102 protein-coding genes (2 of these 102 running past the window's edge) are annotated in these 113,662 nt (G+C 69.9%); 60 read left to right on the forward strand and 42 right to left on the reverse strand.

From position 1 onward, the window contains the following. Positions 1 to 1,328: the 5' portion of a GmrSD restriction endonuclease domain-containing protein gene (locus HJ588_RS10380; RefSeq protein ID WP_171154639.1), read on the reverse strand. Its footprint begins 796 nt before the window's first position; the window shows 1,328 of its 2,124 coding nt (coding positions 1-1,328); the start codon lies at positions 1,326 to 1,328; its stop codon lies off the left edge, out of view. 563 nt (positions 1,329 to 1,891) lie between these two features. Further along, positions 1,892 to 3,316 (reverse strand): type I glutamate--ammonia ligase, encoded by a 1,425-nt coding sequence (gene glnA / locus HJ588_RS10385; protein ID WP_171154641.1) that lies wholly within the window; start codon positions 3,314 to 3,316, stop codon positions 1,892 to 1,894. A 220-nt stretch (positions 3,317 to 3,536) separates the two neighbouring features. Here glnA and HJ588_RS10390 point away from each other — a divergent pair, with 220 nt between their 5' ends. Beyond that, positions 3,537 to 4,010 (forward strand): RDD family protein, encoded by a 474-nt coding sequence (locus tag HJ588_RS10390; RefSeq protein ID WP_171155644.1) that lies wholly within the window; start codon positions 3,537 to 3,539, stop codon positions 4,008 to 4,010. A 7-nt stretch (positions 4,011 to 4,017) separates the two neighbouring features. Here HJ588_RS10390 and HJ588_RS10395 read toward each other — a convergent pair whose 3' ends face one another. From HJ588_RS10395 to HJ588_RS10410, 4 genes are all read right to left on the reverse strand, one after another. Beyond that, complete coding sequence (locus tag HJ588_RS10395) at positions 4,018 to 4,554, reverse strand: OsmC family protein (RefSeq protein WP_171154643.1); 537 nt, start codon at positions 4,552 to 4,554, stop codon at positions 4,018 to 4,020. A 166-nt stretch (positions 4,555 to 4,720) separates the two neighbouring features. After that, positions 4,721 to 5,488 (reverse strand): DUF4191 domain-containing protein, encoded by a 768-nt coding sequence (locus tag HJ588_RS10400; protein ID WP_171154645.1) that lies wholly within the window; start codon positions 5,486 to 5,488, stop codon positions 4,721 to 4,723. A 35-nt stretch (positions 5,489 to 5,523) separates the two neighbouring features. Continuing rightward, positions 5,524 to 6,540, reverse strand: coding sequence for a lipoyl synthase (gene lipA / locus HJ588_RS10405; protein ID WP_171154647.1), 1,017 nt, complete (start codon positions 6,538 to 6,540; stop codon positions 5,524 to 5,526). 32 nt (positions 6,541 to 6,572) lie between these two features. Next, on the reverse strand, positions 6,573 to 7,175 hold the full coding sequence (locus tag HJ588_RS10410; protein WP_171154649.1) for a flavin reductase: 603 nt from the start codon (positions 7,173 to 7,175) through the stop codon (positions 6,573 to 6,575). A 101-nt stretch (positions 7,176 to 7,276) separates the two neighbouring features. Here HJ588_RS10410 and HJ588_RS10415 point away from each other — a divergent pair, with 101 nt between their 5' ends. The 8 genes from HJ588_RS10415 (at position 7,277) to HJ588_RS10450 (ending at position 17,262) form a co-directional block, all read left to right on the forward strand. Continuing rightward, on the forward strand, positions 7,277 to 7,597 hold the full coding sequence (locus HJ588_RS10415; protein WP_171154651.1) for a hypothetical protein: 321 nt from the start codon (positions 7,277 to 7,279) through the stop codon (positions 7,595 to 7,597). A 47-nt stretch (positions 7,598 to 7,644) separates the two neighbouring features. Next, on the forward strand, positions 7,645 to 8,418 hold the full coding sequence (gene map, locus HJ588_RS10420; RefSeq protein ID WP_171154653.1) for a type I methionyl aminopeptidase: 774 nt from the start codon (positions 7,645 to 7,647) through the stop codon (positions 8,416 to 8,418). After that, entirely contained in the window at positions 8,415 to 8,897 is a 483-nt protein-coding gene (locus HJ588_RS10425) for a GNAT family N-acetyltransferase (RefSeq protein WP_171154656.1), read from the forward strand. Before map ends, HJ588_RS10425 begins: the two co-directional genes overlap by 4 nt. A 26-nt stretch (positions 8,898 to 8,923) precedes the next feature. Next, a complete protein-coding gene (locus tag HJ588_RS10430; RefSeq protein ID WP_171154658.1) occupies positions 8,924 to 10,351 on the forward strand; it encodes a M1 family aminopeptidase in 1,428 nt (475 codons plus the stop codon). Positions 10,352 to 10,416: 65 nt separating this feature from the next. Beyond that, the gene (smc, locus tag HJ588_RS10435) at positions 10,417 to 14,079 is read left to right on the forward strand and encodes a chromosome segregation protein SMC (RefSeq protein WP_171154660.1); all 3,663 of its coding nucleotides are present in this window, start codon (positions 10,417 to 10,419) and stop codon (positions 14,077 to 14,079) included. 884 nt (positions 14,080 to 14,963) lie between these two features. Then, entirely contained in the window at positions 14,964 to 16,130 is a 1,167-nt protein-coding gene (locus HJ588_RS10440) for an LLM class flavin-dependent oxidoreductase (RefSeq protein ID WP_171154662.1), read from the forward strand. Further along, the gene (locus HJ588_RS10445) at positions 16,127 to 16,795 is read left to right on the forward strand and encodes an FMN reductase (RefSeq protein WP_171154664.1); all 669 of its coding nucleotides are present in this window, start codon (positions 16,127 to 16,129) and stop codon (positions 16,793 to 16,795) included. Before HJ588_RS10440 ends, HJ588_RS10445 begins: the two co-directional genes overlap by 4 nt. Before the next feature lie 20 nt (positions 16,796 to 16,815). Then, on the forward strand, positions 16,816 to 17,262 hold the full coding sequence (locus HJ588_RS10450; RefSeq protein WP_171154666.1) for a DUF2752 domain-containing protein: 447 nt from the start codon (positions 16,816 to 16,818) through the stop codon (positions 17,260 to 17,262). 97 nt (positions 17,263 to 17,359) lie between these two features. Here the strand turns inward: HJ588_RS10450 and HJ588_RS19010 are convergent, their stop codons facing one another. The 3 genes from HJ588_RS19010 to HJ588_RS10465 form a co-directional block, all read right to left on the reverse strand. After that, complete coding sequence (locus HJ588_RS19010) at positions 17,360 to 17,800, reverse strand: DUF4190 domain-containing protein (RefSeq protein ID WP_212755402.1); 441 nt, start codon at positions 17,798 to 17,800, stop codon at positions 17,360 to 17,362. Between the two features lie 29 nt (positions 17,801 to 17,829). Continuing rightward, the gene (locus HJ588_RS20010) at positions 17,830 to 18,369 is read right to left on the reverse strand and encodes a CGNR zinc finger domain-containing protein (RefSeq protein ID WP_212755404.1); all 540 of its coding nucleotides are present in this window, start codon (positions 18,367 to 18,369) and stop codon (positions 17,830 to 17,832) included. A gap of 239 nt (positions 18,370 to 18,608) precedes the next feature. Continuing rightward, the gene (locus HJ588_RS10465; RefSeq protein ID WP_171154668.1) at positions 18,609 to 19,820 is read right to left on the reverse strand and encodes a serine hydrolase domain-containing protein; all 1,212 of its coding nucleotides are present in this window, start codon (positions 19,818 to 19,820) and stop codon (positions 18,609 to 18,611) included. Between the two features lie 130 nt (positions 19,821 to 19,950). Between HJ588_RS10465 and HJ588_RS10470 the strand changes: the two genes are divergently transcribed. Then, a complete protein-coding gene (locus HJ588_RS10470; protein ID WP_171154671.1) occupies positions 19,951 to 20,268 on the forward strand; it encodes a hypothetical protein in 318 nt (105 codons plus the stop codon). A gap of 46 nt (positions 20,269 to 20,314) precedes the next feature. Then, positions 20,315 to 21,610 carry a signal recognition particle-docking protein FtsY gene (gene ftsY / locus HJ588_RS10475; RefSeq protein WP_171155651.1) on the forward strand — a complete coding sequence of 432 codons (1,296 nt, stop codon included), beginning with the start codon at positions 20,315 to 20,317 and terminating at the stop codon, positions 21,608 to 21,610. A 142-nt stretch (positions 21,611 to 21,752) separates the two neighbouring features. Here ftsY and HJ588_RS10480 read toward each other — a convergent pair whose 3' ends face one another. Next, positions 21,753 to 22,643 carry an oxygenase MpaB family protein gene (locus tag HJ588_RS10480; RefSeq protein WP_171154672.1) on the reverse strand — a complete coding sequence of 297 codons (891 nt, stop codon included), beginning with the start codon at positions 22,641 to 22,643 and terminating at the stop codon, positions 21,753 to 21,755. Between the two features lie 138 nt (positions 22,644 to 22,781). On the opposite strand from HJ588_RS10480, the gene HJ588_RS10485 reads away from it, so the two are divergent. The 4 genes from HJ588_RS10485 to ffh all read left to right on the forward strand — a co-directional run bounded on the left by HJ588_RS10485 (position 22,782) and on the right by ffh (position 28,854). Continuing rightward, positions 22,782 to 24,182 (forward strand): ammonium transporter, encoded by a 1,401-nt coding sequence (locus tag HJ588_RS10485; RefSeq protein ID WP_171154675.1) that lies wholly within the window; start codon positions 22,782 to 22,784, stop codon positions 24,180 to 24,182. Further along, positions 24,179 to 24,517 (forward strand): P-II family nitrogen regulator, encoded by a 339-nt coding sequence (locus tag HJ588_RS10490; protein ID WP_171154677.1) that lies wholly within the window; start codon positions 24,179 to 24,181, stop codon positions 24,515 to 24,517. The genes HJ588_RS10485 and HJ588_RS10490 overlap by 4 nt, the downstream gene beginning before the upstream one ends. A 343-nt stretch (positions 24,518 to 24,860) precedes the next feature. Beyond that, positions 24,861 to 27,242, forward strand: coding sequence for a [protein-PII] uridylyltransferase (locus HJ588_RS10495; RefSeq protein WP_171154679.1), 2,382 nt, complete (start codon positions 24,861 to 24,863; stop codon positions 27,240 to 27,242). 10 nt (positions 27,243 to 27,252) lie between these two features. Then, positions 27,253 to 28,854, forward strand: a complete 1,602-nt coding sequence (gene ffh / locus HJ588_RS10500) for a signal recognition particle protein (protein WP_171154682.1) — start codon at positions 27,253 to 27,255, stop codon at positions 28,852 to 28,854. 222 nt (positions 28,855 to 29,076) lie between these two features. Here ffh and HJ588_RS10505 read toward each other — a convergent pair whose 3' ends face one another. Then, positions 29,077 to 29,637 (reverse strand): DUF4236 domain-containing protein, encoded by a 561-nt coding sequence (locus HJ588_RS10505; RefSeq protein ID WP_171154684.1) that lies wholly within the window; start codon positions 29,635 to 29,637, stop codon positions 29,077 to 29,079. Between the two features lie 206 nt (positions 29,638 to 29,843). Between HJ588_RS10505 and HJ588_RS10510 the strand changes: the two genes are divergently transcribed. Together HJ588_RS10510 and HJ588_RS10515 are read left to right on the forward strand one after the other, a co-directional pair. After that, positions 29,844 to 30,938 carry an amidohydrolase family protein gene (locus HJ588_RS10510; protein ID WP_171154686.1) on the forward strand — a complete coding sequence of 365 codons (1,095 nt, stop codon included), beginning with the start codon at positions 29,844 to 29,846 and terminating at the stop codon, positions 30,936 to 30,938. A 1-nt stretch (position 30,939) separates the two neighbouring features. Then, positions 30,940 to 31,899: a GNAT family N-acetyltransferase gene (locus HJ588_RS10515; protein ID WP_212755407.1), complete on the forward strand. Its 960-nt coding sequence runs from the start codon at positions 30,940 to 30,942 to the stop codon at positions 31,897 to 31,899. A 3-nt stretch (positions 31,900 to 31,902) separates the two neighbouring features. Here HJ588_RS10515 and HJ588_RS10520 read toward each other — a convergent pair whose 3' ends face one another. Genes HJ588_RS10520 through HJ588_RS10530 form a run of 3 tightly spaced genes read right to left on the reverse strand, consistent with a single transcriptional unit; the run spans position 31,903 to position 34,474 of the window. Then, positions 31,903 to 32,904, reverse strand: a complete 1,002-nt coding sequence (locus HJ588_RS10520; protein ID WP_212755409.1) for an agmatine deiminase family protein — start codon at positions 32,902 to 32,904, stop codon at positions 31,903 to 31,905. Positions 32,905 to 32,915: 11 nt separating this feature from the next. Then, positions 32,916 to 33,878 carry a nitrilase-related carbon-nitrogen hydrolase gene (locus HJ588_RS10525; RefSeq protein ID WP_171154692.1) on the reverse strand — a complete coding sequence of 321 codons (963 nt, stop codon included), beginning with the start codon at positions 33,876 to 33,878 and terminating at the stop codon, positions 32,916 to 32,918. Continuing rightward, positions 33,869 to 34,474, reverse strand: coding sequence for a TetR/AcrR family transcriptional regulator (locus HJ588_RS10530; RefSeq protein WP_171154702.1), 606 nt, complete (start codon positions 34,472 to 34,474; stop codon positions 33,869 to 33,871). The genes HJ588_RS10525 and HJ588_RS10530 overlap by 10 nt, the downstream gene beginning before the upstream one ends. A 206-nt stretch (positions 34,475 to 34,680) precedes the next feature. Here HJ588_RS10530 and HJ588_RS10535 point away from each other — a divergent pair, with 206 nt between their 5' ends. From HJ588_RS10535 to HJ588_RS10545, 3 genes are read left to right on the forward strand one after another with little or no spacing between them, the layout of a single operon-like run. Further along, a complete protein-coding gene (locus HJ588_RS10535) occupies positions 34,681 to 36,207 on the forward strand; it encodes an MFS transporter (protein ID WP_171154705.1) in 1,527 nt (508 codons plus the stop codon). After that, positions 36,194 to 36,844 carry a TetR family transcriptional regulator gene (locus tag HJ588_RS10540; protein ID WP_171154708.1) on the forward strand — a complete coding sequence of 217 codons (651 nt, stop codon included), beginning with the start codon at positions 36,194 to 36,196 and terminating at the stop codon, positions 36,842 to 36,844. The genes HJ588_RS10535 and HJ588_RS10540 overlap by 14 nt, the downstream gene beginning before the upstream one ends. An 8-nt stretch (positions 36,845 to 36,852) precedes the next feature. Further along, the gene (locus HJ588_RS10545) at positions 36,853 to 38,559 is read left to right on the forward strand and encodes a cation:proton antiporter (protein ID WP_171154711.1); all 1,707 of its coding nucleotides are present in this window, start codon (positions 36,853 to 36,855) and stop codon (positions 38,557 to 38,559) included. 4 nt (positions 38,560 to 38,563) lie between these two features. On the opposite strand, the gene aceB is transcribed toward HJ588_RS10545, so the two are convergent. Continuing rightward, entirely contained in the window at positions 38,564 to 40,258 is a 1,695-nt protein-coding gene (aceB, locus tag HJ588_RS10550) for a malate synthase A (protein WP_171154713.1), read from the reverse strand. Between the two features lie 201 nt (positions 40,259 to 40,459). Further along, positions 40,460 to 41,755: an isocitrate lyase gene (gene aceA, locus HJ588_RS10555; protein WP_171154716.1), complete on the reverse strand. Its 1,296-nt coding sequence runs from the start codon at positions 41,753 to 41,755 to the stop codon at positions 40,460 to 40,462. A 181-nt stretch (positions 41,756 to 41,936) separates the two neighbouring features. On the opposite strand from aceA, the gene HJ588_RS10560 reads away from it, so the two are divergent. Next, on the forward strand, positions 41,937 to 43,481 hold the full coding sequence (locus HJ588_RS10560; protein WP_171155653.1) for a helix-turn-helix domain-containing protein: 1,545 nt from the start codon (positions 41,937 to 41,939) through the stop codon (positions 43,479 to 43,481). Positions 43,482 to 43,599: 118 nt separating this feature from the next. Here the strand turns inward: HJ588_RS10560 and HJ588_RS10565 are convergent, their stop codons facing one another. The 4 genes from HJ588_RS10565 to HJ588_RS10580 all read right to left on the reverse strand — a co-directional run bounded on the left by HJ588_RS10565 (position 43,600) and on the right by HJ588_RS10580 (position 50,438). After that, positions 43,600 to 47,190 (reverse strand): ATP-binding cassette domain-containing protein, encoded by a 3,591-nt coding sequence (locus tag HJ588_RS10565; protein ID WP_171154718.1) that lies wholly within the window; start codon positions 47,188 to 47,190, stop codon positions 43,600 to 43,602. Positions 47,191 to 47,314: 124 nt separating this feature from the next. Then, complete coding sequence (locus HJ588_RS10570) at positions 47,315 to 48,244, reverse strand: glycine betaine ABC transporter substrate-binding protein (protein WP_171154720.1); 930 nt, start codon at positions 48,242 to 48,244, stop codon at positions 47,315 to 47,317. Between the two features lie 14 nt (positions 48,245 to 48,258). Further along, the gene (locus HJ588_RS10575; protein ID WP_171154725.1) at positions 48,259 to 49,164 is read right to left on the reverse strand and encodes an ABC transporter permease; all 906 of its coding nucleotides are present in this window, start codon (positions 49,162 to 49,164) and stop codon (positions 48,259 to 48,261) included. After that, on the reverse strand, positions 49,161 to 50,438 hold the full coding sequence (locus tag HJ588_RS10580; protein ID WP_171154727.1) for a quaternary amine ABC transporter ATP-binding protein: 1,278 nt from the start codon (positions 50,436 to 50,438) through the stop codon (positions 49,161 to 49,163). The genes HJ588_RS10575 and HJ588_RS10580 overlap by 4 nt, the downstream gene beginning before the upstream one ends. A 258-nt stretch (positions 50,439 to 50,696) precedes the next feature. Here HJ588_RS10580 and HJ588_RS10585 point away from each other — a divergent pair, with 258 nt between their 5' ends. The 4 genes from HJ588_RS10585 to HJ588_RS10600 all read left to right on the forward strand — a co-directional run bounded on the left by HJ588_RS10585 (position 50,697) and on the right by HJ588_RS10600 (position 54,069). After that, positions 50,697 to 51,941: a serpin family protein gene (locus HJ588_RS10585; protein WP_171154729.1), complete on the forward strand. Its 1,245-nt coding sequence runs from the start codon at positions 50,697 to 50,699 to the stop codon at positions 51,939 to 51,941. A gap of 192 nt (positions 51,942 to 52,133) precedes the next feature. Next, the gene (gene rpsP, locus HJ588_RS20255) at positions 52,134 to 52,862 is read left to right on the forward strand and encodes a 30S ribosomal protein S16 (protein ID WP_484489521.1); all 729 of its coding nucleotides are present in this window, start codon (positions 52,134 to 52,136) and stop codon (positions 52,860 to 52,862) included. Between the two features lie 4 nt (positions 52,863 to 52,866). Continuing rightward, positions 52,867 to 53,109: an RNA-binding protein gene (locus HJ588_RS10595; RefSeq protein WP_171154731.1), complete on the forward strand. Its 243-nt coding sequence runs from the start codon at positions 52,867 to 52,869 to the stop codon at positions 53,107 to 53,109. A gap of 168 nt (positions 53,110 to 53,277) precedes the next feature. Further along, complete coding sequence (locus tag HJ588_RS10600) at positions 53,278 to 54,069, forward strand: DeoR/GlpR family DNA-binding transcription regulator (RefSeq protein WP_171154734.1); 792 nt, start codon at positions 53,278 to 53,280, stop codon at positions 54,067 to 54,069. 291 nt (positions 54,070 to 54,360) lie between these two features. Here the strand turns inward: HJ588_RS10600 and HJ588_RS10605 are convergent, their stop codons facing one another. From HJ588_RS10605 to HJ588_RS10620, 4 genes are read right to left on the reverse strand one after another with little or no spacing between them, the layout of a single operon-like run. Then, positions 54,361 to 55,197 carry a class II fructose-bisphosphate aldolase gene (locus HJ588_RS10605; RefSeq protein WP_171154738.1) on the reverse strand — a complete coding sequence of 279 codons (837 nt, stop codon included), beginning with the start codon at positions 55,195 to 55,197 and terminating at the stop codon, positions 54,361 to 54,363. Further along, positions 55,194 to 56,123, reverse strand: coding sequence for a hexose kinase (locus HJ588_RS10610; RefSeq protein ID WP_171154740.1), 930 nt, complete (start codon positions 56,121 to 56,123; stop codon positions 55,194 to 55,196). The genes HJ588_RS10605 and HJ588_RS10610 overlap by 4 nt, the downstream gene beginning before the upstream one ends. After that, positions 56,120 to 57,046 (reverse strand): ROK family protein, encoded by a 927-nt coding sequence (locus tag HJ588_RS10615; protein WP_171154742.1) that lies wholly within the window; start codon positions 57,044 to 57,046, stop codon positions 56,120 to 56,122. The genes HJ588_RS10610 and HJ588_RS10615 overlap by 4 nt, the downstream gene beginning before the upstream one ends. Continuing rightward, positions 57,043 to 57,927, reverse strand: a complete 885-nt coding sequence (locus tag HJ588_RS10620; protein ID WP_171154744.1) for a sugar isomerase — start codon at positions 57,925 to 57,927, stop codon at positions 57,043 to 57,045. Before HJ588_RS10620 ends, HJ588_RS10615 begins: the two co-directional genes overlap by 4 nt. Positions 57,928 to 58,113: 186 nt before the next feature. On the opposite strand from HJ588_RS10620, the gene nagA reads away from it, so the two are divergent. The 3 genes from nagA to trmD are packed head-to-tail and all read left to right on the forward strand — an operon-like array spanning position 58,114 to position 60,979. Next, positions 58,114 to 59,283 (forward strand): N-acetylglucosamine-6-phosphate deacetylase, encoded by a 1,170-nt coding sequence (gene nagA / locus HJ588_RS10625; protein ID WP_171154746.1) that lies wholly within the window; start codon positions 58,114 to 58,116, stop codon positions 59,281 to 59,283. Continuing rightward, positions 59,276 to 59,797: a ribosome maturation factor RimM gene (rimM, locus tag HJ588_RS10630; RefSeq protein ID WP_171154748.1), complete on the forward strand. Its 522-nt coding sequence runs from the start codon at positions 59,276 to 59,278 to the stop codon at positions 59,795 to 59,797. The genes nagA and rimM overlap by 8 nt, the downstream gene beginning before the upstream one ends. Positions 59,798 to 59,800: 3 nt before the next feature. Further along, complete coding sequence (gene trmD / locus HJ588_RS10635) at positions 59,801 to 60,979, forward strand: tRNA (guanosine(37)-N1)-methyltransferase TrmD (protein ID WP_171154751.1); 1,179 nt, start codon at positions 59,801 to 59,803, stop codon at positions 60,977 to 60,979. Here trmD and HJ588_RS10640 read toward each other — a convergent pair. Next, complete coding sequence (locus HJ588_RS10640) at positions 60,960 to 62,372, reverse strand: aminotransferase-like domain-containing protein (protein WP_171154753.1); 1,413 nt, start codon at positions 62,370 to 62,372, stop codon at positions 60,960 to 60,962. The two genes, trmD and HJ588_RS10640, sit on opposite strands and share 20 nt — an antisense overlap. Between HJ588_RS10640 and HJ588_RS10645 the strand changes: the two genes are divergently transcribed. Next, positions 62,371 to 63,426 carry a DMT family transporter gene (locus HJ588_RS10645; RefSeq protein WP_171154755.1) on the forward strand — a complete coding sequence of 352 codons (1,056 nt, stop codon included), beginning with the start codon at positions 62,371 to 62,373 and terminating at the stop codon, positions 63,424 to 63,426. The genes HJ588_RS10640 and HJ588_RS10645 overlap by 2 nt on opposite strands. On the opposite strand, the gene HJ588_RS10650 is transcribed toward HJ588_RS10645, so the two are convergent. Continuing rightward, on the reverse strand, positions 63,341 to 65,227 hold the full coding sequence (locus tag HJ588_RS10650) for a DUF5107 domain-containing protein (protein ID WP_212755411.1): 1,887 nt from the start codon (positions 65,225 to 65,227) through the stop codon (positions 63,341 to 63,343). The genes HJ588_RS10645 and HJ588_RS10650 overlap by 86 nt on opposite strands. 186 nt (positions 65,228 to 65,413) lie before the next feature. On the opposite strand from HJ588_RS10650, the gene ngcE reads away from it, so the two are divergent. The 9 genes from ngcE (at position 65,414) to HJ588_RS10695 (ending at position 72,740) form a co-directional block, all read left to right on the forward strand. Continuing rightward, positions 65,414 to 66,829, forward strand: a complete 1,416-nt coding sequence (ngcE, locus tag HJ588_RS10655) for an N-acetylglucosamine/diacetylchitobiose ABC transporter substrate-binding protein (protein WP_171154758.1) — start codon at positions 65,414 to 65,416, stop codon at positions 66,827 to 66,829. Positions 66,830 to 66,864: 35 nt separating this feature from the next. Beyond that, positions 66,865 to 67,842 (forward strand): carbohydrate ABC transporter permease, encoded by a 978-nt coding sequence (locus HJ588_RS10660; protein WP_171155655.1) that lies wholly within the window; start codon positions 66,865 to 66,867, stop codon positions 67,840 to 67,842. Then, a complete protein-coding gene (locus tag HJ588_RS10665; protein ID WP_171154760.1) occupies positions 67,842 to 68,741 on the forward strand; it encodes a carbohydrate ABC transporter permease in 900 nt (299 codons plus the stop codon). Before HJ588_RS10660 ends, HJ588_RS10665 begins: the two co-directional genes overlap by 1 nt. Positions 68,742 to 68,944: 203 nt before the next feature. Continuing rightward, positions 68,945 to 69,307: a 50S ribosomal protein L19 gene (gene rplS, locus HJ588_RS10670; protein ID WP_171154762.1), complete on the forward strand. Its 363-nt coding sequence runs from the start codon at positions 68,945 to 68,947 to the stop codon at positions 69,305 to 69,307. Between the two features lie 11 nt (positions 69,308 to 69,318). After that, entirely contained in the window at positions 69,319 to 70,023 is a 705-nt protein-coding gene (gene lepB, locus HJ588_RS10675) for a signal peptidase I (protein WP_171154764.1), read from the forward strand. After that, a complete protein-coding gene (gene lepB, locus HJ588_RS10680) occupies positions 70,020 to 70,874 on the forward strand; it encodes a signal peptidase I (protein WP_343036667.1) in 855 nt (284 codons plus the stop codon). Before lepB (HJ588_RS10675) ends, lepB (HJ588_RS10680) begins: the two co-directional genes overlap by 4 nt. Next, positions 70,871 to 71,650, forward strand: coding sequence for a signal peptidase I (gene lepB, locus HJ588_RS10685; protein ID WP_171154766.1), 780 nt, complete (start codon positions 70,871 to 70,873; stop codon positions 71,648 to 71,650). Before lepB (HJ588_RS10680) ends, lepB (HJ588_RS10685) begins: the two co-directional genes overlap by 4 nt. Beyond that, positions 71,647 to 72,438, forward strand: a complete 792-nt coding sequence (locus HJ588_RS10690; protein WP_343036668.1) for a ribonuclease HII — start codon at positions 71,647 to 71,649, stop codon at positions 72,436 to 72,438. The genes lepB (HJ588_RS10685) and HJ588_RS10690 overlap by 4 nt, the downstream gene beginning before the upstream one ends. Continuing rightward, positions 72,435 to 72,740 carry a DUF2469 family protein gene (locus tag HJ588_RS10695; RefSeq protein ID WP_171154769.1) on the forward strand — a complete coding sequence of 102 codons (306 nt, stop codon included), beginning with the start codon at positions 72,435 to 72,437 and terminating at the stop codon, positions 72,738 to 72,740. The genes HJ588_RS10690 and HJ588_RS10695 overlap by 4 nt, the downstream gene beginning before the upstream one ends. Here HJ588_RS10695 and HJ588_RS10700 read toward each other — a convergent pair. Further along, entirely contained in the window at positions 72,737 to 72,961 is a 225-nt protein-coding gene (locus tag HJ588_RS10700) for a hypothetical protein (RefSeq protein WP_171150737.1), read from the reverse strand. The two genes, HJ588_RS10695 and HJ588_RS10700, sit on opposite strands and share 4 nt — an antisense overlap. 50 nt (positions 72,962 to 73,011) lie before the next feature. On the opposite strand from HJ588_RS10700, the gene HJ588_RS10705 reads away from it, so the two are divergent. The 6 genes from HJ588_RS10705 to HJ588_RS10730 all read left to right on the forward strand — a co-directional run bounded on the left by HJ588_RS10705 (position 73,012) and on the right by HJ588_RS10730 (position 78,325). Further along, positions 73,012 to 73,236 (forward strand): LysR substrate-binding domain-containing protein, encoded by a 225-nt coding sequence (locus HJ588_RS10705; protein WP_343036669.1) that lies wholly within the window; start codon positions 73,012 to 73,014, stop codon positions 73,234 to 73,236. A 113-nt stretch (positions 73,237 to 73,349) separates the two neighbouring features. Beyond that, on the forward strand, positions 73,350 to 73,742 hold the full coding sequence (locus HJ588_RS10710; protein ID WP_171154773.1) for a YraN family protein: 393 nt from the start codon (positions 73,350 to 73,352) through the stop codon (positions 73,740 to 73,742). After that, positions 73,739 to 75,271, forward strand: a complete 1,533-nt coding sequence (locus HJ588_RS10715; protein WP_171154775.1) for a YifB family Mg chelatase-like AAA ATPase — start codon at positions 73,739 to 73,741, stop codon at positions 75,269 to 75,271. Before HJ588_RS10710 ends, HJ588_RS10715 begins: the two co-directional genes overlap by 4 nt. Then, entirely contained in the window at positions 75,268 to 76,485 is a 1,218-nt protein-coding gene (gene dprA / locus HJ588_RS10720) for a DNA-processing protein DprA (protein WP_171154777.1), read from the forward strand. The genes HJ588_RS10715 and dprA overlap by 4 nt, the downstream gene beginning before the upstream one ends. A gap of 60 nt (positions 76,486 to 76,545) precedes the next feature. Continuing rightward, on the forward strand, positions 76,546 to 77,469 hold the full coding sequence (locus HJ588_RS10725) for a tyrosine recombinase XerC (protein WP_343036670.1): 924 nt from the start codon (positions 76,546 to 76,548) through the stop codon (positions 77,467 to 77,469). Next, positions 77,462 to 78,325, forward strand: a complete 864-nt coding sequence (locus tag HJ588_RS10730) for a DUF3152 domain-containing protein (protein ID WP_171154780.1) — start codon at positions 77,462 to 77,464, stop codon at positions 78,323 to 78,325. Before HJ588_RS10725 ends, HJ588_RS10730 begins: the two co-directional genes overlap by 8 nt. Here HJ588_RS10730 and HJ588_RS10735 read toward each other — a convergent pair. Continuing rightward, complete coding sequence (locus tag HJ588_RS10735; protein WP_171154782.1) at positions 78,308 to 78,895, reverse strand: M23 family metallopeptidase; 588 nt, start codon at positions 78,893 to 78,895, stop codon at positions 78,308 to 78,310. The genes HJ588_RS10730 and HJ588_RS10735 overlap by 18 nt on opposite strands. Positions 78,896 to 79,031: 136 nt before the next feature. Between HJ588_RS10735 and HJ588_RS10740 the strand changes: the two genes are divergently transcribed. Beyond that, positions 79,032 to 80,057 carry a DUF3152 domain-containing protein gene (locus tag HJ588_RS10740; protein ID WP_171154785.1) on the forward strand — a complete coding sequence of 342 codons (1,026 nt, stop codon included), beginning with the start codon at positions 79,032 to 79,034 and terminating at the stop codon, positions 80,055 to 80,057. Here HJ588_RS10740 and HJ588_RS10745 read toward each other — a convergent pair. Further along, positions 80,040 to 81,212 carry a pyridoxal phosphate-dependent aminotransferase gene (locus HJ588_RS10745; protein WP_281358891.1) on the reverse strand — a complete coding sequence of 391 codons (1,173 nt, stop codon included), beginning with the start codon at positions 81,210 to 81,212 and terminating at the stop codon, positions 80,040 to 80,042. The two genes, HJ588_RS10740 and HJ588_RS10745, sit on opposite strands and share 18 nt — an antisense overlap. Positions 81,213 to 81,562: 350 nt before the next feature. Here HJ588_RS10745 and rpsB point away from each other — a divergent pair, with 350 nt between their 5' ends. Both rpsB and tsf read left to right on the forward strand, forming a co-directional pair. After that, complete coding sequence (gene rpsB / locus HJ588_RS10750; RefSeq protein ID WP_171154787.1) at positions 81,563 to 82,486, forward strand: 30S ribosomal protein S2; 924 nt, start codon at positions 81,563 to 81,565, stop codon at positions 82,484 to 82,486. Between the two features lie 148 nt (positions 82,487 to 82,634). Next, positions 82,635 to 83,462, forward strand: coding sequence for a translation elongation factor Ts (tsf, locus tag HJ588_RS10755; RefSeq protein ID WP_171154789.1), 828 nt, complete (start codon positions 82,635 to 82,637; stop codon positions 83,460 to 83,462). A 415-nt stretch (positions 83,463 to 83,877) separates the two neighbouring features. On the opposite strand, the gene HJ588_RS10760 is transcribed toward tsf, so the two are convergent. Continuing rightward, on the reverse strand, positions 83,878 to 85,062 hold the full coding sequence (locus HJ588_RS10760; protein WP_171154791.1) for a glycoside hydrolase 5 family protein: 1,185 nt from the start codon (positions 85,060 to 85,062) through the stop codon (positions 83,878 to 83,880). A 66-nt stretch (positions 85,063 to 85,128) separates the two neighbouring features. Beyond that, positions 85,129 to 86,145, reverse strand: a complete 1,017-nt coding sequence (locus tag HJ588_RS10765) for a LacI family DNA-binding transcriptional regulator (RefSeq protein ID WP_171154793.1) — start codon at positions 86,143 to 86,145, stop codon at positions 85,129 to 85,131. A 182-nt stretch (positions 86,146 to 86,327) separates the two neighbouring features. Here HJ588_RS10765 and HJ588_RS10770 point away from each other — a divergent pair, with 182 nt between their 5' ends. Genes HJ588_RS10770 through HJ588_RS10780 form a run of 3 tightly spaced genes read left to right on the forward strand, consistent with a single transcriptional unit; the run spans position 86,328 to position 89,377 of the window. Then, the gene (locus HJ588_RS10770; RefSeq protein ID WP_171154795.1) at positions 86,328 to 87,626 is read left to right on the forward strand and encodes an ABC transporter substrate-binding protein; all 1,299 of its coding nucleotides are present in this window, start codon (positions 86,328 to 86,330) and stop codon (positions 87,624 to 87,626) included. A 12-nt stretch (positions 87,627 to 87,638) separates the two neighbouring features. Then, on the forward strand, positions 87,639 to 88,517 hold the full coding sequence (locus tag HJ588_RS10775; RefSeq protein ID WP_171154797.1) for a carbohydrate ABC transporter permease: 879 nt from the start codon (positions 87,639 to 87,641) through the stop codon (positions 88,515 to 88,517). Further along, on the forward strand, positions 88,514 to 89,377 hold the full coding sequence (locus HJ588_RS10780) for an ABC transporter permease subunit (RefSeq protein ID WP_171154799.1): 864 nt from the start codon (positions 88,514 to 88,516) through the stop codon (positions 89,375 to 89,377). The genes HJ588_RS10775 and HJ588_RS10780 overlap by 4 nt, the downstream gene beginning before the upstream one ends. Positions 89,378 to 89,417: 40 nt before the next feature. Here the strand turns inward: HJ588_RS10780 and HJ588_RS10785 are convergent, their stop codons facing one another. Next, positions 89,418 to 92,429: a glycoside hydrolase family 38 N-terminal domain-containing protein gene (locus HJ588_RS10785; RefSeq protein ID WP_171154801.1), complete on the reverse strand. Its 3,012-nt coding sequence runs from the start codon at positions 92,427 to 92,429 to the stop codon at positions 89,418 to 89,420. Between the two features lie 198 nt (positions 92,430 to 92,627). Here HJ588_RS10785 and pyrH point away from each other — a divergent pair, with 198 nt between their 5' ends. The 5 genes from pyrH (at position 92,628) to HJ588_RS10810 (ending at position 96,968) form a co-directional block, all read left to right on the forward strand. Then, positions 92,628 to 93,359, forward strand: a complete 732-nt coding sequence (pyrH, locus tag HJ588_RS10790) for a UMP kinase (RefSeq protein WP_171154803.1) — start codon at positions 92,628 to 92,630, stop codon at positions 93,357 to 93,359. A gap of 98 nt (positions 93,360 to 93,457) precedes the next feature. After that, positions 93,458 to 94,024 (forward strand): ribosome recycling factor, encoded by a 567-nt coding sequence (gene frr / locus HJ588_RS10795; protein ID WP_171154805.1) that lies wholly within the window; start codon positions 93,458 to 93,460, stop codon positions 94,022 to 94,024. A 24-nt stretch (positions 94,025 to 94,048) separates the two neighbouring features. Then, positions 94,049 to 94,951 (forward strand): phosphatidate cytidylyltransferase, encoded by a 903-nt coding sequence (locus tag HJ588_RS10800; protein ID WP_171154807.1) that lies wholly within the window; start codon positions 94,049 to 94,051, stop codon positions 94,949 to 94,951. Positions 94,952 to 94,960: 9 nt separating this feature from the next. After that, positions 94,961 to 96,121 (forward strand): dual-specificity RNA methyltransferase RlmN, encoded by a 1,161-nt coding sequence (gene rlmN / locus HJ588_RS10805; protein WP_171154810.1) that lies wholly within the window; start codon positions 94,961 to 94,963, stop codon positions 96,119 to 96,121. A gap of 22 nt (positions 96,122 to 96,143) precedes the next feature. Continuing rightward, complete coding sequence (locus HJ588_RS10810; RefSeq protein ID WP_171154812.1) at positions 96,144 to 96,968, forward strand: phosphatase PAP2 family protein; 825 nt, start codon at positions 96,144 to 96,146, stop codon at positions 96,966 to 96,968. On the opposite strand, the gene HJ588_RS20015 is transcribed toward HJ588_RS10810, so the two are convergent. Beyond that, positions 96,954 to 97,937 (reverse strand): LuxR C-terminal-related transcriptional regulator, encoded by a 984-nt coding sequence (locus tag HJ588_RS20015; protein WP_343036671.1) that lies wholly within the window; start codon positions 97,935 to 97,937, stop codon positions 96,954 to 96,956. The genes HJ588_RS10810 and HJ588_RS20015 overlap by 15 nt on opposite strands. A 9-nt stretch (positions 97,938 to 97,946) precedes the next feature. Continuing rightward, on the reverse strand, positions 97,947 to 99,056 hold the full coding sequence (locus HJ588_RS10820; RefSeq protein WP_171154814.1) for an LOG family protein: 1,110 nt from the start codon (positions 99,054 to 99,056) through the stop codon (positions 97,947 to 97,949). A 160-nt stretch (positions 99,057 to 99,216) separates the two neighbouring features. Here HJ588_RS10820 and HJ588_RS19020 point away from each other — a divergent pair, with 160 nt between their 5' ends. Both HJ588_RS19020 and HJ588_RS10830 read left to right on the forward strand, forming a co-directional pair. After that, positions 99,217 to 99,816 carry a hypothetical protein gene (locus HJ588_RS19020; RefSeq protein WP_212755413.1) on the forward strand — a complete coding sequence of 200 codons (600 nt, stop codon included), beginning with the start codon at positions 99,217 to 99,219 and terminating at the stop codon, positions 99,814 to 99,816. A 70-nt stretch (positions 99,817 to 99,886) separates the two neighbouring features. After that, the gene (locus HJ588_RS10830; protein ID WP_171154816.1) at positions 99,887 to 101,047 is read left to right on the forward strand and encodes an AAA family ATPase; all 1,161 of its coding nucleotides are present in this window, start codon (positions 99,887 to 99,889) and stop codon (positions 101,045 to 101,047) included. Between the two features lie 232 nt (positions 101,048 to 101,279). Here HJ588_RS10830 and HJ588_RS10835 read toward each other — a convergent pair whose 3' ends face one another. From HJ588_RS10835 to HJ588_RS10865, 7 genes are all read right to left on the reverse strand, one after another. After that, complete coding sequence (locus HJ588_RS10835) at positions 101,280 to 101,705, reverse strand: HNH endonuclease signature motif containing protein (RefSeq protein WP_171154818.1); 426 nt, start codon at positions 101,703 to 101,705, stop codon at positions 101,280 to 101,282. A 134-nt stretch (positions 101,706 to 101,839) separates the two neighbouring features. Continuing rightward, positions 101,840 to 103,087, reverse strand: a complete 1,248-nt coding sequence (locus tag HJ588_RS10840; RefSeq protein ID WP_171154820.1) for a hypothetical protein — start codon at positions 103,085 to 103,087, stop codon at positions 101,840 to 101,842. A gap of 551 nt (positions 103,088 to 103,638) precedes the next feature. Then, on the reverse strand, positions 103,639 to 104,706 hold the full coding sequence (locus HJ588_RS10845; RefSeq protein ID WP_171154823.1) for a winged helix DNA-binding domain-containing protein: 1,068 nt from the start codon (positions 104,704 to 104,706) through the stop codon (positions 103,639 to 103,641). A 46-nt stretch (positions 104,707 to 104,752) separates the two neighbouring features. After that, complete coding sequence (locus HJ588_RS10850) at positions 104,753 to 105,991, reverse strand: saccharopine dehydrogenase family protein (RefSeq protein WP_171154826.1); 1,239 nt, start codon at positions 105,989 to 105,991, stop codon at positions 104,753 to 104,755. A 29-nt stretch (positions 105,992 to 106,020) separates the two neighbouring features. After that, on the reverse strand, positions 106,021 to 106,851 hold the full coding sequence (locus tag HJ588_RS10855) for a hypothetical protein (protein WP_171154828.1): 831 nt from the start codon (positions 106,849 to 106,851) through the stop codon (positions 106,021 to 106,023). A gap of 68 nt (positions 106,852 to 106,919) precedes the next feature. Continuing rightward, positions 106,920 to 108,344, reverse strand: coding sequence for an aspartate aminotransferase family protein (locus HJ588_RS10860; RefSeq protein ID WP_171154830.1), 1,425 nt, complete (start codon positions 108,342 to 108,344; stop codon positions 106,920 to 106,922). Beyond that, on the reverse strand, positions 108,341 to 108,817 hold the full coding sequence (locus tag HJ588_RS10865; protein WP_171154832.1) for an Lrp/AsnC family transcriptional regulator: 477 nt from the start codon (positions 108,815 to 108,817) through the stop codon (positions 108,341 to 108,343). Before HJ588_RS10865 ends, HJ588_RS10860 begins: the two co-directional genes overlap by 4 nt. An 88-nt stretch (positions 108,818 to 108,905) precedes the next feature. Here HJ588_RS10865 and HJ588_RS10870 point away from each other — a divergent pair, with 88 nt between their 5' ends. Both HJ588_RS10870 and lipB read left to right on the forward strand, forming a co-directional pair. Continuing rightward, complete coding sequence (locus HJ588_RS10870; RefSeq protein WP_171154834.1) at positions 108,906 to 110,279, forward strand: L-serine ammonia-lyase; 1,374 nt, start codon at positions 108,906 to 108,908, stop codon at positions 110,277 to 110,279. Positions 110,280 to 110,315: 36 nt separating this feature from the next. After that, on the forward strand, positions 110,316 to 110,945 hold the full coding sequence (gene lipB / locus HJ588_RS10875; protein ID WP_171154836.1) for a lipoyl(octanoyl) transferase LipB: 630 nt from the start codon (positions 110,316 to 110,318) through the stop codon (positions 110,943 to 110,945). 23 nt (positions 110,946 to 110,968) lie between these two features. Here lipB and aspS read toward each other — a convergent pair whose 3' ends face one another. After that, positions 110,969 to 112,270 carry an aspartate--tRNA(Asn) ligase gene (gene aspS, locus HJ588_RS10880; protein WP_343036672.1) on the reverse strand — a complete coding sequence of 434 codons (1,302 nt, stop codon included), beginning with the start codon at positions 112,268 to 112,270 and terminating at the stop codon, positions 110,969 to 110,971. Between the two features lie 307 nt (positions 112,271 to 112,577). Between aspS and HJ588_RS10885 the strand changes: the two genes are divergently transcribed. Continuing rightward, a protein-coding gene (locus tag HJ588_RS10885; RefSeq protein WP_171154838.1) for a citrate/2-methylcitrate synthase crosses the window boundary here: on the forward strand, positions 112,578 to 113,662 show its 5' portion. It continues 79 nt past the right edge of the window; only the first 1,085 of its 1,164 coding nucleotides appear in the window; its start codon is at positions 112,578 to 112,580; its stop codon lies off the right edge, out of view.

Here is a 113,662-nt window from a genome sequence, read left to right on the forward strand (position 1 = left end):
TACGTACTCGTCACCTTAAGTCGGGCGAGATGAGCCGTGATGCGCTCGACGAGGCGATCGTCAGGAGTGTTGGTGTTGGCCGCGATGATGTCAGCCACGATACGACCAAGATCGCCGCCCGCCAGACGAAGGAGCTGGCGACGCACCACCCAACTTTCGGCGGCGGTGACGATGGCGGAGACCGTCGCCTCGGACAGATTGCGTCCGGGCTCATGGAGGAATATGAGCAGCGGTTTGAGGATCTCCACACCGCTGACCTGCATCCGGTACACGGCCATTTCGACAGCGCTGAGGCTCCCACCTGGACGGGCAGCAGCCTCGGTCCACGCCTCGTACTGCTGCGCTTGCTGTTTGATGACCGGCAGCAGGTCCGCCATTGTGTGGTCGGATTCGAGTTCGACGTAAGACTTGAATCGGGTGAAGGTCGCCTGTGGACTTACTTCCTCTCCGGTGCGCGCCACAAGCCACTGGTTGAGGAACAGCGAGCTTCGGCTGACGAGATTTCGGCCGACGCTAACCTCCTTCATCCAAAACTTGGTCTCGAAAGGCCAGTCCTCGTGGTAGGCCTTGGTCGTGTCGCCACCTTCTGCTTCTAGGCGTTGGAAGACGAAGTTGCGCACGAGGTCGGCGGCGGTGAGCGGGGTGCCGCGAGCGTTGAGAGTCTCAAAGATCTCTTGCGAGTTCTCAGAAGCCTCCAACTCGATCGAGACCAACTGGAGACCATCGAGCAGGACCGTGGTCAGTTCCTTGGCCTTGGCGACATACTCCTCCGAATCCGTTGTGCCAAGCCACTGCTCGACCACTGTCGAAAAATAGGCATGTGCAGCTACGACTTGCGAGCCGGCGTGTGCCAGGGTGCCGTGGTCCACTGGCGCCTCTGCAGACATCACCTCATCGAAGGCTGCCCGGTCGTTGTTGAGGTGGCGTACCTTGAGGCGGCTGTCGCTTTCCTCGATGTAGATCTCGTCATTGTGGGTGAGACGTTCAAGCTGAGCCGCGAGCCGGGCTTGGTCCGATTCGGCCAGCAGGGCGGCGGTCGCATCCGCAAGAATCTGCAAGGTCGTCAGACGCTGCTGGCCGTCGATCACGTTCCAGGTCGTCAAGCGCTTGCTTTGCGCCTCGTGAGATTGGATGACGACGGCCCCGAGGAAGTGGGTCGCGTGGAGGTGTGGCTCGGCGATCCGTAACTCCGCGATTCGACGGATATCGTTCCATAGTGGCTCCCACTGCTCGTTTTCCCTCCAGACGTAGGGACGCTGGAACAGAGGGATCACGAAGTGCTGCGGCAGGTTGAATAGCTGTAGCGGCGTCCGCTTGAAGGTCTCCACCCTCTAGATACTTCCCTATCGTGGGTCAGAATCGGCAGCATCGACGCAAGTCGTTGGAGGTGGGCGGCGCAGTGCTGACACGCGGAGCGGGAGATAGGAAAGGCTCCGACCATTCCTGGTCCGCGAGTGACGGCTGGATCACCGAGCGACGGCCCGATCGGGGCGTCAACCGGCGAGGGAGCCGTCACTCGGGATCAGATGTCGTGTTGTTGACGACATCCTGCGGGGCTCGGCTGCGGCCGGCGGCTGCTTCGCGACGCCGCCAACCTCCGCCTCACTCCTCAGATGTCGTATTCGTTGACGACATTTCGACCCGTTCCGCTCCGGCCGCGCGCTGCGCTCCTTCGTCGCTTCGCCCGCAACCTACGCTGCACCGGACTAAATGTCGTGCCCGTTTGACGACATCCTGCGGGGCTCGGCTGCGGCCGGCGGCTGCTTCGCGACGCCGCCAACCTCCGCCTCACTCCTCAGATGTCGTGTTGTTGACGACATTTCGACCCGTTCCGCTCCGGCCGCGGGCTGCGCTCCTTCGTCGCTTCGCCCGCAACCTACGCTGCACGGGACTAAATGTCGTAGTACAACTCAAACTCGTGCGGGTGCGGACGGAACCGCAGCGGGTCGACCTCGTTGGTGCGCTTGTAGTCGATCCAGGTCTCGATGAGGTCCTCGGTGAAGACGTCGCCCTCGGTGAGGAAGTCGTGGTCGGCCTCGAGCGCGTCGAGCACGGCCGGCAGCGAGTCGGGCACCTGCGCGATGTTCGCGTGCTCCTCCGGCGGCAGCTCGTAGAGGTCCTTGTCGACCGGCTCCGGCGGCTCGATGCGGTTCTTGATCCCGTCCAGGCCCGCCATCAGCTGCGCCGCGAAGCACAGGTAGGGGTTGGCGCTCGGGTCGGGGATGCGGAACTCGATGCGCTTGGCCTTCGGCGAGGTGCCCGCGATCGGGATGCGGATGCACGCCGAGCGGTTGCGCGCCGAGTAGACCAGGTTGACCGGCGCCTCGTAGCCCGGCACCAGCCGGTGGTAGGAGTTGACCGTCGGGTTGGTGAAGGCCAGCAGCGACGGGGCGTGCTTGAGCAGACCACCGATGTACCAGCGGGCGATGTCGGAGAGGCCGCCATACCCCTTCTCGTCGAAGAACAGCGGCTCGCCGTCCTTCCACAGCGACTGGTGGGTGTGCATGCCCGAACCGTTGTCACCGAACAGCGGCTTCGGCATGAACGTCGCGGTCTTGCCGTTCTCGAACACCGTGTTCTTGACGATGTACTTGAACTTCATGATGTCGTCGCCGGCGCCGAGCAGCGTCGAGAAGGTGTAGTTGATCTCCTGCTGGCCGGCGGTGCCCACCTCGTGGTGCGCGCGCTCGACGTTGAGGCCGACCTCGTGCAGGTTGGTGACGATGTCGTCACGCAGGTCGGCGAAGTGGTCGACGGGGGAGACCGGGAAGTAGCCGCCCTTGTAGCGCGGCTTGTAACCGAGGTTGCCGCCCTCCTCGTCGCGGCCGGTGTTCCACGCGCCCTCGACCGAGTCGATGTAGTAGTAGCCGGCATTCGCCTTCGTCTCGAAGCGGATGTCGTCGAAGATGTAGAACTCCGCCTCCGGCCCGAAGTAGGCCGTGTCGGCGATACCCGTCGACTTCAGGTAGGCCTGCGCCTTGGCGGCGATGTTCCGCGGGTCACGCGAATACGGCTCTCCGGTAAAGGGATCCACGATCGAAAAGTTGAGGATCAGGGTCTTGTGCTTGCGGAACGGGTCGAGGAACGCCGTCGTCGGGTCGGCAATCAGCTTCATGTCCGACTCGTGGATCGCCTGGAAGCCGCGGATCGACGAACCGTCGAACATCGCGCCTTCCTTGAGCGCATCCTCGTCCAGGCTGGCGGCCGGGACGTTGAAGTGCTGCATCACCCCTGGGAGGTCACAGAAGCGGACATCCACGAACTCGATGTCCTCGTCCTTGATGTACTTCAAGACCTCATCGGCGGTGTTGAACATGAAACCTCCATCGATCGGAAAGCACGCAGCCGGCATCAGTGCCCTGCGTCAGCCGCGAGCGTAGGCGCGCACCGTTTCCCGACCATCACCCATAGGTTTCGCCCGTGTTACGTGCGCCGGCGCCTCGGTGGCCGTGCATCAGTATGCCGAGTCGGTCCCGCCCGGCCGGGCGACGCCCACATGATGGAGGTCCGGCGCCCCGCTTAGGCTGGTCGCCGTGGTGAGCAGTGATCGGTCGGGCAGCCCAGCGGGCAACGCAGCCAGCAACCAGGCGGGCAACCCAAACGCGACCGGCTATCCCGGCGAAGCGCTCGGCCTCCCGCAGGACGGCCCGGGCTCGATCGGCCGGCTGGGCCCGCGTGTTGTCGCCCTGCTGATCGACTGGCTGCTCTGCTCGCTCATCGCCGCCGCATTTCTCGGCTATCGCCTCGGCGGGCAGGGCCGCGGCGGTTGGGCGCCGCTCGCGGTCTTCCTGGTCGAGAACGTCGTGCTGATCGGCACGCTCGGTTCGACCGTCGGCCACCGCATCGTCGGGCTGCACGTCTCGAAGGTCACCGGCGCCGCGACGGGACCGCTGCCCGCGCTGATCCGCAGCGTGCTGCTGTGCCTTGTCATACCGGCGGTCGTGTGGGACAAGGACGGCCGCGGCATGCACGACCGGCTCGCCGGCACCATCATCCGCCGGACCCGCTGAGGTCGCCTCAGCGCGTGCGCACGGTCGTGGTCACCGGCGTCGGGTTGGCAAACAGGTCCAGCACCGGGCAGTGCTGGTGCACCGCAGCCTCCAGCTCGTCATAGCGCTCCTGCGGCTCCGGGCCGGTCAGCTCCACCTCGAGCCGTATGGCGGAGAACCCCGGCCGCACGCTCTCGTCGATCCCGAACAGTCCGCGCACGTCGAGGTCCCCCTCGGCCGCGATCGCGACGTCGTCCAGCTGGATGCCGAGCTGCTGGGCGAAGAGCCGGTAGACCACGACCTGGCAGGAGATCAGTGCGCCGAGCGCGTATTCGACCGGGCTGGCGGCGGAGTCGTCGCCGGCCAGCGCGGCCGGCTCGTCGACCCGGAAGGTGTGCTTGCCCGCCGTCAACTCGGTGGCGACGCTGCCGTCGCCGACGCCGCGCACCGCGTAGGTGAGCTTGGCGTTGTCCGGGTCGGCGGCGATGCGGTCCGACCAGCCCTGACCGGCCTCGGTGAGACGTGCTGCGCGGTCGGTGGCGGCGTCGACGGTCTGCGAGGTCATGCGGCACTCCTAGAAGCGAAGTTATTGATGTACAAAGCAAACGTTATGCACCAGGTCGGCAAAAGGCCCCGTCCACCTGGTGGACGAGGCCTGTCACCGACCGCTGCGCCCGGCTCAGCGTCCTTGCTGGTTGGCAGCGGCCGCTGACCCGGTGCTGCGCTCCGGCTCAGCGTCCGCGCAGCGCCTTGCGGTCCATCCGCGGCGCGTTGCGCGGGTCCATGCCCTTGGGGATCGGCGGCTTGGTGGCGCCGAGCGCGCGCAGCCGCTTGTTGACCGCCTGCACCTCGGCGTCGGTCAGCTTCTTGTCGAGCTTGTTCATCGTCTTGGTGAGCTCGCCGACCTTCACGGTGTCGTCACCGGCACCGACGCGCAGCAGGTGCACCGGCACCTCCGCGCCCGCGACCCGGCTGACCCGCTTGCGCTCGGACTCCAGCAGCTTGCGGGCCGCGCCCGACGGTCCCTCGCCGATCAGCACCACGCCCGGCTTGCCGACGGCCCGGAAAACCATTGCGGCGTTTGACAGTTCGCTCATCTTGCGCGCGCGCCCGGCCTCCGCGGCGACCGGCTCCTGCTCGTAGTACCAGCCGCGGCGCAGCCCCTGCAGCACCGCGCTCGTGCCACCGGCCTGGCCGTCCAGAGCGCCGTATGCCGCCCGCTCGGCCAGCCTGCCGAAGACGATCAGCGCCGCCAGCAGACCGAAGATGATGCCGATGATCCCGGTGTAGATGTAGCTGTCGAAGATCAGGTGCAGCAGGAAGGTGACGACCAGGAAGACCACGATGAACGCCGCCGCCATCCACAGCGGGATGAGCGGGTTCTGCTTGATCGACGCCTTCCAGAGCGTCGCGAACTGCGACAATCGGCCCGGGTTGTTCGGGTCCTTCGGCTGACGCGAGAAACGTGACTTCTTGGCGGGTTCGGGCGCGCTCGACATACCCCTCAGGATAGGTCAGCGATGACCCGCCGGTGTCAACCGGCTGTGCGCTCCACGAGCGCGGCCGCCTCCTGGCGCGCCGGCGCGTCCGCGGCGGCCGCGAGGTGCTGCAGGTTGGCCGGCAGCTCGCGCCCCAGCTTGGCCATCGCCCCGGCATACAGCTTGCCCGCGCGGTATGACGAACGCACCAGCGGCCCCGCCATCACGCCGAGGAAGCCGAGCTCGCCGGCGGTGTCGGCCCAGCGCACGAATTCCTCCGGCTTGACCCACCGGTCGATCGGGTGGTGCAGCGGCGACGGGCGGAGATACTGCGTGATCGTGAGGATGTCGCACCCGGCCTCGTGCAGGTCGCGCAGCGCCTGCTCGACCTCGTGGTCCTCCTCGCCCATGCCGAGGATCAGGTTGGACTTGGTGACCAGGCCCGCCTCCTTGGCCATGGTCAGCACCTTGAGCGACTTCTCGTAGGTGAACGCCGGGCGGATGCGCCGGAAGATGCGCGGGACCGTCTCCAGGTTGTGCGCGAACACCTCCGGTCGTGCCTCGAAGACCTGGCCGACCAGCTCGGGCTTGGCGCCGAAGTCGGGCGGCAGGATCTCCACGCCGGTGTTGGGGTTGAGCTCGTGGATCTGCCGGATCGTCTCGGCATAGAGGCCGGCCGCGCCGTCCGGCTGGTCGTCGCGCGCGACGCCGGTCACGGTGCAGTAGCGCAGGTTCATCGTCGCGATCGACTCCGCGACGCGCCGCGGCTCGTCGAGGTCCAGCGCCGTCGGGCGCCCGGTGGCGATGTCGCAGAAGTCGCAGCGCCGCGTGCAGATGTCACCGCCGATGAGGAAGGTCGCCTCGCGGTCCTCCCAGCACTCGAAGATGTTGGGACAGCCCGCCTCCTGGCAGACGGTGTGCAGCCCCTGGCCCTTCACCAACTGGTGCAGGCCGGTGTATGCCGGGCCCATCTTGGCGGTGGTGCGGATCCAGCTGGGCTTGCGCTCGATCGGCGTCTCGGCGTTGCGCGCCTCGACCCGTAGCATCTTGCGTCCCTCGGGTGCGACAGTCACCACACCAGGCTACGTCCGTCCCGGGAGGGCGTTCATTCGGGGCGGCGCAGGTCCAGCCGGGTGTCACCGGTGATGCCGTAGTAGGTGGTCGGGCCGCCGGCGCGCAGCAGCGGGTCCGCGGCGAGGGTGTCGAAGATGCCGTCGTCGAGCAGGCGCTCGTCGATGTGGATGCCGACGACCTCGCCGACCACGAACCAGCTGCCGACGTCCTGCCCCTCCGCCGACTTCAGCGGCACGATCTGGGTGACCTTGCACTCGAAGTTGACCGGTGACGCGGCCACCCGCGGAGCGCTGATCTCGCTCGACGGCGCCGCCTCGATGCCGGCCTCCTCGAACTCGTCGACGTCGTGCGTGGTCGAGGTCGCGTTCATCACCGGGGCGAGCTCGCGCGTGACGAGGTTCCAGGTGAATTCCCTTGTCGCCTCACAGTTTTGGACGGTGCCCTTCCAGCCGTTGCTGGAGAACCCGACGAGCGGCGGCCGGTAGTGCAGCGCGTTGAAGAAGGAGTATGGCGCCAGGTTGCGCCGGCCCTGCGCGTCCAGCGTGCCGATCCAGCCGATCGGCCGCGGCGCGACGATCGCGTTGAACGGGTCGTGGGGGAGTCGGTGGCCTTCGCTCGGGCGGTAGAAATGCACGCTCCGATTGAACTACGGGTGGAACTACTCAGGTGATCGGGGCGACTTCACGCATCCGCCGCAGCCGCCGGACGGCTGAACTTGAGACCATGAGCCACGACATGAGCAATCTGACCGGCAGCCCGTCCTCGCCCGCCCGCCGCGGCCCGAACGTCGTCGACCAGGTGTTTGCGATCATCGCCGGCGGTCTGCTGACTCTCTTCGATCTCTTCCTCGGCTTCTTCGCCTACCTGGGCGTGGCGATGGGCGCGGGCTCACAGGGCCTGCTCGTCGGTGTGCTGCTCCTGCTGATCGCGTCCTGCGTCGTCACCTGGGCCGGCATCGTCGCCGCTTCCTCCCGCGGGGGCGTGGTGTTCGTGTGGCCGGTGCTCGGCGCGGCCTTCACCGGGTGCGCGTTCCTGGCGCTGTCGGCCGCGTCCTGACGTGACGCGCGGGTGCCGGTGCGCGGCTCCCGTCATACGGTGTGCTGGTGATCGAACTCAAGACCCCCGCCGAAGTCGAGGCGATGAAACCGGCCGGACGCTTCGTCGCGTCGGTGCTGACCGCCCTGCGCGAGGCGGCCGACGTCGGCGTCAACCTGCTCGACCTGGACGCTCTCGCGCACCGGATGATCAAGGATGCCGGCGGCGAGTCCTGCTACATCGACTATCACCCGAGCTTCGGCGCGAGCCCCTTCGGCAAGGTGCTCTGCACCAGCGTCAACGACGCGGTGCTGCACGGCCTGCCGCACGACTACACGTTGCGCGACGGCGACCTGCTGTCGGTGGATTTCGCTGCCAGCATTGACGGTTGGGTCTCCGACTCGGCGTTGTCGGTGATCGTGGGCACGCCGGACCCGGAGGACCAGCGGGTCATCGACACCACCGAGCGCGCGCTCGCGGCGGCGATCGAGGTGGCCCGCCCGGGCAACAAGATCGGAGACATCTCGGCGACGATCGCGCAGGTCGCGCACGGCGAGGGCTACCGGGTCAACACGCAGTTCGGCGGGCACGGCGTCGGCCGCACCATGCACGGCGACCCGCACGTGGCCAACGACGGGCGCGCCGGGCGCGGGCTGAAGCTGCAGCCGGGCCTGGTGATCGCGATCGAGCCGTGGTTCATGCGCGGCACCGACGAGATCTACACCGACAAGGACGGCTGGACGCTGCGCTCGGCCGACGGGTCGCGCGGCGCGCACTCCGAGCACACCATTGCGATCACCGAGGGCGACCCGATCGTCTTCACCGATCGCGCAGCCGTATGACGCAGGACCTCCCCGGGCAGCCGGGGTTGCGCGTCGCCGAGGCGACCCGCGAGCAGGTGCCGGCCATCGTCGAGCTCCTTACGGACGACCCGATCGGCAGCACGCGCGAGTCGAGTGACCTCGCGGCATACGAAAACGCCTTTGCCGCAGTCGATGCCGACCCGGCTCACGAGTTGCTGGTGCTGCTGGACGAGCACGACGCCGTGGTCGGCACGCTGCAGCTGAGTTTCCTGCCGGGGCTGGCCCGCGGCGGCGCGCTCCGCGCACACATCGAGGCGGTGCGGGTCGCGAGATCGTTGCGCGGACGCGGCGCCGGGCGGGCCTTCTTCGGCTACGCCATGGGGCGGGCGCGCGACCGCGGCGCCGCGCTGGTCGAGCTGACCAGCGATCTGCGCCGCCCCGACGCCATCCGGTTCTACGAGTCGCTCGGCTTCACCCACAGCCATGCCGGAATGAAGCTGCCCTTGACCACATCCTGACGGGTGGCTGGCAGCAGACTGGCGCCATGTCGCCGCACACCTGCACACGTCGCACGCTCCTGACCGGGGTGGGGGCCACCGCCGTCGGCACCCTGATCTGGCCGCAATCGGCGCACGCCGCGGTTGCCGGCTACGACCCGTACTACCCCGAATACGGGGACACGCGATATGCGGTCGCCCACTACGACGTCAAGCTGGGCTACAGCTCGGCGTCGGGTGCGATGTGGGGCCGCACGATCATGTCGGGCACGGTGCGCTCCACGACGAGCTCCCTCGAGATCGACTACGCACTGAACGTGACGGCGGTGACCGTCAACGGCCGGAGGGCGTCGTTCGCCCGCGGCACCGGCAACGCCGTGCGCAGCCTGCGCAAGTACGTCGTCTCCGGCTTCGGCACGGTGACCGCCGGGCAGGCCCTCACGATCGTCGTCGAACACACCGGCTATCCGGCCAAGGTCTACGCCGCCCACCCGCGCACCCCCGGCTACCTCGGCAACACCGGCGTGATGACGACGCCGGACGGCGGCATCACCTTCGTCGGCGAGCCGACGGTCGGGGTCTACTGGCACGCCTGCAACGACCGGCTCACCAACAAGGCGACCTACTCGATCAGCGTCGCGAGCCAATCGGTCAACACCGTGCTGCTCAGCGGGCCGTCGACGAGCTCGGTCGCGAACGCCACGGTCACCGCGAAAAGTGTTGTGTCGCAGCCGGTTACGACATACGCGCCGGGCATCACGATCGGGCGCTACACGGTGCGGAAGGGCACGGTGAGCATCGGGGGACGGTCCCTGCCTTACACGTATGCCGTGGCCGCCGGTGCGAGCACCACCGTCCGGGACCGCGCGTTCCGGCTGCTCGCCGAGGTCACCCCGAAGGCGCTCGGCAACTACGCCTCGTGGTTCGGCGCCTACCCGTTCGACGCCGTCGGCGGGCGGGTCGTCGACGGCAGCACGGCAGCCCTCGCGCAGGAGACGCTCGGCGCGCCGACCTTCACCCTCGACTACTTCCGGGACAAGCCCGACACCTCGATCCGCCGCCTGATCAGCCACGAGAACGCGCACATGTGGTTCGGCAACAGTGCCACCGCGTCGCGCTGGTCGGAGGTCGGCTTCATCCACGAGGGCATCGCCACGCTCATGGAGTGGGACTACGTCAGCATCACCTCCACCATGCTCGCGCGGTATGGCGCCACCACCTGGTCGGGCCGGTCGATCGTCAACCCGGGGCCGGGATACGAGGTCGGCAACGCCGGCATCCAGTCCTACACGCGGGCACCGGCCGTGATGGGCCGGCTGCGGCAGCAACTCGGGACGACGGCGTTCAACGCCTTCCTCCGAGGGCTCGCGACCGGCCACCGCTACGGCAATGTCAGCCTCGGCCAGTTCAAGGCCGAGGCCGAACGCGCCGCAGGCCGCAGCCTCGCCACCTTCTGGTCGACCTACCTCAGGTAAGCCGTCCGCACAAGTAGAGTGGCCGGGATCGTCCGCCCTGCCCTCGCCTAGGAGTCCGCCCGCTCGTGTACGTCAAGAGCCTGACCCTGAAGGGCTTCAAGTCCTTCGCCTCGGCGACCTCGATGAAGCTCGAGCCCGGCATCACCTGCATCGTCGGCCCCAACGGCTCCGGCAAGTCCAACGTCGTCGACGCGCTCGCGTGGGTGATGGGCGAGCAGGGGGCCAAGAGCCTGCGCGGCGGCAAGATGGAGGACGTCATCTTCGCGGGCACGCCGGGGCGCGCGCCGCTCGGACGCGCCGAGGTGACGCTCACGATCGACAACTCCGACGGGGCGCTGCCGATCGACTACACCGAGGTGACGATCAGCCGCACGATGTTCAAGGGCGGCGGCTCCGAATATGCGATCAACGGCACGTCGTGCCGGCTGCTCGACATCCAGGAGTTGCTGAGCGACTCCGGCATCGGCCGGGAGATGCACGTCATCGTCGGGCAGGGGCAGCTCGACGCCGTGCTGCGCGCGACGCCGGAGGAGCGGCGCGGCTTCATCGAGGAAGCCGCCGGTGTGCTCAAGCACCGCAAGCGCAAGGAGCGGGCGATCCGCAAGCTCGACGCGATGGAGGGCAACCTCGCCCGCGTCACCGACCTCACCACCGAGATCCGCCGTCAGCTCGGTCCGCTCGGCCGGCAGGCCGAGACCGCCCGCAAGGCGGCGACGATCCAGGCCGATGTGCGCGACGCCCGGCTGCGGCTGCTCGCCGACGACCTGGCGCAGCTGACGAGCACGCTGGAGCAGGAGGTCGCCGACGAGACGGCGCTGCTGGAGCGGCAGAAGTCGGTCGAGCAGTCGCTCGCGGCCGCCAAGCAGCGGCTCGACCAGCTGGAGGCCGAGGCCGCCGCGGCCGCGCCCGCGCTCACCAAGGCGCAGGAGCAGTGGTTCGCGCTGTCGTCGCTGGGGGAGCGCATTGAGGCGACGGCCAGTCTCGCCGCCGAGCGCGTGCGGCTGCTCAGCGAGGACGACGAGCACGAGGAGTCGCGCTCGGGCCGCAGCCCGGAGCAGCTGCAGGAACAGGCATCGCGGGTGCGCGACGAGCACGATCAGCTGCAGTCGCAGATCGCCTCGGCCAAGGTCGCGCTGGAGCAGGCGACCACCCGGCGTGCGGACCTGGAGCAGGCGCACCAGGCCGAGCAACAGCGGCTGACCAAGCTCGCCCGGGCCGCGGCCGACCGGCGCGAGGGCCTGGCCAAGCTCGAGGGGCAGGTCGCCGCCCGGCGCAGCCGCATCGAGGCGGGGGAGTCCGAGCTGGGCCGGCTCGCCACCAGCAGCACCGAGATCGCCGAGCGTTCCGCGCGGGCCGAGAAGGAGTTTGCCGCGCTCGAGGCGACCATCGCCGACGACGAGGCCGGCGAGGAGGATCTCGACGCGGCATACGAGGCGGCGCAGGGCCGGCTCGACGCGGTCAAGCAGACCTTCGACGAGGCCCGGGAGGCCGAGCAGACCGCCGAGCGCGAACGCACCGGTCACCAGGCGCGGCTGGAGGCGCTTGAGCTCAGCCTGCGGCGCAAGGATGGCGCCGCGCACCTGCTCGGCCGCGACGACCGCGCGGGTGTGCGCGGCTCGGTCTCGGAGCTGGTGACGGTCGAGACCGGCCACGAGGCGGCGATCGCCGCGGCCCTCGGCTGGGCTGCCGACGCGATCGTGGTCGACACGCTCGACGACGCCGCCCGATCGGTGGAAACGCTGCGTGCTGACGACGCCGGTCGGGCCGGGCTGCTCGTCGGCGCGACCGCGCGCCCGGAAGCCGACGGCGACTGGCCGGCACTTCCCGACGGCGCCCGCTGGGCGCGCAGCGTCGTCACGGCGCCGGACGACGTGCGGCCCGCAGTCGACCAACTGCTCGACCGGGTCGCCCTGGTCGACTCGCTCGACATCGCGAAAACCGTTGCAGGCGGCCACGATCGGGTGATCGCAGTCACCCCCGAGGGCGATGTGTATGCCGCGGGCTTCGCACGCGGGGGCTCCGCGTCGGCGCCCAGCCTGCTCGAGATCCAGTCGGCATACGACGAGACGAAGGAGCAGGTCGAGCGCGCGACCCACCGGCGGCAGCAGGCGCAGTTCGCCGGCGAGCAGGCCCGCACCCAGATGGTCGAGCTCAGCGCGGTCGTGGACGAGGCGCTCGAGCGGCTCAATGAGTCCGACGCCCGCATGAACGCAGTCGCCGAGCAGCTGAGCCAGCTCGGTCAGGTGATCCGCGGTGCCCGCTCGGAGCGGGAGCGGTTGCAGGCCGCGCAGACCGCCGCCGAGGAGCAGCTCACCGCCGGCCGTGCCGAGCTGGCCGACCTCGAGCAGCGGCTGGCCGCGGCGCACGAGGAGCCCGGCGAGGAGGAGCCGACCACCGACGAACGCGACCGGCTCGCCGCCGAAGCCGCCGCGGCGCGTAGTGCCGAGACCGAGGAGCGGCTCGGTCTACGCACTCGCGAGGAGCGTGCACGGTCACTTGCCGACCGGGTGAAATCGCTTGAGGCTGCTGCGCGTTCGGAGATCGAGGCTCGTGAGCGGGCGCGAGCCCGGCGCGAACGCCGGGCGCGGGACGCGAAGGTGGCTGCCGCCGTACAGGCCGGAGCGGGGCACGCCGGGGCCGTCGTCGCGCGTCTGCTGGAGACCGCCGCCGAGCGGCGCGCCGAGGCGGAGCGGATCAAGGGCGAGACCGACCGGATGCTGCGCGGCGAGCGCGAGAAGGTCAGCGCGATCGGCGACGAGCTGCGCGAACTTACCGACACCGTGCACCGGGACGAGGTCGCGCGGGCCCAGCAGCGGCTGCGGATCGAGAACCTGCAGACCAAGGCCGTCGAGGAGCACGGCATCGAACCCGACGTGCTCGTCGAGGAATTCGGTCCGCACCAGCTGGTGCCGCACGTGCCCGGCCCCGACGACGACCCGGACAACCTGCCGGAGCCGGTGCCCTTCGTGCGCGACGTCCAGGAGAAGCGGCTGCGTTCGGCCGAGCGCAAGCTGAGCCAGCTCGGGCGGGTCAACCCGCTGGCACTGGAGGAGTTCGCGGCGCTGGAGGAGCGGCACAAGTTCCTCACCGAGCAGCTGGAGGACCTGAAGAAGTCCAAGCAGGACCTGCTCGACATCGTCGCCGAGGTCGACAAGCGGGTCGAGGAGGCGTTCAGCGACGCATTCCACGACACCGCAAGGGAATTCGAGGGTGTCTTCAGCCGGCTGTTCCCTGGCGGCGACGGGCGCATCACGCTCACCGAGCCCGGCAACATGCTGACCACCGGCATCGAGGTCGAAGCGCGTCCGCCGGGCAAGAAGATCAAGCGGCTGTCACTGCTGTCCGGTGGCGAGCGGTCACTGGTCGCGGTGGCGCTGCTGGTCGCGATCTTCAAGGCCCGGCCGAGCCCGTTCTACATCATGGACGAGGTCGAGGCGGCGCTCGACGATGCCAACCTCGGCCGGCTCATCACGCTCTTCGAGGAGTTGCGCGACTCCAGCCAGCTGATCGTGATCACCCACCAGAAGCGCACCATGGAGGTCGCCGACGCGCTGTATGGCGTGAGCATGCGCGGCGACGGCGTCACCACGGTCGTGTCGCAGCGCATCAAGGACGTCTCGCCCGGCGGCGAGCTCAAGGTGGAGACCACCGGCAGCGCGACCGAGGGCCACCGGGCGGAGGACCAGCCGGTCGACCACGGGATCGCCGCACTCTCGTCGATGAGCTGAGCCCGCGCCGCGCCGGGGGCGGTAGCGCGACGTCGCCGGCATCCCGGTAGCGCGGCGTGCGTAACCCGCGACTGTTGCGACTTGTGCACGCCTGCGGCGGGTTTCGCGTGCGTACGCCGCGACCGTTGCGACTTGTGCACGCCTGCGGCGGGTTTCGCGTGCGTACGCCGCGACCGTCGCGACTTGTGCACGCCTGCGGCTGGTTTCGCGTGCGTAGGCCGCGATCGTTGCGACGTGTGCACGCCTGCGGCTGGTTTCGCGTGCGTACGCCGCGATCGTTGCGACGTGTGCACGCCTGCGGCTGGTTTCGCGTGCGTACGCCGCGACTGTTGCGACGTGTGCACGCCTGCGGCTGGTTTCGCGTGCGTAGGCCGCGATTGTCGCGACGTGTGCACGCCTGCGCCCCGTTTCGCGTGCGCACCCCGCGACTGTCGCGACTTGTGCACGCCCGCGCGCATCTCGTAAGTGGTGGTGCGGCTGACGTCACCATCGCTTACGAGACCGGCGCCTGCTCGCCGAGTCCGCGTGCGCACCCTGCGATCGTCGCGACTTCTGCACGCGTGCGGCCCGTTTCGCGTGCGCACCCCGCGATCGTCGCGACTTGTGCACGCGTGCGCGCATCTCGTAAGTGGTGGTGCGGCTGACGTCACCATCGCTTACGAGACCGGCGCCTGCTCGCCGAGTCCGCGTGCGTAACCCGCGACCGTCGCGACTTGTGCACGCGCAGAGCGGGTTGGGCGTGCGTACGCCGCGACCGTCGCGACTTGTGCACGCCGCCGCCGCCCGCGCGCATGCCGCCGGCACCCGCCGGAATAACCCCGCACCCCACCCCGTTACACCGCTCAGTTAGTTAAAATTTGAGACATAGGGGAGTGAGTTAGACAATGCAGTTCGGACTGTTCAGCGTCGGCGACGTCACGACGGACCCGACCAACGGACGCACACCGACCGAGGCCGAGCGCGTGCAGTCGATGGTGGCGATCGCCAAGAAGGCCGAGGAAGTCGGCCTGGACGTCTTCGCCAGCGGCGAGCACCACAACCCGCCGTTCGTGCCCTCGTCGCCGACCACGATGCTCGGCTACATCGCCGCGCAGACCGAAAACCTCACGCTGTCCACCTCCACCACGCTGATCACGACCAACGACCCGGTGAAGATCGCCGAGGACTTCGCGATGCTGCAGCACCTCGCCGGCGGCCGCGTCGACCTGATGATGGGTCGCGGCAACACCGGTCCGGTCTACCCGTGGTTCGGCAAGGACATCCGCAAGGGCATCCCGCTCGCGGTCGAGAACTACCACCTGCTGCGTCGCCTCTGGCGCGAGAAGGTCGTGGACTGGGAGGGCGAGTTCCGCACCCCGCTGCACGGCTACACCTCGACGCCCGCACCACTCGACGGGGTGCCGCCGTTCGTGTGGCACGGCTCGATCCGCAGCCCGGAGATCGCCGAGCAGGCCGCCTTCTACGGCGACGGCTTCTTCCACAACCACATCTTCTGGAACAAGGAGCACACCGAGGCGATGGTGAAGCTCTACCGCCAGCGCTTCGAGCACTACGGACATGGCGCCGCCGACCAGGCGATCGTCGGGCTCGGCGGCCAGATCTTCATGGCCGACACCGAGAAGGAGGCCGTACGCCGCTTCCGGCCCTACTTCGACAACGCCCCGGTCTACGGACACGGCCCGTCGCTCGAGAGCTTCACCCGCGACACCCCGCTGACCGTCGGCACTCCCGAGCAGGTCATCGAGCGCACGCTCGGCTTCGCCGACTACGTGGGTGACTACCAGCGTCAGCTGTTCCTGGTCGACCACGCTGGTCTGCCGCTGGAGCAGGTGCTGGAGCAGATCGAGATCCTCGGCAAGGAGGTCGTGCCGGTGCTGCGTCGCGAGTTCGAGGCGCGCCGTCCGGCGCACGTGCCGAGCGACCCGCCCACGCACAGCTCCCTGCTGGCGCAGGGCCCGGACTCGCCGCACCTGAAGGTCATCAACGCGACCGCCGGCCTGGAGCAGGCCGACGACGCCAAGAACGCCGAGAACGCCGAGGTGTCGGCATGACCCGCAAACTCGTGGTCGTGACCGCCGGTCTGAGTCAGCCCAGCAGCACCCGGCTGCTGGCTGACCAGATCTCCGGCGCGGTCGCCGCGGAGGTGACCGCGCGCGGCGAGGCGCTCGACATACAGGTCATCGAACTGCGAGAGCTGGCAGTCGACCTCGCGACCATGATGGCAACAGCTGGTATGCCGACCAGCCGCCTCAACGAGGCCCGCGAGCAGGTGTCGGCCGCCGACGGGATGATCGTCGTCACGCCGGTCTTCGCGGCGAGCTACAGCGGCGTCTTCAAGATGTTCTTCGACGCCCTGGACCCGGACGCGCTGAACGGCATGCCGGTCGTCATCGCCGCGACCGCGGGCACCCCGCGGCACTCGATGGTGCTGGACCACGCGCTGCGCCCGCTGCTGACCCACCTGCGCGCGGTCGTGATGCCGACCGGCGTCTTCGCCGCGACCGAGGACTTCGGTGGCGGCGCCGACGGGCAGCAGCTCAGCGCGCGCATCGGACGCGCCGCCGACGAGCTGGCCGGACAACTCGTCACCGACGGTGGCGGCTCGGTCGGCGGTTTCACCCCCAACTCTGCCGACACCAAGCAGCGGGACTCTGGAGTGCACGTGCCCGCACAGGTCACGCCGTTCGCGAAGCTGCTGGACGGACACTCCGGCTGACCGCACATTAGGCTGGCCGCATGACCACCCCGGACCTTGCCGCACCGCGCACTCGGCAGCCCTCACGGGCCGACCGGGTGCGCGGCCCGTTGCTGGGGGCGGTCGGCGGCGTGGCGGCGTTGGTACTGCTGCGGATCCACGATCCGCACGGTTCCGGGTCCTACGGCTACTGCCCGTTCCTCACCGTCACCGGCGCACCGTGCCCGCTCTGCGGTGGCCTGCGCGCGATGAACGACCTGACACACGGCAACCTCTCCGCGGCGCTGCTCAGCAATGCGGCCGCGGTCTTCATCCTGGTTGCCGGCGCAGTGCTGATCGCGCGCTGGTTCGTCCGCCGCTGGAAGGGCGACGCCGAAGCCGCGCTGCTGCCGGCGGGGCGTATGCCGCTGCTGATCTTCGGCGTCGCGATGATCGTCTTCACCGTCTACCGATGGACGCCCTGGGGCAGCTGGCTCTACCAGGGTTGAGACGCCCGGCGGCTGCGGCGCGGGAAAGCGCCCATACGGGGAAGGGGGCGGCCACCGGCCGTCCCCTTCCGCGTTGTCGAGCGTCTAGCGCTGTCGCCTAGTTGTTCGCCAGCACCGTGAACCGCAGGATGATGCCGACGATCGACAGCACCGTGCCGACGATGCCGCAGATGTAGCCGGCCTGCACCTTGCCGCGGCCGCCGATCGCGCCGCCCGAGGCGTCGATCTGCTGGAGGGCGTTGCGGCCCATGATGATCGCCGGGATGCCGGTCAGGAGGCCACAGCACGGGATGCTGAGGATGCCCAGGATGAGGATCAGCGTGGACTGCTTGTGCTCCTGCGGCACGCCGCTGTAACCACCCGGAGCGGGCTGGCCACCGCCGTAACCGCCGCCGGCCGGCGGGTAGTCGCCCTGCGGGGCGCCATACTGCGGCGCGCCGTACTGACCCGGCTGGCTCTGGCCGTACTGCGGCTGGTCACCCGGCTTCTGCTCACCGTAGCCGCCCGGCTGGTTCGGGTCGTTCGGGTAATTGCTCATCTGATTCCTTCCCTCGTGTTGGGGCGACCCTAACCGACTTCCGAGGCTGGCGCGCGGTGCCGCGAACGATGCCGCCGGACGGCGTCGCGGTTGGCACATGCGGGGGAGCAGTAGCGCTGCCGGCCGTTCCTGGTGGTGTCGGCGAACGCGTTGCCGCACTCGGGCAGCGCACACCGGGAGAGCCGGTGCATGCCGCGCTGCACGAGGTGCACCGTCAGACCCATCGTCAGCAGCGCCGAAAGCATTGCGGCGTATGACATTTCGGCATCTCGATAGTGCAGGTGGAAGCCGTCGCCGGCGTGGTCGGTCACCCGCGGATGGGCCGTATGCCGAGCCAGCAATTCGTTCAGCAGCCGCACCCGGTCGGATGCCTCAGCGGTGTCGATCAGCCGGTCGATGTCGTCCAGGTAACGATCGAGCGAGGCCAGATCCGCGCGCTTCGCGCCCGGGCGGTGCACCACGCCGGCGGCGTCGCACCGTGCCTGCAGCGCCCGAACCGTCGCCGGACGGTCGTTAAGCAGAGCGACGGCGAGCAGCGTCGGCTCCTCGCCGTAAGGGTTGATATGCACAATGCCATTACACCAGGCTCGTGCGTATGACGACAGTCCTCGCCGAAAGTCCAGTCCCCACAACGGAACGGCGGCTTCCGCCGCCCGCGGCCGCGCCCCACCGGCACGGCTGGGTCACGCGATCACGGCACAGCACGAGCGAAGGCGTCCTGTGCTACCGGCAGTGCGTGTGCGGCGCCTGGCAGGTGCACCGCGGCGGCGAAAACATTGGGACCGTTGGGGATTGAGCTTGGGACTGGTCAGTCGGCCAGCGCGCCGTAGACGAGCTGCTTGAGCTCCTGGCGCACCGGATAGGCGCTGGACGGCATCAGCTGGGTCATCAGGATCGCCGTCAGGTCCTCGACCGGGTCGACCCAGAAGTAGGTGGATGCCAGCCCGCCCCAGCCGTATTCGCCGACCGAGCTCGCGATGCCGGTCGCCTGCGGATCAGTGGTGACGGAGAAGCCGAGACCGAATCCGACGCCGCTGAAGGGAGTTTCGGCATACAGCGGGATGCCGAACTCCTCCAGGTCGGCCCCTCCGGGCAGGTGGTTGCTCGCCATGAAGCGCACCGTGCGATCGGAGAGCAGTCGCACACCGTCGAGCTCGCCGCCGCGGCGCAGCATCTCGGTGAAACGCCAGTAGTCGTCCATCGACGACACGAGCCCGCCGCCGCCGGACAGCATGTGCGGCTTCTGCAGCGCCGCCTTGCCGAACGCGTCGAAGCGCACCGCGCCGTCGGGGCTGAGCGCGTAGAGCGCCGCCAGGCGATCGGGGTCGACGGCCTGAAAGGCGGTGTCGCGCATGCCGAGCGGGCCGGTGATCTCCGCCGCGAAGAAGTCGTCCAGACTGCGCCCGGAGACGACCTCGACCACCCGGCCGAGCACGTCGGTGGACACCCCGTAGTTCCAGCAGCTGCCCGGGTCGAAGCGCAACGGCATCGCCGCCCAGCTGTCGCACGCGGCCGCCAGGTCCATGCCGGCGGGCGGCCCGAACTCCTGACCGGCGAGGCGCATGACCTCGTCGGTGACGTGCACCCGGTGGAAGCCGTAGGTTAGCCCGGAGGTGTGGGTGAGCAGGTGCTTGACCCGCATGGGCTCGGTCGCCGGCCGGGTGACCGGCTTGGCCGCGGGACCCCCGACATACACCTGCAGGTCGGCGAAGGACGGAATGAACGTGCTCACCGGGTCGTTCAGCGACAGCTCGGCCCGCTCGTAGAGCATCATCGCCGCGACCGAGGTCACCGGTTTGGTCATCGAGTAGATCCGGTAGAGCGTGTCCGCCGTGATCGGCAGGCCGGCCTCGCGATCACGCTGTCCCAGCATCGCGTCGTGTATGACGGCGCCGCCCTTCGACACCCGCACATGCCAACCGGCGAGCCGCCCGTCGTCGACATAGGCGCTCAGGTGATCGTCGATCCGGCGCAGCCGGTCGGAGGCGATGCCGGTCGGGCTGGATGCATCGATCGTCATGCTCCGGAAGTGTGCCACCGACCCGCCCGCGGACGGCGCAGGGTGAACATTGCATGACAGTTGCACGACACAGGGGGCTCATGGCCCGCGCATACTGGGATTTGCAGCTCCGACAGCGCACAATTGGCGCATGCTGTGGCTGATTCTCGCGCTGGTCGTCTGTGTCGCGCTCGCCTCCGTCGTCGTCGGCCTCGTCGCCGTCCCCGCGCGCCGCGAGGGGCGGCAGGTGCTGACCGAACGCGGGGAGCGGATGGTCAACTCGGTCGCCGACCGCACCGACAAGGTCGCCAAGGGCGCCAAGCGGGCCGTCGCCGAGCGCACCGCCAAGGACACCGGCAGGGACACCGGGAAGAACGCAGCCAACGCCACGGCCACGGACGGCGTGCCCGCTGCCACCGCCCAGAAGCAGGCCGGCGCCGAGAAGAACAGCGAGCAGGCCGCCAGCTGACGCGCCGGACCCTCACCGACCGCCATCGTCGGTGAGGTTTGTCATGATGTGGGGCGTGGATGCGCTCTGGGAGATCCTTCTCGTCATAACCGTCGTCGTGCTCGGCGGTCTCGGACTCGTCGTCGGCCTGGTGCGAGGTCGCGGTCGCAAGGCGGCCCCGCCGGTCACCCCGCCACCGCCGGCGCGTGAGGCGAAGACCCGCACGGCCAACACCTACCGGCCGAGTTCGACCGCCACGATCGACACCAGCAAGGGCAGCACGCCCGCGCCGCCGAAGCCTGCGGAGCGCGAGCCGGAGCCGCCGGTCGTCGAACCCGAGACCCCGCCGGTCGAGCCCACCCCGGCGGACACCGTCGAGACCACTGCGCCGCCGGCCGCCCCGGCGCCGGCACCTGCCGAGCCGGAGGTCGAGCGTCCGGAGTCGGCCCGCGGTCGGATGACCAAGCTGCGCTCGCGGCTGGCCCGCTCCAACAGTGCGATGGGCAAGGGCCTGCTCACGGTGCTCTCCGGCGACAAGCTGGACGATGCGGTCTGGGAGGAGGTCGAGGACACCCTGCTCGGGGCGGACCTCGGCGTCGAGGCCACCACCGAGATCGTCGACGGCCTGAAACGTCGAGTGCAGGTTGAGGGTTCGCCGAGCGCGGAGCAGCTGGAGCAGTGGCTGCACGAGGAGCTGCTGGCCCAGGTCAACCCCGACATGGACCGCCGCATCGCCGCGTCCCGCGTGGGCGACCGGCCGGCCGTCGTCATGGTCGTCGGCGTCAACGGCACCGGCAAGACCACCACGGTCGGCAAGCTCGCCCGCGTGCTGGTCGCCGAGGACAAGGACGTCGTGCTCGGCGCCGCCGACACCTTCCGCGCGGCCGCCGCCGACCAGCTCGAGACCTGGGGCGGACGCGTCGGCGTGCCGACCGTGCGCTCCGACAAGGAGGGCGCCGACCCCGCGGCCGTCGCGTTCGACGCGGTCAAGGAGGGCCAGGACGGCGAGGTCGACGTGGTCATCGTCGACACCGCCGGCCGGTTGCACAACAAGGTCGGGCTGATGGACGAGCTGGCCAAGGTCAAGCGGGTCATCGAGAAGCAGAGCCCGATCGACGAGTGCCTGCTGGTGCTCGACGCGACCACCGGCCAGAACGGCATGCGCCAGGCCGAGATCTTCGCCCAGGCGGTCGACATCACCGGCGTCGCGCTCACCAAGCTCGACGGCACCGCCAAGGGCGGCATCGTGGTGCTGGTGCAGCGCGAGCTCGGGGTGCCGGTCAAGCTCGTCGGACTCGGAGAGGGCCCGGACGACCTGGCGCCGTTCGACCCGAAGGCGTTCGTGGACGCGGTGCTGGACTGAGCTCTTTTCGGTATGGCGGCCTGATCGCGGGTTTCGATACCGCGGCCGGAGCGGGTTTCGATACGGCTCGCTGGTTTCGATACGGCGGCGCCGGCGAGCAAGCTCGCCGGCGCCGCCTACTCAACCAGCTCGGACCGCCTACTCAACCAGCGGTGGTGACGCGGCGGTCGCGCTGGACCTGCGGGTCGGACAGCATCCAGCGCACCGCGCCGGCGCCGAACGCGCCGGTGCCGCGCAGCGCGAGCGCGCCGCCGGGTGGCAGGTGCACGCCGAGCATCCGGCGGGCGTAACCGGGCAGGGTGCCGATCGCCCCCGCCACCAGGCTGAGATAGCCCGGCCGCGCCGCGAGCGGCAGCGGCGGCTCGAACACGATGAACCGCAACGCCGCGCGTGCCGCCGGGGTCGCCCGCAACTGCGGGCGGTATGACGCGAGCGTCGCGCGCAGTTCGGCCACCGAGGTCGGGGCGCCGACGAACCCGAGCCGGCTCGACACCGACCCGATCTGCGCGACATAGCGGTCGGCCTCGGCATCGGTGAGGGTGCCGCCCCCGAACGCCCGGAAGCAGGTGAGGAAGCTGTCGGCCTCCGCGGCGTGCACCCAGGCCAGCAGCGCCGGGTCGTCGGCGCGATAGGGCACACCGTCCAACTCGCCGTGCACCCGCCGGTGGATGCCGCGCACCCTGGCGAGCAGCCGCTCGGCGTCCGGGATCGTGCCGAACGTCGTGGTGGAGATGAAGTTGCTGGTCTGCTGCAGGCGGCCCCACGGGTCGTCGCGGTAGCTGGAGTGCTGGTCGACGCCGGCCATCGCGAGCGGGTGCAGCGACTGCAGCAGCAGCGCCCGGATGCCGCCGACGAACATCGACGCGTCCAGGTGCACCCGCCAGATCGGGTCGGTCGGGGTGAACCACCGCTCGCCGCGTTTGCCCCAGATCCCGTCAGCGCGGCGCTGCGCGTCCTCGCCGGCGACCCGCTGCCGCAACTCGAGCGCCGCCCGGTGGCGCACCGTGTCGTGCAGGGTGCGGAGCGGCGTCATACGCACCATTATGCGCGTCTCGTATGACGAGACCTCCGGCCCAGGTAATGAACCGTTAACCGCTCGGCCGCGCTTGCAACATGCTCGTAACACAACGTGCGACACCGCCGAAACCGCACGGGCGCAGAGTGTTTGGCCATGAGCGTTACTTCACTGGCGATGGCCACCCCACCCGAGCCGAACACCGGCGACACCGCCTGGGTGCTCGCCGCTGCGGCCCTGGTGCTCTTCATGACGCCCGGGCTGGCGTTGTTCTACGGCGGCATGGTGCGCACCAAGAGCGTGCTCAACATGATGATGATGAGCTTCATCAGCATGGGCACCATCGGGATCGTCTGGATCCTCTGGGGCTACAGCGAGACCTTCGGTGCCGACAGCACCGGCGGCTGGATCGGCAACCCGTTCGATCACTTCGGGCTGCACGGCGTGCTCGACGCGACCTACGGCACGATCCCCGGCGCCGCGTTCGCGGCCTTCCAGGTGGTGTTCGCGATCATCGCGGTCGCGCTGATCAGCGGCGCGATCGCCGACCGGGCGAAGTTCACCACCTGGACGATCTTCACGGTCATCTGGGCGACCATCGTCTACTTCCCGGCTGCTCACTGGGTTTTCGCGTTCGACGGCTTCGCCGCCAACACGGGCGGCTGGATCGCCAACGGCGGCTTCTTCCTCAATGGTCACGGCGCCTACGACTTCGCGGGCGGGACCGCCATCCACATCAACGCCGGCGCCGCCGGCCTCGCGCTGGCCCTGGTGCTCGGCAAGCGGATCGGCTTCGGGCGGGACCCGATGCGCCCGCACAACCTGACGCTGGTGATGCTCGGCGCCGGCATCCTGTGGTTCGGCTGGTTCGGCTTCAACGCCGGCTCGGCGCTCGGCGCCAACGCGCTCGCCGCCGGCGCCTGGATCAACACCCTCGCCGCGACCTCCGCCGCGATGATCGGCTGGCTGCTGGTTGAGAAGCTGCGCGACGGGCACTTCACCTCCCTCGGTGCCGCGTCCGGCGTGGTCGCCGGCCTGGTCGCGATCACCCCGGCCTGCGCGGTCGTCACCCCGATCGGTGCGCTGGTCGTCGGCGCCGTGGCCGGTGCGGTGTGTGCCCTCGCGGTCGGCCTGAAGTTCAAGCTCGGCTTCGACGACAGCCTCGACGTTGTCGGCGTGCACCTGGTCGGCGGCCTCGTCGGCACCCTGCTGATCGGCCTGCTGGCCAGCAAGGGCAGCCCGACCGGCGCCGACACCCAGGAAGGCCTCTTCTACGGTGGTGGCTTCCTGCAACTCGGGGTGCAGGCCGGTGCGGCGTTCTTCGTCATGGTCTTCTCCTTCGTGGTGACCTACGCGATCGGCTTCGTGCTCGACAAGACGATCGGCTTCCGCACCACCGACGAGGACGAGGTGTCCGGCATCGACCAGGCCGAGCACGCCGAGACCGGCTACGACTTCGGCAACCTCTTCGGCGGCAGCCGCATGGGTCAGCACCGCGGCGCGCACGAGCCCGACGCGCGCCACCACGACGAAACGCACGGGAAGGTCAAGGCATGAAACTCGTCACCGCGATCATCAAGCCGTTCAAGCTGGACGACGTCAAGGAGGCTCTCGAGGCCTACGGCATCACCGGTATGACGGTGAGCGAGGCCAGCGGTTACGGCCGCCAGCGTGGGCACAGCGAGGTCTACCGCGGCGCCGAATACACCGTGGACTTCGTGCCGAAGGTGCGCATCGAGGTCATCGTGGAGGACATGGACGCGGCCAGCGTGGTCGACGTGCTGGTCAAGTCCGCGCAGACCGGGCGGATCGGCGACGGCAAGGTGTGGACCATGCCGGTCGACGACGTGGTGCGGGTGCGCACCGGGGAGCACGGCGCCACGGCGTTGTGATCTCGATACGCGGCTCGTTCCTCGCCGCTACTCGATCAGCGGGGCCTCGCTGGTTGAGTAGCGGGGGAGCGAAGCGGAGGAGCGTATCGAAACCTGGGGCGGTGATCTCGATACGCGGCTCGTCCCTCGCCGCTACTCGATCACCAGGGGTGGGCACTCGATCAGCGGGGCCTCGCTGGTTGAGTAGCGGGGGAGCGCAGCGGAGGAGCGTATCGAAACCTGCGGCGGTGAGCTCGATACGCGGCTCGTTCCTCGCCGCTACTCGATCACCATGCGGGGCTACTCGATCAGCAGGGGTAGCTACTCGATCAGCAGTTGGGCCACACGAAAGGGGTTGCGGGGTATGACGATTGCGGCGGTCGACCAGGAGCGTCTCGGGCTGGCCGGCACGCGCGATTTCACCAAACGGGGCGCGGGCGCGGCCCGGCGGGAGCGGCTCACGGCATACAACAAGGCGTGGTTGGGGCAGTTGTGGGCGAAGGCGACCGCACCGCTCGGCAACCGCACCGAGGGGGTCGCGCTCGCCGCGGTCGGCAGCCTCGCCCGGGGCGACGGCGGCCCGCTCTCGGACTACGACCTGGTGCTGGTGCACGACGGCCGCTCGCTCTCCGGGTCGGACGTCACCGAGCTGGCCGACCGCATCTGGTATCCGCTCTGGGACGCCGGCGTGCGGCTCGACCACAGCGTGCGCACCCTCGGCGAGTGCCGCGCCGTGGCGTCCGGCGACCTCGCGGCCGCGGTCGGCATGCTCGACCTCGACCTGCTCGCCGGCGACGACGTGCTCGTCGCCGGGGTGCGGCAGAGCATCGCCCACGACTGGCGCGCCAACGCCCGCAAACGGCTGCCCGAACTGCTCGACAGCCTCCGGGTGCGGCACGAGCGGCACGGCGACCTGATGAGCGAGATCGAGCCGGACCTCAAGGAGGGCGGGGGAGGGCTGCGCGACATGGCGGTGCTGCGCGCGCTCACCGCGGCGTGGCTCACCGACCGGCCGCACGGTGCCGTCGACCGGGCGTATGGCGAGTTGCTGGACGTGCGCGACGCGCTGCACGTGGTCACCGGGCGCGGGCGGGACCGACTCGGCCGCGAGGACCAGGACGCGGTGGCCGCCCTTCTCGGACAACCGGATTCGGACGCGCTGCTCACCGGCGTGGTGCAGGCGGCACGCACGATCTCCTTCGCGCTGGACGGCACGATGCGCCGTGCCGGCCAGTCGCAGCGCGCCCGCACCCTGCGGGTCGGCCCGCGCCGGCCGGTGCTGTCACCGCTCGGTTACGGCCTCTACGAGCACGACGGCGAGGTCGTGCTCGGCCCCAAGTCGACCGGGCTCGGCTCCCCGCTGCTGTTGCTGCGGGCGGCCCGGCTCGCGGCCCGGCGCGGGCTTCCGCTCGCGCCGACGACCGTCGCCAACCTGTCCGGTGAGCTGCAGTCGCTGCCGATGCCGTGGCCGGCGGAGATCCGCGACGCGTTCGTCGATCTGCTCGCGACCGGGCCGGGGCTGGTGCACGTCTGGGAGACGCTCGACCAGGCGGGAGTGATCGGTCGGTGGCTGCCCGAGTGGGGCGCCGTGCGCAGTCGCCCACAGCGCAACGCGGTGCACCGTCATACGGTCGACCGGCACATCGTGGAGTCAGTGGTCGAGGCATGCCGCCTGCGCGGTGACGTCGAGCGACCGGACCTGCTGCTGATGGCGGCGTTGCTGCACGACATCGGCAAGATCGCCGGCGTGCACGACCACGCCGTCGAGGGTGCGCCGGTCGCGGCAAACATGTTGCGGCGCATGGGTTTTCACGCCGACGACATCGACGTGGTCGAGCTTCTCGTGCGCGAACACCTCACGCTGGTCGACCTCGCGACCCGGCGCGACCCGCACGACCCGCGCACCGTGGCCGCGCTCGTCGGCGCCGTCGAGGAGCGCCCCGACGTGCTGGACCTGCTCCGCGCCCTCACCGAGGCCGACGCGATCTCGGCCGGCCCAAAGGCCTGGACGAGTTGGCGGGTCGGTCTGATCGACGAACTCACCGCGCAGGGCAGGCGGGCGCTCGCCGGCCGGCGGATGCCGGCACCCGCCGACCCCTTCCACGACACGGCGTATGGCGAGCAGCTCCCGCCCGAGCTGCTGCGCGACCTGGCGATGGGCAACCCGCACGTCACGGTCGAGCCGACGCCGAGCGGGGCGCGGGTCGAGATCGCCGACCGCGACCGGCTCGGGTTGTTCGCCGACTCGGCGGGGCTGCTCGCGGCGCACGGACTCGTGGTGCGGACCGCGCGGGTGCGCACCGTCGACGACGTCGCGATCAACACCTGGGACGTCGAGGCCCCGGCCGGCGACCTGCCGCACGCCGAGGAGGTGCAGCGCGGGCTGGTGCAACTGGCGGGAGGCGACCGCAATCCGTTGCGCGCGCTCGAGCGGCGACGGCGCAGCGCGCCTGACGTGGGTGCGCCGCCGACGCGGGCCACCGTCATACCCGGTGCGTCGGAGCAGGCGACCGTGATCGAGGTGCGTGCGCAGGATCGCCCTGGTCTGTTGCGCGAGATCGGCATCACGTTCGCGCGGCACTCGCTCGCCGTGCGATCGGCGCACGTCGCGACGTATGCCGGGCAGACCCTCGACACCTTCTACGTCACTGCTGCGGGTGACCGGCCGGTGGCGCCGCCGCAGGTCGCGCAGGTGATCGCCGCGCTGATCGACGCGTGTGACGGAGCGACCCGGTCGCCGGGTTAACCTTGCAGGCGTGTTCAATTCGCTGTCCGACCGCCTGACGTCGACCTTCAAGAACCTCCGGGGCAAGGGCCGCCTGTCGGAGTCCGACATCAACTCCACCATCCGGGACATCCGGATGGCGTTGATCGACGCCGACGTCGCGACCCCTGTGGTGCGCGAGTTCACCGGCCGGATCCGGGAGCGGGCGCTCGGCGCCGAGGTCAGCGCCGCGCTCAACCCCGGGCAGCAGGTCGTCAAGATCGTCAACGAGGAGCTCATCGAGATCCTCGGTGGCCAGACCCGCGAGCTCCAGCTGGCCAAGCGGCCGCCGACCGTGATCATGCTCGCCGGTCTGCAGGGTTCGGGTAAGACGACCTTCGCCGGCAAGCTGGCGCGCTTCCTGCGCGACAAGGGTCACTTCCCGGTGCTGGTCGCGGCCGACCTGCAGCGGCCCAACGCGGTGCGGCAGCTCGAGGTCGTCGCCGAGCGCGCCGGTGTGCCGTGCTTTGCGCCGGAGCGCGGCAACGAGGGCGGCCACGACGCGGGGACCGAGGAGGGCACCCAGTCCTACGGTGACCCGGTGTGGGTCGCGCAGGCCGGTGTCGGGCAGGCGAAGGTGCGGCAGTACGACGTGGTCATCGTCGACACCGCCGGCCGTCTCGCGGTCGACGAGAACCTCATGCAGCAGGCCGCCGACATCCGTGAGGCGATCCAGCCCGACGAGGTGCTGTTCGTCATCGACGCGATGATCGGTCAGGCCGCGATCGAGACCGCGCTGGCCTTCCAGAAGGGCGTCGACTTCACCGGTGTCGTGCTCTCCAAGCTCGACGGTGACGCCCGCGGTGGTGCCGCGCTGTCGGTTGCGTCGGTCACCGGGCGGCCGATCATGTTCTCCTCGGTCGGTGAGCAGACCAAGGACATCGAGGTCTTCCACCCCGACCGGATGGCGTCGCGGATCCTCGACATGGGTGACGTGCTCACGCTGATCGAGCAGGCCGAGAAGGCCTTCGACCGGCGGCAGGCCCAGGAGATGGCCCGCAAGTTCATGGAGGAGGAGGACTTCACCTTCAACGACTTCCTCCAGCAGATGTCGGCCATCAAGAAGATGGGCAACTTGAAGGCGCTCATGGGGATGATGCCCGGCATGTCGGGCATGAAGGACCAGCTGAACAACCTGGACGAGCGCGAGTTCGACCGGGTCGAGGCGATGGTCCACTCGATGACGCCCTTCGAGCGCACCCACCCCAAGCAGATCAACGGCTCGCGCCGGGCGCGCATCGCCCGCGGTTCGGGTGTCACGGTCTCCGAGGTCAACCAGTTGCTGGAGCGCTTCGGCCAGGCGCAGAAGATGATGCGCCAGATGCGCCGCGGCGGTGGAGGTATGCCGGGGATGCCCGGTATGCCGGGAGGCGCCGCACCCAAGCGCGGCAAGGTGCAGCAGAAGAAGAAGGGCAAGAGCGGCAACCCCGCCAAGCGCGCCCAGCAGGAGCAGGCCGCCGCGCAGAAGGCGTCGGCCGCGCGGGAGAAGGCGATGGGCAACGCGTTCGGGGCCGAGGAGGAGCAGGACTTCTCCAACCTCAAGCTGCCCAAGGGGTTTGAGAAGTTCCTCGGCCCGGACGCGAAGAAGGACTGAGGGCGGGGCCGCCCGCCCGGTCGTGCCGGGCGGTGTCGCCGGAGCGAATGTCGAGTGCTCCGCGATGCGCAACCTGGTTGCGGCGGACGCAACCTCGTTGCGGGTCGCCGCGCGAACTGACGCGGTCGTGTCGGGCGGTGTCGGCGAAGCGAAGGTCGAGGGCTCCGCGATGCGCAACCTGATTGCGCCGGAGGCAACCTCGTTGCGGGTCGCCGCGCGAAGTCACCCGCTGAGCATGCCTGCGAGGTCGGCCCAGCGCTGTTCTCCCTGCCGGTGCAGGAAGTGCAATTGAAACGACGTGCCAGCCGCAGTGCGGACCTCGATGAGCCCGTTAACCAGTGCTGTTGACGCGCGGTAGCGCACCGATGTTATGTCCTTGCGCCGGACCGTCAGGGTCCGATTCTCGTGCGCCGCGCCGAGGAGGGCCCGTGCTGAAATCGCATTCGTCGCACGGGCCGTCAATGTCCGCCCGTCAAAGTCCACGATGATCCCGTAACCATTCAGTGTGGGAAGGGATTTCGGCCTGATCGGCGCCACGCTGCTTTGCGATGCGCGTGCGCCGTCCGAGTTGTTGTTGCGTTGTGAAGACGCGGCGATTGTTGGCCCGCTGATCACTCTGGTGTCGGAGACGCCCGTGCCCGGGACCCGAATCGTTCGTTGGATCTTGCCGTCAGTTCGACGAGTGATCCGGACAGGGCCAGCGCCAGCACTTACGCTCAGACCGCTCTTGCTCGCCGTGAGGCGGAACGGCCCGACCTTCTTGGACTTTCGGAAGGAAACCATGACTCCCCCTGAGGCACATCGACCACGGCGCTGCTCCGCAAGCTATCCCACTTGACGGCTGTCTGCTGACGATCTGCGATGGGACGGGTTGCTCGGCCGTGTCACCCGCCTGCTTCCCCTGATCGGCCATGACGTGGGCGAGTATGCCGCAGCCGCGCACGCGAGGCGGCGACAATCGCCGACACCGACGCAATAGGGTCGGATGTATGGCGAACGCTCCGGTGCTGCACGTGAAAGGTCGCATTCTGGTCGGGCCGGAGGAGGTCCGCGACGAGATCTGGGTGGTCGGCGGTGTCGTCAGCTGGACCGCGCCGGCCGACACCTCGGGCGCGCAGACGATCCAGGGCCACGTGCTGCCCGGTCTGGTCGACGCCCACTGCCACGTCGGGCTCGAGGCGCACGGGGGCGTCGACGAGGCCACCAGCGAGCAGCACGCACTGCGCGACCGGGAAGCCGGCGCCCTGCTGCTGCGCGATGCCGGCTCGCCCGTCGACACCCACTGGATCGACGATCGCGAGGACCTGCCCCGCATCATCCGCGCCGGGCGGCACATCGCCCGGACCAAGCGCTACATCCGCAACTTCGCCCACGAGATCGAGCCCGAGGACCTCGTCGCCTACGTGCGGCAGGAGGCCCGCCGCGGCGACGGCTGGGTCAAGCTCGTCGGGGACTGGATCGATCGAGATCGCGGCGACCTCGCACCCTGCTGGCCGCGCGAGGCCCTGGCAGCGGCGATCGAGGCGGCCCACGAGGAAGGCGCCCGCGTGACCGCGCACTGCTTCGGAGAGGAGTCACTGCTCGACTTCGCCGCCGCCGGCACCGACTGCATCGAACACGCCAGCGGGCTGCTGCCGGACTCGATCGATCTCTTTGCACAGCAAGGCATTTCGATCGTCCCGACGCTGGTCAACATCGAAAACTTCCCGAAGTTCGCCGACGCGGGAGAGGCGAAATTCCCCTCGTATGCCGCGCACATGCGCGACCTCTACGCCCGCCGCTTCGACACGATCGCCGCCGCTCACGAGGCCGGCGTGCCGATCTGGGTCGGCACCGACGCCGGAGGCCAGTTGCCGCACGGGCTCGTCGCAGCCGAGGTCGCCGAACTCACCCGGGCCGGCATGACCAACGTCGAGGCGATCAACGCAGCGACCTGGGGCGCACGCGCATGGCTCGGCCGCCCCGGCATCGCCGAGGGGGAGAGCGCCGATTTCGTGGTCTACCAGGATGATCCACGCGACGACGTCGGCGTGCTCGCCGACCCCAAGCAGATCGTGCTGCGTGGCCGACAGGTCGGTGCATGACGTGAGCCGAAGCCTCGCACCGCTGGCCGCGACCGGTCGGCGGGTCTGGGTGCACACCGCCCAGCAGAGCGACCTTGCGGCATACCAGGTCGCGGTGCAGCAGTCGGCCGCCCGCATCGGACAGTGGAACCCGGTCAACCCGGCCGACCTCCAGTGGCACCTGGAACGTCAGACCGAGGACCACCGCACCTTCCTGATCCATGCGATGGACGCTGCGGGCAGTCACGGCATTGTCGGAAAAGTCAACGTCACCAACGTCGTTCGCGGGCGCTTCCAGAACGGCGTCATCGGCTACGACTCCTACGACCCGTATGTCGGCACAGGCCTCTTTGCCGAAGGACTGCGGCTGGTGATCGACCTCGCCTTCGCCGAGGCACCCCGCGGGATGGGGCTGCATCGCATCGAGGCCAACGTCCGGCCCGGCAACAGCCCGTCGTCCGGGGTGCTGCGGTCGCTCGGCTTCCGCCGGGAAGGCTACGTGCAACACATGCTCTGGCTCCCCGGCGCGGACGGCTCGCAGTGGCGCGACCACATCCCCCACGCGGTCACCCGGGAGGAGTGGCCCGCTGCGCCGTACGCCGCGCAGCGCTGGCCGCGGATTGCGTTGCTGGTCAAGGAGATTCCCGGGACGCACCTGGGTGCCCGGCTGGCAGAGGAGTCGGGGCTGCCGCTCCTGTCGGAAGGCATCGTCGAGCGCGAGCTGGGCGCGCAGTCGGGCACCGGCGCGGCGCTGTGGGCGCTGCTCGGCAGCTCCCCGGTCGGTGGGGTCGTCGAACTGCGGGACCCGCAGCCGGCCCTGGCGTTCGAAGGTCTTCGGCGGGCCGGCTTCGACCCGGCCCGCGTGCCGCAGGTGGGTTGCTCGCTGGGCTTCGGGGTGTCACTCCCGATCGATCCCGGCCGGCCGGTCGACGATCGCTCGGTCGCCCATCTCGCACTGCGCGCGCGGGCCGCCTTCGCCTGACCGTCAGGCGGGTTGCTGCTGCGTGATGCAGTGGATGCCGCCGCCGCGCTCGAACAACGGCCGGGCATCGACGGTCACCACCCGCCTGCCGGGATAGGCGTCGGCGAGGATCGACACCGCCTCCGCATCGTGCGCGTCGTCGAACGAGCAGGCGATCACGCCGTCGTTGACCACGAGGTGGTTGAGGTAGCTGTAGTCGACCGGCCCCTCGTCATCCGAAATAGTCTGCGGCGCAGGCACTTTGCGGATGTCCCAGGTGCGACCGGCCGCATCCGTGGTGTCCCGCAGCGACGCCTCGACCTCGGCCATGACCCGGTGATCGGGATGGTCCGGGTTGCGCTGGTCGTGCAGCAGCAGCACCCCGGGCGACGGGATCGTCGCGACGATGTCGACGTGCCCGCGGGTGCCGAACTGCATCGAATCGCGGGTCAGCCCGCGCGGCAGCCAGACGACCTTGGTCGCACCGATGGTCCGTGCGAGCTCGGCCTCGATGTCCGCCTTGGCGGCCGCCGGATTGCGCCCTTGGTCCAGCTGCACCGTCTCGGTGACGAGCACCGTGCCCTCGCCGTCGACGTGAAAACCGCCGCCCTCGTTGACGATCGACGACTCGATGCGGGGGACACCCGCTTGCTCCAGCACGTATGACGCAACGCGCGCATCGTTGTCCCAGGTCGCCCAGTCCTGCGCGCCCCATCCGTTGAAGATCCAGTCGACGCCGGCGAGACGACCCTCGTCATACACGAAGGACGGGCCGATGTCGCGCATCCACGCGTCGTCGAGCGGCGCATGCACGATGTCGACCCCGGCCGACAGGTAGCGTCGCGCGACCTCGTCGTCGGCCGGGTCGACCACCATCGTCACCGGCTCGAACTCCAGCACCGCACGCGCGACCGCCGCCCAGGTCGACCGTGCCTCGTCGGCGTCGGCCGCGGTGTCGCCGAGCGTGTAGCCCTTCGACGGGAACGCCATCCAGATCCTGCTCTGCGGGGCCGTCTCGCTCGGCATGAGCGGGCTCATCAGAAGGTGCCGTTCGGTGCGTCGGTGTCGACCGGGGCGGTCAGGATCGCGTAGGTGTCGGGTCGGCGAGTGCGGTTGAAGGGGAACAGGTCCAGCCAGTCGCGGCGCTGGTCCAGGTCGAGGTCGGCCACCAGGACCGCCTCCTCGTCGCGGGGGGCCTGGGCGAGGACCCGGCCGTACGGGTCGGAGATGAAGGAGGACCCGTAGAACGTCAGCGTGCCCTCGTCGCCGACCCGGTTCGGCACGATCATGAAGGTCCCGGCAGTGATGCCGTTGGCGACGATCACCTGCTGCCACAGCGGCTGCGTGTCGAAGTCGGGGAAGCTCGGCTCCGACCCGATCGCGGTCGGGTAGATGATCAGGTCCGCGCCCTGCAGCGAGTAGGCGCGGGCCAGCTCGGGGAACCACTCGTCCCAGCACGTCGGCAGGCCGACGCCGACGTCGCCCAACTGTGCGGGCCGGTGCACCGGGTAGGCCGTGTCCGCGGGGCCGGCCCGGAAGTAGGTGTCCTCGTAGTAGCCGTCGGTGATCGGGATGTGCAGCTTGTTGGTCGTCGCGAGGAGGTCGCCGTCGGGCCCGACCAGGATCGCTGTGTTGAGGCCGAGCCCGTCCGGGCCCTCGTCTTTGCGGTAGACCGAGGCATGCACGACGACGCCGTGGGTGCGGGCGGCCTCGGCGGCGAGCTGGAAGGTGGGCCCGTCGGTGAGCGACTCCGCGGTGTCGCCGGGGCGGCCGCTCGCGCGCACGTCCGCCGGGTATTTCAGCAGGGTGATCTCGGGCAGGCACACCAGCTTCGCGCCGGCTCCGGCGGCGGCGCCGATGGCGTCGAGGAGCTTGCGGCGAAGTGCGTCGGCGTCCGAATCCCACTGGTGCTGCACGAGTCCCACGCGCAGCGGCGGCCGGCTGGGCTGCCGCACTCTGGCGGGTGACTCGGGCACGCCGTCGATCGAGATCAGTTGCATGGTTGGGGATCCTTTCCGGTGGCCGCAGGCCGTAGTCCGTCGAGCAGGGTGTCGATCGTGTGATGGGCGTCCTGAGTGCTGACCTCGCCGCTCAGCCAGCGTCCGGACAGGCCCTCGACGAGGGCGGTCAGGGCCGCGGAGATCGTGGCGGGGTCGGCGACATCGGTGAGTTCGCCGCTGCGCTGGGCGTCCTCGACGAGCGCAGTGACCTCGGCGTTCCAGCCGGCAGTCGTGCGGGCCAGCGCGTCGCGCAGGTCGCGCTCGAACACCGCCAGCGCCCGCAGCTCGTTCCAGGCGGCCGAGTTGTCACGCAGCTGCGGGTCGTCGGAGAACTCGTCGGTGAGCCGGCGGCTCAGGCGGGCGATCGGTGCGAGGTCGGTCGCGGTGGCGGCGTCCCGCGCCTGTGCGACCTGCTCGTTGATGTAGTCGAGGGTGGCCGCGAGAAGGCCCGACCGGTCGGTGAAGTGGTAGTAGAGCAGCCCGGAGGCGACGCCTGCCTCGGCGGCCACGTCGGTGATCCGGAGCCCGCGGATGCCGTGCCGGGCGATGCAACGCGCACCGGCCTGGAGGATCTGGGATCGCCGATCGAGGCTCAAGGAGCACCCCTTCCAGGCATCCGGACGACAGTCGCGACATCACTATCGGCCAAAACTGAAAGTTCAGTCAAGGCAGCGGGTCGCTGCAGTCCGGCGATGCAGAAAATGACAGTGACTTGCAGTTTGGATCATCGCCGCGTACAACTGAATGAGTCAATCAAATGGCAGTCACTATCAAATAGTCGGAGGGCGGAAGTCGGATGGACATGACGAACTCGCGGCGTTGGATCGCGGTGGCGGCCATCGCGTTGACGACGCTGGTGATCGGACTCGACACCATGGTGCTCAACGTCGCGCTACCGACGCTGGCGGAGGACCTGCACGCGAATATCTCGCAGTTGCAGTGGTTTACCAGCGCCTACACACTCGCGCTGGCGGTGTTCATGCTGCCGATCGGCGCGCTCGGCGACCGGATCGGGCGCCGGCGGGTGCTGCTCTGGTCGCTGGTCATCTTTGGGGGAGCCTCGCTCGCCTGCGCGTTCGCTTCGAGTCCGGGACAGCTGATCGCGGCCCGCGCCGCACTCGGCATCGGCGCCTCTGCACTGCTGACGCTCACTCTTGCGGTGCTGACGGTGATGTTCCCGGACAAGAAGGAGCAGCGCCGGGCGATCAGTCTCAACATGGCCGGCGTCGCACTCGGCATGCCGCTCGGCCCGCTGCTCGGCGGCTGGCTGCTCGATCACTTCCACTGGGGCTCGGTGTTCCTGATCAACGTCCCGGTGGTGCTGCTCGCGATCGTCGCGATCATCGCCTTCGTGCCCGAGTCCCGCAGCGCGACCCCGCGGTCGATCCATCTGCCGAGCGTCGTGCTGTCCAGCATCGGGTTGGCTTCGCTCACCTACGGATTCATCGAGTTCGGGCAGCGCGGCTGGGCAGACGGCCGCTCCTGGATCTTCGTCTCAGTGGGTGTCGTGCTCACCCTGATGTTCGTTCTGCTGCAACCCCGACTGCGGCATCCGCTGGTCGACTTGCAACTCTTCGGCGTCCCGGCCTTCCGGCTGGGTGCGGTCTATGCGGTGGCGCTCAACTTCGTGATGTTCGGTGTCTTCTTCAGCCTGCCGCAGCTCTTCCAGGCGGTGCAGGGGGCGAGCCCGTTCGGCAGTGGGCTGCGGTTGCTGCCCATGGTGGCCGGTCTGGTCACGGCGACCCGGCTGAACGATCGACTCGCCGAACGTGCTGGCATCCGAGTGGTTTTCGCCGGCGGCCTCACCCTCACCCTGGCCGCGCTTGTTGTCGCCGCGTTCACCAGCCAGAGCACGCCCTATGCCGTGATCGGATGCTGGATGTTCTTCCTGGGCACGGGTATGGCGATGGTGATGTTCACCGCGATCGGATGGGCCGTCGGCAGCCTCGACCCGGAGCACTCCGGGGCCGGCTCCGCGCTCCTGTCGTCGCTTCGGCAGGTCGGTGGCACGATCGGTGTCGCGATCCTCGGCACCGTGCAAGCCACCCGCTACCACTCCGCGCTCGGCGACGCCGACGTCGAGCCGGTGCGGGACAGCGTCAACGCCGGTGTCGAGGTCGCTCGCAGCACCGGCAATACCGGGCTGCTCGCCACCGTGCGGGATGCCTTCGTGCAGAGCATCGATCTGTTGCTCTGGTCCACGGCGGGCATCGTCGCATTGGCCCTGATCAGCGTCCTGACGGCGCGTCGTGCCTTCGACGACTCAACCACCGAGCAGACATCGGCAGCCAGCGAGGATGAGCGACAATCGCTCCATGTCGTCGACTGAACCAGCCCAGCCCGGCCTGCGCGAGCGGAAGAAGGCGCAGACGCGAAGAGCGTTACGGGAAGCTGCTTTTCGGCTGTTCGACAAGCAGGGCTACAGCAACACGACGACGGAGCAGATCGCGGCCGCGGCCGATGTGTCGCCCAGCACCTTCTTCCGGTATTTCCCGAGCAAGGCGGAGCTGGTCGTGGCTGACGATCTGGACCCGTTGATCGTCGAGGCCTTCCGGAAGCAGCCGGAGCAGCTGCCGGTGCTGCGGGCGCTCAGGGCGGCGATCGAGCAGGTCATCGAGTCGATCACCCCGCAGGAGTGGGAGTTTCAGGACCAGCGCTGGGAGCTGATGCGGTCCGAGGACGAGCTTCGCGGCGCGCAGCAGATCGAAGTCAATCGCACGATGCGCCTGGTCACCGACCTGATCGCCGAGCGCACCGAGCTGTCGCCGGACGACCTGCGGGTCCGTGCGATGGCCGGTGCGCTCATCGGCGGCTATCTGTCGATGGGCATCGCGCCCGGAGCGCACAGCGGATTCGACCTGGTGGAGTTCTTCGAGTCGGGTATGACGCTGGATGGCCCGGCGGAGTACGCCGACCCGGAGAGCAAGCGGCTGTGGGGTCGTCGGGGCCCCCGTCATACGACGTAGGGGAGAGCATGAACCTGACGCTTGTCGCCATCCTCGGCGTGGTGAGCATCGTTGCGGTCACTGCGTTTTCGAAGAAGTTGGGACTGGCGGCGCCGCTCGCACTGGTCGTGGTCGGGATCGTGCTCAGCTTCGTGCCGGGCACGCCGGACGTCGAGATCGACCCCGAACTGATCCTGGCCGGGGTGCTGCCGCCGTTGCTGTATTCGTCGGCGGTCGACATGCCCAGTCAGGACTTCCGGCGCAACCTCAAGGCGATCAGCTCGCTCGCGGTGCTGCTCGTCATCCTCACCACCCTCGGCATGGGGTGGATGTTCCACACGATCCTGCCGGGCGTCGGCTGGCCCGCGGCATTCGCGCTCGGCGCGGTGATCAGCCCCACCGACGCGGTCGCGGCGACCTCGATCGGCAAGAAGCTCGGGCTGCCGCCTCGGGTGGTCACGATGCTCGAGGGGGAGGGACTGGTCAACGACGCCTCGTCGCTGGTGTTGCTGCGGTCGGCGGTCGCCGCGATCGCCAGCTCGGTGTCGATCTGGCAGGTCGCGGGCAGCTTCGTGCGTTCGGTGGTCATCGCGGTGATCGTCGGAGTCGTGGTCGGCGAGGCAGCGGTGCGGCTGCGCGCACTGCTGCGCGACCCGGTGCTCGGCACCGCCGTGTCCTTCGTCGTGCCGTTCGTGGCGTTCCTGCCGGCCGAGGAGCTCGACGCGTCCGGTGTGCTCGCGGTGGTGGTGACCGGCCTGGTGGTCGGCCGGCTCGGACCGCGCCGGATCGCCGCCCGGGACCGGTGGCTGGAGTCGATGAACTGGCGGACGATCGCCTTCCTGATGGAGAGCGCGATCTTCCTGATCATGGGCCTGGAGGTGAAGCCGCTCGTCGACGCCGTCCAGCGCAGTGACAACAGCCTGAGCGAGGCGCTGTGGGTGGGACTGCTCGCCTCCGCTGCCGTCGTCGCACTGCGGCTCGTCTTCGTCGTGCCGCTGGTCGGCGCGATCCGCCAGGACCAGCAGCGGGCGGCCGGCAATCGCTCGAAATTCGAGAACTGGCAAGACAATCCGCGCTTCAACGAGCTGGAGGTCTCCGAGCGCAGACTGCAACGCATGAGCGACCGCGTCGAGCGGGTCGTCGCCGACCTCGACTTCAAGGTCACCGAGGCGATCGGGTGGCGCAGTGCCGTGGTGCTCGGGTGGGCAGGCATGCGAGGTGCGATCACGGTGGCGGCTGCGCAGACCCTCCCGCTGGACACCCCACGTCGCGAGGAGCTGGTGCTGATCGCCTTCGTGGTCGCGGTCGTCACGCTGCTCGCGCAGGGGCTGACGCTGCCTCTCGTCATACGCAAGGCAGGCATCCGTGACGACTCGGCGCAGCGGGTGCAGCAGGAGACGCACGACGTCGTCTCCGACCTGTATGCCGCAGGCTTCCGTGAGTTGGACGAGCTTGAGCGGACCGCGTCCGAGGAGGACCGGTCGACGCTCGCCGAGATCAGGCACGACCTCGAGCGGGAGCGGGACGAGATGGGTGCGCGCGCCGATCTGGTGGCGCGGGACGCCCGCCACGACTACTCGCGGTTGCGCCTGGATGTGCTTGCGGCACAACGCAATGCGCTCAACTCGCTTGCCGACCGTGGTGCCTACGGGTCGCCGGCGATCAACGCGGCGACCCGGATGCTCGACGGCTTCGAGGTGCGGCTGACGTCCTTCGACGACGACAGCTCCGCCTGACCGGTTATGCGACGGCGCCGGCGGTCGCGGACGCCGAGGTGTCCACGTGCTCGGACTGCCGCAGGTCCTCGCGGCTGGTCGGGTTCATCCGCAACGCCTGGTCGGTGAGGTAGCGCACGTAGGCGTAGTTGGTGAAGAACCCGGGCAGGTAGTCCGCCAGCGCGACGAACTCCAGGACCTCGCGGGCCGCCTGGTAGCGGCCAGTCGCCTCGTCGTCGAGGCCGCGGGTCAGCTTGGCCATCTCCTCGTCGATGACGCGGTCGAGCAGTTCGCGGGTGACCTGCGGGCCCTCGGCCAGCTGCGACTGGTGGTAGAGCCACTGCCACAGCTGCGCACGCGAGATCTCAACGGTGGCAGCGTCTTCCATCAGGTTGTCGATGGCGACGGCGCCGCGGCCGGCGACCCAGGAGGCCAAGTAACGCAGCGCGACCGACACGTTGGTGCGCACACCCTGCAGGCTGATCGTCTGCACGGTGCCGTCCAGCGACACCAGGTCGCGGGCGTTGACGTCGACCGCCTGACGCAGCGAACGCTGGTCGATGCGGTCGCCGAGCACGCTGCGGAAGGCGGCGAGGCAGGTCTCCACGACCGCCGGGTGCGCCACCCACGAACCGTCGAAGCCCTCGGCGGCCTCACGCTCCTTCTCGGCGCGCACCTGGGCGAGCGCACGGTGCCGCGACTCCTCGTCCTGCCGGGTCGGGTTGACCGCGGCCGGGCCGGCGATCGCGTGCGTCCACCGCTTGTGGCAGGTCGCCACGAGCAGCTTGGTGTAGGCCCGCATGAACGGCGTCGTCATGGTGATCTTGTCGCGGTCGGGCAGCACGAACTCGTTGCCGCGGTGGGCGAACGTGCGCACGTAGCTGAACATGTAGTCCCAGCGTCCGTCGGCCAATCCGCTGCAGTGCGTGCGGAGTTCGTAAAGGATCTCGTCCATCTCGAAGGCCGCGGGCACCGTCTCGATGAGCACCGTGGCGCGAACCGTGCCCTGCGGGATGCCGAGCTGGTCCTGCGCCAGCACGAAGACGTCGTTCCAGAGGCGGGCCTCCAGGTGCGACTCGATCTTGGGCAGGTAGAAGTAGGGGCCGGCGCCGTTCTCGATCAGCTTCCGGGCGTTGTGGAAGAAGTAGATGCCGAAGTCGAACAGCGATGCCGAGATCGGCCGGCCGTCGATCGTCACGTGCTTCTCGCACAGGTGCCAGCCGCGGGGACGCATCACGATCGTCGCCGGGTTTTCCCCGATCGTCTGCTCGGTGCCGTCCGACGATTCGTAGGAGAGCGTGCCGCGGATTGCGTCATACAGGGTGATCTGACCGTCGACGATGTTGCGCCACGACGGCGCGGTCGCGTCCTCGAGGTCGGCGAGCCAGACCTTGGCGCCGGAGTTGAGCGCGTGCACGGCCATCTTGGGGGTGGCGGGCGCGACCAGCTCGCAGCGGCGGTCGGCGAGGCCCGGAGCCGGGGCGGCGACCTTCCAGGTGGGGTCGGCGCGGATCGAGGCGGTCTCGGGCAGGAAGTCGAGGTCGGCCCCTGCGCTGATCTCCTTGGACCGGTGCCGGCGCTCGGCGAGGAGTTCGGCCCGCCGTCCGGCGAAGGCGCCGTCGAGAGTGGCTACGAAGGCAAGAGCTTCCGGGGTCACGATTTCGTCGAAGCGCGGGTGCATCTCGCCGCGCACTGTCGGGGTGCCGTGCGTTTCACACATGACGTGTGTCCTTTCCGGTGCGATTTGCCTTGTATTTCTTGGGTTTTGGGGCCCTCGCGAAGTATCGGAGCGAGGAACGAGCGGAGAGCTTCCTAGGGTGTAAAGACCCCGGGTCTGCGCGGCCGGAGCCAGTTGACCGCGCAGACCCGGGAGTGGGGGTGGCCTCGTCGCCGAGACCTAGAGAGAAGCGTCAGTTCGGGATCAGAACTGAGCCGCCTCCGTGGAGTCCTTCAGCGCGGTGGTGGCGCTGTCGGGGTTGAGCGCGGTGGAGACCAGGTCGAAGTAGCCGGTGCCGACCTCGCGCTGGTGCTTGGTCGCGGTGTAGCCGCGCTCCTCGCTGCCGAACTCCTTCTCCTGCAGCTCGACGTAGGCCTTCATCTGCTCGCGGGCGTAGCCGTGGGCCAGGTCGAACATCGAGTAGTTGAGGGCGTGGAAGCCGGCCAGGGTGATGAACTGGAACTTGTAGCCCATCGCGCCCAGCTCGCGCTGGAACTTGGCGATGGTGTCGTCGTCCAGGTGCTTCTTCCAGTTGAACGACGGGCTGCAGTTGTAGGCCAGCATCTGGTCGGGGAACTTGGCGTGGATGGCGTCCGCGAAGGTCTTGGCGACCTCGAGGTCCGGGGTGCCGGTCTCCATCCACAGCAGGTCGGCGTACTCGGCGTAGGCCAGACCGCGGGCGATCGACGGCTCGAGGCCGTTCTTGACCTTGTAGAAGCCCTCGGCGGTGCGCTCGCCGGTGAGGAACGGCTTGTCGCGCTCGTCGACGTCGGCGGTGAGCAGCGTCGCGGCCTCGGCGTCGGTGCGGGCGATGACGAGCGTCGATACGTCGCTGACGTCGGCCGCGAGGCGGGCGGCGTTGAGGGTGCGGACGTGCTGCGAGGTCGGGATCAGCACCTTGCCACCGAGGTGGCCGCACTTCTTCTCCGAGGCCAGCTGGTCCTCCCAGTGCACACCGGCGGCGCCGGCGGCGATCATCGACTTCATCAGCTCGAACGCGTTGAGCGGGCCACCGAAGCCGGCCTCCGCGTCGGCGACGATCGGCACCAGCCACTCGTCGACGGTCTGGATGCCCTCGGAGAACTCGATCTGGTCGGCGCGCATCAGCGCGTTGTTGATGCGGCGCACCACCTGCGGCACGGAGTTGGCCGGGTAGAGCGACTGGTCGGGGTAGGTCTGCGCCGCCAGGTTGGCGTCGCCGGCGACCTGCCAGCCGGACAGGTAGATCGCCTTCAGGCCGGCCTTGACCTGCTGCACGGCCTGGTTGCCGGTCAGCGCGCCGAGCGCGTTGACGAAGTCCTCGGTGTGCAGCTTGTTCCAGAGGTCCTCGGCGCCGTGGCGGGCGAGGGTGTGCTCCTCCTGGATCGAGCCGCGCAGCTTGATGACGTCCCCGGCGGTGTAGTCGCGCTTGACGCCGGCCCAGCGGGGGTTGCTGTGCCAGTCGTTCTGCAGAGCGGTCTCCTGCTCGGCGATGCTCGGCTTGTTCTGCTGGGTAGTCATGGCTCCCATGTTCCTTTCCGGGGCGGTCTGTCGATGCAAACCACTCTGGGGGAGCGCAACCCACAAGTAACAGCATCTTGAACGTAAAGATTTGCTGATTTTGCGATATTGTCGGGACATGGCCCGAGTTTCAACCCCGCCGCCGGATGCGATGCGCGTCAAGAAGCGCAATCCTGCCGGTATGACGAGCGTCGCCATCGGTAACACCGGTAACCCCGGTAACGCCGGCAACCCCGCCAATCCCGGTCGCCTGACCTCACCGCACGCGCCCGAGCCGGTGAAGGAGCAGTCCGGTGCCTCACCGGATGCGCTGACGATCGGTCGCCGGCTGCGTCATACCAGGCAGGAGGGCGGGCGCACCCTCGGTGACGTCGCGGAGGCCGTCGGCATGTCCGCGTCGGCGTTGTCGCTGATCGAGAACGGCAAACGCGAGCCCCGGCTGTCGGTGCTGACCGCGCTGGCCGAGGAGCTCGGCACGGACCTGTCGACCCTGCTGTCGACCGCGCCGCCCAACCGGCGGGCCGCGCTGGAGATCCGGCTGGAGCGCGCGCAGCGGCAGCCGTCCTACGAGGCGCTCGGACTGCCCAAGGTCAAGATCGGGCCGCGCCTGCCGTCGGAGGCGCTGGAGGCGCTGGTCGGCATGCACGAGGCGATGGCGTCGGCGCAGGCCGACCGGGCGGCGACCCCCGAGCACGCGCGCCGGGCCAACGCCGAGCTGCGCGACCGGATGCGCGCGGCCGACAACTACTTCGGCGACATCGAGGCCGCGGCGAGCGACCTGCTGAAGTCGATCAACCACCCGGGCGGTCCGATCAGCCGCGCGGCGGTCGACCGGCTCGCCGGGCACCTCGGCTACAAGCTCGTGCACACCTCCGACCTGCCGGGCTCGACGCGCACGGTCACCGACCTGCACAACAAGCGCATCTATCTGCCGCAACCCGAAGCGGGACAACATGATTCGCGCTCTCTCGCCCTGCACGCGGTCGGGCACCTGGTGCTCGGTCACCAGGTGCCGGCCGACTATGCGGAGTTCCTCTCGCAGCGGGTGGAGATCAACTACTTCGCCGCCGCGCTGTTGATGCCGGAGGGCGAGACCGTCGACTTCCTGCGGCGCGCGATGGAGGAGAAGGACATCGCGATCGAGGACCTGCGCGATGCCTATGCCGTGTCCTACGAGACCGCCGCGCACCGCTTCACCAACCTGGCCACGAGACACCTCGGGCTGCCGGTGCACTTCATGCGGATCAGCCAGGACGGCGTCATCTACAAGGCTTACGAGAACGACGGCGTGCAGTTCCCGGTCGACCCGGCCGGTGCCATCGAGGGTCAGCGGGTGTGCCGGGCATGGACCGCGCGCCGCGTCTTCGAGCAGCCCGACCTGTCGCAGGCCTTCCAGAGCTACACCGACACCCGGTCGGGCACCTACTGGTGCACCGCCGTGGTCGACCGCACCCACGACGGGCTCTTCGCGGTCAACGTCGGCGTGCCCTACCAACACGTGAAGTGGATGCGCGGCCGGGAGACCACCGAGCGCGCCACCTCCCGCTGCCCGGACCCGAGCTGCTGCACCCAGCCGCCGACCGACCTCGCCTCCCGCTGGACCGGCCAGGCCTGGCCGTCGGCCCGCGTGCACTCCCACCTGCTGGCCGCGATGCCGCCGGGCGTCTTCCCGGGCGTCGACGACACCGAGGTCTACCGCTTCCTGGAACGGCACGCACCCGCCTGACCGAGACTCCTGGCCGCCCCTCCTGACCGAGAGGCCCACACCTGCCGTGAGGGGACCACGAATGCAGCGCACTGTCGTGGTCCGCTCGAGGCGGAGGTGGGCCTCTCGGTCGGGGTGGTCAGCCGGCGAGGTGGGACCAGTCGCGGGACAGCTCGCGCCAGGGGCCGGTGGCGGCGACGCGGCCGTCGACGAGCACCACGACGCGGTCGGCCTGGGCGAGCGCGGCCCGCTTGGAGGTCGCGCCGATGACCGTCGTATGACGGGAGCGCAGCGCCTGCCATAACTCGACCTCGGTCGCGGCGTCGAGCGCGCTGGACACGTCGTCGGCCAGCAGGAGCTCGCTGTCGGTCGCGAGCGCCCGGGCGAGCGCGAGCCGTTGCACCTGCCCGCCGGACAGTCGCACCCCGCGGTGGCCCACCAGCCCGTCCGGCCCGCCGGCCTCGGCGATGTCGGGCTCCAGGCGCGCCGCGGCCACCGGCTCGTCGAACGCGCGATCGGCGTGGCCGAGCTGCACGTTGTCGGCGAAGGTGCCGGACAGCACCCGCGGGATCTGCCCGACGAGCGCGACCTGCGACGGGCGCAGGAAGGTCTGCGGGTCGTCGACGTCGGCGCCGTTCCAGCGGACCGCACCGTCATAGGACAGCAGGCCGGCGAGCGCGGAGAGCAGACTCGACTTGCCCGAGCCGACCTGGCCGAGCAGCAGGACCAGCTCACCGCGGTGCACCGTCAGATCGACGTCGCTGACGCCGATGGTGCCGTCGTCGTGCAACGCGCTCACTCCGCGAAGCTCCAACTCCTGCAACGGATTTCGCGGGGGAGTCACCGGCTTCGGAGCATCGCCGGTCACCAGGTCCACGCCGTCCGGCAGGGACATCAGGTCGGCACCTGCGGCGAAGCGGCTGGTGACCCGCTGCCACGCGCGGGTGCCGGGTGCCTCCGTGACCACGGCCCCGGCGACCCGGCCGAACCAGTCGAAACCGGTGACCGCGTTGGCGACCAGGATCGCGGTGGCCAGGCCCCACACCCCACCGAGGTATGACGCCCAGGCCGCGACCACGCCGACCTGCACCAGGACGATCGGCACGCCGTCGAGCACGGCGCGCACCCGGTGCTCGAAGACCGCGGCCTGCACGCGGCCGGCGTCGACCTGCCGCAGGTGGCGGTGCACCTCGGGGGTGCGCGCGGCCAGCTTGACCGTGCGCGCGGAGTCGAGCGCCGACACCAGTGCGCGACCGAAACCCGCACGGGCGGCGGAGGCTTTGGCCGCCGAGCGACCGGCGATCGGACGGCCGAGCGCCGACGCGACCGCGGCGGCGACCATCACCGCGAGCAGGATCAGCCCGGCCAGGGCCGTGCCGCTGATCAGGGCGGTCACGGCGGCGATCGCCAGGCCGTTGGCGAAGTCGACCCACCGGTCGGCGTAGAGCGCGAACCGGTCGGCGTCCATCGCCCGCGCGACGACCTCGCCGGGCGGGTTGCGCGGCAGCCGCCGCTGCCGGGTCTGTCCGACCAGCACCGCCATCCGGGTGCGCAGCATGGTCTCGATCCACCAGCGCGGGTAGCGGCGGAACGCCTCGGCCAGCATCAGTGGGGACAGGATCAGGCTCACCACGAGCGCGATCGTCAGCGACGTCACCGAGGCGCCGTCCTGCAGCCGCTCGACGGTGCGCCCCCAGATGAATCCGGTGACCGCGCCGAGCGAGCCCAGCAGGGCGGACCCGAGGAACAGCCCGATCGAGAACAACCCCCAGCGGGGCACGATCAGCAGCGCGTGAGCGACGCTCCGGGCGAGCGAGGGGCCGTCGCCGACGGCGTCGCGCACCGGAGGAGTGCCCTTGCGCCGGAGCGCACCGACCGTCTGTTGCGTCGAGTCGTGTGCCGCTGCGTCGTGCGGCACTGGCTCGGCAGACTCGTCGGACTCGTCGGACCCGGCATCATCCGAATCGCCTTGTGCCTCAAGGGAATCGCCGGTGCCGGCGGCTTCGAGCAGCGAGCGGAAGGGTCCGGCCTGGCGTGCCAGGGCGGCGCGCGGGCCACTCTGGATGAGGCGGCCGTGGTCGAGCACGGCGACGAGGTCGGCCCGGTCGATCGTGCTCAGCCGGTGCGCGACGAGCACGCCGCTGCGCCCGTGCAGCAGCCGCTCGGCGGCTGCGACGACCCGGCTCTCGGTGAGCGGGTCCATGCGCGCGGTCGCCTCGTCGAGCACGACCACCCGCACGTCGCGCACGAGCAGCCGGACGAACGACACCAATTGCTCCTCGCCGGCGGACAGCGTGGTGCCGCCCGGGCCGAGCAGGGTGTCGAGTCCGTCCGGCAGCCCGGCGACCCAGTCGGTCAGGCCGAGTTCGTCGACCGCCGCCTGCACGGTGGCCCGCGGCCGGTCGGCGAACAGCGTGATGTTCTGCTCCAGAGTGCCGGCGAGGATCTCGGTGCGCTGGGTGACGACGCCGACCGCCCGCCGCAACTGCTGCAGGTCGACCGTGGTGACGTCGACGCCGCCGAGGCGGACCGAGCCGGGCTCCGGCTCGACCGCTCGGGACAGCAGCGAGGTGATGGTGGACTTGCCCGAGCCGGTGCGTCCGACCAGGGCGATCGTCTGCCCGGCCGGCACGTGGAGGTCGATGTCGCGCAGCGCGAATGTGCCGTGCGCATAGGAGAACTGCAGGTCCGCAAGCCGTATGTCGAGGGCTCCGGCCGGCAGGTCGGCGCCGCCCGCCGGCTCCGGCGGCACCGCCATCATCTGCCGCACGCGCATCAACGCGCCGAGGCCGGCCTGCATCTCGGGCAGGTGGCGAGCGGTCTGGTCGATCTGGCCGACGAAGGTCGTGGTGACCAGGAAGAGCGTCACGAGGGCGGCGATCGACAGGTCGTCCCGGGTGACGAGCACGACTCCCGCGACACCGACGGCGGCGAGCATCGCGTGCAGCAGCACGCCGGCGCGCAGCCCGAGCTTGCGCTCCAGCTCGACGACCAGCCGGAACTTCTCGTGGATCGCCGCGGACAGCTCGCTCACCCGCCGCACCGCGAACGACGCGCCGAGGCTGGTGCGCAGGTCGTCCGCACCGGCGATGCCCTCCTCGAGTGCCGCCGCGTGGTCGGTCCACGCCATCTCCTCGATGACCTTGCGCCGGGCGATCTCGCTCAGCAGCGGCCGCACGACGAGGAAGGTGACACTCGCCATCAGCGGGAAGAGCAGCCACGCCGGCCACCAGGTGAAGCCGGCGACGATCCACATCGGCACCAGCGCGACGACGGTGCGCATGGCCGCCCAAAGCTCTTGGCGCAGAAGGGAACCCAGCTCGTGGGTGTCGTCGTCGACGCGGTCGAGGATCTCGCCGACGGCCTGCTCGGTGAGGGCGTCGAGCGGCTGGTGCAGCGCGGCGCTCAGCAGGTCCTCGCGCAACCGTCCCTCGGCGCGGTCGACGACGCCGGCCCAGAGGAACCGGCCGATCGTGTCGAGCACGGCACCGCCGACCACACAGACCGCGAGGGCGACGACCAGCCCGGTGGTCGGGTCGGCGGCGACCCGGCCGGCCACCACGGTGCCGAGCACGACGGCGACCGCGCCGAGCGCCATCGCGGCGAGGGCGACCAGCGCGATCGGCCCCTTCAGGCGTCGCCAGTCGACCCGCCGCGCAGGGTCGTGGGTGGGCGCGGCAGGTGGTGTCCCCCCGACGGACGAGGTCGGGGTGGTGGTCGTGGTGGTCATCGGCTGTCACGCTACGCGGGAGCGCCGACATACGCCTCCGGTTTTTCGGCCGGTATGACGGGAGCCCCGCACAAACGACGAATCCCCCTGCAAAACAGGAGGATTCGTCGTCCGAGTCGGCTCGTCAGCCGAGCGACTTCACGAAGTCGGGGTTGGCCTTCAACCAGGCGTCGACGCCGGCCATGGGGGAGTCCTTGTGCTTCTGCACGACCTCCTCCTCCAACGGCGACAGCGTCTTGTCGGTCATGTGGAACTTCTTCAGCATCGCGGTGACGTCGGGGAAGTCCTTCTCGAAGCCCTTCCGGCCGACCGCGTGGATGCTGTCCGGCTTGCCCATCGAGCCCTTGGGGTCCTTCAGGTCCTTGACCGGGAAGGCGTTGTAGGCCCAGTGCGGACGCCAGAGGGTGACCACGATCGGCTTCTTCTCGTCGGTGGCCTTCTTCAGTGCCGCCAGCATCGAGGGGGTGCTGGAGGTCTGCAGCTGCCAGCCGGTGAGGCCGTAGTCGGTGATCATCTTCTTCGCGGCGGCGGTCAGGCCGGCGCCGGCCTCGATGCCGACGATCTTGTTGCCGACCTGGGCGCCGACCGACTTCAGCTGGTCGAGCGAGTCGATCTGCATGTAGTCGGGCACCGCGATGGTGAGCGGGGCGCTGTCGTACCAGACACCGAGGTCGGTGAGGTTCTTGCCGTATTTGTCCCAGTAGGTCTTGTGGGTGGCCGGCAGCCAGGCGTCGAGGTAGAGGTCGATCTGTGCCTGGTCGAGGCCGACGAAGACCGGGCCGGCGTCGGAGACGTGGCGCAGGGTCACCTTGTGGCCCTTGTCCTGCAGGATCTTCTGCCACAGGTAGGTCGCGGCGATGTCCTCGTCCCAGTCGATGTAGCCGATGGTGAGCGGCTTCTTGCCCCCGCCACCACCGCCGCCACCGGCGGCGTTGCGTTCGTCGTTGGCGGTGGTGCAGCCGGCGGTGACCAGGCCGACGCCGGCGGCGGCGATCCCGCCGAGCAGGCTGCGCCGGCTAGGGCTGAAGCGGCTGGGGTCGATGTCGATGGCCATGTTCGTCTTCCTCCTCAGGCCGCGTCGGTCGCGGCCGCCGCCCGGGTCTGACGCCGGCGCAGCGTGGCGAGCTCGCTGCGCAGGCCGACCTCGGGCTTGCTGAATCCGTCGGTGACCCGGTCGAGGTAGATCGCCATGATCACGACCGAGAGACCCGCTTCGACACCGACGCCCACGTCGAGCGACTGCAGCGACGACAGCACGTCCTGGCCGAGGCCGGGCGCGCCGACGATGCCGGCGACGACGACCATCGACAGGGCGAGCATGATCACCTGGTTGACGCCGGCCATGATGCTCGGCATGGCGAGCGGGATCTGGATGCCGCGCAGCACTTCCTTGGGGGTGGCGCCGAAGGCCTGGCCGGCCTCGACCATCTCGCCGTCGACCTGCCGGATGCCGAGTTCGGTGAGCCGGACTCCGGGCGGGATCGAGAAGATGATCGTGGCCAGCACCGCGCCGGCGGAGCCGAGCCCGATGAGGAAGAGCACCGGCAGCAGATAGACGTATGCCGGCAGCGTCTGCATGAAGTCGAGCACCGGCTTGATCACCGCCGACGCGCGACGGCCGCGCGCCGCGAGGATGCCGACCGGGATCGCGATCACGATGGCGAGCACGCTCGCCACGATGATCTGCGACAGCGTCTCCATCGCGCTCGGGAACTCCCCGAACCCGTCGATCAGGGCGAAGCCGACGACCGCGAGGATCGCCGCCTTCCAGCCGCGCGCCCAGAGCGCGAGCAGCGCGAAGATGATCACCAGCAGCACGATCGGGGTGTTCATCAGGACGTGCTGGATGCCGTCGACCAGGTGGTTGACGATGCTGGCCACGCCGTCGAAGAAGCCCGACCAGTGGTCGGTCAGCCAGTTGACGACGTCGGCGACCCACTCGCCGAGGTGGATCCGCGGGATCACGGTGCTCATCGGGCGCCTCCGGTGGTCTTGTCGAGCTCGACTGCCGAATCAGCAGGCAGGGCAACCAGATCCGTGGGTTCGGGATCGACCGCGCCGAGTGCCGCCAGTAGCGTCACCCGGGGTATGACGCCGACGAGCTTCTCGTCGGGGTCGACCACCGGGAGCGGCAGGCGCACGTTGGCCGCGGGCGTGAAGAGGTCGGCCGCCGGTGCGTCGGCGGGCACGGTGGTCTCGATCGGCTTGACGAGGTCGGCGATCGTCTCGCCGCCACCGCGGGCGGCGACGATGTCGTCCTCCATGACGTACCCCTGCAGGGTGCGGTCGCGGCCCACGACATACAGGCCCGGCTGCTGGTGCTCGCGCATCAGCTTGTGCGCGGCGAGCGGGCCGTGGCCCATGCCGAGGGTCGCGACGGGCGGCTCCATGATCGAGCGCGCGGTGAGCACCCGGGTGCGGTCGACGTCGGCGACGAACTGCGCCACGTAGTCGTTGGCCGGGTCGGTGAGGATCTCCTCGGCGGTGCCGACCTGCACGATGCGGCCGTCGCGCATCATCGCGATGCGGTCGCCGAGGCGCATCGCCTCGTTGAGGTCGTGGGTGATGAAGACGATCGTCTTGCCGAGCTGGTTCTGCAGCTCGATCAGCTGGTCCTGCATGTCGCGGCGGATCAGCGGGTCGAGGGCGCTGAACGCCTCGTCCATCAGCAGGATGTCGGTGTCGGCGGCGAGCGCGCGCGCCAGGCCGACGCGCTGCTGCATGCCGCCGGACAGTTCGCCGGGCTTGTGGTCGCCCCAGCCCTCGAGGCCGACGAGTTTGAGTGCCTCCAAAGCCTTTTCGCGTCGCTCCGCCTCGGAGACGCCCTTGACCTGCAGCCCGTAGGCGGCGTTCTCGGCGACCGTGCGGTGCGGGAAGAGCGCGAAGTGCTGGAAGACCATGCTGATGTGGTCGCGGCGGGTCTGGCGCAGCTGGGCGGCGCTCATCGTGCTGATGTCCTCGCCGAGGATCTTCACGTGACCCGACGTCGGCTGGTGCAGCCCGTTGAGCATCCGGATCAGTGTCGACTTGCCCGATCCGGACAGGCCCATGACCACGAAGATCTCGCCCTCGTTGACCTCGAAGGAGGCGTCGATGACCGCGGGTGTCACGTCATACCGCTGCCGCAGCTCCGCGGCGTCTTCCCCCTGCTCGAGTCGTCGAACGATGTCCCCGGGTCGTCTGCCGAAGACCTTGTACAGATGGTGCGCCTCGAGCAACGGCACGTCGATATTCCTCCAACTGGTCATGGCGAAACCGGCCGAGACGGAGAGAGGCCGGTTCTTCCACGTGATCACACATCGCGGGGGCGCACCAAACCGACGATGGGGATCGTTATCGGTCGGTGACCTACCGTGAGGGCCGGGCAACCCGGCCTCGTCCTCGTGCGTCCTTGCTGTATGACCAGCATGAGGATGAACCGTCGACAGGCACTGCAGGCGCTCGCACTGACGTCGCTCGGCGGCGCACTCGCGGGGTGCGGATCGGAGTCGAGAGGTGGTGATCCGGTGAGTTCCAGTGGCGCGGCGCCGTCAGGGTCGGCGTCGGGGTCAGCGGCATCCTCCGGTGACGTGCTCGCGGTGCAGGCCGCCCGTATGACGCCGGGCCCCGCCGCGACCGCGGGCGCCGACCTGGCGGCCTTCGGCGCCAAACTCTTCCTCGCCGACGACAAGATCGCCGCGACCGGCAACGGCTCGATCAGCCCCTACTCGGTCTACTCGGCGCTGGCGATGACCGACGCCGGCGCGCGCGGCGCGACCGCGCAGCAACTGGAGGTGCTGCTCGGCGGCGACCAGCAGCGGCAGGCCGGCAACGTCACGGCGATCGACGCCGCCGTCGCGGCCGCGGTCGCCCGGAGCAAGGCCGCGGCGGGCGGCCCCATCGTCTGCGAGGCGGCCAACTCGCTCTGGCCGGACAAGAGCCTGCAGGTCAGCCGGGACTTCCTCCGGCAACTCGCCACGGGTTACGGCGCCGGGGCGCACCTGGAGGATTACCGGAACGATCCGGACGGTGCGCGCAAGGCGATCAACGCCTGGGTCAGCGAGCGCACCCGCTCCCTCATCCCGGAGCTGCTCGGGCCGCGGGACGTCACCACCCTGACCCGGCTCGAGCTGGTCAACGCGCTCTACCTCAAGGCGGCCTGGGCCAAGGCGTTCGATGCGCCGTCGGCGCCGGCCGCGTTCACGACGGCATCCGGTGGGAGCGTGCAGACGCCATACCTCGGGGCCGAGGGCAGGTATGCCGTGGCGCGCGGCGACGGCTGGGTGTCGGTGTCGGTGCCCTACCTCGGCGACGGTATGGCGATGACCGTCGTGCTGCCGGATCAGGGCCGGTTCGCCGCGGTGCGCGGGGCGCTGCCGAAAGTCCTCGGCGCGGCGCTCGCCACCGCACTGGCCGGCAGGGTGCGGCTCACGATGCCGCCGTTCGCGATCGACACCCGCAGCCCGCTGGCGCCGGCGCTGCAGGGGCTCGGGGTGACCCGGCTGTTCGGCGGCGGCGCCGACCTGTCCGGCATCGCCGGCGCGCCCGGTGATCTGAAGGTGCAGAGCGTCGTGCACCAGTCGGTCGTGAAGGTCGACCAGCACGGCACCGAGGCCGCGGCGGCGACCGGAGTCGGTGTGCAGGCCGGCGCGGTGCCCGGCATGATCGACCGGATCGTGGTCGACCGGGCGTTCCTGTTCGTCATACACGACAACCAGACGCGGGCGCCGCTCTTCCTGGGTCAGATCAGCGATCCGACGACGAAGGCCTGAACACGAAGGCCTGGCCGCGGCTCGATTGGGGGAACGGGGCGGCGTTCTGGCACAATGCTTGCGCGTACTTGTGTGCCCGGAGGCCCCTCTCATCCACCGGTTCACACGCCTACCCCCGAGTCACGGCTCCCCGCGTGTTCCCCACCCGGTCTCGCCGTGCCTCACCTGACAACTGAAGGAGACACCACAAACGTGGCCGTCAAGATTCGTTTGAAGCGCCTCGGCGCGATTCGCAACGCCCAGTACCGAGTGGTCGTCATGGACTCGCGCACCAAGCGCGATGGCCGGGCGATCGAAGAGATCGGTCTGTACCACCCGAAGCAGAACCCGAGCCTCATCGAGATCGACTCCGAGCGTGCGCAGTACTGGCTCGGCGTCGGCGCGCAGCCGACCGAGCAGGTCGCGGCGCTGCTGAAGGTGACCGGCGACTGGCAGAAGTTCAAGGGCGAGAAGGGTGCCGAGGGCACGCTGAAGGTCGCCGAGCCGCGCCCGGACAAGAAGGCCCTCTACGAGGCGGCCCTCGCCGCCGCGCAGAACGCCGCCGACGACACGAGCAAGGGTGGCGCGACCACCGCTCGCAAGAAGGCCGAGGCCAAGCAGGAGAAGACCGAAGAGGCCGACGCCAAGGCTGCTGCCGAGGACAAGGCCGACGAGGTCGCCGTCCCGGTCGAGGAGCCGAAGGCCGATGTCCGTGCGGAGATCGCCGACGGTGGCTACGGCGCCGACTCGGCCGCCCCGCTGGAGGACGGCGCGTCGCCCGACCCGGCCGTCTTCACGGTCAAGGGCAACAAGGACTCGATGAAGTACCACACGACCGACTCGCAGTGGTACGACTCGACCGTCGCCGAGGTCTGGTTCAAGACCCCGGAGGCCGCCGAGGCCGCGGGCTTCGCCGCCCCGGGCGCCAAGTCCGAGGGCTGACCCCTTGCTGGAGGAAGCACTCGAACACCTCGTGAAGGGGATCGTCGACCACGACGGCGACGTCACGGTGCGCCGTGCGAACGGCCGCCGTGGTGGCGAACTCCTCGAGGTGCGGGTGCACCCCGACGACCTGGGCCGAGTGATCGGACGCTCCGGGCGCACCGCGTCCGCGTTGCGCGAGGTCATGCGGGCCCTGGCCGGTGGCAAGAACGTCCGCGTGGACATCGTCGACACCGATCGTCGATAACGCGCGACCCGTCATACGAGGTATGCCGAGAGCAGCTGCTCCCGGCATACCTCGTGTGCGTTTGTGGGGCTTGTTGACTGGTCAGCCTGATAGTTTCTGACGCAAACAGTGTGTCGTGGCGCAGGATGCGTCAATCGGTGCAGGCCGGTTCGGTGAAAGGTGGCACGGATGCGTAAGCACGAACGCTTCTCCGCGATCCTGGACCGCATCTCGCACGACGGCAGCATCGACGTGGAACAACTGGTGGCCGACTTCGGCGTCTCGCCGGCCACCGCCCGCCGGGACCTGGACGAACTCGCCGCCCAGCAGCTGGTCTCGCGCACCCGGGGCGGCGCGGTCGGCGGCTCCGTCAGTTACGGCCTGCCGGTGCGCTACCGGACCGCGCGGCAGTCCGACCAGAAACGGCGCATCGCCGACCGGGCCGCACAGATGATCGAGGCAGGCACCGTCGTGGGCTTCAACGGCGGCACCACGACCACCGAGGTCGCTCGCAGCCTCGCCTCGCGGGCCGACATCGCCGAGGGTGAGGCCGGAGCCCTGACGTCGCTGACCGTCGTCACCAACGCGCTCAACATCGCCAGCGACCTCGCGGTGCGACCGCAGCTGCGGGTGGTCGTGATCGGCGGGGTCATCCGCCCCCAATCCTTCGAGTTGGTGGGGCATTTCGCCCGTCCGGTCATCGACGCGATGACGATCGACCTGCTCTTCCTCGGTGTCGACGCAGTGTCCGCGGAGTATGGCGCCGCGACGCGTCACGACGACGAGGGCGAGATCAACCAGGCGATGGCGTCCCGTGCCCGCCGGGTCGTGGTGGTCGCCGACGGCAGCAAGCTCGGCAAGCGCGCCTTCTGCACGATCTGCCCGCCGTCCGGCATCGACGTGCTCCTCACCGACGACGGCGCCGACCCGGCGGCGGTGCGCGACTTCGAGCGTGCGGGCGTGGAGGTCATTCAGGCCTGAGCGCGGTCGTGCGCGGGCGTGAGCAGGCGCTGGTCTCGTTAGCGGGGGTGATGTCAGCCGCACTTCCGGTTACGGGATGGGCGGGGGTGTGCAGAAGTCGCGACGGTTGCGGGGTGTGCACGCGGGGCGGGCGAGCTGGTGCTGGTCTCGTAAGCGATGGTGACGTCAGGCGCACTTTCGCTTACGGGATGCGCGGGTGTGTGCGGAAGTCGCGACGGTCGCGCCATACGCACGCGCGCCGGCACGCACGCGAAGGCAGCCCGCCACGCCCTCTCGGACCGGAGCGGCGACTCAGAGCTCCAGCAGGCGCTGCACCTCGGCGGCCATCGCGTCGCGGGCGGCGCGCAGGTAGGGGCGCGGGTCGACCTTGTCGGTGCCGGCGAGCACCGAGCGGACGGCGCCGGTGAAGGCGATGTTGAGGGCGGTGCCGACGTTGATCTTGGTCATCCCGGAGCGTACGGCGGCGAGCAACTCGTCGTCGGGCACCCCGGAGGAGCCGTGCAGCACCAGGGGCACCCGCGCGGCGTCACGCAGACGGGTGATCAGCGCGTGGTCGAGGGACGCGGACTTGCTGGTCATCGCGTGGCTGCTGCCGACCGCGACGGCGAGCGCGTCGACACCGGTCGCGGCGACATAGGCCGCTGCCTCGTCCGGATCGGTGCGGACGCCTGCGGCGTGAGCACTCGCCGGGGCGCCCGGTTTGCCTCCCACGTAACCGAGTTCGGCCTCGACGAAGAGCCCGGTGGCGTGCGCGGCCGCCGCCACCTCAGCGGTCAGCCGCACGTTGTCGTCATAGGGAAGCGCACCGGCGTCGAACATCACCGAGCCGACACCGAGGTCGGCCGCCGCCAGCGCCAGCTCGGGGTCGGTGACGTGGTCCAGGTGCACCGCCAACGGCACCGCGGCAGTGCGGGCGATCTCCAGGGCGGCCGCCGTGATCGGGCGCGGGTCGTCTCCGTGGAAGGCGATCGTGTTGTGGCTCAACTGCAGGATGCACGGACGACCGGCCGCAGTGGCACCGGCTGCGATCGCCTCCGCGTGCTCCAGCGTGACGATGTTGAACGCGAAGACCGGCGTGCCCGAATCCGCGCCGGCGGCAACGAGTTCGGCGGTCGTCGTGAGCGTCATACGGTGATCTCCTGGAAGGTGAGTGCGGTCTGGTGGTGCGCGGCGACGGCCGGGTCGACGCTGCCGGCGGTGGGGCGGGCGACCGCACCGGCGGCCCAGCCGGCGGCGAGTCGCAGCCGCCGCAGCCAGTGCTCACCGTGCTCGATGCCGAGCGCGAGTCCGGCGGTGAACGCGTCGCCGGCACCGGTCGGGTTGCCCGTGACCGGCGCGCCCGGGGTCGCCCCGAAGTCGCCGACGGTCGTGCTCGCAACGAGCCCGTCCGCGCCGCGGGTGACGACGCACTCGACCGCGCCCATGCGGCGCAATTCGATTGCAGCTGAGAGTGTTTCGGCCATGGTGCCAGTTGGCCGACCGATGGCCGCACCTGCTTCCTCGGCGTTGACCTTGACCACGTCAGGCCCGGCGGACAACGCGGCTACGAGAGGCGCACCGGAGCAGTCGAGCACCACCGGCGCGCCCTGGTCGTGGGCGAGGCGGGTCAGCTCGGCATACGCATCGATCGGCAGTCCGGCCGGGAGACTGCCCGACAGCGTCACGACGGCCGCGTCGCAGGTGAGGGAGCCGAACAGCGCGGTGAACGTGCGCCATTCGTCGCCGCCGACCGTCGGGCCCGGCTCGTTGAGGGCCGTCGCCTCGTCGCCGGCGACCACCGTGACCGTGCGGCGGGTGGGGCCCGAGATGTGCGAAAACCGGTGTGGCACGTCGAGTTGGTCCAGAGCACAGGCAAGTTCGGCACCCGACGCGCCGCCCACGAGGCCGGTCGCCGTCACCTGTGCGGCCGCCTCGTGCAGCACCGCGGCGACGTTGACGCCCTTGCCTCCCGGGCGCTGCAGCACCTGCGAGACCCGGTGCGACTCGCCTGGCACCAGGCGGTCCACGCGATAGGTGATGTCGAGCGCCGGATTGGGACAGACCGCGAGGATCACGCCGGTCCTTCCTCTGCGGCGTCCCGCGCAAGCAGCGCCGCGCCGACCAGGCCGGCCGCTCCGGCCAGCTCGGAGACCACCAGCTCCGGCGCCTCCCGCCACGGCATACCGGCGGCGAACGCAGCGGCCACCGGCTCGCGCAGCGTCTCTCCGGCGGCGGACAACCCTCCGGCCAGGACGACCCGCTGCGGGTCGGTCAGCAGGGCCGCACAGACCAGTCCGCGGGCAAGGGTTGCGGTCGCGCTGCGCCATACCTCACGGGCGTCGGCGTCCTCGCCGAGCCGCGCGACGATCTGGTCGGCAGCCAACGTGGTGCCGGTGCGCTCGGCATACATCCGGGACACTGCGCGCGCGGAGGAAAACATCTCCAAACAGCCGAACGCCCCGCAATTGCAACGCACTTCGAGATCACCGACCGGGATGTGCCCGATCTCGCCGGCGATGCCCGCGTGTCCCTCCACGACCGTGCCGCCGGCGACGACGACGCCCGCGATGCCGGTGCCCACCACGACGATGAGCGCGTCGGCGCTGTCACCGGCGGCACCGAGGGCGAGCTCGGCAAGACCGGCGGCGCGCACGTCGTGACCGACCGCGACCGGCAGCGCGACGTCAGTGCGCACCAGGTCGCGCAGCGGCACGTCCCGCCAGCCGATGTTGGCGGCATAACGGGCGATGCCGCGGGAGGTGTCGACCACCCCCGGCACCACGACACCGACGGCAGTCACCGGCTCGCCGGCCGCGCGTGCGGCGGTGGCCTGCGCGCTGACAAGCCGGCGCAGCGTCTCGACCACCGCGGCCGGCCCGTCGGCCACCGGGGTCGGGACCGCGTGCGCGAGCCGGCGCTTCCCGTCGCCGTCGACGACCGCGGATTTGATCGTGGTGCCGCCGACGTCGACGGCCAGCACCGCTGGCCGATCGGTCACTGCAACACCACGGAGCGGGTCAGGTGACGCGGCGTGTCCGGGTTCTTGCCCGCGGCCTCGGCGAGCCCCACGGCGAGCCGCTGCGCGGTCGTGAGGTGCGCCATCGGGTCACCGCCGGAGTGCACGAGCAAAGCCCCGGTGGCCGCGACGTCGTCGGCGAGCCCGTCCGGAACATCGCCGAAAACCCATACGGCAGAACGCTCGTCGACGATGCTGATCGGTCCGTGGCGAAACTCCATCGCCGGGTAGGACTCCGTCCACGCCTGAGCCGCCTCGCGCAGTTTGAGCGCTGCCTCGTTGGCGAGCCCGACCGTCCAGCCGTCGCCGAGGAAGCTGAACTGGGTGCGCTTCAGCAGGTCGTCGGGGAGGGGTGCGGCCAGCTCCGCCTCCGCATCCCGTATGGCGGGAGCCAGGTCCTCGCCGAGCGCGGCCCGCCACCAGGCGAGCACGCTGGTCGCGAAACGGGTCTGCACGACCGACTGCTCGTCGGCGAAGCCGAGGAGCACGCTCTCGCCGGCAAGCGGCACCACCGGGTGGCCGGCCTCGGTGGTGACGACGGTGGAGGGCTGATCGGTGCCGAGCCGGCGCAAGAGGTCGAGCACCTCGGTCGTGGTCCCGGAGCGCGTGATCGCGACGACGCGGTCGTAACGCCGGTCGGTCGGGAACTGCGACGCGGCGAAGGCGTCGGTGTCGCCCTGGCCGGCCTGTTCGCGCAACACCGCGGCCGACTGCGCCATGAACCACGACGTGCCGCAGCCGACCACGGCGACCCGCTCGCCAGGTCGCGGCATGGCCGACCGGCTCTGCGCGGTGGCGGCGAGCTGCGCCGCCTGCGACCAGACCTGGGGCTGGCTCGCGATCTCGCCTGCGACGTGGGACACCTGGACTCCTGACGGTGACGATTGATGAGTGCAAGGACGACTTTAGATCATATTCAGTCATGCGGAGTGGTGTCTCGGCGGAGTGCTTGCCCAACCGATGCTGGACTGGTGCCGGACTGATGGCCCGGCCGATGGAGGACCGGTGCCGGGCGCCGGCGCGGCGGTCGCACGGTGTTCGATGTCCCCATGAGCCAGTTGACCCTGACCGACGCCCGCGTGCTCACCCCGGACGGCATCCGAGAGGGTGACGTGCGCATCGCGGACGGCCACGTCGTCGCGGTCGACGGAGTCCCGGCGGTGCCCGAAACGGACTCGCCGGTTGAGGACGCACCGGCTGAGGACTCTATTTCCCTGGGCGGTGCCCTGGTCGTGCCCGGTTACGTCGACCTCCACGTGCACGGCGGCGGTGGCCACGACATGGCCGGCTCGGCGGAGTCGATGGCCCGGGCGGTGCGCTTCCACCGGGGCCACGGCACGACCACGACGCTCGCGTCCCTCGTCACCGCGCCGGTCGACGACCTGGTCCGGCAACTCTCGTGGGCGGCGGATCTCGCCGACGCCGGCGAGATCGCCGGTGCGCACCTCGAGGGGCCCTTCCTGTCGCACGCGCGCTGCGGCGCGCAGAACCCGGACTACCTGCTCGACCCGGACCTGTCGGCCTTCGGCCGGATGCTCGACGCCGCGCGGGGCTGGCTGCGGGTGATCACGATCGCGCCGGAGCTGCCCGGTGCGCTCGACCTGGTCGACGCCGCGGTGGCGGCCGGGGTGGTGGCGGCCGTCGGCCACACCGACGCCACGTATGACGAGACCGCTGCGGCATACGACCACGGGGCGCGGCTCGCCACCCATCTGTTCAACGGCATGCGCCCGATCCACCACCGTGAGCCGGGTCCGGTCCTCGCCAGTCTCGACGCCAGGGTGCCCTGCGAGACGATCAACGACGGCATCCACCTGCACCCCGCCGTGCTGCGCGAAGTGCTCGCTCGCGGCTCGGACAAGCTTGTGCTCATCACCGACGCGATCGACGCGGCGGGAGTCGGTGATGGCGTCTATACCCTTGGGGGACAACAGGTTTGGGTCCGCGACGGCGCCGCACGCCTGGAGTCAGGGTCACTCGCGGGCAGCTCGTTGACGATGGATTCGGCGTTTGCGCGAGCGGTGCGCGACGGCGTGCCGCTCGAGGCAGCCTCGGCCGCGGCATCGGCCAATCCGGCCCGCGTGCTCGGCCTCGACGACCGCGGGGAGTTGCGGCCCGGCGCGCGCGCCGACCTCGTGGTGCTCGACGACGCGCACGATGTCATGCGGGTCATGCGCGCCGGCCAGTGGGTCACCGGGGACAATGACCGCCATGAGTGATGTTGTCGTCGCGCGCATCGGCAAGCCGCACGGCCTGAAGGGCGAGGTGACTGTGCGGCTGCACACCGATGCCCCGGCGGAGCGTTTCGCGGTCGGTGAGTCCTTCCGCACCGAACCGGCAGACGCCGGGCCGTTGACCCTTCGAACTCATCGGGTGCACAACGGGATTCACCTGTTGAGCTTCGAGGAGGCGCTTGACCGGACGGCGGCTGAGGCGCTGCGCGGCACCCAGCTGCTGGCGCCGGCGGACGCCGACGAGGACGACGACGCGTGGTATGCCGACGACCTGGTGGGACTCGAGGCCGAGGACCCCGCGGGCGGGCACATCGGCACGGTCACCGCATTGCACGACCGGCCGGCGCAGGACCTGCTGGAGCTGCGGCTGGAGGATGGCGCCACCGGCCTGGTGCCCTTCGTGGAGCAGATCGTGCCGGTCGTCGACGTCGACGGCGGGCGCATCGTGATCGATGCGCCGCCCGGGCTGCTCCCCACTCCGGACTCGGCGGGGGAGTGACGCGTGCGTCTCGACGTCGTCAGCATCTTCCCGGACTACCTTGCGCCGCTTGACCTTTCGCTGATCGGCAAGGCACGCCGCGACGGTCTGCTCGATCTGCGGGTGCACGACCTGCGGGACTTCACCCACGACCGGCACCGCACGGTCGACGACACCCCTTACGGCGGGGGTGCCGGCATGGTGATGAAGCCGGAACCCTGGGGTGAGGCGCTGGATCAGCTTGCGAATGCAGCGGATTCGCGTCCCGTCCTGATCGTGCCCGGTCCCGGAGGGACGCCGTTCAGCCAGGCGATGGCCCGTGAGCTGGCCGATGAGTCGCACCTGGTCTTCGCGTGCGGACGCTACGAGGGCATCGACGAGCGTGTCTACGAGCACGCCCGGAAGCGCTACGACGTGCGTGTGGTCTCCCTCGGGGACTACGTGCTCAACGGCGGCGAGGTCGCCGTGCTGGCTATCGTCGAAGCCGTCGCGCGCCTGTTGCCGGGCGTGATCGGCAATGCGGCGTCACTGGTCGAGGAGTCGCACGAAGACGGCCTGCTCGAATACCCCGTTTACACCAAACCCGAGCACTGGCAAGGGCTTTCGGTGCCCACCGTGCTGTTGTCCGGAGATCACGGCAAGATCGCCGCCTGGCGGCACGAGCAGCGACTCCAGCGCACGGCCGAGCGCCGTCCCGACCTGCTGAGTGCACCGGCGGCAGCATCACCGGAGCAGTTGCAGATATCGGTCGCGACCCCGGCGGACGTGGGCGAGCTGCTCACCCTGACCCATGCGTGCTGGTTGCGCGAGGGCATCGACAACGACAGGCTGGACATCCCGGCTCAGCACGAGACGCCCGAGTCACTCCGGCGATCGCTCGCCGACTGGACGACCTACGTCGCCCGGCTCGACGGCCGGCTCGTCGGCTCGGTGCGAGGTCAGCCGGGGGACGGACCGGCAGGCGCCGGAAGTGACTGGCACATCGGCCGATTGATGGTCGCGCCCGACCTGCGAGGTCGTGGTTTCGGGGGAGCGCTGCTGAGCTTCATCCAGGAGGTGGCGCCCGCGCAGGCTGCGTCATACAGCTTGGTGACAGGGGTGGGCAGCGAGGCCAACCAGCGGCGCTACAAGCGCGCGGGCTTCCGCATCACCGACCGCGACGATCCGCCGGGCACCGTGACCTTCACCAAGCGCCGTCGGTGAGCACGCTGCCGAGCACTCGTGCGGCCTCGCCGAATCCGCCTGGATTGGGGCCGGCGTAGTTCAACCGGACGAACGGGCCGGTGGGCTCGGCCGGGAACCACTCGTCACCGTTGCCGACGGTGACACCCCGATCGCGGCAGGCGGCGACATAACGGTCGAGCCGGGTCTCGTCGGGCAGCCGTGCCCACAGATTGAGGCCACCGGTGGGCACGTGGTCGAGAGTCAGCGACGGGGCATGCTCGGCGAGTGCGGCAACGAGCAGGTCGCGCCGGGCGCCGAGTTCACGCGCGACCCGGCGCAGGTGACTGCGCCAGGCAGGCTGGGTCACCACGTCGAGCGCGACGGTCTGGAGCACATTGCTGACATAGATCGACTCGACCTCGGCGTCGGCGAGAATGCGCTGCCGGGCCGGGCCCCGGGCGACGATCGCCGCGACCCGGACGGAGGGGGCCACGCTCTTGCTGAGCGACCGGAGGTAGACGACGTGGCCTGCGGTGTCGCCGCCGATGAGCGGGCGCGCCGGTGCAGCGATGCCGAAGTCGTGGGCCGCATCGTCCTCGATCAGGAACGCGCCTCGGCTGCGCATCACCTCCAACAGATCGCGACGCAGCTGGGGTGACCAGTTCGCGCCAGTGGGGCTCGCGAAGTTGGGCTGCGCGTAGAAGGCGCGCGCGCCCGACTCGGCCAGTGCACGGTCGACGGCCTCGGGGCTGGGCCCGGCGGCACCCGACGGCACTGGCACGGTCCGCACCCCCACCTGCCGAGCGGCGAGGATCGCACCCCAGTAGGTCGGGGACTCCACCACGAGGCTGCGCCCGGCACCGACAAGCGCCCGGAAGGCGGTCGTCAGCCCGCTCTGGCTGCCCGGAAGAACGACCACGTCGCTCGGGGCGATCGATCCGGCCGCCGCGTCGGAGCTCGTGGTGGCCTCGTTCGCGAACCACGCCTGCAGGTCGGGCAGGCCCGCAGTCGGCGGCCGTTCGGTGATCGCGTTGGCTCGCGCGGCGCGACGAAAAGCCGCTCGCACCAACGATTCCGGTGTCAACTCACGATCGGGGTAACCGGAGTGGAGCGCGAACACATCGTTCGGCACCGACTGCAGCGCGCTCGGGGACAGCGGTGTGGTCGGGGTGCCGAGCGACAGCGCCTCGGTCTGCCAGCCGTAGTCCGCCGGGCGGGCAAGCGGCCGGGTGCGCGCGAAGGTGCCGACTCCTGGTCGTGTCTCGACGCGTCCCTCCGCGGCCAGGGTCCGCAGCGCCTTCTGCACCGTGACGGGGCTGACGCCGTGCTCGGCCACGAGTGTCCTGCTGGAGGGCAGCTGTGCGCCGGCGGCTGCGCTGTCGAGCCAGCGACGCAACTCCGCGACGAGGCGGGAGCTGCTATCGTCATTCATGAGAAGAGAGAGTAGCGCTACTGCATCATTGCGCAATCCGCTATCGGGTGTCGGCTGGGGCATCGTCGGAGTGACCGCGTTCTCCTTCACGGTGCCGCTCACTCGCGTCGCCGTCGACCACGGCGGCCTGTCGCCGCTGTTCGTCGGTGCCGGCCGGGCCGTTGTCGCGGCCGTGCTGGCCGCCGCCGCGCTGGTGCTCACCCGGCAGCCGGTGCCGCGACGCGGTCTCTGGCCGCGGATTGCGGTCGTGGCTGCCGGCGTCGTCGTCGGCTTCCCGTTGCTCACCTCTTTCGCTCTGAGCCGCACCGCCGCAAGTCATGGTGCGGTGGTGATCGCACTGCTGCCGGCAGCTACCGCGGTGCTCGCGGTGCGCCGCGGAGGTGAGCAGGTCGGTCCGCGGTTCTGGGGTGCGGTGTCGGCCGGTGCGGTCGCTGCTGTCGCGTTCGCGATCGGCCAGAGCGGATCGCCGGGCTCGTCGGCGGGGCTGGGCTGGCCCGACCTGCTGCTCTTCGGCGCGGTCCTCGCCGCCGCGGCCGGGTATGCCGAGGGCGGCCTTCTCGCGCGCGAAATCGGCTCCTGGCAAACGGTTTCCTGGGCGCTGGTGCTGTCCGCCCCGTTGATGGCGGTGCTCACCGGTGGGTCTGTGGTGGCCAGCCCGCAGTCGGGCAGCGCGGGCCAGTGGTTGGCGTTCGGTTACCTCGGCGTGGTCAGCATGTTCCTCGGCTTCTTCGCCTGGTATCGCGGCCTGGCGATCGGTCCGATGGCGCGCGTGAGCCAGGTGCAACTCGTGCAGCCGGTGCTCAGCATCTGTTGGGCCGCGCTGCTTCTCGGCGAACGGCTGACCTGGCAGACCGTGCTCGGTGCGGTCTGCGTGATTGCCGGCGCCGGCATCGCGGTCCGCAGCCGTCGACTGACGGCTCGTGCGGCGAGTGACGGCCCGAAGGAGGCGTCGGTCGGCGAGGGAGCCGTCAGTGGTGGTCCGCGGTCATCCGGAAGTCGAGCGCCGGCGGCAGCGGCATGCCGGGCCGGATGCGGGCGAGCAGGTCGCCGATGACCCGGTCGCCTTCGGCGAGGTCCTCGACCTCGAGCCCCTCGAGGAGTCCAACCGCCTCGTTGTCGCGGCCGAGGCCGTGCAGCGCTTCTATTCGGAGCAGCCGTGTGCGTCCGTGATCGCGCAGTGCCGACGGTGCTTCGTCGATCGTCCGCAACGCGTCGGCGGCCTCGCCGAGGTCGAGCAGGAGCCGTAGCTGCTCGGTGAGCAGACCCCGGCTCGTCGGGTCCAGCTCGCGAGCCTGCGCGTAGAGGTCGACGGCCCGAGTCCTGTCGTCGGCCAGCACGGCCAGCACCGCCAGCCCGCGCAACGCCACCGCACTCGGCCGCTGCGCGACGCTGTCGGCGTACTGCGCTCGCGCAGAGTCGAATTCGCCGCGCACGTGCGTGCCCACACCGAGCGCGTATGACGTCCACCAGCCGCGCGGCGCCTGCCGCAACCGGGCGGCCCACCGGTCGGAGATCGGCGGCAGCAACGGCTGTTCGACCGGCACGCCCCGCAACAGGCCGGCCGCGAGCCGGCTGTCGTCGTCGACCTCCGGGAACTCCACCCCGTCGGGCGCGGCCTGGCCGCGGAGCGCGAGTTCGACACGCCCCCAACCTGATCCGCGCGCCAGGATCTCGCGGGGCCGGGCGTCGACATACGTCTCGAGCCACTCCGCGTGCCACGACTCGAGCCAGTCGGCCGGCGCGACATGCGCGACTGCCTCGGCAGCGGCAGCCGCCGCTTTTGCGAATGTCGCCCCGGCGGCTGCCGGGTCCACGTGGATGCCGCCGAAAGCCTCTGTCCACGAACGGGTTTCGTGACCGGCGAGCTCGTCGTGTTCGAGCTGGGTGAGGCAGACGCCCGCCTGGATCTCGGCGTAGGCGTCGTCGTCGGCCAGCCAGTGCTGCCACCGCCGGCCGCCCGGCGCGTTGCCCCAGAGGAAGAGCTTGCGGCCGTGCAGCGCCTCGGTGGCGGTCTGTGCGAAGCCGTCACCGTCCGGCTCGACGGAGGCGACGAATCGGCCTTTCCGGTAGTCGGTTTCGAAGAAGTAGTCGGCCGACTCGCGGGACGCAGCGGGGTAGCTGACGTCGACGGCGACGTCGTCCGGGTGCGGCACCGCCACCCGGTCCAGCGACCCGGAGTAGTCGGTCCGCCACGCGTGGGTCGCGGTCGTGAGCACTCGCGTGCGCTCGGTCTCGGGCACCGCGATGTTCGTCCAGTAGTAGAGCGGCTTGGGCTCGGGGTCGGGATTGATCACCCGGGTCGACACGAGCAACCGGTCGCCGGCGAGCGCCAGGTCGAGCTGGAGGACCAGGTCGCGGGTCCGCTCCCATTCCCAGAGGCGCAGCGCGTCGCCATACGGACCAGCGACGAGCGCCGCGTGCAACGGACGTGTGGTCAATGTGGTGTGGCCCGTCGACCCGAGATTCCACTCGATGCCGCCGGCGAACCATGCGTCGGTGAGGCCGAAATTGGCGTAGCGCAGGCGTTTCGGCACGAAGAGCAGCTCGCGGTCGGCGCGCAGGTCGCGCAGCGACCAGAGCCGGCCGCCCAGCCCGGGCAGCACGGTCGCGCGCAGCAGGCCGTTGTCGAGTTCGACCGCCGGCAGCTCCAGCCGGTGGTCCCCGCGGTCGTAGTCGCTGAAGAGTGCGTAGGGCAGGGGAGTGTCCAGCCGGCCGCGGGCGATTCGCTCGCGCATCGCGGCGGGCGCCTCCTCACTGACCGTGCGGGTGCCGGCAGGCCGGACGGGGCCGTATGCCGGCAGCGTGCCGGCCGCACCCAGTTGCGCTCCGCGCACGGCGAGCCTCGTGGTGCGCACCCGCGTGGCGGGTGCAGAGTGAGCGACGTGCATCACACTCCTGTTGCCGTTTTGTGATCGTTTCTGCACGAAATCGCACACATCCTTACACAAGTAATCATATTGTGGGCTCTGGCGTCGTGGCCTGCCCGATCAGGCGTGGTCACGCGGGCGCCCGCGGGAAGAACATCTGGAGGTAAGGCAGCCATGGCTCAATCCAACTTCGCGGTCAACCGGCGCACGGTGCTGCGCGCCGCGCTCGCGGCCGGCATCACGCTGCCGATCAGCGGGGCCCTGGCCTCGTGCGCCGGTGGGGGAAGCTCCGGCGGAAGCGGGGGGCAGAGCACCGGCAAGACGTCGGCGAGCAACCCGTTCGGCATGCCCGACAAGAGCACGGTCGACGCGGTGATCTTCAACGGCGGCTACGGCACCGACTACGTGACCTTCGCCGGCAAGATCGTCGAGAAGGACCACGCCGGCAGCACCGTGAAGGTCAGTCCGTCCACCCAGATCTCTCAGCAGCTGCAGCCGCGCTTCGTGTCAGGCAACCCGCCGGACCTGATCGACGACTCCGGCGCACAGTCCATCGGCGTCAACACCATCGCCAGCCAGTTGGAGGACCTCGCGCCGGTGCTCGAGGCCAACAACCTCGAGGGCACCAAGATCGCCGACACGCTCTACCCGGGCGTGAAGGAACGCGGCATGGTCGGCGACAAGATGCTCGTCCTCAACTATGTGATGACGATCTACGGATTGTGGTATTCCGCAAGCCTTTTCGAGGCCAACGGCTGGCAGCCGCCGAAGACCTGGGACGACCTGATCGACCTCGGTGGCAAGGCGAAGAGCAAGGGCAAGTACCTCTTCTGCTGGGGCAAGGAAGCCGCCACCTACTACCAGACGCTGGTGATGGACTCGGCGATCAAGGAGGGCGGCGACGAGGTCCGTCTCGCGCTGGAGAACCTCAAGCCCGGCTGCTGGTCGCTGCCCGCGGTGCAGGGTGTGCTGAAGAAGCTGGAGCAGATCGTCAAGGCCGGCTACGTCAAGCCCGGCGGCGCCGGGACGCAGTTCACCGCGGCGCAGGCGCAGTGGAGCAAGGACGAGTCCGCGATTCTCTACCCGTCGGGGTCCTGGATCGAGAACGAGATGAAGTCCCAGACCAAGCCCGGCTTCAAGATGACCGGCATCCCTGACCCGACGCTCACCGCGAGCAGCAAGATGCCGTTCGAGGCACTCAACGCCGCCCCGGGAGAGCAGTTCATCGTGCCGACCAAGGCCAAGAACCCGGCGGGCGGCAAGGAGGTGCTGCGCACCATGCTGTCCAAGGACTCGGCGACCAACTTCGCCAAGACCAAGCTGGCGCCCACCATCGTCAAGGGCACCGTGCCGTCCGACGGCTTCGGGTCGACCGCGCTGCAGTCGCAGATCAAGATGCTCGACGCGGCCGGTGACAAGGTCTTCAACATCCGCTTCGTCGACCTCTACGGCACCAACCAGGACATGCTCGTGCCCTGGAACAGCTTCCTGTCCGGACAGCTCGACGCGGCCGGCCTGACCAAGGCGCTGCAGGGCATCACCGACAAGGTCGCCAAGGACTCGTCGGTGAAGAAAGTCGAGATCAAGTGAGCGCAGTAACCCCACCCGCGGGCGGCACGCTGGCCATGCCGTCCGCGGGTGCGCCGACCGCCGCGCCGAAGCGCGGCGGTCGGCGCATGCGGCCCTCCCGGCTGCTGTTCGTGGTCATCACCGTCGGCCTGCCGATGGTGCTCTACCTGGGTCTGGTCATCTGGCCGTTCCTGCAGGCGATCTACTACTCGCTCACCAACTGGGGCGGCTTCTCCAGCTCGATGGACTTCATCGGGCTGGACAACTACAAGCAGATCTTCGGCGACGACGTCTTCATGAAGGCGTTGCGCAACAACGTGATCCTCGCGATCCTCGTGCCGCTGGTCACTGTCGTGCTGAGTTTCGTGCTGGCCACCATGGTCACCGTCGGCGGCTCCACGACCGGCGCGGTGCGCGGCCTCAAGGGGTCGAACATCTACCGCGTCGTGTCGTTCTTCCCCTACACGATCCCGGCGATCGTGATCGGCCTGATCTGGGCGCAGATGTACGACCCGTCCAAGGGCATCGTCAACGGCATCCTCACCCATCTGCCGTTCGGGCTCGGCGACCGCTTCAACTCCTTCGCCTGGCTCGGGGAGACCGCGACCGCGATGCCCGCGTCGATCTTCGTGATCGTGTGGGGTTTCGTCGGCTTCTACATGGTGCTGTTCGTCGCCGCCATCAAGGGCATCCCGGCCGAGCTGTATGACGCAGCGCGCATCGACGGCGCGGGCCGGCTGCGGACGATGTTCTCGGTCACCCTGCCGATGATCCGGGAGACCGTCCAGACGGCATACATCTATCTGGGCGTGCTCGCGCTGGACGCGTTCGTCTACATGGCCGCTCTCAACCCGACCGGCGGCCCCGACAACTCCACCCTGGTGATGTCCCAGGACCTGTTCAAGACCGCGTTCTCCCAGGGCCAGTACGGCCGGGCGAGTGCGATGGGCGTGGTGCTCGCGGCGGTGACGCTGCTCTTCGCGGCCCTCGTCTTCGGCGTGAACCGGCTGCTCGGCGGAAAGGCTGACAAGTGATGAGCGCGGTCTCCACCAAGACCCCGCAGAGCGACGGGCCGCAGGAGGAGCGCAAGCGCGAGCGCGGCGACCTCGGCATCCTGATCGGGTCGCACGTGGTGCTGATCTGCTGGTCGCTGATCGTCGTGCTGCCGCTGCTCTGGACGCTGTTCTCGTCGGCCAAGACCACCGGCGAGATCTTCTCCGGCCCGTTCACCATGCCGCACGACATCATCGGCACCCTGAAGGACAACTTCAGCTCGGCGTGGAACGACTCGCACCTCGGCCGTTACCTGCTCAACACGGTGATCGTGGTCGGGATCGCGCTCGCGCTGGTGATGGCGCTGGGGTCGATGTGCGCCTACACCCTCGCCCGCTTCCCGTTCCCGGGCAGCCGGGCGATCTACTACCTGATCCTCGCCGGCAACACGTTCCCGATCTTCCTGGCAATCGTGCCGTTGTTCTTCGTGCTGAAGAACGTCGGGCTGCTCAACTCGCTGCCGGGGCTGATCCTCACCTACGTCGCGTTCGCCTTCCCGTTCACGGTGTTCTTCCTCTATCCGTTCTTCCGCGCGCTGCCCGCGGAGATCGGCGAGGCCGCCGAACTCGACGGCGCCGGCGACTGGCGCACGTTCGTGCAGGTGATGCTGCCGATGGCCCGGCCCGGGATCGCGGCGGTGACGATCTTCAACTTCCTCGGCCTGTGGAACCAGTTCCTGCTGCCGGTCGCGTTGAACACCGACGAGAAGAACTACGTCCTCTCGCAAGGTATGGCGAACTTCGCGTCGTCGGCCGGGTACGAGGTCAACTTCGGCGCGCTCTTCGCCGGCGTGGTGATCACCGTCATCCCGGTGCTGATCGTCTACGTGATCTTCCAGCGTCAGCTGCAGGGCTCCCTGTCGGCCGGCACGATGAAATAACGCCCGCGAACCTGGCCTGCGCCCGCGCGATTTCACCGATCGCCGGGGGTTCTGGCAAACTTGGGAGAGCGTGTCCGCACCGCATCGACCCCCGCCGCAGGGGGAGTGGGCGACATACCCATGAGGTCAGCAGACCGGTTCGGCACGCGCATCCGACCATCACATGAGCGGGCGGCCTGCGGCGCCCGCGAGGAAGAAGCATCATGCACAAGTTCGACGAGCTCGACGCCGCCCAGCTGCGCAGCGACATCCCCGACTTCCGCGCCGGTGACACCGTGAAGGTGCACGTCAAGGTCGTGGAAGGCAACCGCAGCCGTGTCCAGGTCTTCCAGGGCGTCGTGATCCGTCGCCACGGTGGCGGCGTCGGCGAGACGTTCACCGTCCGCAAGGTCAGCTTCGGGGTGGGCGTCGAGCGCACCTTCCCGCTGCACACCCCGTCGATCGACAAGATCGAGGTGGCCAGCCGCGGTGACGTGCGTCGCGCCAAGCTCTACTACCTGCGCGACCTGCGCGGTAAGGCCGCCCGCATCAAGGAGCGTCGCGAGACCCCGGCCAACCAGGCCTGAGCTCCGCTCGTATGACGGAGGAAGTGTCCCCGGCGTCCACGGACGCCGGGGACACTGCTGTCTCCGGCGGGGCCAGCTCCGCGGAGGAGCCGCGGCCCGCGGCGAGGCGGTCGGGGAAGCGCCGGCTCGCCATCGCGGCGCTGGGGTTCGTGGCCTGCGTCATACTGCTGCACGGGTTGGTGGTCGAGACCTTCACCGTGCCGTCCTCGTCGATGAATCCGACTCTGTGGCAAGGCGATCGGATCATCGCGTCCAAGGTCGGCACCGGGTCACTGCGTCGTGGGGAAGTCGTGGTCTTCAACGGCACCGAGGTCTTCGCCGACCCGGGTGCGCGCGCCCCGGGCGGCCTCGCCGGGGCACTGCGCTCGATCGGTGACACCTTCGGCTTCCGCCCGACCGAGACGCTCTACGTCAAGCGGGTGATCGGCCTGCCGGGTGACCGGGTGGCGGTCGGGCACGACGGGCTGCTGCGGGTCAACGGTGCCGTGCGGCTCGAGCCCTATCTGGTGCCGGGTACGTCGGCGAGCGACACGCCGTTCAGCGTGCAGGTGCCCGCCGGCCACATCTTCGTGCTCGGCGACAACCGGTCCGACTCCGACGACTCCCGGGCGCACCTGGGCGACCCCGGCGGGGGCATGGTGCCGACCGACGACGTCGTCGGTGAGGTGGTCCTTCGGTACTGGCCGACAGGTTCGTGGGGGAGACTCGGGTCGTGACCGACCAGCGATACCGACTGCCGCGCCCGCGGCCGGCGCAGGCCCGCCCGGCCGAGGGGGACGGCGCGGCGGTGGAGACGCCGCCTGCCGTCGCGCCGCCTGCCGTCGCGCCCCTGGGCGAGCGCGCCGCCCGTCGTGCGCGCACTCCCCGGCACGCTGCCTCCGGCCCGCCGTCGGCAGGGCGCCGGGCGTTGGTCGCGGTCCGCGAGCTCGCGGCGGTCGTGGTGATCGCGATGGTGCTGTCGCTGCTCATCAAGACCTTTCTCGCGCAGCCGTTCTGGATCCCCTCGGAGTCGATGGAGAACACCCTGGTGCCGGGCGACCGGGTCGTGGTCTCCAAGCTCACCCCCGGTCCGGCGGACCTCAAGCGCGGCGACGTCGTGGTGTTCGGTGACTTCGGGCACTGGCTGCCGGCCGCCGCAACCACGCAGCGCTCCGGCGTGGGCGGCGCCTTCGTGAAGTCGCTGCAGTTCGTCGGCCTCTACCCGTCCGGTGACGACCACCTGATCAAGCGGGTGATCGGGCTGCCCGGCGACACGGTCCGCTGCTGTAACACGCGCGGACAGATCACGGTCAACGGAGTGGGGCTGGACGAGCCCTATATTTACCCCGGCGGCGGCACCGACCAGAAGCGATTCTCGGTCACCGTGCCCGCCGGCAGGGTGTGGGTGATGGGTGACAACCGCGGGGACTCCTCCGACTCCCGCTTCCACGACGACGGCACCGGCACCACCGGCTCGGTGCCGCAGGACCAGATCGTGGGGCGGGCGGTGGCGGTGGTCTGGCCGGTGGACCGGATGACCTGGCTGAGCAACTATTCCTCGACGTTCGACAAGGTGCCGAAGAGATGACGAAAGACCGACCGGACTCCCGGCCCGGGGAAGCGCAGGACGTCCCGGGCACGGTCGGTGACGAACTGCCGCCCGGCGCGGTGCCCGAGGAGGAGCCGCCGGCTCGCCGCAGCCGCGGGGCGTTCGTCCGCGAGCTGGTCGTCATCGTCGTCATCGCGCTCGGCCTGAGTTTTCTGGTCAAGACCTTCCTCGCCCAGCCCTATTACATCCCGTCGCAGTCGATGGAGAGCACGCTCGACATCGGTGACCGGATCATCGTCAGCAAGTTCACCCCGCAGCACTCCTCGCTGCACCGCGGCGACGTGATCGTCTTCAAGGACCCGGCGTCGTGGTCGAGCGGGCCGAAGCCGCAGCAGCCGCTGCTCAAACGCATGGTGAAGGACAGCCTGATCTTCGTCGGTGTGCTGCCGGGCGGCGGCGACCACGTCGTCAAGCGCGTCATCGGCATGCCGGGCGACAAGGTCAAGTGCTGCACCAAGACCGGCAAACTCACCGTCAACGGGGTCGAGATCACCGAGCCCTACATCAAGGCCGGCAACGCGCCGAGCCTGCAGCAGTTCGACATCACCGTGCCCGCCGGCGCGGTGTGGGTGATGGGCGACAACCGCGGCGACTCCGCGGACTCCCGCTTCCACGACGGCAGCTCGGGTGGCAAACTCGGTTCGGTGCCGATGGACGACATCAGTGGACAGGTCGTCGCGATCGCCTGGCCGCTCGACCGCATCCAGTCGCTGAAGAGCTACGGCAACGTCTTCGCGCGGGTGCCGAAACCGTGACCGCCGGGCCGCGTCGGTCGGCCCGTCCCAGCCTGCGGGTCGAGCGTTCGCTGCAACGACAGGGCTATTCGCTGATCGCCGGGATGGACGAGGTGGGCCGCGGAGCGCTTGCCGGCCCGGTCTCGGTCGGTGTCGTGGTCATCGACGAGCGCACCCGCACCGTCCCGCAGGGCGTGAAGGACTCCAAGCTGCTCAGCCCCGCTGCGCGCGAGCGCATGGTGCCCGCCGTACGCCGGTGGGCGACCGACCACGCGGTCGGCCACGCGAGCGCCGCAGAGATCGACGCGATCGGCATCATGGCCGCGCTGCGCCTGGCCGGGACCAGGGCGCTCGCGGCCCTTCGCGTCGTACCCGACCTGGTCGTGCTGGACGGCAACCACGACTGGCTGACCGACCCGGCCCGCGAAGGGCTGCTCGCCCTCGCCGCCGACGGGCCGGTCGCACCGCCGGTCACCACGATGATCAAGGCCGACCTGAAGTGCTCGTCGGTCGCGGCCGCGTCCGTGCTGGCCAAGGTGGAGCGTGACGCGATGCTGGTCGCGTTCCACGACGACTACCCGGTGTTCAACTGGGCTGGTAACAAGGGCTATTCGGCACCGGACCACCTGGCGGCGCTGGACGAGCACGGGCCGTGCGAGCTCCACCGGCGCTCGTGGCGGCGGTTCGTGGCCGAGGAGGTCACGGTCGAGGAGGTTGTGCGCGAGGAGGTCGTGGCCGAGGAAGTGACGGCCGAAGAGCTCACGGTCGGGCAGGCCGCCGAGCCGGACGTGTGGAAGGAGTCGGTGTGAGCGCCGAGGACCTGGAGAAGTACGAGACCGAGCAGGAGCTCGCCCTCTATCGCGAATACCGCGACGTGGTGGGGCTTTTCAGCCACGTCGTGGAGACCGAGCGCCGGTTCTACCTGTGCAACGAGGTCGACGTGCAGGTGCGCGGCGAGGGCGCCGAGGTGTTCTTCGAGATCCGGATGAACGACGCGTGGGTGTGGGACGTCTACCGGCCCGCCAGGTTCGTCAAGAACGTCCGGGTGATCACCTTCAAGGACGTCAACGTCGAGGAGCTGCCGGCGCGGGAGATCGAGCTGCCCGACTAGGTCCGCGCCGTCACCGGCACGGCGAAGGACCTGCGGTCGCCGGCCCAGCGCTCGGGCGGCGCCAGGCGGTCCATGCGGTCCAGTTGCGCCCGGTCCAGCACCATGTCCGCAGCGCGCGCGTTCTCGATCGTCCGCTGCGGTTGGCGGGAGCCGGGTATCGGCACCACGTCGTCGCCCAGTGGATGTATGGCGTGGGCTCGCGCCAGTTGGTCGGGAGTCACCTCTGCGGACGCTGCTGACCGAGGCCTTCGCGGGGCTGGCAGCACCTCGGGTGGTCTTCGAGGCGGCGAGCCCGGGCGGCATACGCGATGCCGTGTCGGCGGGACTCGGCGTCGCGCTCGTGGCGCGTTCGGTCACGCAGCACGACGGTCGTCCGGTGCGCGTGCACCGGGTGCCGGGTATGCCGGAGCACCCGCCGATCGGGGTCTTCTGGCGGGCCCGGAGCGTCTCGGCAGCGGCTCGCCGATTCGTCGAACAGGTGACCCCGGGCGGCTGACGAGTCCGCCGTCCACATCCCGAAAGGCGGGTCGGCTGCGTCCACAGCCGGGCCGATTGCCCCTGCCCGGCCCATCGTGCGCCGCCGATCGTGGTGCGCGGAGGTGATCGCCGATGGGGCAATCGAGCGGACCGCAGGAGCGGCTCAGTCGGGCCGAGCTGGGTCGACTGGGGGAGGACGAGGCCGCGCGCTATCTGCAGTTGCAGGGTCTGACCGTCATCGAGCGCAACTGGCGCTGCCGGGAGGGTGAGATCGACATCGTCGCGCTCGATGACGTCGGTGACTGCCTGATCGTGGTCGAGGTCAAGACCCGCACCAGCAACGCGTTCGGGACGCCGATGGAGGCGGTCACCCCGGTCAAGGCGCGACGCCTGCGGGTGCTGGCCGCGCGGTGGCTGCAGGACCATCCCATCGGCCCCGCCCGGGTCCGGATCGACGTCATCGGCGTGCTGCGCCCGGTGCGCGGACCGCTGCAGCTGGAGCACTTGCAGGACGTCGGCGCATGACCATCGGCCGCACTCGCAGCGTCGCCGTCACCGGCATCCACGGGCGGGTGGTCGACGTAGAGGCCGACGTGTCGGGCGGCCTGCCCTGCTTCACCGTGAGCGGTATGCCGGACACCGCCTGCCGGCAGTCCCCCGACCGGGTCAAGGCCGCGGCCGTCAACTCCGACCTGGAGCTGCCCAAGCAACGCATCACCGTCAACCTCTCGCCGGCCTCCCTGCTCAAGCAGGGATCCGGCTTCGACCTGGCGATCGCCGTGGCCGCCCTGGTGGCGGGCGGCACGATCAGTCCCGAGCTGGTGGAGGGGGTCGTCCACCTCGGCGAGCTCGGTCTCGACGGCGCCGTGCGCGCGGTGCCCGGCGTGCTGCCGGCCGTGCTCGCCGCCGAAGAAGCTGGGGTGCGCCAGGTCGTGGTGCCGGTGGGCAATGCCGCCGAGGCCGCGCTGGTCCCGGCCGTGGAGGTGGTGCCGGTCGACACGCTCGCCGCACTGGTGCAGCGATACCGCTGCCTGCATCGCCGGGGGCCAACTCCGCCGTTGCCCGAGGTGCCGCCGAGGCTGTCGGTCGCTCCGACCGCACCCGACCTGGCCGACGTGGTGGGCCAGCCGGAGGCGCGCTACGCACTCGAGGTGGCCGCCGCCGGTGGTCACCATCTGGCGATGATCGGCCCTCCGGGTGCGGGCAAGACGATGATCGCCGAGCGGCTGCCGGGGCTTCTACCCCCGTTGCAGCGGGAGCAGGCGCTCGAGGTCACGGCGATCCACTCGGTGCTCGGCGCGCTGCCGGACCACGTGCTGATCGAACATCCGCCGTTCATGGCGCCACACCACGGTGCGTCGATGGCGTCGATCATCGGCGGTGGGTCAGGCCGCGTGCGTCCTGGCGCGGTGTCCCGCGCCCACGGCGGTGTTCTCTTCCTCGATGAGACCCCGGAGTTCCGGCGCGACGTGCTCGACGCCCTCCGTCAGCCGCTGGAGTCCGGGCGGGTGCACGTCGCCCGCGCCAGCGAAGTGGTAACCTACCCCGCTCGCTTCCAGCTGGTGCTCGCGGCCAACCCGTGTCCGTGCGGCAACAACTTCGGCAAGGGCGCCGGGTGCGTCTGCCCGCCCCAGGTGCGCCGGCACTACCTGAGCCGGCTGTCCGGGCCGCTCCTCGACCGGGTCGACCTGCGACTCAAGGTGCTGCCGGTCACCCGCGCGATGCTGGCCGGCCCGCGCGGCGAGTCCAGCGCGACCGTCGCCGAGCGCGCCCAGGCGGCGCGGCTGCGGCAGGCGGTGCGCTGGCGCGAGATCGGCAAGCACCTCAACAGCCAGGTGCCGGGGCCGGTGCTGCGCAGCGGGCCCTGGCGCCTCGGCGCCGAGGTGTCGCGGCCGTTGGACGAGGCGCTGGAGACCGGTTCGCTCACGCTGCGCGGATACGACCGCTGCCTGCGGGTCGCCTGGACCATCGCCGACCTCGACGGCGCACCCCGCCCGGAGCTGCAGCACGTCCTCGAGGCGCGTGGCTTGCGCGAGAGCGGCGAAGCCGCATGAACGACATTCCGGCACGTTGCCCGCAGGTGCTGCGCGACGGGGCAGAAGCGGACCGGACCCCGGAGGTGCTGCCCGACGGGGCGCAACCGGATCAGACCCCGCGACTGGAGGAGACCCGGGACGCGCAGCTCGCGGTGCGGGTGGCGCTCGCGGCGACCGTCGAGCCCGAGGACAAGGCGTTGATGCCGCTGCTCCAAGGCCGCGACCCGTTCACCGCCTGGGAGCTGGTGCGCACCAACGCCGAAGGCCGCTTCGACCGCTGCGTCGCACGGATCGAGCGGCTGCGCCTCGACGACATCGTCGCGCGGACCGCCGCGATCGGTGCCCGCATCATCATCCCGGGAGATGACGAATGGCCTTGCGCCGTCGATGATTTGGAGCGCCCGCCATTCTGCCTCTGGGTCACCGGACCGGCCCGGCTGAACATCGCCAGCCGGCGCAGCGTGTCGATCGTCGGGGCCCGCGCGGCGACCGCCTACGGCACCCAGGTCGCCGGCGAGCTCGCCTTCGGCCTGGCCAATCGTGGGTTCGCGGTCGTCTCCGGCGGCGCACACGGCATCGACACCGCAAGTCACCGGGGCGCGCTCGCCGCCGACGGCACCACGATCGCGGCAATGGCCTGCGGCATCGACATCGCCTACCCGGCAGCAAACTCCGCACTGCTCGCCGAGATCGCCCGGTCCGGCGCGATCATCACCGAGCTGCCACCGGGGTCGGCTCCGCAAAAGCAGCGCTTCCTCTCCCGCAACCGGCTGATCGCGGCCATCACTCCCGGCACGGTGGTGGTCGAAGCCGGGCTGCGCAGCGGATCGCGGGCCACCGCGACGGCCGCGCGCGGACTGCACCGGATGCTGGCCGCCGTGCCGGGACCGGTCACCAGCCCCGCGAGCGCGGGCACCCACCAGCTGATCCGTGACGGCGGAGCCGTCCTGGTCACCGACGTCGACGAGTGCGCCGACCTGCTCGGCACGATCGGGGAGGACCTCGCCCCGGTCAAACGGGAGCGATCGACGGTGGCCGACACCCTCGACGACGCCGAACGCAGGCTGCTCGACGCGTTGCCCGTCGTCCGCGCCACCGGGGTCGACCGGCTGGCGGTCAGCGCCGGCCTCTCGCCGCGTGAGGTCATGCGCGGGCTGGCGGTGCTGATGGGTGCCGGATTGGCGACGCGCACCGACGCCGGCTGGCGGCGCAGCCGACCTGATCCTGCATGAGTGCCACGTCGTGGCCGGTGCGGGCGCCGCCGATCCGGGAGGGTCGATAACCTGACCCTCGTGACCAACGCCACCTCGCTCGCCGACAGTGCGGTCGTGACGGCATACGAACGGCACCTGCGGTCCGAGCGGGGTCGTTCCGAGCACACGGTGCGTGGCTACCTCGCCGACCTGCGCAATCTGGAGGCGTTCCTGCAGGAGCAGGGTGTCGACGCCTGGACGGAGGTGACGCTCGCGGACCTGCGCTCATGGCTTGCGCGCCTCGACGCCACCGGCGCGAGCCGGGCGACGCTGGCTCGGCGGTCGGCCGCCGTGCGTGGGTTCTTCGCGTGGGCGACCCGCACCGGGCACCTCACCCGTGACCCGGCGCAGCGACTGGTCGCGCCGAAGCGCGTCCGGACCCTGCCCGACGTCCTGCGCCAGGAGCAGGCGAGCGACCTGCTCGACCTGGCCGGGGTGGCGGCGGACGACGCCGACCCCGTGCACCAGCGCGACCGCACCGTGCTCGAACTGCTCTACGCCAGCGGCATCCGGGTCGGTGAACTCGTCGGACTCGACATCGACGACGTCGACCGGCGCCAGCAACTCATGCGCGTGATCGGCAAGGGCGACAAGGAGCGCACCGTGCCCTACGGAGCGCCGGCTGCGGCCGCGCTCGACGTGTGGCTCACCGTCGGCCGGCCCCAGCTGGTGACCGAGCAGTCGGGTCCGGCACTCTTCCTCGGTCGCCGCGGCCGCCGGGTCGACCCGCGCACCGTGCGCAGCGCGGTGCACCGGCTGCTCGGGGAGGTGCCCGGCGCACCCGACCTCGGGCCGCACGGTCTGCGGCACAGCGCCGCCACCCACCTGCTCGAAGGCGGCGCCGATATCAGGATGGTGCAGGAGCTGCTCGGTCACGCCAGCTTGGCCACCACCCAGGTCTACACGCACGTCTCCGTCGAACGACTGCGACGCTCCTTCAGTCAGGCGCATCCACGTGCCTGATCTGACACCCCCGGACACCGACCGCGCCGACCCGGCGCAGGCCCCCACACCGCGTCACAGCAGCCACGACTCGTCACCCAACCGGCAGGCGCGGCTCATGCGCACGGTCGTGTCGGCCGTCGTCGTCCTCAGCCTGCTCAGCGCGCTGATCGGCTACCTCGTCGGCGACAGCCAGGTCCGAGGCCGCGCAGCGTCCGCGAGCGGCGCGGCGGCCTCCGGTGCCGCCTCGGCGCAGGGCGACGGACCGAGCGGCACACCGGCGTCGCCCGCAGCACCATCGGGCCGCCCGTCGGTCGCGGTGCCGGAGAGCGGGACCGGCACGTTCACCGTCCTCACCGTGCCGCAGACCACGACGGCGAAGACCGGCCGGGTCGTTAGCTACGCGCTGGAGATCGAGGGCGGCCTGCACGCCGACGTGCCCGCGATCGCCAAGGAGGTCGGGCAGGCGCTGCTCGACCCACGCGGCTGGCAGGGCGTGGAGCACGTCCGCTTCGAGCAGCTCACCGCCGCGCAACGCGGGCAGGGCAGGAAGCCGGACCTGACCATCCGCCTGGTGAGCCCGCATCAGGTCGACGCGCTCTGCGCGCCGCTGCCGACGCACGGGCGTACCTCCTGCGCCAGCGGCGGTCGCGCCGTGCTCAACTACCGGCTCTGGATGAACGGCGTCAGCGGCTACGGGGACGACCTCGCCGGCTACCGCGACTACATGGTCAACCACGAGGTCGGCCACACGCTCGGCCACGGACACGAGCGCTGCTCCAAGCCCGGCGCCTACGCGCCCGTCATGCTCCAGCAGACCCTCGGCCTCGACGGGTGCAAGCCGTGGCCCTGGCCGAAATCACCCCAGGGGAAGTAGCCGAGGGCGTCGAAAACCGAGCAGAGTCAACGGATCTCGGTAATCCTCGGGGCCGACGAGCAGCCCCCAGTGCAGACAACTGCGTGGCGCGCAATGACTTCCGGTCGATGCGAGCGTGCCGATCTGATCGCCGGCGCGCACCACGGTGCCGACCGCGTCCCGCGCGTCGAGCGGCTCGTAGGTGGTGCGTCGGCCGTTCGCATGCTGCACCGTCACGACCCCGCGGCCGGCGATCACCCCGGAGAACGACACCCGGCCGGCGCCCGCCGCCAGCACCGGACGGCCGGGGGCGCCGAGCAGGTCGACCCCACGGTGTCCGGCGGCCCACGGCGCCGGTGGCGCGTCGAACGGCCGCGCGACCGCCGGCTGCGGCCACAGCGGCCAGGTGAAACCGCCAACAGGGGCCGTACCGCGGTCCGTTTCCGCACCCGCGCCGCGACCCGTTTGCGCACCCCCTCCGGCACCCGGCCCGGCGGGCGGTCCGCCAGGCGGTCCGGCACCGGTTGCCGCCGCCGCGGTCGTCACCGCGACCAGTGCCGCCCGAGCCAGGAACGTCCATCGAATCGTCATACGGCATCGTCGGCCGGGCACCCCGGTGCGCCCCAGTCCCGCGGGGCCGACCTGGGGACGCGGACGGCCGGGACGGGCGGGATGTGGACGACGGACGGTTCGAAGTTACGGTCCGGTGTCCTACGGTGGGGCTGCGATGAATGAGCAGCCACCCGCGGGAGAGGAGTCCCGCCGCGCACGACGGCGGCGGGTCGACAACCCGTTCGACCACCAGCAGCTGCCCACGCAACGACCGACTCCCGAGCCGCGGACGAGCGACCGGCTGCCGACGCGCCGGGAGCTTCGCGAACTTCGCGAGGGCAGATCGCGCAGCCAGGGCCGGGTGAAACTGCCGCCGGTGGGGGAGACGGTCACGCAACGCCGCACCCGGCGCCTGCGGGTGCTGGGCCTCGCGGTGCTCGTCGTCGCGCTCGTCGCCGCCGCCTTCGGGGTATGGCGCGTGCGCTCCGGCGGCTCGAAGCCCGCCTTCAGCCCGGTCGCGACCAGTCTGCTGCCGCCCACCGCGTCGAGGATCGCCCCCGCTCCGCCACCGCCGACGTCGGTGCCGGCCTCCGGGTCCGGCACGCTCACGCCGATCGACTTCGCCGGGATGCCGAACGGTCTCGCGTCGAGTTCGTCCACGGCGTCGGGCCCGCAGATCCCGTTCGCGGTCGAGCTGGAGGCCGGCGCCGGGTTGCAGGCGATCCAGGTCACTCAGCTCGCGGCCACCGTCCTGAACCCGCGGGTGGGGTGGCTGAGCAAGCCGAACACCAATCTGCAGCCGCTCAGTCCGGACGAGGTGGCCAAGGGCCGCAAGCCTGCCTTCGTCCTCGCGGTCGTGAGCCCGGCGATGATCGAAAAGCGTTGCGGCGCAGCGCAGTTGCTCTGCGGCAACGGCACCACGCGATACATCAGCACGCGGGCGTGGGTGGCGCCGCCCGCGGCATACGAGAAGGAGGCGGGAGCGTTCCAGCTCTACGCCTTCAACCACGAGATCGGCCTCGCGCTGGGCAAGCCGGAGGTGCGATGCAGCACGCCGGGGCGGGAGGCCTCGGTGATGCAGGACCAGACCAAACCGCTCGGCGGCTGCACGCCGTGGCCATGGGTGGTCAGCTCGACGGAGCTGCGGGGCGCCCTCGGCCAGCCGTCCGGCGCCGCCGCGACGTCAACTTCCGGCAGTTGAGCCAAGGCCCGCAAGCCGCCCGGCCGCCTCGGTGAGCACCTCGGGTCGCTTGCAGTAGGCAAACCGGACGAGCGTGCGCGCTGCGTCCTTGTCGTCGCAGAAGACCGACACCGGCACGCCGACGACCCCGCAGAGCTCCGGAAGCCGCCAGCAGAAGTCGACCCCATCGGTCGCGCCGAGGGCTGCCGCGTCGGCGATGGTGAAGTAGGTGCCGGCCGGCCTGCTGACGGTCAGTCCGGCATTGACCAGACCGGCGGTGAGGATGTCGCGGGCCTCCTGCATGGTGGCCGCGAGCGCCCGGTAGAAGTCGTCGCCGAGTCGTAGTCCCGCCGCGATCGCCGGCTGGAAGGGGCCGCTGCCGACATACGTCAGGAACTGCTTGACGGTCGCGCACGCGGTCACGAGCGCCTCCGGGCCGGTCAGCCAGCCGACCTTCCAGCCGGTGGTGGAGAACGTCTTGCCGCCCGAGCTGATCGTGAGCGTCCGCTCGAACATGCCCGGCAGCGTCGCCATCGGGAGGTGCTGCGCGCCGTCGAAGGTGAGATGTTCATAGACCTCGTCGGTCACCACGATCGCGTCGTGCTCCCGCGCCAGCTGCGCGATCAGCTCGAGTTCGGCACGGGTGAAGACCTTGCCGGTCGGGTTGTGCGGGGTGTTGAGCAGCACGAGGCGGGTGCGGGGCGAGAACGCCGCACGCAGCGACGCCTCGTCGACCGCGAAGTCGGGAAACCGCAGCACGCTGGTGCGCCGGGCGGCGCCGGCGAGCGCGATGGTCGCGGCATAGGAGTCGTAGTAGGGCTCGAAGGTGACCACCTCGTCGCCGGGCTCGCAGAGCGCCAGCACCGCCGCCGCGATCGCCTCGGTCGCGCCCACCGTGACCAGCACCTGCCGGTCGGCGTCGAGGCGCAGGTCGTAGAAGCGCCGCTGATGCTCGGCGATCGCCGCCCGCAGGTCGGGTATGCCGCGGGCGGGCGGATACTGGTTTCGCCCCTCGTCGATGGTGGCCTTCGCCGCGGCCAGCACGGGCTCCGGCCCGTCGGTGTCGGGGAAGCCCTGCCCGAGGTTGATCGCCCCGGTGCGAGCAGCGAGCGCGGACATCTCGCCGAAGATGGTGGCGCCGAAGCCGCGCATGCGTGCGATCAGCGGGTCCGGCAGGTCGAGCGGGTCCTGCAGGTGGAGCTGGTCGTGCTGGTTGAGCGGGTCGCTACTGGCGGCGGAAGTCATGCAGCCGATGCTAATGACGCACCGATTCGCGGTGGTCCCGGCCTTTCCCGTATCCTGTGAGGTACGACTCGCGTGACTTCATCACCGATGAGGGTTCGCGGGTCGAATTCGCGCGTCCTCGACCGGCGCCTCCTCCTCACCGGGGAGCCCGGGGCAGACCCGCCAGTTCGTCATACGACATCGGTATGCCGATCCGGGTCCGTCAGGGCGCCAGGTTCACGAAGCACCACCGGTGCCTCGTGAAGACAACTGGAAACCTTTTGAGCAGAAAGGACTTCGGCATGGCCGTCGTCACTACCCGCCAGCTCCTCGAGAGCGGCGTCCACTTCGGGCACCAGACCCGTCGCTGGAACCCGAAGATGAAGCGCTTCATCCTGACCGAGCGCAACGGTATCTACATCATCGACCTGCAGCAGTCGCTGACCTACATCGGCGACGCCTTCGAGTTCATCAAGGCCACGGTCGCCCACGGCGGCACCGTGCTGTTCGTCGGCACCAAGAAGCAGGCGCAGGAGTCGATCGCCGAGCAGGCCACCCGCGTCGGCATGCCCTACGTCAACCACCGCTGGCTCGGCGGCATGCTGACCAACTTCAACACCGTCCACAAGCGTCTCGCCCGGCTCAAGGAGCTCGAGGAGATCGACTACGACGACGTGGCGGGTTCGGGTCGCACCAAGAAGGAGCTCCTCGTCCTCAAGCGTGAGAAGGACAAGCTGGAGCGCACCCTGGGCGGCATCCGCGACATGGCCAAGGTGCCGTCGGCGGTCTGGGTCGTGGACACCAAGAAGGAGCACCTCGCGGTCACCGAGGCGCGCAAGCTCAACATCCCGGTCGTCGCGATCCTCGACACCAACTGCGACCCCGACGAGGTCGACTACAAGATCCCGGGCAACGACGACGCGATCCGTTCGGTCACCCTGCTGACCCGCGTGGTCGCCGACGCCGTCGCCGAGGGCCTGATCTCGCGCTCGCAGGGCCGCTCCGGCGCCGAGGCCGAGGGTGCCGAGGCCGAGCCGATGGCCGAGTGGGAGCGCGAGCTGCTCGCCTCCGAGGACGCCGCCGCCAAGACCGACGTCGAGACCGGCCCCACCTCGGTCAAGGAGGCCGCTGACGCGACCGCCGCCGCGGACGTCGTCGACCCGGCCGAGCAGGCCGCCGTTGCCGAGGCGACCGAGAAGACCGCCGAGGAAATCGCCGAGGCCTGAGCCTGACCCCGAGCCCGAGCCATTTCGGGTTCACGGCCCGTACGTGCCGGTGTCGGCTGCTCGCCATACGGCTGCGCTGCACTGGCCCGTACGGGCCGCCACCATTTCCACCAAGTATTCGTAGTTCGCGAAGGAGCGAAACACACACATGGCCAACTACACCGCTGCCGACATCAAGGCGCTGCGCGAGCAGACCGGTGCCGGCATGCTCGACGTCAAGAAGGCGCTCGACGAGGCAGACGGCGACAAGGGCAAGGCCACCGAGATCCTGCGGGTCAAGGGCCTGAAGGGCGTCACCAAGCGTGAGGGCCGCTCGGCCTCCAACGGTCTGGTCACCGCCAAGGTCGAGGGCGGCGTGGGCACGCTGCTGGAGATCAACTGCGAGACCGACTTCGTCGCCAAGGGCGACAAGTTCATCGAGCTGGCCGACAAGGTGCTGGCGCAGGCCGTCGCCGCCAAGGCCACCGACGCGCAGAGCCTGCTGGAGTCGACCGTCGACGGCGGCACCGTGCAGGACATGCTCGACCAGGCCGGCGCGACCATCGGCGAGAAGATCGAGGTGCGCCGGGTGGGCCGCCTCGAGGGTGAGAACGTCGTCTCCTACCTGCACAAGACCAGCCCCGACCTGCCGGCGCAGATCGGTGTGCTCGTGGCCACCAAGGGCGGCGACGAGCAGACCGCCAAGGACGTCGCGATGCACATCGCCGCGTTCAGCCCGACCGTGCTGACCCGCGACGAGATTGACGCCGAGACCGTCGAGAACGAGCGCCGGGTGGCCGAGGCCACCGCCAAGGAGGAGGGCAAGCCCGAGGCCGCCCTGCCGAAGATCATCGAGGGCCGGGTCAACGGCTACTTCAAGGAGAACGTCCTGCTCGAGCAGCCGTTCGCCAAGGACTCCAAGAAGACCGTGCAGAAGGTCGCCGAGGAGGCGGGCGCGGACGTGACCGGCTTCCTGCGCTTCAAGGTCGGCGTCTGACGACACGCGTAGCGAAGGTTGCCGACGTAGCGACGTAGGAGCGCCGTCGGCGGCCGGAGCGGAGTGTGCGGAAGGCGCCGCGAAGGCACGGCGTCTGACGACACGCGTAGCGAGTACTGACCGGCCCTGACGAGCTGTTGCTCGTCAGGGCCGGTTTGCGTCTGCGGGCTGCGCGTGGCACGGGGCTGGCGGCGTAGGGCGTGCAGAAGTCGCGACGGTTGCGGGGTGTGCACGCGGATCGGCCCGGGGGCGTGCAGAAGTCGCGACGGTTGCGGGGTGTGCACGCGGACCGGCCCAGAGCGTGCAGAAGCCGCGACGGTCGCGGGGTGTGCACGCGGACCGGCCCAGAGCGTGCAGAAGCCGCGACGGTCGCGGGCTGTGCACGCGGGCTAGCTGGGCCGCGCTCTCATCGCTCCTACTGCGGCAACACAATTCGAGCGGGTATGACGGTGCCGTCCGGCTGCCGGCCGGCCTCGACCCAGGCGCGGTGGAACGCGCTGCCGGGTGCGACCTCTGCTCGCCGCTTCGGTTCCGCGACGATGTCGACGGGTGCGGTGATCGCGGCGCGCTGTGCGGGGGGAGTGGTCCGGCGCGCGTGCTGCACCGCGTCCCGCAACGCGCGGGCGAGCGGCTTGATCTCGTGATCGACGGTGACCAGGCCGAGGTCGTACTCGCGCTCGGGGAAGTCGAGCTGGGCGCGGTCGATGTCGTGCGAGCACCACCAGGTGATGCCGGTGAGCGTCGGCAGCGCCGTCACGCAGGCGACCGTGCGGGCGACGAACTCCTCGGCGTCGGCGACCGGCACCTGCTCGGTCGGCGCGCCCACCTCCTGCAGCCAGATCGGCCGGTCGACGGGCCCGCAGGCCGCGGCGAGGCAGGCCAGGTAGGCGGCGTGGCTGGTGGTCGCCGGGCCGGTCGGGCCGTCGAGCGCGCTGCCGTTGAACACCCACGAGTGCACTGAGGTCTGGTCGCCGAAGCGGGTGACGTCGCCCGGCGCGAACGGGTGGTCCGGCGCGTAGAGCGCGTCGTCATACAGCGAATGGATGACCTGGCGCCCGCCCGCGACCTCGCGCACGACGGAGACGAGCTCGCCGGCCCACTGCGTCGACTCCTCGAGGGTGGTGGAGTTGGCGGGCCACAGGTTGTTGACCTCGTTGCCGATGGTGATGGCGAAGACGTTGGGCTCCTGCACGACCTCACCGGTGAGCGCCCGCGCGTAGCTGTGGATGCCCTCCCGCACGCGCGCATCGACGAACACGCTGCCGTCGTGCCAGGTGCGCATCCACGACGGCAGGAAGTCGAAGCTGGACAGGTGGCCCTGCAGCAGGTCCACCGACACCTCGAGCCCAGCCTCTCCCGCAAGACGTATGACGGTGCGCACGTCGGCCATGGCCGTCGGTCGCAGGTGCCCGCGGCCCGGCTGGATCCACGGCCAGATGGGGAAGATGCGCACGTGATCCATTCCGAGGGCCGCGAGGTCGGCGAGGTCGCGGCGCACCGCGTCGGCGTCCAGATCCAGCCAGCTGTAGAACCAGCCTCGGGACGGCACGTAGTTGGCGCCGAACCGCAGCGGGCGCTCGGCGGGGGAGACCTCGGGCATGGCGCTGACCCTAGAACGGTTTAGCGCGAGCGGCAACCGATCGTGCCAGCACGTGGCCGCAGGCCGTCAGTCGCGCGGTGGCGTGGTGCTCTCGCGCACCACGAGTTGCGGCACCGAGGCCTGCATGCGCACGGGGGTCGCCGGCGCGGCGATCGTGCGGATCAGGCAGTCGGCGACCTGCTCGCCGAGCGCGAAGGTGTCACGCGACAGGGCGGTCAGGGACGGGTGCATCAGCCGCGCCAGGACGGAGTCGTCAAAGGACACGATCGACACGTCGCGGGGGACCGACCGGCCCATCTCCATGGCGACGCCGAGGCCGGCGACCGCCATGAGGTCGCTGTCGAAGATGAGGGCGGACGGTGTGGGCCGGACGGTCAGGGCAGCGCGGGTCGCCGCCGCGCCCTCGGTGTCGGAGAAGTCGGTCGTGGTCGTCGCGACCTGCAGGCCGAGCGTCTCCGCGGCGGCCTTGAGCGCGGCGATCCGGCGGCGCGTGTGGCGCAGTGACGGGAGCCCGGCGATGTGATGGATGCGAGTGTGGCCGAGGGCCGCGAGGTATTCGGCGATCGTGCGCATGGCAGCCCGGTCATCGGCTACGACCGTCGAAATCCGTTGTCCCCGTGTGGGATCGCCGAGTGCCACCGCGGGCAGGTCGAGTCGTTCGAGCTCGGCGATGCGCGGATCGGGTGTCAGCAGGTCGAGCAGGACGACGCCGTCGACGCGGTCCTCCGCGGCCCAGCTGCGATAGACGTCGAGCTCGGCCGCGGTGTCCTCCACGACCATCAACTGCAGGCCGACCCCGTGCGCGGACAGGCCAGCCTGCAGGCCGGAGATGAGCTGGGCGAAGAACGGCTCCACACCGAGGGTCCGGGCGGGGCGGGCCGAGACGAGTCCGACCAGGCCGGTGGTGGAGCGCCCGAGTGCGCGCGCCGCGCTGTGCGGGCGCCACTGCCGGCGCTCGACGATCTCCAGGATGCGCTTGCGCGTCTCGTCGCTGACGCCGGGCCGGCCGTTCAGCGCGAACGACACCGCTCCCTTCGACACGCCGGCCTCCCGTGCGATGTCGGCGATCGTCGGTCGTGCCATGAGAACCCCTTCGTACTGCGCCGTGCGCACTTCGGGCCGGCAACTGATACCGACGGTTCTACCGGGATCTGCTTGACAGCACAATCTTCGCTCGCGATAGTTCGATGAACTAGACCGGTTTTGTGGACTGCGTCACCCGAGACGCGGCGCGGGCCGATCTCGCTCGCGGAGGAGTGGACTCGATGAAGCTTTTCAAGGTGGCAGCACTGGGATCCGTCGCGGTCGTCGCCCTGTCCGGTTGCGGCCTCGGCTCGGGAGGGTCGTCGGCGGCCAGCAGCAAGGTGCAGCAGTCGGTCGACAGCAGCGCGAAGCTGTCGGGCACGATCAGCTTCCAGACCTGGGCGCTGAAGAACGACAAGTTCACGCCCTACTTCACCAAGCTGATCGCCGACTTCGAGAAGCAGCACCCCGGCACCACGATCAACTGGATCGACCAGCCGGGCGACGGCTACGCCGACAAGGTCTCGAGCGAGATCAGCAGCAACAGCCTGCCGGACGTGGTCAACCTGCCGCCGGACATCGCCTACGCCGCGGTGAAGGCCGGCGCGCTGCTCAACCTGGCCAAGAGCGACCCGAAGATCAACCAGACCTACGTGAAGTCCGGGCTGTCGGACTACACCTACAAGGGTGTCGACGGCACGTACGCCTATCCCTGGTACCTCGGCACCGACGTCAGCTACTGGAACACCGACATCCTCAAGAAGGCCGGCATCGACCAGAGCAACCTGCCGACGACGTTCGACGGGCTGGTCGCCGCGGCCAAGAAGGTGCACGACGCCACCGGCGGCAAACAGTTCCTGATGAGCCGGAAGCCGAACCTCTACGACATCATGTCGACCGGCGCGCCGATCATGAACTCCGACGGCACGAAGTTCACCTTCAACACCGATGCCGCGGCCGCGATGATCGGCAAGTATGCCGATGCCTACAAGGCCGGTTACATGCCGCGCGAGGTGCTGAGCAGCGACTACCAGGGCAACGACACGCTCTTCAAGAAGCAGCAGGTCGGCTGGACGACCAGCACCGGCTACTACATCACCAGCCTCAAGACCGACAACCCGACGCTGGTGCCGAAGGTGATCGGGTCGCCCGCCATCGGCCTGGCGCCGCTCTACAGCCAGGGCATCTCGGTGTCCGCCAAGAGCAAGAACCCGGCCCTGGCGCTGGCCTTCGCCCAGTTCGTCACCAGCAACGCCAACCAGACCGCGTTCGTCGGCGTCGCCAAGGGCTTCCTGCCGGGCACCCAGGCAGCACAGTCGGATCCGCGGTTCACCACGTCCGACGGCACGCCCGCGGGCAACGCCGCGGTGCTCGGGGCGAAGACCCTGCCGAAGGCCAAGAGCCTCGGTGCGCCGCAGTGGGACCAGCAGGACTCGGACTACCTGGACCAGCAGATCGCCCTCGCCATGACCGGCAAGCAGACGCCGAAGCAGGCGCTGGACAACGCTGTCAACAAGGCGAATTCGCTGCTCAGCAAGTAAGGAAACCACTCGATGGTCCGCACCCACCGCTGGTTCACGCCGTGGATCATGGTGCTGCCGGCCCTGGTCATCCTGTGCGTCTTCGCACTGTGGCCGGCCGTCAACACCTTCTTCCTGTCGTTCACCGACGTGCGCACGCTGAGTGGCGGCACGATCGTCGGCCTGGACAACTACCGGAAGCTCGTCGACGACCCGCAGCTGCGTGCGGCGCTGGTCAACACGGTCGTCTACGTCGTGGTCTGCGTCCCGCTGCTGACCTTCCTGCCGCTGCTTCTCGCCATACTCGCCGAGAAGCCGCTGCGCGGGCTGGCGATCTTCCGGACGATCTTCTACTTCCCGGTGATCGCCTCGGCGGTGGCCGTGGCGGTGATCTGGAAGTTCCTGCTGGACGACCGCGGCCTGATCAACGGCTGGGCGACGCACGCCGGGATCATCCAGGACGCGGTGCCGTTCCTCTCCGGGCGTTGGCTGCTGCTCTTCTCGGCGATCTCGCTGACGGTGTGGAAGGGCCTCGGCTACTACATGGTCCTCTACCTGTCGGCGCTCGGGAACGTCGATCCGCAACTGCACGAGGCGGCGGCGGTCGACGGGGCAGGGCCGATCCGGCGGTTCTGGAGCGTGACCGTGCCCGGCGTACGGCGCACGATGGTGCTGGTCGCGATCCTCGTCATGGTCTCGGCCATGCGCATCTTTACCGAGCTCTACATCCTCGGCGGCAAGACCGGCGGCGTCGGCGGTCAGGACGTGTCGGTGGTGTTCCTCATCCAGAGCTCGGCGTCGGGTGCCGACGGCCGGCTCGGCTACGCCTCGGCGCTCAGCGTGCTGCTCTTCGTGATGACCCTGCCGCCGATGGCGCTGCTCGCGCGGTTCAACCGGAAGGTCGACGAGTGAGCGCCGAACAGCACACGAACACCCCGTCCGTCCGGCGCAGCCGGAGCTGGGCGACGGCCGGTCGCTACTTCCTGCTACTGCTCGTCGCGGCGATCAGCGTCGGACCGATCCTCTGGGAGCTGTCGACGTCGCTGAAATCCAAGGCGGAGGACGTCTATTCGCAGACTCCGAGTCTGCTGCCGCAGCACCCGACGCTGGACAACTTCTCCGAGGTCGCGCGCGCGGTGCCGATCTACCACTTCGCCGGCAACTCGGTGACGGTGGCGGTGATGCAGATCGTCGGCAACCTGCTGGGCGCGACCGCAGCGGGATATGCGTTGGCAAAGCTGCAGTTTCGCGGTCGCAAGCTGATCTTCGGCCTCTTCCTGTCGACGCTCGTGCTGCCCGCCGAGGCGACGATCATCAGCCAGTTCCAGACCATCGTGAAGCTGGGTCTCGGCGACACCCTCGTCGGCGTCGCCCTGCCGGGGCTGATCGGCGCGATCAACGTGTTGCTCCTGCGCAACGCGTTCATGGCGATCCCCGAGGAGCTGGACCAGGCGGCGATCGTCGACGGCGCCAACGTGTGGCAGCGCTTCCGCTACATCGCGCTGCCCAACGTGGTCGGGACCCTGGCGATCATCACCATCCTGACCTTCATCGGGGCATGGGACGACTTCCTGTGGCCGCTGCTGGTGCTGCAGAGCCCCGACAAGCTGACCCTCACCGTGGGCCTGGCCTACCTGCAGGGCACGTTCGTCAACGACCCGCGGCTCGTGGCCGCCGGCGCGATGATCGCGCTCGTGCCGATCCTCGTGATCTTCGCGGTGCTGCAGCGTTACTTCTTCCGCGGCGTCGGTGAGGGAGCGATCAAGGGCTGACCGCCCCCTCACTCCCTCACCGGCTCACCTGCTCACCGGCTCACCGGGACAGCCGCACCGTCACCAGCTGGAACGGCCGCAGCGACAACGTGATTCGGCCGTCCTCTACGGTCAGGCCGTCGGCTTCGACGTCGTCCTCGAGCAGGTTCACCTGACGTGCTCCGGTGTGCTCGAAACCGGGCTCCACGGTCACCCGGGTGCGTGCCCCGAGCGGCTCGTAGATGCGCACGATGACGTCGCCGCTGCCGTCCTCGGCGAGCTTCACCGCCTCGACCGCGGCCGTGCCCTCGCCGCCGATGCGGACCAGCGGCTCGACCGGCGAACCGGTGACCTGCCGGGCCGGCAGGTTGATGCGGTAGCCGGCCTCCACGGCGGCAGAGACATCCGGGGCGACGACGATCGCGTAGCTGCGAGCGTGCCGGCCCTGGTCGGTCTCCGGGTCGGGGAAGCGCGGTGCCCGCAGGAGCGACAGCCGCACGGTCGAGTAGGTGCCGCCGTCGGGGCTCTCGTGGCGGGTGACGTCGTGCCCGTAGGTGGCCGAATTGACAACAGCCGCACCGAAATCCCGCTCCGCGACGTGGACGAAGCGGTGCGCGCACACCTCGAAGCGCGCGGCGTCCCAGCTGGTGTTGGTGTGGGTGGGTCGCACCAGGTGACCGAACTGCGTCTCGAACGCCGCCTCCTTGGCGTGTACGTCGATCGGCACCGCCGCCTTGAGCACCGTCTCGCGCTCGTGCCAGTCGACGTCGACCGAGCAGTCCAGCTGCCGGGCTCCCGGCTGCAGGACCATCGTCTGCACGACCGAGGAGTCACCGAAGGTGCGCCGTACGGTCACCGCTGCCGCGCCGTTATCGGCGAGGTCGACCCGCAGGTCGTCGATCTCGGTGAGGTCGCGCACGGTGTTGCGATAGAACTCGTCGATATCCCAGGCGTCCCACATGTTCGGGAAATCCTGGTGCAGTTGCAGCAGATTGGCGCGTTCGCCCGCAGGCACGACATCGCGCCTGGTCGCCTGGTCGAGCAGCCCGGTGACGATGCCGGCGCGGTCGATGGTGACCGTGACGACGCCGTTGTCGAGCACGATCCCGTCGGCGGTCTCCTCCACCCGCACCGGGTCCCCGCCGCGCGCGGCCACCGCTCCCGACAGGGCCGGCACCGCGCCGTCGAACGGTGTCGCGTTGAAGGTCACCGGCTGGTCCCCGTCCCCGGCGAGCAGCGCGAGCCGGTCGGCGATGAGCTCCTCGAGTTCGGCCTCGACGGCGGCGTAGTTTTCGGCGGCCTCGCGGTGCACCCAGGCGATCGAACTGCCCGGCAGGATGTCGTGGAACTGCTGCAGCAGCACGACTTTCCAGAGTCGCTTGAGGTCCTCGGCGGGATAGTCGGCCAGGCCGCGGACGGCCGCCGTGGCGGCCCACAGCTCGGCCTCGCGCAGCAGGTGTTCGCTCCGCCGGTTGCCCGCCTTGGTCTTGGCCTGGCTGGTGTAGGTGCCGCGGTGCAGCTCGAGGTAGAGCTCGCCGGCCCAGACCGGTGCGTCCGGGTAGTCGGCCTCCGCCTTGGCGAAGAACGCCGACGGCGCCTCGACGGTGACCTGTGCGGACCCTTCCAGGTCCTGGGTGCGCGCCGCACGCTGCAGCATCTCGCGCGTGGGACCGCCGCCACCGTCACCCCAGCCGAACGGCGCCAAGGAGTATGACGCAGCGCCCTTGTCGCGGAAATTGGTTGCGGCATGGGCAAGTTCGCGACCCGACAGGTCGGAGTTGTAGGTGTCGACCGGCGGGAAGTGGGTGAAGACTCGGGTGCCGTCGATGCCCTCCCACTGGAAGGTGTGGTGCGGGAAGACGTTCTTCTGGTTCCAGCTGATCTTCTGCGTCAGGAAATGCGTCAGCCCCGCCTGCTTGACGATCTGCGGGAGCCCGGCCGAATAGCCGAAGCTGTCCGGCAGCCACACCTCCGAGCAGGTGATCCCGAACTTCTCCCGGAAGTAGCCCTGACCCATCACGAACTGCCGCGCCATCGCCTCGCCGCCGACCATGTTGGTGTCGGACTCCACCCACATGCCACCGGTCGGCACGAACCGGCCGCTCTTGACGTGCTCGACGAGCCGCGCGAAGACCTCCGGCCGTTCGCGCTCGATCCACTCGTACTGCTGCGCGGACGACATCGCGAACAGCAGGGAGTCGTCGGTGTCGAGCAGGTTGGTCACGTTGGAGACGGTGCGCGCCACCTTGCGCACGGTCTCGCGCACCGGCCAGAGCCAGGCGGAGTCGATGTGGGCGTGGCCCACCGCGCTGATCTTGTGCGCACCCTGGCTCGCGGTCCGGGCCAGCAGCGGAGCCAGCACCTCCCGGGCCGCCGCGGCGGTGCCGGGCACGTCCTGCAGGTCGATCACGTCGAGCGCGTGGTCCAGGCCCAGTTGCAGCTCCATCCGCCAGCCGTCCTGCTCGGGCAGCGATCGCATCAGGCCGTCGAGCACCTCGATGTCGGCGACCAGCTCCCACACCTGCGTGTCCCGCACGCACACCTCGGCCCGTGCCAGCCGGTAGAGCGGCCGGTCGCCGGCGGTGGTCTTCTCGCCGAGCTTGGTCGGGCGGAACGGATCGATCTCCAGGATCAGCGGGTTCGCGGCCGCCTCGACATACAGGTCGACGGCTTTGCCCGGTGGGACCGGGATCCACACGTTGCGCGGGTTGAGGCCCTTAATCGTGGTGCCGTCGGGCCGGTAGACCAGCCCTTCGGCCTGGAAGCCGGGGGAGTGATCGGCCCAGCCGAGGTCGAAGACGATCTCCAGCGGCCCGGCGGGGTCGGGCGCGGGCGCGTTGCCGGTGACGTGGAACCACGTGGTGCCCCACGCCGGCCCCCACTGGTCGCCGACCGCGAAGGGCTCGTATGACGCGGCGAACGCCTCGCTCGGCGCGACGGGTTCGCCCTGGCCGCCGTCGACGTGCCAGGCCTGCACGGTGAGATCGCCGACCCGGCGGTGCACCGCCGGCTTGAGGCGTTCGTTCAGCACGCGCTCGATGCGGTGCTCGGTGAGGGATCGGCGGTCGTGCACGAAGCGACTCCTTGGTCGGGGTGAGCGGGTGTGATGCGGGTGTGACGCGGGTATGACGGGACGAACCGCACCCGACGCTAATCCGGTTCAGTGCACGATGTCCACGGACACGCAGGTTCACCCTGTCCGGACCGCCCGACCGCGGTTGTGGCAGGATCTACCGACCGCTGCTCACGTCTGCCGCATCCGGAGGCCGCGATGACCATCAGCCCAGCCCCGACCGAAACCCCGCAGCGAGTGCTTCTCAAATTGTCCGGCGAGGTGTTCGGCGGCGGCCGGATCGGGCTCGACCCCGACGTCGTGCGCGGTGTCGCCGAGCAGATCGCCGAGGCCTCGCGCAGCGGGGTCGAGATCGCCGTCGTCGTCGGCGGTGGCAACTTCTTCCGCGGCGCCGAGCTGCAGCAGCGTGGCATGGACCGCACCCGGGCCGACTACATGGGCATGCTCGGCACGGTGATGAACTGCCTGGCCCTGCAGGACTTCCTCGAGAAGGAAGGCATCGACACCCGGGTGCAGACCGCGATCACCATGGGTCAGGTCGCCGAGCCCTACATCCCGCGTCGCGCGATGCGGCACCTCGAGAAGGGTCGGGTCGTCATCTTCGGCGCCGGAGCCGGGATGCCGTTCTTCTCCACCGACACGGTGAGCGCGCAGCGGGCGCTGGAGATCAAGTGCGACATCGTGCTGATCGCCAAGAGCGGGGTGGACGGGGTCTACACCGCCGACCCCAAGCAGGACCCCGACGCGACCAAACTGGAGACGGTCACCTTCGCCGAGGCGCTCGCCCAGAACCTGCGCATCGTGGACGCCGCGGCGTTCAGCCTCTGCATGGACAACGACCTGCCGATGCGGGTGTTCGGCATGGAGGGCGCGGGCAACATCACCCGGGCGCTGCAAGGTGAGAAGATCGGGACGCTGGTCAGCGCCTGATCGCGGGCCACGCCATACCGACGAAGAACCCACCAAGAACCCACCAAGAACCCAGCACGTTTCGACAAACCCACATCGACGGAGAAGGTCACCACACCATGGACGGCAGCATCGACGACAGCCTGCTCGAGGCCGAGGACAAGATGGAGAAGGCGGTCGAGGTCGCCAAGGAGGACTTCGCCTCGATCCGCACCGGCCGGGCCAACGCGGCGATGTTCAACAAGCTGATGGTCGACTACTACGGTGCGCCGACCCCGCTGCAGCAGCTGGCGTCGTTCCAGACGCCGGAGGCGCGGACCGTGCTGATCCAGCCCTTCGACAAGGGCTCGATGGCAAACATCGAGAAGGCCCTGCGCGAGAGCGACCTCGGCGTCAACCCGGGCAACGACGGCAACGTGATCCGCGTCGTCCTGCCCGCGCTCACCGAGGAGCGCCGCAAGGACTACATCAAGCTCGCCCGGCAGAAGGGTGAGGACGCCAAGGTGTCGATCCGCAACGTGCGCCGCAAGGCCAAGGAGGACATCGACCGGGCGGTCAAGGACGGCGACATCGGCGAGGACGAGGGCTCCCGGCACGAGAAGGAGCTGGAGGCCACCACCAAGAAGCACGTCGACGCGGTCGACGACCTGCTCAAGGGCAAGGAGGCCGAGCTCCTCGAGGTCTGAGGTCGCTCCCCGCCGGTGACGTTGATGTCCGAACCCAGCTCACGCCGCGCGGCACGCGAGGCGCGTTCCGGCACGCCGGACGCGCCCGCCACCGCCCGTGACGAGCACAACCCCACGCCGCGCGCCGGTCGCAACCTCTATGCCGCGATCGGTGTCGGCGTGCTGCTCGGCGCGATCGTCATCGCCAGTCTCTTCATCCGCAAGGAGATCTTCGTCGGACTGGCGATGGCGGCCTCGGTCATCGGCACCCTCGAACTGTTGCGGGCGATGGCGCACGGCCGCCTGCACCCGCCGGCGGTCCCGACGGTCGCCGCGGCCGCGGTGCTGCCGCTGGTGGCCTACCTCTGGGGTGCCCCGGCGCTGGCGTTCGCGGTCGTGGCGGCGGTGCTCGCCATACTCGTGTGGCGGTCGTTCGGCAGCCTGGAGGACATGCCGTCCGACGTCGCCGCCGGGGCGCTCGTCACGCTCTACGTGCCCGCTCTGGTCGGCTTCGCGATGCTGCTGCTGGACAACGCCGACGGCGCCGGCCGCATCTGCGTGTTCATCATCGTCACGATCTGCAGTGACATCGGCGGGTATGTCGTGGGCGTCGTCGCCGGCAAGCACCCGATGGCACCGAGCGTCTCCCCGAAGAAGTCCTGGGAGGGCTTCGCCGGCTCGGTGACCGCCTGCGTGGTCGGCGGCGCGCTGACGGTCTGGCTGATCCTCGACGGTCGCTGGTGGGTCGGTGCGCTGCTCGGCGCGCTCGCGGTCGTCGCGGCGACCGTGGGTGATCTCTGCGAGTCGATGATCAAGCGCGACCTCGGGATCAAGGACATGAGCAACCTGATCCCCGGGCACGGCGGCCTGATGGACCGGCTGGACTCGCTGCTGCTGGTGGTGCCGGTCGCCTGGGCGGTGCTGACCCCGCTCGTTGCCGTGAAGTAGGAGCCCCCCGTGACCGATCTGCCCGACCCCACGCGCCGCCCCAAACCGGGCGAGCTGACCTTCACCGCGCCGCGGCGCGGCAAGCCTCCGCAGCACCTCGCCGACTTCGACGAGGCCGGCCGCAAGGAGGCGGTGGAAGCGTTGGGGCACAAGGGGTTCCGCGCCAAGCAGCTGTCGACGCACTACTTCGAGCGCTTCGTCGACGACGCCGCCGAGATGACCGACCTGCCGGCCGCGGGCCGGGCCGAGCTGGTCTCGGCGATGCTGCCGCGGCTGATGACACCGGTGCGCGCGGTGCAGGCCGACGACGGCCGCACGATCAAGCAGGTGTGGCGGCTGTTCGACGGCGCGCTCGTGGAGTCGGTGCTGATGCGTTACCCGCACCGGGTGACCATGTGCATCTCCAGCCAGGCCGGCTGCGGGATGAACTGCCCGTTCTGCGCCACCGGCCAGGAGGGGCTGACCCGCAACCTGACGACCGCGGAGATCGTCGAGCAGGTGGTGGCCGGCGCACGAATGCTGCGCGCCGGCGAACTCGCCGGCGGCGACGAGCAGTCCCGCGAGCAGCCGCTGCGGGTGTCGAACGTCGTCTTCATGGGCATGGGCGAGGCGCTCGCCAACTACCGCCAGGCGGTCAACGCGATTCGCCGGCTCACCGACCCCCCGCCGGCCGGTCTCGGTATGTCGGCCCGCGGCATCACCATGTCGACCGTCGGGCTGGTGCCGGCGATCGACAAGCTCGCCGCCGAAGGCATTCCGGTCACCCTGGCCCTGTCGCTGCACGCCCCGGACGACGAACTGCGCAACGAGCTGGTGCCGATCAACACCCGGTGGACCGTCGACGAGGCGCTCGACGCGGCATACCGCTATTACGAGCAGACCGGCCGGCGGGTGTCGATCGAGTACGCCCTGATCCGCGACATCAACGACCAGGCGTGGCGGGCGGACCTGCTGGGGGAGAAGCTCTCCGCGCGCGGCAAGGGCTGGGTGCACGTCAACCCGATCCCGCTCAACCCGACCCCGGGTTCGAAGTGGACGGCGTCCCGCAAGGGCGTCGAGCAGCAGTTCGTGGAGCGGCTGCGCGCGCACGGCATACCGACGACCATTCGCGACACCCGCGGCTCCGACATCGACGGCGCCTGCGGTCAACTGGCCGCCTCGACGGCCTGACCCGACGCGTCCGAGGCCGTCCTTGAGCTCGTTGCCCAACCTCATGCTGACCTGGCGTCAGGCGCTGGTGGTCGGCTGCCTGCTCGCGGCGGTGTGGCTGCTGCTGCGACGACGCCGTCCGGGGCTCGCGACGTTCAGCCGGGAGGCGGCGATCGTGGCCTGGTTGTTCGCGATCTGGCAGGTGCTGCAGCAGGTGACCTCCGACGCCGGAGGCGACGCGATCGGCCGTGCCGAATGGATCGCGCGCGTGCAGTCCGACCTCTTCCTGCCGAACGAGCGCACGGTGCAGGACCTGATCCTCGGGCACTCCGGACTGGTGCGGCTGGCGAACGTCTACTACGCCTCTATGCACTTCACCGTGATGGGAATCTTCCTGGTGTGGCTGTATTTCCGGCATCACCGCCGCTACCCGGAGGTGCGCACCGTGCTGGCGCTGAGCACGCTCGGGTGCTTCGTCGTGCAGTTCTTCCCGGTGGCTCCGCCACGGCTGCTGCCCGGGTATGTCGACACCGCCGAGCTCTACGGCCAGTCGGTCTACAACGCGGGCTTCTCGGTCGACAACTTCGGCGCGATGCCGTCGGTGCACGTGCTCTTCGCGGCGGTGGTCGGCTGGTATGCCTGGCAGGTGAGCACGTCGCCGTGGCGCGTGCTCGGGCCACTGCACTTCGCGGTCACGGTCTTCGTCGTGGTGGCCACCGCGAACCACTGGTGGCTCGACGGCGTGGTCGCGATCGCGATCCTGATCGGCTGCGCCTGGTTGCGGCGTGCGGTGCTCGCGGCGTGGCGTCGCCGCCATCGCGGCACCGTCGTCGGCCCGGTGGCCGCCGACGCCTCACACGTCGCGTGACGGGTGCACCTGGCGCAGCACGAACGGGATCGCCGAGCGCTGGGAGATGCCGAGCTTGCGCAGCACGTTGCCGACGTGCACCTTGACGGTCTTCTCCGAGATGAACAGCCGGGTCGCGAGCTGGCGATTGCTCAGCCCGTCGGCCGCGATCAGGGTGGCGATCTCGAGTTCGCGGGTGGTCAGCGCCGACTCCGGGTCGGCGACGGGGCGCTCGCCGGCACTCGCGCGGTGTCCGTCGACGAGGAGCAGGTGCAGGCGCTCGCCGGCCTCACGGGCGTCGTCGAGCACGCGACGTTGCTGGGCGAACTCCTCCGACTGCGGCAGCTCGAGCTGTTGCAGGCTGAGGCGAAGGCGCTCCAATTCCCCTGAGAGCAAACGGAACTGCTCGAGCTCGTTGCGGGGCTGCTTGCTGTCGAGCTCCGGGTAGAGCTCGTAGAGGCCTAGGTCCTCGGCAAACTCGCGGTCCTGGTTCATCTCCCACACCAGCGCACGCGCGAGCCACTCCATCGCGCGCGCGAAGTCGTCGTCGAAGGCCCCGGCCGTCGTGCTCTCGACGGCCATCATGCCGATCACCTCGTCGCGGTCGCTGCGGCGCAGCGGCACCACGAGGGCGTCCCGGACGGCGTGCTCGCCGACGTCCCAGCCGAGGCGCACCCGGTGGCCGTCGTCGACCGCCCAGCGGTAGACCTTGCCGGTGAGGATGTATGCCGACATCCCGTGCGGCCCGAACTGCTGGACGTCGGCGCTGAGGAACTGCTTGTTGTCCACGCAGTAGGGGATCGACAGCGTCGTCGGCCCGAGGTAGTGCCCGATGTAGAAGGTGTCCACCGACGCCAGCGCGCAGAGGGCGGCGCGGCAGGCGGCGTAGCGCGTCATTGCGTCGCCACGCTCGCAGGCGCGGAGCCGCCGGTCGGCGGCGCGCAGCACCGTGGTGGTGAACGGACTGAACTCGGACACGGGACGCTGCACGGGATCACCTTAGGTAGTTGCGGCGAGCAGCGCGTCTCCTGCCTGCGAAATGTCGTCCACCAGGCTGACCGCCTCCGCCATCGGCCGGTCTCGGCCGAGGGCCTGCAGCGCGGGCCAGACCGGGATCGTCTCGGTCCAGTAGGTCCGGTCGACCAGCACCAGCGGCGGCAACGGCGTGCCGGGTGCGGCGTAGTAGAGCGGGGTGACGATCTGGAAGATCTCCTGCACGGTGCCGGCCGCTCCCGGCAGCACCACGATGCCGGAGCCGCAGACCCGCAGCAGCAGGTCCTCGCGCAGGGCGTTGCTGAAGTATTTCGCCACCCAGTCGACGAAGACGTTCGGCGGCTCGTGACCGTAGAACCACGTCGGTATGCCGAGACTGCGCAGCCGCGTCGGCGGAGCGGTGCCGACGAGTTGCTCCCGCACGGCCAGTGCGATCGTCGCCCAGTCGTCGATGCTCGGGCGGAAGGTCGGCACGGCCGCAAGCTCGGCGAGCGCATCGTCCAGCGCGGCCGAATCCTCAGTGAAGGCACCAAGATTCGCCGCTTCCATGGCTCCAGGGCCGCCGCCGGTGGTGACGACCCGGCCGGTCTGTGCGAGGCGGTGACCGAGGCGCGCGGCATCGGCATACGGGGTGGTGCCGCGCTCGAGCGCGTGGCCGCCCATCACGCCCACGACGGAGCGGCCGTCGACGAGTTCGAAGAGCGCGTCGGTGACGCTGTCGTCGTGCACCGCCCGCAGGAGTGTCGCGTAGGCGTCCCGCTGCGTCTCGGGAGCCAGTGCCCACTGGTAGGTGCGCGAGTCGGGGGTCTTCGGGTAGCCGCCTGCGCGCAGCCCGGCATACAGCTCCACCGGGCGGTAGAGCCGCGCGCTCCACGGGTCGAACGGCACCTCGGGGTCGGTGGGGAAGACGAGCGCACCGTGCAGCCGCAGGCGCTGGTCGAGCCGGGACGACACCCGGCCGCCCATGACCACCAGCCCCGAGAAGGTCTCCACCTGCAGCAACTGGGGCTCGACCTCGGTCAGGTCGAGGTCCTGCAGCCGCACGTGATCGAGCGGCCGACCGGCCTGCAGCAGCGCGCGCAACTCCTCGACGGTTTTGATCTCCTTGGCGGGCATGTGCCGATTCAAGCCCATCTGCGGTCACGATCGGGTTACAGGGGGTTGATCGTGACAACCAGAGTCGTAGCTTGGCCGTCATGGACGTGTCGGGCGCAAACGCGTCCGGCGACACTCGGGGATCGCGACCGACGAGGTCGCGGGAAGGATTGATTCGTTCATGAAGCGCACAGCAATCGTCACCATCGCCACCTCCGCCGTGCTCGCAGCGGGTGCTGCCGCCGCGGTGGCGCCCGCCGAGGCGTCGGGTGCGCTCTCCCGATCGTCGGCGCCGAAGGTGGAAGTGCCGCAGGCCGTTGCGCTGCCGGCGGCTGCACAGGCTGCCCCGCAGCTGGCCGCGCCGAAGGTCGCTGCACCGCAGGTTGCTGCGCCCAAGGCTGCCGCACCCAAGGCTGCCGCCCCCAAGGCTGCCGCCCCCAAGGTTGCCGCACCCACAGTTGCTGCACCCAAGGTTGCCGCGCCGAAGGTCGCTGCACCCTCCACGAACCAGCAGATCACCGACGCGGTGCGCCGCAGCAGCCTGCTCGGTGCGGTGTCCGCCGACAACGTCACCGTCGGCGGCATCACCTTTGCCGCGAGCGACCCGAGCTGGGCGGCCGCGACGGTCACTCCCACGAACGGCCAGACCGACCCGGCGCAGGTCGTGCTGCACAAGACGGGCTCGACGTGGCAGGTCCGTGATCTCGGCACGTTCGGCGTCGGTTGCGGGTCGGCACCCGCCGCGGTGCGCACGCAGCTGGGCCTGCACGGCCCCTGCTGACCGATCGGCCGACGGATAGCCCCGAGGGCGTCACGGACCTGCTGTCCGTGACGCCCTCTACGTTTACCGCATGATCACCACGCTCGCGGTCAGTGGCTACCGGTCCCTTCGGGATGTGATCGTGCCGCTCGACCGGCTGACCGTCGTCACCGGCGCGAACGGCAGCGGCAAGTCGTCGCTCTACCGTGCGCTGCGGCTGCTGGCCGACTGCGGGCAGGGCCGGGTGATCGCCTCCCTGGCCCGGGAGGGTGGACTGCACTCGGCGTTGTGGGCCGGCCCGGAGTCGTTGTCCGGTGCGCGGCGTGGCGCACCGGTGCAGGGCACCGTCCGCAAAGGGCCGGTGAGTCTCCAACTCGGTTACGCCAGTGACGATTTCGGCTACCTGGTCGATCTCGGCCTGCCGCCGCCGACCGGTCTGCCGACGGCGTTCCAGCGTGACCCGCAGATCAAGCGGGAGCGGATCTTCAGCGGGCCGGTGATGCGGCCCGCGACGGTGTCGGTGCGCCGCACCCGCGGGCTCGTCGAGGCGCGCGAGGGCCGGTCGTGGTCGGAGGTCACCGACGGACTCGCGCCGTTCCGCAGTGTGTTGACCGAGTATGCCGATCCGCAGGTCGCGCCCGAGGTGTTCGCCGTACGCCGATCGATCCGGTCGTGGCGCTTCTACGACGGCTTCCGGGCCGATGCCGAGGCTCCGGCGCGCCGGCCACAGGTGGGCACCCGCACCCCGGTGCTGGCCGACGACGGTGCCGACCTGGCCGCGGCCGTGCAGACGATCAACGAGAGCGGGTTCGACGACCTGCAGACGGCGATCGCCGACGCCTTCGACGGGGCGCGTCTCGACGTTGTCGTGCACGACGGGCTGTTCGACCTCGCGCTGCACCAGCCGGGGATGCTGCGTCCACTCCGTGCCGCCGAGCTCTCGGACGGCACGCTGCGTTACGTGCTGTGGGCCGCTGCGCTGCTCACCGTGGAGCCGCCGGATCTGATGGTGCTCAACGAACCCGAGACGTCATTGCACCCGGATCTGCTGCCGCCCCTTGGGCGGTTGATCAAGCGTGCGTCGGAGCGTTCGCAGGTGCTGGTGGTCACGCACGCCGGGCCGTTGCTGGAGGTGCTGGCGCCTGGCACGGACGGGACCTGCGAGGTCGTGCTCGCGAAGGATCTCGGTGAGACGCGCGTCGAGGGTCAGGGACTGCTCAGCCGCCCCTCATGGGAGTGGGGGACGCGGTGAGTTTCCCGCGTTCGCAAAGGATTTGCGGTGTCAGGAAGTTTCGGTCGCCACATCGGGTGCGGCGCTGAGGCCGAGCTGTTTCCTCACGCTGATCGAGTAGCCCGAGCCGCTTCCATGTTGATCGAGTAGGCCGAGCCGTTTCCTCACGCTGATCGAATAGCCCGAGCCGTTTTCTCACGCTGATCGAGTAGGCCGAGCCGCTAGGCGAGGCCGTATCGAGATCAGCTGTCCTTCAGTCGGCGGGTCGGGTGGTGTAGACGTGCCCGGCGGGGCTGGTCCAGGTGCAGACGCCGTCGGCGCTCATGGTGACGGTCCAGCCGGCTTCGTGTTTGGCGCGGTGGTGGTGCCGGCACAGGCATTGCAGGTTGTGGGCTGCGGTGGGCCCGTCCGGATGCGGGGTGACGTGGTCGAGGTCGGTGAGCCTTGCGGGTCGGGTGCAGCCTGGGAACCTGCAGTGCTGGTCGCGGGCTCGCACGAACCGCGCCAACCGGGCGCCAGGCGTGTACGTCTGGTTGGCCGTTTCGGCCACCGTGCCGGTCTCCGCATTGACCAGGGCACGGGTGAACTTGGTGCCGAGCAGACTGGTGAGTTCACGGATCACGGTGGCGGGGATGACACCGACACCCGGGACCTGGACGTCGCCGAGCCGGTAACGCACCGGGTCTGCTGCGGGCGCGGGAAGTTTGTCGGGCAGACGCGCTCGACCACCGGCTCGCCGGGGATCAGTGGGATCAGTGGTGCGTACGGCACCCGCCGATAGCGCTGGATCGGGTGGTGGCCGGGTGTCAGTGCCTAGCGCGGCTTCGTACAACATCGCTTTGAGTTGGCGTTCGGCCTCACTGATCGGGCGGTAGCTGCCGAGGTCGAGGACCCTCCGGTTGACGGGGAGGATGACCTTCGGCGGACGGGGCGGTCGCACCTTCGCCGTCCACGCGCCGACGGCCCCGGGTGCCGCGCCGGCTGCTGCTGGGTCGTTGATGGTGTTCGGCCGGTCGAGCACGCCGACCCCACCGCCCACGCCCGTGCCTGTCGTGTCGCCTGTGCCCGTCGCCCCGTCGCCCCGTGGCGGCCGTGCGGTTCGGTCCCGCTCACGCCAGTGCCGGTCCCCGGGCACGTGTTGGTGGACGGGGCGGTGTCCGGGTGGAACGGGACGTGCAGGACGAGCTCGGTGGTCACCCGCACATCGGACAGCACGAGGTCGGTGAGGGCGTCGATGCGGCATTCGCCGAGGGTCTTGCTGGTGGTGGTTGATTGGTGGAGCAGGCGGGCGTGGGTGTTCACCGCGGCCATGACTTTCGCCGCGTCCAACGACGGCAGGACGGCGGTGAGCATGGACATGCCCGGCTCCCAATGGGGTTCGACGGTCACGTTGGTGCAGTCCCGCCGCCGCGCCGCGGACGCTTGGTCGGACGCGACGGGTGCGTGCTGCACCAGCAGGCGCTGCGCGCGCCGGCGCAGCTTTGTCGAAGTGGATGCTTCCGGGGCACTGGCCAGGATCTCGGCCTCGACGGTCGCGGCGAGGTCGGCCGGACAATCAGCCGTCTCTGCAGTGTTGGGTGCTCCGGGTGTGTCGGGTGCTGGGATTGCGTCGGCGAGGGCGTCGCTGACCGCGATCACTTTCCGCGACTCCAGTTCGCCGGTGCCGGCGTGGTGGAGCAGCAGCGGTGTGTGACGCACGCTCTCGACCGCTTGGGTCAGTCGCAGGCTGGTTTGCCGGTCGGTCCACCCCAGGCGGGCACCGACTTCTAACGGTGTCCATGTGTCGGGGCTTTCCGGGTGCTTGTCGTATTCACGCCGCGCGAGTTGCTCCAGGCGCACGGTTTGGGTGGCCCAGGCGGAGTTCTGCACCCGCTGCGTGGCCAGCACCTGGTCGAGGAGTTGGTCGTCTGAGAGACCCGACGCATCGCCTCGTGCGCTGGCGGTGTCGTCGCGGGTCTTGTCGAACGCTGCGCGCAGCAGCGTCTGTGCTGCCTCCAACACTTCGGTCGTGGTGGCAGCGGCGATCACCTGATCGGTGAGGGTCTGCTGCAGGTTCGACATACCAATACCATACACCTGTTCGAATCATGTAGGAAGGGTTCGACGGGTCGAATATGCAGTGTTTCCAGTGTGATTCGTGGGATTCGGCAGGGTTGTCGGTGCCGGGTGGGATGGTGTTGCGTGGTGGAGTGGGTGGGTCTCGATACGGGCTCCCCCGCTTCGCTCCTCCGCCCTACTCGACCAGCAACAAGCAGCCCCAACGGCTTCGCTGTCCGTCGTACTCGACCAGCGCCAGGGCTGCATCCGGGTGGGCTGGGTGGTCTCGATACGGGCTCCCCCGCTTCGCTCCTCCACCCTACTCGACCATCACCACGGGAGTTTGCAGACGGAGCACGATCAGGTGAGTGGCGAGATCACTGAGCGGGGCGAGGGGCCGCGTGAGCGGCCCTATGAAGCGAAGCGGAGCGCTAGCGGAGCGAAGCGGAGTGAGGCCGCGAGGGCGGTCCCTCGCCCCGCGGCCATGGGCCGGCACGCCGCTCCGCGGTCGGCACGTCGGCCAGCGGCGCACGCTGGCCTGTCCCGCGGCGTGGGCACTGCGACGTCACACCCACTCACGCAAACGGATAGCGCCTGGTCAACCCGGGCAGCGCACGCGTCGCGCGAGCGGTAAGCGGGCCACCGAGCGGCGAGACACTCACATCCCCAACGTCTTTCGCCGGTTTCTGCCAAGTCGCGACTGCCCGCCCGCCGTCGATCAGCACCGGCCGGAAGACGCCGTTGCCGCCCGGCACGACCTGGCCGGCGGCGGATGGCGGCAGGGTGGGGGAGCGGTCGGCATACCCGAGCAGGATCTCGTCGAAGGCCGGCGTGAGCAGCGGCCGCTGAGTCGCCGCGCTGAGTGCGTCCCAGGCGTCGAGCGTCGCCGGGTCGAGAAAGTACGTCGTGTCGCGGGCGGTGACCTCGGCGAGCGTGGCACGCACCTCGTCCCACACCGGCGACAGGTCGCGCTGCAGCAGGCCGCTCCACCAGCGGAAGTCCGCAACCGTCGCCGGGCCGTGTGATCGGAAGTAGCGACCAGCCCACTCCGCGACGGCCTGCTCACGAGTCAGCTTGCGGCTCAACGGAATCCATTCGTCGAACAGCACGAAACACTGCTGCTTGCCCGACATCGGCCCGAGCACGATGACGGCATCCAGCGCCAACGCCTGCACCAGATGTATGCCGCGCTGCCCGTCGGTCGCGATGCCATGCTGCTGCCAGAGTGCGAACAGCCCGGCCCGGTCCAGCCGACCGCCTCCCTGCAGCGCCGCGACGGCCACCTCCGTGGCGTGCGCAATGTCGCGTTGCCCGATGTCGAGCTCCTCGTGACGCCGCCTGCGGACCCTCAGCATCGAGTCGCGATTGAGCGACAGCATCCACGCGAGGTCCTCCGCAGCGACGAGGTGCAGCGTCCCGCGCATGGGCCATGAACGCACGAGTTCGCCTGCGTTCACAGCGTGTTCGACCTCCGCGACCGAGGTGCCGGCGCGCAGGGCGACCGCCGAGCGGGCGGCACGGAAGTCCTGGGCCTGGGAGCAGGTCATCCACCGCATCGCATCCGCCGGTGTGTCGGCGGCGGGCCCGACGAGGCGCTGTGCGACCAGGCGCAGGCGGGCGATGAAGTCGCGCGGCGTCGTCATACGGCCAAGCGTAGAGACTCGTGCGGACGAGAACTGTCCGCTGCGGTCAGGCCGATCTGCCGGCCTCGACGGTGAAGCCGCGCGCCCGGAGACGGTCGGCGAGCACGTTGCCGAGCGCTGTCGCCGGAGTGAGCACGCCGCCGTTCAGTCCCGGCGGGAGCGGGCACTCGTCGCGCTGCAGCGCGAGACTCAGGGCACTCTCGCCGAGCATGACAGCAGTCGCGGCATAGCCCGGATCGCCTTGCGCCGCAACGATGCTGCGGTATGGCGCGCCGGTCGTCGTCGTGCTGCGCACCTCTGCCTTGAACCACCCCGCGGCCCGGGCCTGTGCGTCCGGACCCTCGCCGGGGGACGGCACAACCCGCTCGACGAGGGGGCGGATCGGCTTGAGGTTCAAGGCGCCGAAGCCGATGCCGAGACCACCCGCGATGGCGATCGCCGCCAGACGGCCCGCGATCCCCTTGCCGGTGCGCTGCACCTCGCGGTAGCGGAAGCTCCTGCCGTAGGCGTGCCCGAGCAGCGCGTTGCTCCGGCGGACGATCCGCGTGTTGAACGTCGCCATCACGAAAGGCGCTGTCCACGCGTCGATTTCGGGGGAGTGCCGCACCGCGACCGAGTCCCGCCATTCGCCGCTGGGCTCGGCCGCGCGGTCCGGGCTGAGCGAGAACTTGTCGGTCGCGACCTTCCGCTTCGCCTTGTCGCCACGCACCTCGTCCAGCTGGTTGATCGCGGAGGCGACGGTGCCGCCACTCGCACCGCCCTTCATCGCCATGTGCAGGGTGGTGTCACCGAGCTCACCGGCGTCGTCCGCGCGGGCGGCTTCGGCGAGCACCAGCACACCGAGATCGGAGGGCACCGAGTCGAATCCGCACGAGTGCACGATGCGGGCGCCGGTGCGGTTGGCCTCGTCCTGGAACTTGTCGATCGACTCGCGCACGAAGAGCACCTCGCCGGTCAGGTCGACGTAGTCGGTGCCGGCGGTGGCGCAGGCGTCGACGAGCGGAAGGCCGTACTTGGCGTAGGGGCCGACCGTGCTGATCACCACGCGGGTGCTCTCCGCCAGTGCGCGCAGTGACGCCGGGTTGCTCGAGTCTGCAACAACGACAGGCCAGTCGGCCGCTGTGCCGGGAAGTGCGCCGCGCACGGCTTCGACCTTGGCGCGGTCCCGTCCGGCGAGGGCGATGCGGGTGCCCTCGGGTGCGAATTTCGCCAGGTGTTCGGCGGTCAGCCGGCCGACGAAGCCGGTGGCACCGAACATGACGATGTCGTAGTCACGCTCAGTCATGTCTACGAATGTAGTAGCAGGACGGCCGCTCAGGCGAGAGGTAACGCGGTTTCGGCGGCTCGCGACACCCGGTCGTGCAGGTCGATCAGGCGTTGTTCGGCCGGGCGCGGCGGTGGGCCGAACGTCTCGACCAGGCGGCAGGTCGCGTAGCGCGCGGAGGCGCCCTGGTAGTCCCGCAGCCAGCCGACCCACTGCTCTGCGGCGGACGCGTCCTCCGCTGGCCAGGCCGGCGCGGACGCACGCAATCCGGTGCGCCACGGCTTCGGCGTGAGCCGCGCCCGGCAGGTCTGATATTTCCGGCACAGCCGGGCGTACACCCGGTCGGTCGCCAGCTCCTCGAAGAGCGCGGCGGCGCCGGGGGAGTCGGGCGGCAGGCCCGTGCCGGTGAGGATCGCCCGGAAGCCTCCGAACGTCTCGTAGACCCGCACCCCGACCGACGGATGCGCTGACGCGAACTCACCAATCCGGTGCAGTGCCAACGCTTTCGGACCGTCAGCAGTCTCCTCGGCGCGCCCGAACGCACGCCGCAGCAGCCGGCGGCCGTGCTGTGCGACCGACTGCTGCACGTCGATGTCGGCCACCAGGAAATGGTCGGTGTTGAGCACGTCGGCGCCGTAGCGGTTGCGCGACACCACGCCGATCAGCACGCCGGCCCCGTCGTACTCCTCGTGCAGGGTCAGCTCGCGCGGTGGCGCCCAGCCGTAGGAGCCCTTGATCGTGCCGTCGTGCACCGCGGCCAGGAGACGGGCCAGCCGGTCGTACCCGACGGCGCGAGCGTCGTCGAGCGACCGGCTGGACCAGCCCCAGGCCGTCTGGCTGCCCTTGCGCGCGGCGATCCAGTATTTCGGAAGTGGCTCCACGCGGGTCAGTGAACCAGAGCGGCCGGCTCAGCGACCGATCAGAGCATCACCGATCAGAGCCCGACCGATCAGAGCATCGACCACGCTTCGGTCAGCACGCCGCGCAGCTTCTGCTCGATCTCGTCGAACTCCGGCTGGCCGATGATCAGCGGCGGCGCCAACTGGACGACAGGGTCGCCGCGATCGTCGGCGCGGCAGTAGAGGCCCGCGTCATACAACGCCTTGGAGAGGAAGCCGCGCAGCATGCGCTCGGACTCGTCGTCGTTGAACGTCTCGCGGGTCTCCTTGTCCTTGACCAGCTCGATGCCGTAGAAGTAGCCCTCGCCGCGGACGTCGCCGACGATCGGCAGGTCCTGCAGCTTCTCCAGCGACGCGCGGAACTTCGGGGCGTTCTCGTGCACGTGCTGCACCAGGCCCTCGCGCTCGAAGATGTCGAGGTTGGCCATCGCGACCGCGGCCGACACCGGGTGCCCGCCGAAGGTGTAGCCGTGCGGGAAGGACGTCGTGCCGTGCCGGAACGGCTCGAACAGCCGGTCGCTCGCGATCATCGCGCCGATCGGGGAGTAGCCGGAGGTCATCCCCTTGGCGCAGGTGATGATGTCCGGGATGTAGCCGAAGTCGTTGCAGGCGAAGATCTCGCCGATGCGGCCGAACGCGCAGATCGTCTCGTCGGAGACCAGCAGCACGTCGTACTCGTCGCAGATCTCGCGCACCCGCTCGAAGTATCCGGGCGGCGGCGGGAAGCAGCCGCCGGCGTTCTGCACCGGCTCGAGGAAGACCGCGGCGACCGTGTCGGGGCCCTCGAACTCGATCGCCTCGGCGATGCGGTCAGCGGCCCAGCGGCCGAAAGCCTTGGGGTCGTCACGGAATTCGGGAGCCGCCCGGTAGATGTTGGTGTTGGGCACCTTGAACGCGCCCGGCACCAACGGCTCGAACATCTCCTTGAGCGGCGGCAGCCCGGTGATCGACAGGGCGCCCTGCGGGGTGCCGTGGTAGGCGATCGCGCGGCTGATCACCTTGTGCTTGGTGGGCTTGCCGACCAGCTTGTAGTACTGCTTGGCGAGCTTCCACGCCGACTCGACGGCCTCGCCGCCGCCAGTGGTGAAGAAGACCCGGTTGAGGTCACCCGGGGCGTATGACGCGAGCCGCTCCGCGAGGTCGATCGCCGGCTTGTGGGCGTACGACCAGATGGGGAAGAACGCCAGCTCCTTGGCCTGCTTGGCGGCCGCCTCGGCGAGTTCCTCGCGCCCGTGACCGACCTGCACGGTGAACAGGCCGGAGAGGCCGTCGAGGTACTTCTTGCCGGCGTCGTCGAAGATGTAGGCACCCTCGCCGCGGGTGATCAGCGGGATGTTGGCGCCGAGGCCTCCCTGGTCGACCGGCTCGTAGACCGACTGCCGGGTGAAGTGGCCCCAGAGGTGGTCCCGTGCGGCCTCCTGGCGCGGCGTGCCCGCGGGAGTCAGATCGGCGGATTGCGCTGTGGTTGTTGTCATCTCGTTCCCCAGTCGTAGCGTTGTTTGGCGAGTTTGAGGTAGACGAAGGTCTCGGTGTCGGCGACACCGGGGATCGCCCGGATCTTGGCGGTGAGCAGATCGAGCAGGTGGTCGTCGTCGACGCAGACGACCTCGACGAGGATGTCGAACCGGCCCGCGGTGAGCACGATGTAGGCGACCTCGGGCATCTCGTTGAGTGCCACCTGCACGCTGCCGAGATCGCCGTGCACGGTCAGGCCGATCATGGCCTGCCGGTCGAAGCCGACCTGTGCCGGATCGGTGACCGCGACGATCTGCAGCACGTCGGAGTCGAGCAACCGCTGCACCCGCTGGCGCACGGCCGCCTCGGACAGGCCGATCTCGCGGGCGATCGCCGAGTAGGCGGCGCGACCGTCGGACTGCAGGTGGCCGATGATCGCCTTGGAGACGTCGTCGAGCGCCGGGCGGGAAGAAGTGCGATTTTGCTCGGCCATGTCTGCATATTGCCACGAGTTGTGACGGTAATCAACCATTCGACCACGGATTTCGTTGCTTGAGTGGGCCGGTGATTATGCTTTGGGTATGGCGTTGAGCGCGTTCGATCTGTATTCCGTCGGCATCGGGCCGTCGTCCTCCCACACCGTCGGTCCCATGCGGGCCGCCAAGACCTTCGTCGACGGCCTGACCGACGCCGGCAAGCTCGCTTCCGTGACCCGGGTGAAGGCACAGCTCTTCGGTTCGCTCGGCGCGACCGGCCACGGGCACGGCTCCGACAAGGCGGTCGTGCTCGGGCTGGAGGGCGAGCAGCCGGAGACCGTCGACACCGACGCCGCAGACGCGCGTGTCGCGGAGGCGCGCACCCGTCATACGTTGCGATTGGGCGGGACCCACGAGATCGCCTGGGACCCCGACGCCGACCTCGTGCTGCACCGGCGCAAGTCGTTGCCGGCGCACCCCAACGGCATGCAGTTCGATGCGTATGACGGGGGCGGCGACCTGGTCGCGAGCCACGTCTACTACTCGGTCGGCGGCGGCTTCGTCGTCGACGAGGAGGCGACCGGCGCCGACCGGGTGGTGCTCGACGACACCGAGGTGGAGTTCCCGTTCTCGACCGGGGCGCAACTGCTGGAGATCTGCCGGCGCGAGGGGCTGAGTGTCGGGCAGGTGATGCTGCGCAACGAACTCTCATGGCGCAGTGAGGAGCAGGTGCGGGCCGACCTGCTCGCGCTCTGGGAGGTCATGGCGCAGTGTGTGCGCAACGGCATCGGGCACGAAGGCGTGCTGCCGGGTGGTCTGCGGGTGCCGCGTCGTGCTCCCGAGCTTCACCGGGAGCTGACCAAGGGCGCACTGCGCGACGACCCGCTGAAGGTGATGGATTGGGTCAACCTCTACGCCCTCGCGGTCAACGAGGAGAACGCCTCCGGCGGTCGCGTGGTCACCGCACCGACCAACGGCGCAGCCGGCATCATCCCGGCCGTGCTGCACTACTACGTCAACTTCGTCGAGGGCGCGAACGACGACGGCATCGTCCGATTCCTGTTGGCAGCAGCGGCAATCGGCATCCTCTTCAAGGAGAACGCGTCGATCTCCGGCGCCGAGGTCGGCTGCCAGGGTGAAGTCGGATCGGCCTGCGCGATGGCCGCCGGCGGACTGGCCGAGGTGATGGGCGGCACCCCCACCCAGGTCGAGAACGCCGCGGAGATCGGCATCGAGCACAACCTCGGCCTGACCTGCGACCCGGTCGGCGGACTCGTGCAGATCCCGTGCATCGAGCGCAACGCGATCGCCAGCGTGAAGGCGATCAACGCCGCCCGCCTAGCGGTCGTCGGCAGCGGGGTGCACACGGTCAGCCTCGACAAGGCGATCAAGACCATGCGCGACACCGGCCGCGACATGTCGGTGAAGTACAAGGAGACGGCCCGTGGCGGACTGGCGGTGAATGTGATCGAGTGCTGAGTGCGAGGCGCCGGATCACCGGCGTACGGTGATTGCATGCGCATCGAGCACGTCGGCTTCGACCCTGACTTCGTGGACTACCAGGCCGCGTGGGACCTGCAACGGCAGGTGCACGCGGCCGTGGTGGCGGGTGAGCGGCCGGACACGACCCTCCTGCTGGAGCACCAGCGGGTCTATACGGCGGGCAAGCGCACCGCGCCGCACGAGCGGCCGTTCGACGGCACCCCGGTCATCGACGTCGACCGCGGCGGCAAGATCACCTGGCACGGTCCGGGCCAGCTGACCGGTTATCCGATCGTGCACCTGCCCGACCCGGTCGACGTGGTCGGGCACGTGCGCCGGCTGGAACAGTTGATGATCGACGTCTGCGGCGACCTCGGGCTGGAGACGACCCGGGTCGAGGGGCGCAGCGGCGTCTGGCTGCCGGCCGGCGGCGGCAAGCAGGAGCGCAAGATCGGCGCGATCGGCATCCGGGTCAGCCGGGACGTGACGATGCACGGTTTCGCCCTCAACTGCGACTGCGATCTGTCGTGGTCGCAGGTGATCGTCCCGTGCGGCATCCCCGACGCGGGGGTCACGTCGCTGACCGAGGAGCTCGGCCGCGACGTGACCGTGCGCGAGGTGCTGCCGTTCGTCGAGAAGCGGCTGCCCGACATCCTCGCCTGACGCGCCTCCCGATCCTTACGGTCCTACGGCGTGATCCGGTGCAGGTCGCGCGGGAAGAGCGTGACTTCCCGGACGTTCGCCGCGCCGGTGAGCCGCGCCACCCAGCGCTCCAGCCCGATCGCGAAGCCGCCGTGCGGCGGCATACCGTGGTCGAACGCCTCGAGGTATGCCGAAAACGCCTCTGCCGACTGGCCATTGGTCGCCAGCGCAGCGCGGTAGTCCGCCGGTCGATGCAGCCGCTGCCCGCCGGTGCTCAGCTCCAGCCCACGGAAGAGCACGTCGAAGCTGTTCGACCATCGTGGGTCGTCCGGTTGTGGATGGGTGTAGAACGGCCGCTTCGCCATCGGGTAACCCTCCACCACGAGAAAGTCCGACCCGTGCTCCTCCTTGGCCCACGCCCCGAGCGCGCGCTCGTGCGCGGGCTCCAGGTCGGGCTCGTCCTCCGCGGCCCCGACACGTCGCAACGCGTCCCGAAAATGTATGACGGGCAACGCTTCCGGCACCTGCGGGACGTCGACGCCGAGCAACTCCACCGCGTCGGCGGCGCGCTCCCGGACAGACCTGAGCATGCCGGCGAGCACGGCCCGGAACATCGCGATCACGTCGTGGTGGTAGTCGATGAAGCCGAATTCGACGTCGAGAGAGGTGTATTGGGCCAAGTGACGCACGGTGTCGTGCGGCTCGGCACGAAACACCGGGCCGACCTCGAAGACCCGCTCGAAGACACCCACGAGCATCTGTTTGTAGAGCTGCGGAGACTGCGCCAGGTAGGCCGCTCGACCGAAGTAGTCGAGCTCGAAGACGTTGGCGCCGGACTCGGTCGCCATGCCGACCAGCTTCGGCGTGGCGATCTCGGTGAACCCCGCACTCTCGAGCGTGGTGCGGAAACCGTGGACCGACGCTGCCGCGAGCTGCCAGGATGCCCGGCTGCGGGGGTGGCGTAGGGCCACAGCGGCATGGTCGAGGCGGGTCGGCAGTCCTTCCTGCGGCGAGGGCCGCCAGAGCTGCACCGGCGGGGTGAGCGCGGGCTCGGTGATTGGTGCGAGCCGGGTGCCAACCACCTCGAGGCCGCCCGGCGCTGCCGGGCTGGCGGTCAGCATGCCGTGGACCGTGACGACCGACTCCTCACCCAGCGCCGCCACCGCCGCGCGGAGACCGCCGTCCTTCACCACGACTTGCGCGAGACCCGAACGGTCCCGCAACACAAGGAAACTCACGCCCGACAACTGTCTGCGACGATGCATCCACCCGGCGAGGGAGACCTCGGATCCGATGGGGGTCGCCGCCAGCTCTGCGGCCAGGATGCGTTGTTGCACTGCTTTCACCTCCGGCAAGAATCAACTCCCCGGCAGGTGTGGGCGATGGGGCCAACGTCGCGGTGCCACCACACCTTCGCCGCGGCGAATGCCGCGGCCTCTTGTCGTGCGATCGGCTCGGGGGCGTCACTCCCGTCATCGCCGTGCGGCGAGATTAGGTCGGCCGGCGGACGCACGGCAACCGGATTTCGCGGGTGGCCTCGCGTCGGGTGTGACCACGGCGGGTGTGCCGGGTAGGTCGGGTATGCCGGGTACGTCGGGTATGTCGACACCGTCAAGATTGACCGGTCCCGGCGCACGGTCGCACGCTGCGGGCATGACCACATCAGCAACCACCGAACCCATCGTCACGCCACCGGGATTGGCCGGCGTCATCGTCGCGCAGACCGAGATCGGCGACGTGCGCGGCGCCGAGGGGTTCTTCCACTACCGGCAGCACGACGCCACCGGCCTCGCGCGCGAGCGGACCTTCGAGGACGTCTGGCACCTGATGCTGCACGGGGAGCTTCCCGAGGGGGAGCGGCGCGCTGCGTGGGCGGCCGAGGTGGCCGAAGCTCTCGTCATACCAGCGCAATTGCGGGAGCGGTTGATCGCTGTCATGCGAGCGAGCGGGGGTGCCGATCCGCTGGTCACCCTGCGGACGGCGCTCTCGGCATACGGCGCGCTCACCGACGACCGGCCGCTCTGGGACAGCGACGAGCAGACCAAGCAGCGCGCCGCCCTGCGCACGGCAGCCGTGGTGCCGTGGCTGGTGACCGCGGCGCACGCGCTGGCGAACGGTCGCGAACCAGCCGCTCCGCGGCCCGAACTCGGTTATGTCGGAAGCTATCTCGCGATGCTGACCGGCAGCACCCCGAGCGCGCGACACGTCGCCGCGCTCAGTCGCTATCTCGTGCTCACCATCGACCACGGCTTCAACAACTCGACCTTCACCGCCCGGACGGTGGCGTCCACCGGCACCGACCTCACGTCGTGTCTCGTCGCGGGGGTGGGTGCGCTGGCCGGCCCGCTGCACGGCGGCGCCCCGAGCAGGGCTTTGGACGCCCTGGACGAGATCGGATCGGTGGAGCGCGCCGAGGGCTGGGCGCGCGCGCAGCTCGCCGCCGGTCAGCGCGTGATGGGATTCGGTCACGCCATCTACCGTGGGGTCGATCCGCGCTCGGAACTGTTGAAGGAGACCGCGATTGAGCTCGGCGGTCCGACGGCGGAGCTCGCGGTCGCGGCCGAGTCCGAGGTGGTCAAGGTGCTGGACGAGGCGAAGCCGGATCGCCCGTTGCGGGCCAACGTCGAGTATTACGCCGGCGTCGTGATGGACGCGTGCGGTGTCCCGCGCGAGATGTTCACCCCGACTTTCGCTTGCAGCCGGGTCGTCGGGTGGACCGCGCACGTGCTGGAGCAGAG

The sequence above is a fragment of the Flexivirga aerilata genome (assembly GCF_013002715.1).
Classification (GTDB): Bacteria; Actinomycetota; Actinomycetes; order Actinomycetales; family Dermatophilaceae; genus Flexivirga; species Flexivirga aerilata.

Excerpts from the sequence above, each read along its gene's own strand:
- glnA (WP_171154641.1), bottom strand. The coding sequence starts at position 3,316 with ATGTTCAACACCGCCGATGAGGTCTTGAAGTACATCAAGGACGAGGAC.
- HJ588_RS10395 (WP_171154643.1), bottom strand. The coding sequence starts at position 4,554 with ATGACCTCGCAGACCGTCGACGCCGCCACCGACCGCGCAGCACGTCTC.
- HJ588_RS10400 (WP_171154645.1), bottom strand. The coding sequence starts at position 5,488 with ATGTCGAGCGCGCCCGAACCCGCCAAGAAGTCACGTTTCTCGCGTCAG.
- HJ588_RS10415 (WP_171154651.1), top strand. The coding sequence starts at position 7,277 with ATGAGCAATCTGACCGGCAGCCCGTCCTCGCCCGCCCGCCGCGGCCCG.
- HJ588_RS10425 (WP_171154656.1), top strand. The coding sequence starts at position 8,415 with ATGACGCAGGACCTCCCCGGGCAGCCGGGGTTGCGCGTCGCCGAGGCG.
- HJ588_RS10430 (WP_171154658.1), top strand. The coding sequence starts at position 8,924 with ATGTCGCCGCACACCTGCACACGTCGCACGCTCCTGACCGGGGTGGGG.
- HJ588_RS10440 (WP_171154662.1), top strand. The coding sequence starts at position 14,964 with ATGCAGTTCGGACTGTTCAGCGTCGGCGACGTCACGACGGACCCGACC.
- HJ588_RS10445 (WP_171154664.1), top strand. The coding sequence starts at position 16,127 with ATGACCCGCAAACTCGTGGTCGTGACCGCCGGTCTGAGTCAGCCCAGC.
- HJ588_RS10450 (WP_171154666.1), top strand. The coding sequence starts at position 16,816 with ATGACCACCCCGGACCTTGCCGCACCGCGCACTCGGCAGCCCTCACGG.
- HJ588_RS19010 (WP_212755402.1), bottom strand. The coding sequence starts at position 17,800 with ATGAGCAATTACCCGAACGACCCGAACCAGCCGGGCGGCTACGGTGAG.
- HJ588_RS10465 (WP_171154668.1), bottom strand. The coding sequence starts at position 19,820 with ATGACGATCGATGCATCCAGCCCGACCGGCATCGCCTCCGACCGGCTG.
- HJ588_RS10470 (WP_171154671.1), top strand. The coding sequence starts at position 19,951 with ATGCTGTGGCTGATTCTCGCGCTGGTCGTCTGTGTCGCGCTCGCCTCC.
- ftsY (WP_171155651.1), top strand. The coding sequence starts at position 20,315 with ATGTGGGGCGTGGATGCGCTCTGGGAGATCCTTCTCGTCATAACCGTC.
- HJ588_RS10480 (WP_171154672.1), bottom strand. The coding sequence starts at position 22,643 with ATGACGCCGCTCCGCACCCTGCACGACACGGTGCGCCACCGGGCGGCG.
- HJ588_RS10485 (WP_171154675.1), top strand. The coding sequence starts at position 22,782 with ATGAGCGTTACTTCACTGGCGATGGCCACCCCACCCGAGCCGAACACC.
- HJ588_RS10490 (WP_171154677.1), top strand. The coding sequence starts at position 24,179 with ATGAAACTCGTCACCGCGATCATCAAGCCGTTCAAGCTGGACGACGTC.
- HJ588_RS10495 (WP_171154679.1), top strand. The coding sequence starts at position 24,861 with ATGACGATTGCGGCGGTCGACCAGGAGCGTCTCGGGCTGGCCGGCACG.
- HJ588_RS10505 (WP_171154684.1), bottom strand. The coding sequence starts at position 29,637 with ATGGTTTCCTTCCGAAAGTCCAAGAAGGTCGGGCCGTTCCGCCTCACG.
- HJ588_RS10510 (WP_171154686.1), top strand. The coding sequence starts at position 29,844 with ATGGCGAACGCTCCGGTGCTGCACGTGAAAGGTCGCATTCTGGTCGGG.
- HJ588_RS10520 (WP_212755409.1), bottom strand. The coding sequence starts at position 32,904 with ATGCCGAGCGAGACGGCCCCGCAGAGCAGGATCTGGATGGCGTTCCCG.
- HJ588_RS10525 (WP_171154692.1), bottom strand. The coding sequence starts at position 33,878 with ATGCAACTGATCTCGATCGACGGCGTGCCCGAGTCACCCGCCAGAGTG.
- HJ588_RS10535 (WP_171154705.1), top strand. The coding sequence starts at position 34,681 with ATGACGAACTCGCGGCGTTGGATCGCGGTGGCGGCCATCGCGTTGACG.
- HJ588_RS10540 (WP_171154708.1), top strand. The coding sequence starts at position 36,194 with ATGTCGTCGACTGAACCAGCCCAGCCCGGCCTGCGCGAGCGGAAGAAG.
- HJ588_RS10545 (WP_171154711.1), top strand. The coding sequence starts at position 36,853 with ATGAACCTGACGCTTGTCGCCATCCTCGGCGTGGTGAGCATCGTTGCG.
- aceB (WP_171154713.1), bottom strand. The coding sequence starts at position 40,258 with ATGTGTGAAACGCACGGCACCCCGACAGTGCGCGGCGAGATGCACCCG.
- aceA (WP_171154716.1), bottom strand. The coding sequence starts at position 41,755 with ATGACTACCCAGCAGAACAAGCCGAGCATCGCCGAGCAGGAGACCGCT.
- HJ588_RS10560 (WP_171155653.1), top strand. The coding sequence starts at position 41,937 with ATGACGAGCGTCGCCATCGGTAACACCGGTAACCCCGGTAACGCCGGC.
- HJ588_RS10565 (WP_171154718.1), bottom strand. The coding sequence starts at position 47,190 with ATGACCACCACGACCACCACCCCGACCTCGTCCGTCGGGGGGACACCA.
- HJ588_RS10570 (WP_171154720.1), bottom strand. The coding sequence starts at position 48,244 with ATGGCCATCGACATCGACCCCAGCCGCTTCAGCCCTAGCCGGCGCAGC.
- HJ588_RS10575 (WP_171154725.1), bottom strand. The coding sequence starts at position 49,164 with ATGAGCACCGTGATCCCGCGGATCCACCTCGGCGAGTGGGTCGCCGAC.
- HJ588_RS10580 (WP_171154727.1), bottom strand. The coding sequence starts at position 50,438 with ATGACCAGTTGGAGGAATATCGACGTGCCGTTGCTCGAGGCGCACCAT.
- HJ588_RS10600 (WP_171154734.1), top strand. The coding sequence starts at position 53,278 with ATGCGTAAGCACGAACGCTTCTCCGCGATCCTGGACCGCATCTCGCAC.
- HJ588_RS10605 (WP_171154738.1), bottom strand. The coding sequence starts at position 55,197 with ATGACGCTCACGACGACCGCCGAACTCGTTGCCGCCGGCGCGGATTCG.
- nagA (WP_171154746.1), top strand. The coding sequence starts at position 58,114 with ATGAGCCAGTTGACCCTGACCGACGCCCGCGTGCTCACCCCGGACGGC.
- rimM (WP_171154748.1), top strand. The coding sequence starts at position 59,276 with ATGAGTGATGTTGTCGTCGCGCGCATCGGCAAGCCGCACGGCCTGAAG.
- HJ588_RS10645 (WP_171154755.1), top strand. The coding sequence starts at position 62,371 with ATGAGAAGAGAGAGTAGCGCTACTGCATCATTGCGCAATCCGCTATCG.
- HJ588_RS10640 (WP_171154753.1), bottom strand. The coding sequence starts at position 62,372 with ATGAATGACGATAGCAGCTCCCGCCTCGTCGCGGAGTTGCGTCGCTGG.
- ngcE (WP_171154758.1), top strand. The coding sequence starts at position 65,414 with ATGGCTCAATCCAACTTCGCGGTCAACCGGCGCACGGTGCTGCGCGCC.
- HJ588_RS10660 (WP_171155655.1), top strand. The coding sequence starts at position 66,865 with ATGCCGTCCGCGGGTGCGCCGACCGCCGCGCCGAAGCGCGGCGGTCGG.
- HJ588_RS10665 (WP_171154760.1), top strand. The coding sequence starts at position 67,842 with ATGAGCGCGGTCTCCACCAAGACCCCGCAGAGCGACGGGCCGCAGGAG.
- rplS (WP_171154762.1), top strand. The coding sequence starts at position 68,945 with ATGCACAAGTTCGACGAGCTCGACGCCGCCCAGCTGCGCAGCGACATC.
- lepB (WP_171154764.1), top strand. The coding sequence starts at position 69,319 with ATGACGGAGGAAGTGTCCCCGGCGTCCACGGACGCCGGGGACACTGCT.
- lepB (WP_171154766.1), top strand. The coding sequence starts at position 70,871 with ATGACGAAAGACCGACCGGACTCCCGGCCCGGGGAAGCGCAGGACGTC.
- HJ588_RS10710 (WP_171154773.1), top strand. The coding sequence starts at position 73,350 with ATGGGGCAATCGAGCGGACCGCAGGAGCGGCTCAGTCGGGCCGAGCTG.
- HJ588_RS10715 (WP_171154775.1), top strand. The coding sequence starts at position 73,739 with ATGACCATCGGCCGCACTCGCAGCGTCGCCGTCACCGGCATCCACGGG.
- dprA (WP_171154777.1), top strand. The coding sequence starts at position 75,268 with ATGAACGACATTCCGGCACGTTGCCCGCAGGTGCTGCGCGACGGGGCA.
- HJ588_RS10735 (WP_171154782.1), bottom strand. The coding sequence starts at position 78,895 with ATGACGATTCGATGGACGTTCCTGGCTCGGGCGGCACTGGTCGCGGTG.
- HJ588_RS10740 (WP_171154785.1), top strand. The coding sequence starts at position 79,032 with ATGAATGAGCAGCCACCCGCGGGAGAGGAGTCCCGCCGCGCACGACGG.
- rpsB (WP_171154787.1), top strand. The coding sequence starts at position 81,563 with ATGGCCGTCGTCACTACCCGCCAGCTCCTCGAGAGCGGCGTCCACTTC.
- tsf (WP_171154789.1), top strand. The coding sequence starts at position 82,635 with ATGGCCAACTACACCGCTGCCGACATCAAGGCGCTGCGCGAGCAGACC.
- HJ588_RS10760 (WP_171154791.1), bottom strand. The coding sequence starts at position 85,062 with ATGCCCGAGGTCTCCCCCGCCGAGCGCCCGCTGCGGTTCGGCGCCAAC.
- HJ588_RS10765 (WP_171154793.1), bottom strand. The coding sequence starts at position 86,145 with ATGGCACGACCGACGATCGCCGACATCGCACGGGAGGCCGGCGTGTCG.
- HJ588_RS10770 (WP_171154795.1), top strand. The coding sequence starts at position 86,328 with ATGAAGCTTTTCAAGGTGGCAGCACTGGGATCCGTCGCGGTCGTCGCC.
- HJ588_RS10775 (WP_171154797.1), top strand. The coding sequence starts at position 87,639 with ATGGTCCGCACCCACCGCTGGTTCACGCCGTGGATCATGGTGCTGCCG.
- pyrH (WP_171154803.1), top strand. The coding sequence starts at position 92,628 with ATGACCATCAGCCCAGCCCCGACCGAAACCCCGCAGCGAGTGCTTCTC.
- frr (WP_171154805.1), top strand. The coding sequence starts at position 93,458 with ATGGACGGCAGCATCGACGACAGCCTGCTCGAGGCCGAGGACAAGATG.
- HJ588_RS10800 (WP_171154807.1), top strand. The coding sequence starts at position 94,049 with ATGTCCGAACCCAGCTCACGCCGCGCGGCACGCGAGGCGCGTTCCGGC.
- HJ588_RS10820 (WP_171154814.1), bottom strand. The coding sequence starts at position 99,056 with ATGCCCGCCAAGGAGATCAAAACCGTCGAGGAGTTGCGCGCGCTGCTG.
- HJ588_RS19020 (WP_212755413.1), top strand. The coding sequence starts at position 99,217 with ATGAAGCGCACAGCAATCGTCACCATCGCCACCTCCGCCGTGCTCGCA.
- HJ588_RS10830 (WP_171154816.1), top strand. The coding sequence starts at position 99,887 with ATGATCACCACGCTCGCGGTCAGTGGCTACCGGTCCCTTCGGGATGTG.
- HJ588_RS10840 (WP_171154820.1), bottom strand. The coding sequence starts at position 103,087 with ATGTCGAACCTGCAGCAGACCCTCACCGATCAGGTGATCGCCGCTGCC.
- HJ588_RS10845 (WP_171154823.1), bottom strand. The coding sequence starts at position 104,706 with ATGACGACGCCGCGCGACTTCATCGCCCGCCTGCGCCTGGTCGCACAG.
- HJ588_RS10850 (WP_171154826.1), bottom strand. The coding sequence starts at position 105,991 with ATGACTGAGCGTGACTACGACATCGTCATGTTCGGTGCCACCGGCTTC.
- HJ588_RS10860 (WP_171154830.1), bottom strand. The coding sequence starts at position 108,344 with ATGACAACAACCACAGCGCAATCCGCCGATCTGACTCCCGCGGGCACG.
- HJ588_RS10865 (WP_171154832.1), bottom strand. The coding sequence starts at position 108,817 with ATGGCCGAGCAAAATCGCACTTCTTCCCGCCCGGCGCTCGACGACGTC.
- HJ588_RS10870 (WP_171154834.1), top strand. The coding sequence starts at position 108,906 with ATGGCGTTGAGCGCGTTCGATCTGTATTCCGTCGGCATCGGGCCGTCG.
- lipB (WP_171154836.1), top strand. The coding sequence starts at position 110,316 with ATGCGCATCGAGCACGTCGGCTTCGACCCTGACTTCGTGGACTACCAG.